This window comes from Apibacter raozihei (assembly GCF_004014855.1).
Taxonomy (GTDB): domain Bacteria; phylum Bacteroidota; class Bacteroidia; order Flavobacteriales; family Weeksellaceae; genus Apibacter; species Apibacter raozihei.
The window spans coordinates 1,384,115-1,499,457 of sequence record NZ_CP034930.1 but is presented as its reverse complement, the minus strand read 5'-3'; the positions used below and the strand labels follow the sequence as shown (position 1 = coordinate 1,499,457).

The window sequence follows — 115,343 nt, the reverse complement described above, 5'->3', positions numbered from 1 at the left end:
CACTCCCGGCATTCCGCTTTCTTTATGTTCAGTACATTCTAAGATTACCTGTACTCTGTTTCCTTTCTTTGCCATTTTCTTTTGTAATCTAAATTAAATTTTAGTAATTGACAAGACCTTGTTTACGAGCTCTTGCTACAGCTTCTTCAATTCCTATTTTATCTATAATTCTTAAACCATGTGCTGACACTTTAAGAAAAATCCAAGCGTCTTGTGATGGTAAGTAGAATTTTTTTTCCATCAAATTTATCTCAAAACGTCTTTTCGTCTTGTTATTAGCATGCGACACATTATTTCCTACCATTGCACGCTTTCCTGTTATTTGACAAATTCTAGCCATTATTCTTTATGTTATGTAAATAAATTTTCTTGTTTTGAATTGGGTTGCAAATTAACAAATAAAAATTCACTCTTACAACTTTTTTACTTTTTATTTTTAAAGTTTATTTGTGATGTCTTTGTTTTCCTAGGTTTCAACCATACTATAATTATTTTAGATAAAACATAGGCTATAATTATTCCGGCAGCAATTAATGAAATCCTTGCAATGACATCACCATATTTGGAATAAAAAGTTAATTCTGAATTTAAATTAATTTCTCCTTTCAATGCTCCCCTGTATCCGTAGGGCAATTGCTCAATTATATCTCCTTTTTGATTAATAAAAGCGGATATTCCACTATTGGCAGAACGCGCTATGTCTCTACGGGTTTCAATTGCTCTTAGCCTTGCATAAGCTAATAATTGTTTGTGCCCTTGAGAATCACTCCACCAGGAATCATTTGTCATTATAAACAGAACGTTAGCTCCGCTTTTAACATATTCGCCTACGTATTCTCCGTAAATACTTTCATAGCAAATGACCGGTGCTATTTTTGCTTTATTTTTTTTATTGGTAAAGACTGTAGGGTGATTTTGAGTTCCCAAACTTTCCATGGTACCTCCAAAATTTAACATGTAATCTCCAATCAATGGCTTTAAGATCGAGGAATAAGGAAAATGCTCTACTCCTACGACCAGTTTGGATTTATTATAATGTTGTATGGTACCCGGTAAGTCTAACTGTATAGCTGAATTATAAAGATCTACCCATACATTTCTGTCTCCTGTATATCGTGCGGTTGGGGTTTCCTGACCGGAATAAGCTTCGGCTAATGAAACTCCGGATACAAAACTGATCTGGGAATGCTTCATTTTCATCCACCTTCTGATACTATCTATGTAAGGATCATTTTGAAAATTATTAACATAAACAAATCCTCTCCCGGGGAAAGCGGTTTCCGGAGCTACAATAAATTTTGTTTTATTTGTTATAGTACTATCTACAGATGATAATATACCGCTAAGAACTGTTTCTCCGCTCTGGGTGTATTTTTCTGTATATGGATCTAAATCCGGCTGAGCTAAAACAACCTCCAATGATTGCTCCGATTTTTCCTGATACGTTCTATACATTACCAAAGACAGGGCCACAGGAACACCGATAACCAGGATTGAATAATAAACGGGTTTCCAGATATAAATTTTTTCACGAGTTACCTGAAAGGCTCTAATATGATAAAATATAATTAAATTTATAATTATAATCCAGAGGGTTCCTCCAAATGTTCCGGTTACTTCGTACCATTGAATAATTTGCGGATACTCTGCAAATGCATTACCCAAATTAAGCCAAGGCCAGGACATTTCCCAGCTAAGATGAAATTTTTCGAAACAAACCCAGATAATAGGGAAAAAGAAAATCCCATACCATGTTCCGGCTCGTTTTTTAACAAAATGAAACAGAATAAAAACCAACGACATGAGAAGACTATTAATAAAAACCGGAAACAGAAAAGCCATCCAGGAAAGACTACCATCAGGATTTTGAGAATAGTGTAGCCATTGAGTTGCTCCATAGTTCCAGATAAAAAAAGATATATAGGAATATCCAAATACTTTTCCGTAAGAACGTTTTTCTTTTTTTACCACTATTTCATGCTCTAAAAGCAATAACGGAACAAATGCCAAAAAGAGTAAAAAGGGGAATCCGTACGTTGGCCACGAAAAGGCAAAAAGCAATCCGCTAAGTATCGAGTAAATAAATCTTTTCATATCCTTACAAAAATAGTTATTTTTGACTTTTAAAAACATCCCCTTTAATGAAGAATTTATTTTTCATCTTGTTTAGTCTTCTTTTTTTATTGCTTTCATGTAAAAGTGGTAATTTAGGACATACAAATAATACTGTATACGACACACCTCCTGAAATTGGCAGGTTAACTACAGATATACCCAGATATACGGTTAATTCACCGGCAAATTCAGAGTCCAAAAAACCTACTTCCGATAAAGACGGTCAAAAGAAGCAAAGCTCTGATGTAAAAAAATTGCAGCCAAAAAAAGAAAAGGCAGTTTCTTCACAAAAAAATAAAAAATCCCCTCTGACTTATTCTGAAAAAACTAAAAAAAAATCAGAATTAACTGATAATCGTTTTATAGAAAAACCCAGTCGTACTGATTCTCATATTACAAAAAAAACAAACCGAATAAACAGTGATAGCGTTAGTAAGTTAAAAGAACCTAAACAAAAAGAGAATAAAAAAGTCTATTCATCCGAAGCTTCCCGCAAAGGAAATAAACCAGTAAAAAAGACTGACCTATCCAATAAAACATATGAAAATACTCAATTATCTTCTGCTTCCTCACTTTCTGAAGACTCTTTAAAAATTATTGCTTATAAAAAGATTTTATCAAAAAAGATGGCTAACCTGACTATTAACAATGAAAAATATATTAGAGCTAAAGCTATTTTAGACAAAAACCCTAAAAGCAAACTGGCATTAAGCAACTACAATTTAAATAAAAAGAATTTAGAAAATGATATTTTAGACAAAAAGGTTATAGAAGATCAATTATTTAAATTAACAAGAAAAAGAAATAAGGTTATTGCTACCCCAAAAACGGAATCCATAACTAATATACAGACAAATCCTTTACCGGAAAATGTTGATATCTCCGAAGAAAAATCCATATCAATTGAAACTGTCACAGAAGAAATGACAAAGGATGTTACTTCTACTAAAAATACTTCTTCTGATGAAAATGAGGAAATTGGCACTCCTGAATTTACGATTTCGGAAGAAAAAACTACTGAAGCACCTAAAACAGTTGAGGTATTTGAATCAAAACCTTTAGAAAATGAGGAAGAGTTTTTAGATACAGAAGCTATTTCAGCGATTCGGAATTTAAATACAGCAGATTTTTCATGGGAAGTAGGAATTAAACTTACTCAAATTGTTGATGTACGTTCGCTGGATGAGTTTAAACAGGGACATATTTATGATGCGGTAAATATGGATATAAGTTCATCAAATTTCAAACTGCAAATTCATTCTTTAGATAAAAATCATCCGGTAGCTGTTTACAGTGAGGATGGGGTAAGAAGCTTAGAGGCCGCAAAAATCCTTGAGGAGGCTGGTTTTACAATCATTTATAATTTACAGCCCGGATTAATTCAATGGATCAATGAAAAAAGAGACATTTTTAAGTAACCTTAAACAATCCTAATATCATGAAAATATTCATTCTTTCACTTCTATTTTCTTTTTTATCCTTGATAGTTATAAGTTGCTCCATTGCAGAAGAAATTACTTTTCATCCGGATGGTCGTATTAAATATTCATATACCATTGATGGCAGTAATTTCATGCAAATGGCTCCTACTTCCTCATCGTCTGCTTTTAAAGGTATGACAAAAGATTCTACTATTTCTTTTTCAGATCTTCTTGAAATGCAAAAAGACAGCATATCTAAACTTCCTTTAAAGGAACAAAAAAAAATAGTTGCTCTGAAACCTTTATCTATAACTATGCATCAAGATGAAGACAAGCAAGAATTTTTCATCAGATTACACGGTATGTTCACTAATAGCAAAGCTCTTAATGAGGCGTTAGAAGGTCTGCAAACATTAAACTCTGCTAAAAATACTCCGGGGGAAAATACAGAGTTTATGGCTAAAAGTACTTATGATTGGAATACCTCTCGTCTCGTAAAAACTTCGTATGTTTCAAATGCTATGAAGACTGATTCTTTAGCACAAAATTTAACACAAATGTTTACGGGAGGCAAGTATCAGGTGTTATATAAATTCCCGAAAAAAATAAAACATGTAAATCATCCAGAAGCTATAATTTCTGCAGATAGAAAAAGTGTTTCTATTGAGTATGACGCTCAGGAATATTTAATATCTCCTGAAAAAACAAATTTAATTATTGAACTCGAACAATAGTCTATACACAATGCGCATGTCGTGTTACTAATAAAAAACCTTTTACTTTATTCTATATTTGAAAATGCTTAGCGTATAAACTATGAAGGTTTAAAAAACAAACCATTTACATATTTTGTATATTTGATTTCTCTATGTTTAATCAACGATTATAACTTTATGAATCAGCAAACTCAAATAAAATGCCCCAATTGTGGTACTGAAATAGATGTAAATGATATCCTGAAACATCAATTGGAAGATACTATCCGCAAAGAATATAAGGAAAAATTCATGGTTTCTCAAAAAGAGCTACAGGATAAAAACCTTTTATTGGAAAAAGAAAAGGAAGATTTTGAGGCTAAAAAAAAGAAGGAGAATGAATTATTTCAGGAAAGGCTTAATAAAATAACAAAAGAAAAGACCTTAGAAATTGAATCTTTACTAAAGAAGAAAATAGAAGACGAAAATAAAGAGCGTATCTCCTTGTACGAAAAAGAACTTGCAGAAAAATCTGAAAAAATACAGGAACTTAATAAAATGCAGGCGGAGATATATAAGCTTAACAGGGAAAAAGAAGAATTGCGGGCTTCTATTGAGGCTGAATCTCAGAAAAAAATGAATGAACTTCTTTCTCTGGAAAGGGAAAAAATAAGAAGGCTGGAAGACGAAAAGAATGAGCTAAAAATTAAAGATCTTTTGAAACAGCTTGAGGATCAAAAAAAACTTACGGAAGAAATGAAACGTAAGCAGGAATTAGGTTCTATGCAATTACAGGGTGAAGTTCAGGAACTAGCAATAGAGGAATGGTTAATGCAAAATTTTCCTTTAGACAGCATTGGAGAGATTAAAAAAGGTGTTAGAGGAGCTGATTGTATTCAGATCGTAAATACCCGAGAAATTCAAAATTGTGGTTCGATCTATTATGAAAGCAAAAGGACTAAAGACTTTCAACCTACTTGGATTGAGAAGTTCAAAAACGATATACGTGATAAGAAAGCTAATATAGGTGTACTGGTTACTGAGGTTATGCCCCAGGGTATGGAGCGAATGGGGATGAAAGAGGGAATATGGATTTGCACCTATGAAGAGTTTAAAGGACTTAGTGCTGTATTAAGACATTCAATAATACAATTCAGCAGCATTTTAAAATCACAGGAAAATAAAGGTGACAAAATGGAAATGCTGTATGACTTCCTTACAGGAAATGAATTTAAACTTCGGGTAGAGGGTATTGTGGAAGGATTCAGCCAGATGCAAGACGACTTGGTCAAAGAAAAAAGAATGATGATGAAAAGCTGGTCTCAAAGAGAAAAACAAATAGATAAAGTTATTGAAAATACCATCTCCATGTATGGTTCTATTAAAGGTATAGCGGGTAATGCCATACAAAGCATTAAGGCGCTGGAACTTGATGATTCTGAAAATTTAGATTTTGAAGTTTAACATAATTACTGTTATAAAAATTATTCATTTAACTGACTAACATAAGTTCTTGTCTATCATTACTAATTTAAAAAAATTGAATTATGAAAAAAAAACTTTTTCTATTAATTTTATGTGTATTTACATACTTATCAATTTATTCACAAGAACAAAAGTTTCAGTTAAGTACACATATTCTTGATATTACCTCCGGAACTCCAGCCTCAAATGTTTTAGTAAATCTGGACAGACTTACACCTGATGGAGAATGGGTATTCATTAATAAGCTTTATACTGAAGCGAACGGGAGAATTAACTCATTTCTTCCTTTATTTAGTGAAAATGGAAATCCCGGCCTATACCGTTTAACTTTTTACACGGAATCATACTTTAAAAGTAAAAATACAGAGACGTTTTATCCATATATTCAAATTGTATTTGAAATAAAAGATAATAAACATTATCATGTCCCTATTACTTTAAGTCCTTACGGCTATTCTACCTACAGAGGCAGTTAATTTTTTATTTAATTCCCTCAGTTATGCTGTACAGTTGTTAAATAGGATTATATTTGCACAACTCTTCCGAAAATAAATCTAAAATAGTTAGTCTATGGAAAAAAACATCTTTGAAGGCACTCCTGTAGAAGATCTTCACCCAAATGACATTGCGGAACAATTAGAAGAATTAAATGAAAAAGATCGTATCTTAAATTTCTTTTTATTGCCCAGAACACAGAAAACTGAGGTTTTCACTTATCTGGACCCGAAAATTCAACAGGAATTACTTCATGGATTAGGTAAAAAAGATATTGCTGATCTTTTAAATGAAATGGCTCCTGATGACCGTACAGATTTTTTCGTAGATCTTCCGGATGATCTTATAAAAAATACAATTAATCTTTTAGATGAAAATGAAAGAAAAATTGCGCTACAACTTCTGGGATATCCTGAAGACAGTGTCGGAAGATTAATGACCCCTAACTATATTCAGGCTAAAAAATACTGGACAGTTAAACACACTCTTGAACATATTAAAAAATTTGGTAGAAAAGCTGAAACATTAAACTTTATTTATATTGTTGATCAAAATGATAAACTTTTAGATGATATCAAGATAGGTAAATTACTTTTAGCTGATGATGATACTAAACTGGAAGAACTGGGAGATGATAATTTTATAGCCTTGCAAAGCATGATGAATCAGGAAGAAGCTATTCATGTTTTTGAAGACTACGACCGCACAGCTTTGCCAGTGGTATCCGAAACCGGAATACTGGTAGGCATTGTTACGGTTGATGATATACTGGATATTGTTAAGGAAAGAGATACTGAGGATATTCAAAAATTCGGGGGACTTGAAGCCCTAGATATTCCTTATCGGGATACTCCTCTGGTAACTTTATTTAAAAAACGTGCCGGATGGCTAATTATTTTATTTTTAGGAGAAATGCTTACAGCCAGTGCTATGGTACATTTTGAAGAAGAAATAGAAAAAGCTGTCGTTTTAGCCTTATTTGTACCTTTAATTATTTCCAGTGGAGGAAACTCTGGTTCTCAGGCTGCCACTTTAATCATTCGAGCTATGGCATTGAAAGAAATCAACCTAAGAGACTGGTGGTATGTTATGAGGAAAGAAATTTTCTCAGGACTTCTTTTAGGCCTCACTCTTGGTATTATAGGCTTTGTACGAATTCTCATATGGCAAAATCTACATTTTTATGATTATGGTCCACACTGGACTTTAGTAGGTTTAACCGTGGCTATCTCTTTAATTGGTATTGTTTTATGGGGTACATTATCCGGTGCAATGATACCGTTTATACTGAGGTTATTTAAACTCGACCCTGCTACCTCATCTGCACCTTTTGTTGCTACTATGGTAGATGTTACCGGATTAATTATCTATTTCTCTATTGCATCCTTTATATTGCAAGGAGTTTTATTGTAAAGCCTATGGCTATAAATTAATCTATTTATAGCTTATAAATTAATATTTTTATTTTAAACTTAATATAAAAGTATATTTTAAACACCATAATTTTAATTAAATAAATCGTTTTTTTACATTATTATTTTTTCACCCTATTCACTTTCGGAATTGCTCAAGAAAATCCTAAAGATATATTTTTAATAAGAAAAAATTCCAACTATGGATTGATAGATAGTACCGGAAAAGCAATAACCCCTTGTATCTATGATGAGATAAGTTATTTATCAAATGGTTTGGCTTTGGTAGAAAAAGAGGAAAAATACAGATTAATATACACCTATGGAAATGTAATAACCCCTTTAATTTGTGATGGGATAACTTATTTTTCAAACGAGATAGTATCTGAGTAATTGTATAGGTACTAATCTATCTCTATTTTAAGGTGATATACAGATACAGCAGACTGTTTTATTTATAAAAAAATCCAACTAGCTATTTACACTGTTGGATTTTATATATATTTAACATTTTTATTTACAATTTTATGTTCTACTTATAAAAAAACCTTCAAAATTTTTAAATTTTGAAGGTTTTTTAGTACCCCAGACGGGACTTGAACCCGTACAGCCTAATGGCCACAGGATTTTAAGTCCTGCGTGTCTACCAATTCCACCACCGGGGCCTCAGTATTATTGTATTTTAAATATCTACTTTGAGCGAAAAACGGGACTCGAACCCGCGACCCCGACCTTGGCAAGGTCGTGCTCTACCAGCTGAGCTATTTTCGCGTTTCAAACTTTCGTTCTCCTCGTAATTGGATTGCAAATATAGAGCAGTTTTTCTGTTCTTGCAAATTTTTTTTACTGAAATATTCTTTTTTTTCAACTACTCATATTTATCATATTTATTATCAAATATTTGGTGCCTTATTTTTTTTTATGAAGAATTATGAAAGAATACTTTCTCAAACTAATAACTTTTACCTTTTTTTTAATGATTTAAATTATAAAATCCTGTAAATTAGTAATTCTGCAACATTTAATAATTTATAAAAAGCAAAATAAAGCCTCTAATATTTTTTATTTATTTTTATATTTGCCAAAAAAGTTGTTCAAAAGTGAAAATTAGAAAGGAATTTAAAGCAGGAATCATTGTAATCATATCTTTATTAAGTTTTTGGTGGTTATTTCAATTTTTAAAAGGGAGAGATGTATTTTCCAGTCAAGACTCTTATTACGTAAAATTTAATAAAGTTGAAGGATTGTCAAAATCTAAAAACGTATCCATTAATGGTCTTAAAGTGGGTATGGTAGAATCTATAACGCCTATTCCTACCAAAAATAATAATGTTTCCTTCCTTGTTGAATTACGTGTACAAAAAGAGTTCAAATTTTCAAAAAATTCGGTTGCCCAGATTGTTACCAGCTTAATGAATGGAGCTGAAATAAATTTACTACTGGCAGAAGATAATGCAGAAATAGCGAAATCCGGTGATACTTTAAAAGGTATGATTCTTCCTGGAATCATGGATTTAGCCGGTTCTGAATTAAAACCTTTGAGTAATAATGCCAATAATGTATTAATGAGATTAGACTCTACTTTAGCAGCTACCAATAAATTACTTAATGAAAAAAACAGAAATCATATAGAGACAGCATTGAGCAACTTAAATCTAGCTATTTCAGAATTTAACTCTTTAGGTAAAAATGCCAATGCCCTTATTTCCGGAAATTCCGTTAAACTAACTACTGCTTTAGATAATGCCAATAAAATGTTGGTTACTACAAATTCAACTGTTGAAAAATACGGTTCTGTAGCAGATAAATTAAATCAAACTGATTTTGAACAGACCTTAAAAAAACTTGAAAGCACATTAAATGACCTTAACCAAATCACCGGGAAAATAAATTCAGGGAATGGTAGTCTAGGTAAATTAATGAATGACAACGGATTATACAACAATTTGAATGATGCTTCCAAAAATCTAAGTGTACTATTAGATGATTTTAAAACCAATCCAAAAAGATATGTACATTTTTCTGTTTTTGGAGGAGGAAAAGATAAAGACAAAAAACAAACTATCGAAAAATCCGAATTGCCGAACGAATAGGAATTTAAAACCATAAAAACCATTATGTCATGGAATATCTACGAAGTATATTATTCTTAGCTTTTGCTATTGGTGGAATTGGACTTTTTGTACGCAATCTTTTAAGAATACGACGAAATATACTTCTGGGGAAAAAATCTAATCGTTCCGATCAACCTTCTGTAAGATTGAAATTAATGGCTCGTATTGCTATTGGGCAGGGTAAAATGATGGCTAAGCCTGTGGCAGGTTTTTTCCACATAATTGTCTATTTAGGATTTTTGATCGTTAATGTAGAGCTGATTGAAATTTTTATCGATGGTATTTTTGGAACTCATAGATATCTGGGGCATATTATACCTACTCAGCTGTATAATTTTGTAACTGCTACTCTTGACTTTTTAGCCGTTTCAGTAATGATTTCTGTTTCAGTTTTTTTTATCAGAAGAAATATAACTAAAGTACCCAGACTGAATTCCAGAGATCTTATAGGATGGCCGAAAATAGACGGAAATTTAATATTAATCATAGAATTTGTTATGATGTTTGCATTATTGTCTATGAACTCTGCTGACATTAACTTACAACTTCTGGATCATAGAGAGACCTTGGGTTATTTTCCAATAAGTCATCTAATTTTAGGCAATGCTTTTTCCGGTTTATCTGTGCATTCTCTTATAATTATTGAAAAGTCGTCCTGGTGGTTTCATTATCTTGGAATATTATTTTTCATGAATTATCTTTACTTTTCTAAGCACCTGCATATATTATTTGCTTTTCCTAATACTTACTTTTCAAACCTAAATAAAAAAGGCCAGCTAAATTCTTTAGAGGCAATAACTAAAGAAGTAAGATCTATGATGGATCCGAACATAGATCCATATGCAGCCACGCCTGAGGGTACTATTCCTGAAAAATTTGGAGCTAGTGATGCTACTGATTTGTCTTGGATTCAATTACTAAATGCTTATACTTGCACTGAATGCGGTAGATGTACCTCTAATTGTCCTGCCAATTTAACAGGAAAAAAACTTTCTCCAAGAAAGATTATGATGAGTGTTAGAGATCGCATTGAAGATATTGGCAAAAATATTAATAAAAACGGTATTTTTATCGAGGACGGGAAGCAATTATTGGGTGATTACATTACATCTGAAGAACTCTGGGCTTGTACTACCTGTAATGCCTGTGTTGAATCATGTCCTGTTCTGATTGATCCTTTATCAATAATTATAGATTTACGCCGCTATCTGGTAATGGAACAATCTGCAGCTCCTCAGGAATTGAATATGATGATGGCAAACATGGAAAACAACAGCGCTCCTTGGCAATTTAGTCAGAGTGATCGTGCAAACTGGATTCATGAATAGACTTTCAAAAGAGTAAACATAAAACCTAACATCTGATTTTAATTATGGAATCTAATATTCAACCGATAAAAACAATGGCAGAATATGCTGCTGAAGGAAAATCTCCGGAAGTTTTATTTTGGGTAGGCTGCTCAGGAAGTTTTGATGAAAGAGCTAAAAAAATTACTAAAGCTTTTGCCTCTCTTTTACAAAAAGCGAGAATAGATTTTGCTATTTTAGGCCAAGAAGAGGGGTGTACAGGAGATCCGGCGAAGAGAGCAGGAAATGAATTTCTATTTCAAATGCAAGCTATAATGAATATAGAGGTTTTGAATTCATATGAAATAAAAAAAATAGTTACCGCCTGTCCTCATTGTTTCAATACGCTAAAAAATGAATATCCTCAACTTGGAGGGGAGTATGAAGTTCTTCATCACGCTCAATTTCTTCAAAATTTATTATACGAAGGTCGCTTAAAAGTAGAAGGGGGAAATTTTAAAGGAAAAAAAATAGTTTTTCATGATCCTTGTTATCTTGGAAGAGCCAATGATCAATACGAAGCTCCACGACAAGTATTATCTGCACTTGAAGCCGATTTAATTGAAATGAAACGCTGTCGTCAAAATGGCCTTTGCTGTGGTGCAGGAGGTGCACAAATGTTTAAAGAACCTGAAAAGGGCATAAAGGATATTAACATAGAAAGAACGGAGGAAGCTCTTGATAAATCTCCGAACATTATAGCCACTGGTTGTCCATTTTGCAACACCATGCTCACTGATGGTATTAAGGTTAAAGAAAAAAGTCTACAGGTTTTTGTCAAAGATTTAGCTGAATTACTTAATGAAGCTATTAATTAATCAAATTTATTGATACTCACTTTTTCTTTATTTGATTGAAAAATACTTTTACAAGTATTTTTTTGTTTTTTGCTATAACCCTATACCTTAAAAAATCATTTTATTAAAAAATTAATATTAAAAAGCTTAGTTAATATTAAAATCATATTTTTTACTACAGATATAAGTCATAATTTATGATATTTATATAATACTTATGAGTCATAACAAGTAAAATCAATACAAAATCGAATTAATTTATTAATTTACATTAAAAAAAAGCGAATATTCAATAGTTTTAGCTTAAAGAACATTTACAAAGTCTAGAATAATTTCAATAAAGAATAATTTAAACATTTTAAACATCATTGTATTAAAAATAAATTTAATTTAATCTCATATTATTTATTTTTTTAAAAAAAGTAATTTTATAATTTATTCAAATAACGAATTTTTTATAACACTTTTTTTTTACATAGACATGAGGATTTACTTTTTTATTACACAAAATTATAGCGGATTTCACGAAATACACTTATTTTTATTTAGGATATACACATTACAAGATACTACATTTGCATCCAGTTAAGAAAATGCTAAATTTTATTATCGTAAAAATGGTATCCTTAATTACAATTTATTTCAAACTACTACTTTCTTATATATAATAAAAACTAAACTATTTATTATTCGCTGCAATATGAATGTTATAATTAGTTATATGTAAAATACAATTATTAACTAATATCAATTTAATTTTTATAAACCTTTCAATCATTAACTATAACTATACACATTTATGAAACTTTTTTTACTATTACTAACAACTACATTATCATCTTATTGTTGTTTTTCTCAGGTTGGTATTAATACAAGCAATCCAAAGGCTTTATTACATATTGACGGAGCCGGAGATAATCCTACATCGGGTACTATCTCAGAAAGCGCTCAAAAAAACGATGTCGTGATTACCAGTTCCGGAAGTATAGGAATCGGGACCATTGAGCCAGCGGCTTACTCTTCCTTAGAAATTGCATCTGATAAAGGGCTTAGACTACCACAGTTGACTAATTCTCAAATATCAGAGTTGGACTCTACTACGAGCGCCGATGATAATAAAAACGGATTGACTGTATTTAATACCGAAACTAATTGTATTAACTTCTGGGTAGATACAGAATGGAAAAAAATATGCGGTAATTAACGTTCCCCTTGTAATTAAAACAAAATATTCTTTACAAAATAAAGATTAACATTAGTGGAACATATTTTTATACAAATAGCGCAATATTTTATTTAACCTTAAATGAAACTTTAAAATGAAACGATTAATTATATTATTTTTAGCTTTATATACTTCTGTCAGTTATTCGCAGACAGGTGTTAATACAAACAATCCTAAAACGGTCTTTCATATTGACGGTTCAGGAAACAATTCCCAAACGGGAACTCCTTCACAAGATGAACAGAAAGATGATGTAGTTATTACAAACTCTGGCTCAGTAGGCATTGGAACCAGTCAACCTTCAAATTATTCATCTTTAGAAATAGCATTAAAAAAAGGGTTAAGACTTCCTCAATTAACAACACTGCAAATAAGAAAACTGGACTCTCTTAGCTCCAGTAGTAAAAAAAACGGTTTAATGATCTATAATGTAGATACTAAATGTATAAATTTCTGGGTAAAAACAGAATGGATTGAAAAATGCGGAGATGTAGATTGTATACCTATGACTGGCACATTGGGGATTACCCGTGATTATGTTACGGATATTTTTGTTGGTGTAGCCAAAGAATATAGCGCCTATAATGTTGAGAATGTGTCTAGATATGAATGGCTAGTAGACGATGTAGTACAAGAAGGCGAAATATATGCAACTTTTACCTATACACCTGTTAATACTGATCAGGTAATTATCAAAGTTAAAGCATATAGCTGTGACGGAACTTTTCAATCTGCTCAAATAGATGAAATCCCAAATGATGTAGAGGCCTGTCAAAACACAGCTTCCGGTACACTTTCTATAAGCCCGGCTAATCCCAACTTAATCGTTAGTGAAACCACAACATTTACAGCAAACGGGGGAACAAACATTTTAAGTTATCAATGGGCTGTTAATGATCATGTCCAAGATGAAACCAGTCAAACTTTTAAATTTACTCCTTCAGATACAAATCCTGTAACTATAACTGTAACCGGAATAGGTTGTGATGAAACAACTACCACCACGGGAACTGTTACAGCTACTCCTCAAACGGCATGTATACCAGTTTCTGGAACACCATCTATCAGCTATACACCCTTAGTTGTAAGTGAACAATCCGTATTTACTGTTTCTGGAGTTAGCAATGCTGAAACCTATCAATGGTATGTTAATAATTCACTTCAATCTGGTCAGAACGGTACTACATTTACATATACTCCACAGAATACGTCAAGTGTTACCATAATGGTAAAAGCTATCGGATGCAACAGTTCATCTGTAAGTAATTCCGTTACTTCCACCCCCACAGTAGCTTGTCAAAAACTGTCTGGAACTTTAAAAATTTCCCCAACTACGGCTCAGGTAAATCCTGGAACAACCCAGAAATTTACTGCAAGTGGTGTAACCAATGCTGTGAGATACGACTGGAAAGTAGGTAGTCAAATTGTTCAAAGTGGTGTAAGTTCTACTTACAACTACTCTCCTACTACTGAAGGAAGAACCACCATTACCGTTACCGCTTATGGCTCCTGTGATGACACTCAATCTGCTTCTACAAGCGCAAATGGAGTAAATACTAATTTTACATGTAAGAGCGCAGGAAACTGGCTAAAACCAGGAACTAACTGTACACAGTATATTAAATGTGTATATAGTGGCAGCGCTTTGTTTTCGTCTTATACATACACTTGCCCTACAACTTCTAAATTTAATGTAGGAAGTCGACTATGCTCTGCTACTATTGCAAGATGTCCTTATTAATAGAAATCATATATACAATTAATTAAATACCCGTAAGAGAGCTCAAATATTTTGAGCTCTCTTTTTTTTATTACTTACTTCATTTAATCAATTATACAGTAAAAAAACAATATATATACAAATTTTAATATTCTATAACTCCCGCCCCCCCCTTCTAGCATGATTAATCTTTTCATTTAAAATTAAATCCAATAGATTTCCTCATATGCTATTTGTATAAAAAATCAATTTAGCGCACTACATCATTGTGCCCCATATATTAAACTACGTTACAAATAAATCATTAACAAACATAATTAATATACATTAAAATTAATTTATAACATTTTAAAATAATTTATAAAATAATTATTTTATAAATAAAAAAACGTTAATTTTATCCAATTAATTTTTTAAAAAACAAAAAATATGAAACAATTAGTAACTTTGATTTTAGTAATGACATGTTCATTCTATTATTCACAATCAGCTGCCAACAATGATCTACATGCAAAAAATCCTTATGATAATGAAGGACTTGTGGCCTCATTTCATAAATCGAAAAGCTCAACAGCTTTAGCTGATGAAAACAAACTTTCAGACTCTGGCGACGCTATCTCCGAGGCTCCTCAAAGCAATATTTGCCCGAAATTATCAAATAAAAATATTCGCTTAGTAATCCCTGGCACTAGTTGCAAACAATATGCTTATTGTGTATATAAAAGAGATGGATCTAGACAATTATTTTCAAGTTACATTTATACTTGTCCGACAATTTCAAAATTTAATCCTGTCACACAAAAATGTACTGCTAACGTTTTCACCTGTCCTTCTTAAACAAAAATAGTATTAAAAAAGCTCATAAAATTTATGAGCTTTTTTATTTCCAAATCAATTAACTATTTTGCCTGATAACTTCTTGCAAAATTTTCAAAACTCCATCCTGATCATTTGATACTGTTTCAAAATTTGCTGATTTTTTTAAATCAGGATGGGCATTCTCCATAGCAAAACTATAAAATGCTTCATGCATCATTTCTTCATCATTAAGATAATCCCCAAAAACCATAGTTTCCTCTTTTGAGATATTTAATCTTTTCTGTACTTCTTTAAGAGCTTCTCCTTTATTGGAGTTTTTTAAAGAAATATCAACCCAATGTTTTCCGGAAATTTTAACATTGTATTCTTTATTTAAGTATGATACTATAGGATATACACTATTCTCAACTCCTTCTCTATTATAAATAGCTATTTTCACAATTTCATCTTCTAAAGGTTCAGATAAAGAAGAAAGTACCTTATTTTTGGGATAATATTGCTTAATATGTTCCGCAAACTCTGGAGCTGATTTACTTGCATAAGCAGATTTGATTCCACATAATAAAACCTCAGCACCTGAAATGGGAACACATAATTTAATAACTTCACTAATTAGATCTTGGTTTATTTCTCTAGTAATCAATGTCTTTCCACAATAAACTAAGTTTCCACCATTTTCAGCAATAAAATAGATATCATTTTTAATTGAATCAAATATTTTCAATAAACTATAATATTGCCTCCCACTAGCTACAGAAAAACTAATACCTAACGATTTTAATTTTTCATAAATATTAAAAAATTCCGGATTTATACTATAATCAGAGTGAAGCAAGGTACCATCCATATCACTCACAACTAACTTAACATTTTTAAAGTTCATATTTATCTGACTTTAATATTATTTTTTTGCGTTAATCCATTAATAAAATCAGAAACAGACAGTGCTTTTTTACCTTCAAGCTGAACCAATAGAGGAAAATAAAATCCATCGGATGCAGCAATTTTCAAAGCCTTTCCTTCAACAACCACACTCCCTATAGGTAACGCATGTTTTTCTACAGTATAAAGTCCTTTATATATTTTCAAAATCTTACTTGAATCATTGCTTACCCAATGGGTGAATGCAACCGGATAGGGACTCAAGCCTTTAATTAAATTATTAATTTGTATCAGGGACTTATTCCAGTCAATTTCGCAATCATCTTTAAATATTTTCGGAGCATATTTATATTCAACATTTTCCAGCAAAACTTGTTTTTTAGGCTCTAATGTTCCTGCAGCAAGACCGTTCAATGTTTCAAGTACTACCCCCCTCCCTAACTCCATGAGCTTATCATGCAAAGTACCGGCATCATCACTATCTAAAATTGGTAATGACGATTGAAGTAAAATTTCACCAGTATCAATCTTATGATCTATAAAAAAAGTGGTAACTCCGGACTCTTTATCTCCATTTATTATAGCAAAATTAATGGGTGCAGCTCCTCTATATTGAGGAAGCAAAGAAGCATGCAGATTAAAAGTACCTAATTGAGGCAGGGACCATATTTCTTCTGGAAGCAAACGGAATGCTACAACCACAATTACATCAGGATTTAAATCCTTAATTACCTTTAAAAAGTCCGGATCTTTCATTTTAGAAGGCTGCAAAACAAGCAGCTCATTCTCTACAGCGTACTTTTTCACTGCAGATTCCATCAATTTACGACCTCTGCCTGCTGGTTTATCCGGAACAGTCACTACTCCCACAATCTGATGATTGGATTTGAAAATTTCATCTAAGGGAGCTACAGCAAAATCTGGAGTCCCCATATACAAAACTTTTAAAGATTTTTTATTCATATAAAACTTGTATCTATTTACAAAATTAGTAATTGTTATCTAAGATATCGCTATATTGGACTAAACTAAAAATCTAATAGCTTCAAGTCATTTTATTATTGATATTTAAAAAAAAACCTTATATTTGCAACCTGTAAAAAATAAAAAAACGAATATTTTATGTACGCAATTGTAGAGATAGCAGGGCTTCAATACAAAGTTGAGCAAGACCAAAAGTTGTTCGTGAACCGTTTACAAGCAAATGCTAATGATGAAGTAACTTTTGATAAAGTTTTACTTACAGATAATGGTTCCATAACAGTAGGCGCCCCGGTTATAGAAGGAGTGACAGTAGTCGCTAAAGTTTTAGACCATGTTAAAGGAGACAAAGTTATTGTTTTCAAAAAGAAAAGAAGAAAAGGATATAAAGTGAAAAATGGTCACAGACAACAATTCACTCAAATTCAAATCATTTCTATTGGAGGCAGCGCTCCTAAAAAAGCATCAAAAAAAGCTGCAGCTAAAACTGAAGAAGAAAAAACTGAAGAATAACAAAATTTTAATTAAGAAATAGTAACAGAATGGCACACAAGAAGGGGGTTGGTAGCTCCAAAAACGGTAGAGAATCACATTCCAAAAGATTAGGAGTTAAGATTTTCGGAGGTCAAGAAGCCAAAGCAGGTAACATCTTAGTAAGACAAAGAGGTACTGTACACCACCCAGGAGATAATGTTGGGATAGGTAAAGACCATACCTTATTTGCTCTTGTTGATGGAGTAGTTGTTTTTAGAAAAAAACAAAATAATCGCTCTTATGTTTCAATTCAAACAAGTGAAGCTCAAGCATAAGTAGTAAGATATTATAAAAAATAAAAATCCGGTGATTTCACCGGATTTTTTTATAAATAATATTTACTGATTTACATCTTAAAAATTTTTAAAGCATTCATTGTGGTTATATCTGCTATTTTATCAGGCAAAACTTCATAAATATCAGAAAGTTTATCAACTACCAACTTTATATACGATGACTCATTCCTTTTACCCCTGAAAGGCACGGGGGCTAAATAAGGGGAATCTGTCTCTAGTACAATCTTATCTAACGGAATTTCTTTTAAAAATTGATCTATTTTACCATTCTTAAAGGTAACAACCCCACCAATTCCTAAACTAAATCCTAAGCTAATTGCTTCTAAAGCCTGTTCTAAAGTACCCGAAAAACAATGTAAAATACCATACAATTCAGGAGAATTTTCTTCTCTCAGAATTTCAAAAATTTCTTCAAATGCATCTCTTACATGTATAACTATGGGTAACTTATATTTTTTAGCCAGACAAATTTGTTTTCTGAAAGCATCTTGTTGTATGGCTAATGTCGATTTATCCCAATATAAGTCAATTCCAATTTCCCCTATAGCAGCAAATTTACCTTCTTTTAGCTTATTTTTAACAAATAAAAGTTCCTCCGTATAAGATTCGTATTTTACATCACAAGGATGTAGCCCTATCATTAAAAAAATATTTTCAGGATAATCATTTTTCAAAGAAAGCATAGAATCATAATATGAGGAATTAATTGAGGGGAGGTAAAATCTTTCTACCCCTTCTTTTATAGCCCTCTGAATTACTTCATCTCTATCGTATAAAAACTCATTTGAATATAAATGGGTATGTGTATCAATTAATCTCATTATAGATTTTTTTCAAAAATATTAATTAAAATTAATTCATATATACTTATTAGCATTAAATTTGATACTTTAAAAATTAACACAAAAAACATATTAAATTTAGTTTAAAAATATAATATAAAAAATATTTAATCAATAATTAAAAATTATTGATCTATATATTATATCTATAAATGAACAACTCATTATTAAAATAAACATCATGAAAAAAACTTTATTATTAATTATTACTATTACTCTACTCTGCTTCTCTAAATATTCCAAAGGGCAGGTGGGTATTAATGTAACAGCTCCAAGTGCAACTTTGGATATTCTAACCAAAGGTAACGATGCTGCAACCAAAGCACTATCTATAAATAATTCCAGTAATGCAAATCTAGTTACTATACTAAATAATGGCAGACTTGGAATCAACAACACCACTCCAACTACACGACTACATGTTACGGGTGACCAAATGATCCCTACTCTACAGGCATCAGCCAGTATTGCTACATTCACTGCATCTAACGGCGCTTTGGATTTATTTTCAGATATTAATACCCCTTATGGATTTGGTTTCCAATCACGTGATGTTGTTAAAAACACTTCACTGTCAATTCTATTAAATCCAGTTGGCGGTAACGTAGGAATAGGAGTTCGTTCTCCTAACTCAGGTGCGATACTAGATTTAACCTCTACAACGAAAGGTTTATTAATTCCCAGGGTGAGCCTTACATCAACAACTACCTGGGGGTTAGACGGAACAGCTACAGATGGAATGATGGTTTATAATACGAATACAAGTATTAGCGGAGACAATGCTAATGGGAAAAATTTTTATGTATGGCAGGGAAGTAAGTGGCAGGCAATGTATGTTAATAATGGAAGAGATAACTCTGGTAATATGGGAAGAGCAAGATATACCTCTGTACTATCAGCAACAGGAACTTTTTCTTTCCCTTTTTTTACTTATAGAGCTTATAGAGTTAATATAAGCGGTTCATTAACTTCTAACAGTTATAAAACTTTCACGGATGAATATCTAATAACATTGGCTAATAATGTAAGTCACGTATCTATACAGCAAACCGGAGGGGTTTATTCTGAAGGAAATGCTCAGACTATGCAGTCTGCTTACATGGTATCTACATTTACTATTACTCCTACTCACGGACTATATACTATTAATTTTGACGTGCAAGGTGCTGAACCTAAAAATATGGTTTTAACTAATAAAAGTAATGCAACTATGGATTGCAGAGTTTTATTATCTGATCTTTGGTAAGATAAATCCTCACCTAAACCCTATTGGGGTATAGGTGAGGATTTGTAAAACCTTTGATATACTTTTGTAAATTCATTTATTACCATTAATTTTACTCACAATGAGACTATTTCCTTTAATTTGTTTACTTGTGATAATTTTGGGATGTAAAAATTCCGAAACTAATAATTTTTTTTCAAACAGTAGATCAACTTTTAGTTGGGAGAAAAAAAGCTTAGAAAAGTTTGACAAAAAAAATTTATGCAAAAACCAGCTATCTATTATTAATGATAAAGAAAAAAATCTAAAATTCGATCTTGATAGCATAAAAAACGGAGGTACCTATTTTACTTTAATTCATAAGAACATCAGGACAAACAAATCTGATCATTTTGATCAAAAAGATGTAACTTTTAACATTATTCCTTATACAGAAATTAATAATATCACTATAAGTTTAGGAAAATCAATCATCAAACCCAGAAGTTCGGGGTATTGGATCCAACATAGCGAAAGGTTTTTACGTATTGATTTTAGAGAAAAATTCATCTATTGGAAATCAAATTATTATTCTAACTTTAATAAAGTTTTTACAAATACGCATGAAGAAGGTATTCCACCGCCAGCTATAACCCTTATCATGACAGATTCTGATTTTGCACCCATCAGACCTGCTCTAATAAACATTTATTGTGGCTATTTACAAGCTATGGAAAAGCATTCTATAATTTTTTTCCATAAAAATGTGTGCAACTTGAAAACTTATCAATTGGATAGTCTAAAAAAATGGTTCCCACTTAGAATCAGAATAACCAGAAATTATAAAAGTTAACTTTTTAATTTATAATTAATATGAATTATTCATTTTTTTTCTTAACTCTACAAACTCTTCCTTGAATGCTCCTTTAGGTAGCTTAGGTTCAATATCCTGAATATCTTTAACAATACTATACAAAAATTTTTTATATGCTATCGTAAACGTGTTGTGAGGTCGGTGTTGAAGAGCTAAATTAACTTTTTTAACTTTCTGCATTAAAGAATATATATCGGAAGTGATATGAGCTCTTTGAAAACTTTCCCAAATATATTGAATGGCAAATTCATTAGGATGAACCAAATCGTCTTTATAAAAACGATAATCTCTCAAATCATCCATTATAAATTCATAAGAAGGAAAATAATCGCAATTTTCATATGAGTCTACAACAGAATGCATAGCACAAAGTAATCTAGCCTTACTTTTATTATTCTCAATTAATCCATCTTTAGTATGCCTGACAGGACTTAACGTAAATAATATTTTCATTCCCGGTTTTCCTATATCAGTAAGCATTTCAACAATATTCTTGAGTGAAGTCTTTATCTGATGCTCTGCTAAAAGGGATTTAGTGAATTGAGTATTCGGTATCTTGTGACAGTTAGCAACTACCAGATCATATTGTTTTAGCCGATACACAAATGCAGTTCCTAAGGTAATAATAACTAGATCAGTATTCTGTAGAAAATTATTTGCATCCTGTATGTTTTTATTTATAAGATTGAGAGTTTTTTCAGCCGTATGACTACTAAAAGACGAATGATGATCCCAACTAAAATATAAATCTTCATATTTATAAATTTCAGAGGCTAGGTATTCTTCATTGGAATAAATTCTCATTAATGCATTTTCAATTGCTAAAGGATGAAATAAAACTCCAAAAGGGTTATGCTTTACATTAAATTTATAAAAGGCAAGCTTTTCTGAAATTTCAGTTGCAAAACAAGATCCCATAGTAAAAATATTACTGGTATAATCTAAACCATATGATTGAGGATTGTATTCTAATTCTGTTCTAAATATCATACAAAAATTTTAATTTTGTCTTACAAGTAAATAGTCTACCAATTGGTAGAAGGGTTTCTTTTTATCATCAGATACATTTATTTTAGATAAATACGCGAATGATTTATCAGTATAAAATCGCACTAATTCCAAGCACTGATCATCAATTTTTAATTCTTTATAAATTTTTATAACTTCTGAAATTTTTTCTATGGAATCATCAATACGGGAAAACCAATAAGTAAGTCTTTCCAATTGTTTTTCGTCTGCATTTTGAACAGCTAATAAATAAAGTACGGTTTTTTTATTTTCTGTAATATCCCCAGCATGTTTTTTCCCTACTTTGTTTACGACACCAAACACATCCAGATAATCATCCATTAATTGAAAAGCAATCCCTAAATATCGCCCAAACTCATACATATAATCTGCATTTTCATCATCTGCTTTAGCAATTATTGATCCCATTTTAAGTGAACAGGCACATAAAACAGCTGTTTTACCTGATATCATATGAATGTATTCATCAAAAGATACAGCTTGTTGCCTCTCAAAGTTCATATCATATTGTTGTCCCTCACAAACACCCAGCGCTGTTTTCGTAAACAACAAAAAACAAGATTTTAATAAATCCGGATTTAAATCTTCCAGCATTTGAAATGATTTTACCAATAAAGCATCTCCCGACAAGATTGCTGTATTTTCATCGTATTTCTTATGAACGGTTTCTTTTCCTCTTCGTAAAGGTGCCTTATCCATAATATCATCATGCATTAAAGAGAAATTATGAAAATATTCAATTCCCAATGCAGGTTTAAGAGCACTTTTCAAATCTCCATTAAATAAATCACAAGCCATTAACAATAATACAGGGCGAAGTTGCTTTCCACCCAGTCCCAAAATGTAATTTATTGGCTCATATAATTGAACTGGCTGATCTTTTAATTTATATTGATCAATTGCATCTTCAACCAGTACTTTATATTTATCTAAAAAACTCATATCTTTTAATTATTTAGACAAAGATAACGAATTAAGAGCTTTATTCTCATCTCATAAATCTTGGTTATTTAAAACGTTATACTTTTACATCGACGGTAAAAAATCGAAAAGATCTTTTTGCAAAAGCAATTTTCATCAAAATAATTATACATTTACTATAATTTTTGATATTATATTTATTTGATGATGTTATAAATCTATTCCCATAAAAATATATTTAACACTTTATATTACAATAATTTATTAATTAAATCAAGTCAAAATTATTTTAGATTTTTGAAGATTAAAATAAATTACTTCTAACGATTGGCATTTTAAAAATTTAAATTAATTAATTATAATAATTCTAAATAACATTATATTTACAATCAAAATATATCAATCATGAATATAAAGCTCTTTTTTGCATGTATCATTTTACTAATTAACCATCAACACTTCTACACTCAAGAGACTAAAGAGTTAGAATTAAATGAAACTATAATATCAGCCACCAGAATACCGGAAGTTGTAAAAAATTCAGCAAGTTCAGTCATTGTTATTTCTAAAGAAACTATTGAAGAACTCGCTTTATCAAATCCTGATATGTCAGTAATTCTGGGCTTGGCGGTACCATCCATAGGACTAAGTTCAAATACTACAAGCAATAGATCACAAACCATGCGTGGCAGACCTATGCTAGTAATGGTTGATGGCATTCCTCAGTCAACGCCATTAAGAAATACAGATAGAGACATTCGTTCCATAAGTCCATTCGCGATTGAACGAATCGAAGTTATTGAAGGCGCTAGTTCTCTATATGGTTCGGGTGCTGTAGGAGGAATTGTAAACTTTGTAACTAAAAAGTCACGTTCAAATAAAGCATTTAATGGCGAAACTTCTATAGGCATTACAGATGCGAGAATAAAACAATCAGATCATGCATCAGGATACAAACTTAATCAACAACTTTATGGAAATATAAAAAACTTTGATTATTTAATAAATGCAGGAATAATAACTTCCGGCAGAGGTATTGATGGAAATGGAGAATTTATTTCTCCACGATATGGGTTAAGCGATGTAATGTCTAAAAATATTTTAGCTAAAATCGGATATAAATTTACCCAAAATTTAAGAATAGAAGCTATGTACAATTTTTTTTCAAGTGAACAAGATACTGATTTAGTAGCATCTGGCGGGAAATATCTACAATCACCAAGAATAGGAATAGTCGGAGAAAAAAATCCAAATGCTATAAATGAAGGAACAAAATACAATCATAATGCTTACATAAAATTGATAAGCAATAATATATTTAAAAATACGAGTTTGGAGGCCTCTTTTTACACACAAAGTTTGTATACCATTTTCGATTATAGAGAAAACAATCCTAGTAAGCCAAGATGGGAAGAAACTGGAGGACAAGCTACTATAAAAGCAAATAAATATGGTGCCAGACTAAATTTTATAACGACAATTAATTATAATGAAAATATTAAAACTTCCGTTTTATACGGAGGAGATTTTTTGCTAGACGAAACAAGCCAACCTCTTGTGGATGGGAGACTTTGGGTTCCGGAATTGAAGGGATATAATACTGCCGGTTTTTTACAGACAGTAACTAATTTTTATAATAAAATTAATTTAAAAACAGGTGTCAGATATGATCATATCTTAGTAAAAATACCTGATTATCATACCATTCCTAATAAAAAAAATCAAGTTTGGCCATCTATACAAGGAGGTAATTTAAATTATAACAAACCTACATTTAATACTTCTATTCAATACTATGCAGCAAAAGAATTTAACCCGTATATTTCATTCTCTCAGGGATTTGCTATTTTTGATTTAGGCCGTGTGCTAAGAGATGCAAAAGACGATGTAGTTTCCAAAATTGAAACAGATCCCGTAGCAACTAACAATTACGAAGTAGGTTTCACAAGTAAAATTATTGATAAAATTAACTTTAAAGCGGCATATTATTGGTCACATTCCAAATTAGGTAGTGATTTAGTTGCAGGAAATGACGGTTTTTGGAAGGTAGTCAGAAACCCACAGTTAATTCAAGGTCTGGAAATTCAAATGGATACAAAAATAAATCGATATATCATTTTAGGTGGAACATATTCATATCTAGAAGGAAAACTTAAAACGGATGATTCTTCAAGTTACAACCAATACATGTCGGGACTTAGCATATCAGCACCTAAACTTACTTTTTTCACCACATTAAATCCTATCAAAAATCTTGCATTAAATGTTATTTATATACATACTTTTAAAAGAGATCGTTTTACACCTGTTATAGACAAAAATGGCAATGAAATATTTAACGAAGGTGAAGGAAAAGTGTTTCCAATTGATCTTTTTAATCTGACAGCAAACTATAAATTTAAAAATACAAAAATTAGTATGGGAATTGAAAATTTGTTTAATAAAACTTACTATACGAGCGCTTCAATGATTATGGCCAGAGATAGTGAATATGCAAGAGGAAATGGCCGCTATTTAACATTAAATTTTACAGTCAATTATTAATTAGTAAAAGGCTTATAAGTCGAATTACTTGTAAGCCTTTTTAAATAGTTTAAAACTATTATTTACTCTTAATTTAACTTATAAAAGTCCATCGTATAAACTTAAGCTGCAAATGCAAAATAGATTTCGGGTTTTCTAAATTAAACTAAACACTATATTGCAGGTTACATTTTTTTAGATAAAAGCAAAGTTATTGACAATACGATACTATTTATCATAAATTCAGGGGTCTATCATTTCTAATATTAAATTTAATTCATAATTTAGATTATGAATTAATATTCAAATTAAAAATGAACATGAACTGAATATATAAAGTTTATCTATTATTGCTAAAAACATAAAATTTATTATAATATAGTTAGTTCTTTTGTATGTTTTGACAACACAATAATAAAAATTAAATTTTTAATAATTAGATGTTATGAATCCTGTATTAGAATTAAAAAATATTGTTCCACTTCAAAAATTTGCAATTTTTTCAAATCCGATTAACTGGAAAATAAAACCAAATGAACATTGGGCGATCATCGGTTCCAACGGAAGTGGCAAAAACCTTCTTATTGACATTCTTTTAAGTAAATATGGGTTGAAAACAGGAGAAATTTATTGTAAAGATGAATACGGTAACAACATCCATATTAGAAAATGTATAAAATTTGTAGCATTTCACGATATTTATAGCCTTGCTGATTTAAAAAATAGCTACTATCAGCAAAGATGGAATACTGGTTTAGAAGAAGATATCCCCACAGTTAAGAATATTTTAAGTAAAGAACCAGATCAAAGTTGGATACAACATCTTGTAACTGCTTTTAAAATTGAAGACTTAAATGTGAAAAAGATCAACTTACTTTCCAGCGGCGAATTGCGTAAATTTTTAATTGTCAAATCACTATCTTCAAAGCCAAAATTCCTTATCATGGATAATCCATTTATAGGGTTGGATAGCTATTCCAGAAAAGTTCTGAGAAATGTGTTGGAGAATTTAACAACGATAGGAAATTTACAAATTATTCTCTTAGTTTCTGACATAAATGACATACCTGAAGTAATTACTCATATTCTGCCCGTAAAAAATAAAACTATATTACCTGAAATGAGCTATTCTGAATTTACCAATGATCAATCTTTTCAGATGAATTTATTTAAATCTAATATTTTTCAAAATAAAGAACAAATAACAATAAACAATAACAAAAACGACGAATATACTAATGCTATTATTTTTAAAAATGTTACCGTTAAATATGGCTCACGTACTATTTTAAAAAATTTAAATTGGATAGTAAAAAAGGGAGAAAAGTGGGCACTTTTAGGTCCAAACGGTTCGGGAAAATCAACATTACTTAGCCTTGTAGCTGGAGATAACCCTCAAGCTTATGCCAATGATATAACCTTATTTGATAAAAAAAGGGGAACAGGAGAAAGTATTTGGGATATAAAAAAGCATATAGGCTATGTATCGCCGGAAATGCACTTATATTATCAAAAAAATGTAAGTTGCAAAGAAATTATAGGTTCAGGTTTTTTTGATACTATAGGTCTTTATAAAAAATGTAATGAAAAACAAAACGAAAGTATTCTGGAATGGATGAAAATATTTGGAATTTCACATTTAAAAAATATATCATTCTTAAATGTCTCAACCGGAGAGCAACGATTGATACTTCTAGCCAGAGTATTCATAAAAAACCCGTCATTAATTATTTTAGATGAGCCTTTACATGGCTTGGACATGGAGAATAAAAAACAAATAAAAAAACTTATTGAAGCATATTGTGATAAAAATAAAGCACTAATATACGTTACTCATTATAAATATGAACTTCCAAATGTCGTTAACAATAAATTAGAGCTAGGCTAATTAAATATTGTAATTAATCTGTAACCAAAATCAAAAAAATGTTTAATTGGCATCGAATATATATATTGTGTAGGAGACCATTGTCCACCTAAGGGTAATCCAATAAATAACAATATAAATTTATTATAGTTATTAATTTTCGTTGGGATTTTAAAACTTATAATATTGAAAAAAGATTTTCCAGGGTCTACATAAATTAATGTGAAAATTGTTATTAAGTTAGCCATACAAAACCATCTTACATAATCAATAGCTATTAAAGACGTAAAAGCTATGGCTAGATATTGAAATAATAAAAATGTAAACAAAAACTTTGACTTTGTTTGAAAATTCTTATTAAGATAAACAAGCATTGATAAAAATATTATTATTAAGTTCACAAAAAATAGCATTAAATATACTGGATTGTCCCTAAAAAAAGGAATTTTCCATATTATTACTTCATCTGTAGTCTTAAATGTCCAGTATAAATTACTGATTTTATCTAAATATTCACCTCCGAATACTTTCCAACTATCTACAATATTATTAATATCTAAGTTATGTCCATTAAAATAAGTCCCCATTAATAAAAATACCACCAGTGAAGGCGATAATAAAAGCATTTTTTTTATATTTTCTTTACTAAAACTACTTATGTTAAGCAAATAGAGAATAGGAAAAAATGTAAAAATAAAATAAGCTTCATGACAAAGGATCATTAAAATGCTTGTTATATTAACAATAATAATTTTTATCTTAAAATTATTTATTTTATTTATTAAAAAAACTTGAAATATGTAAAATACAATTAAAAATATGTCAATAAAAAAAAACATATCATAAGCTACTTCATTCAAAATCAAAAAACTAGCAAACAATATATAATATTCTATCTTAGATTTATAAAAACTTCTTAGCAATACAAAAAATAAAAGAACAATTAATATTAAAATAAAACCTATTTGAAACTTAAACGGATTAATAAAATCATGCTTAGCAAAAAAATATAGCACACTTCCAAACAAACCTCTTCTTATTATACCACATTCATAATTTACATAAAAAGTATGGATAACTAAATTTTTTATGGTAAAATAATTTAAGAATTTACATATAACTTCAATTAAAATTATAAAATAAACAAATAAACAACTTTTATTTAAGAACAATGAATTAGGCATATAATTTTACAGTTTTTTATTAAAAACGTCAAATATACGATAAATTTAATAATTATTCATTTACTAACAAATATTTTAAAATAATATATTTATGCTTTCACAAATAACTGATAACTACTTTTTAACATAGAAAAAAGACATTGATTGAAATACACTTCAATTAAATGATAAGTATAGATCTTAACGATAAAACATATTTAACATAAATTTATGATATATCAAATTGATAAAAATACATCAATAAATTTTAAACAAATCAATCACAAATAAACAAAACCATCATTTATATCTTTTTTTGATAATATTTTAAACTTAATTTTAATTCCTAAAGTCATTATGTATAATATTATAGCTCATTTAAATTGGTCATATAAAAAAAATATTATAATTTAGCCACTGGAAAAATCATTACAACAGTAAAAAATGTCAACAATTACTAGCATACTTAGTATTATTCTGATTCTGGGGCGAACTCAGGGTGAGTAGTGCTTTTATGTTGTAAATACAAAATATCGATAAAGCCTTTCTCACCTAATTGAGAAAGGTTTTATTTTTATACTAAAAAAATAATAAAGTAATACATAAGATGGAGAAATTATTTATTTTCGACACAACATTAAGGGATGGTGAACAAGTCCCCGGATGTCAATTAAATACAATTGAGAAAATAGAAATAGCAAAAGCTTTAGAAGAGTTGGGTGTAGACGTTATTGAAGCAGGATTTCCTGTTTCCAGCCCCGGAGATTTCAACTCAGTAGTTGAAATATCTAAAGCCGTAACCTGGCCAACCATCTGTGCCCTCACAAGAGCTGTTGAAAAAGATATTGAAACAGCAGCCGAAGCCTTAAAATATGCTAAGAAAAAAAGAATTCATACCGGAATTGGAACCTCAGATTTCCATATTAAATATAAATTTAATTCCACTCAGGAAGAAATTATAAAAAGAGCTGCTGCTGCTACTGCTTACGCTAAAAAATTTGTTGAAGATGTTGAATTTTATGCTGAAGATGCCGGAAGAACGGACAATGCTTACTTGGCAAAAGTAGTTCAGGCTGTGGTAAATGCGGGAGCTACTGTCATTAATATACCAGATACAACCGGATATTGCTTACCTACAGAATACGGTGAAAAAATAAAATATCTGATAGAGCACGTAGATATGAAAAATGCTATTTTATCTACCCATTGCCATCAGGATTTAGGTATGGCCACAGCTAACTCAATTATGGGAGTTATGAATGGAGCCAGACAAGTAGAAGTTACAGTTAATGGTATTGGAGAAAGAGCTGGAAATACATCACTTGAAGAAGTAGTTATGGCAATTAAAAGCCACAAAGAACTAAACATTGAAACCAATATTAACACGCAGAAAATTTATCCGTTAAGTAAAATGGTTTCCAGTCTTATGAACATGCCGGTACAACCTAATAAAGCTATTGTTGGACGAAATGCATTTGCTCATTCCTCAGGAATACATCAAGATGGAGTTTTAAAAAACTTATCTACTTACGAAATCATAGATCCTAAAGAAGTAGGTATCAATGATAATTCAATAGTACTTACAGCAAGAAGTGGAAGACATGCCCTAAAAAGCCGTTTAAACTTGCTTAATATAAAAGTTGATGCTGATGAACTTACCGATTTATACGAAAAATTCCTAGAGCTTGCAGATAGAAAAAAAGATATTAATGATGAAGATTTATTAATCCTTGCCGGGAAAGAAGTAAATAAAACCAATCGTTTAAAATTAGAATATTTACAAGTGACTTCCGGTAAAGGAGTTCAGCCGGTTGCCGTAGTAGCCTTAAATATATCCGGTGAAAAGTTTACATCCACATCCTTTGGAAACGGACCGGTAGATGCCGCAATTAATGCCGTTAGAGATATTCTTAAAAGACAAGTAACTATTCATGAATTCCTGATTCAGGCAATTAACAAAGGAAGCGATGATCTAGGAAAAGTACATATGCAGGTTGAATACAATGAAACCAACTATTACGGATTTTCTGCCAATACAGACATTATAGCAGCTTCAGTTGAAGCCTTTATTGATGCAATTAATAAAATTCCTGTTTAAACGTAAAACCAACTTATAATTACAACAAACTAATAAAAATTTTCAGATAAAAAAACAAAACATGAAAACGTTATTTGATAAAATTTGGGATGCACACACTGTAACCGCAATAAAAGACGGTCCTACCCAATTGTATATAGATCGTCATTTTTGTCATGAAGTTACTAGCCCGCAAGCCTTCAATGGATTAAGAGAAAGAGGCCTTAAAGTTTTCAGACCTAATCAGACAACATTAACAGCAGATCACAACACCCCTACCTGTAACCAGGATCAGCCGGTTAAAGATCCGGTTTCCAGAAAGCAACTAGATACATTATCTAAAAATGCTGAAGAATTTGGATTAACTCTTTACGCTTTGGGAAATGAAAGAAATGGTGTGGTGCATATAATCGGTCCGGAAAACGGATACACTCAGCCAGGTATGACCATTGTATGTGGAGACAGCCACACTTCAACTCATGGTGCCTTTGGAGCTATAGCTTTCGGTATAGGTACCAGTGAAGTGGAAATGGTTCTTGCCACTCAGTGCATATTACAGTCAAGGCCTAAAACAATGAGAATAACATTTAACGGTAAATTAGAACAAGGTGTTACTGCCAAAGACCTGGCTTTATATATGATAGCTCAGCTTACCACAGGAGGCGCCACTGGTTATTTCGTAGAATATGCAGGAGAAGCTATCCGAAATTTAACCATGGAAGAGAGAATGACCTTATGCAACCTTAGTATTGAGATGGGTGCAAGAGGCGGCCTTATTGCTCCAGATGAAACTACTTTCGAATATATAAAAGGAAAAGATTTTGCTCCACAAGAAGAAAACTGGGAACAGGCTGTTGAATACTGGAGAACATTGAAAACAGACGAAGGTGCTGAATTTGATAAAGAATATGTATTTGATGCCAGCAAAATTGAACCAATGGTAACTTACGGAACAAATCCGGGAATGGGTGTCTTTATAAGTGGTTCTATTCCTACTCTTGAAGGATTAGACGAAACCGGACAAATTACATTTAAAAAATCTTTAAATTATATGGGATTCCAACCCGGAGAAAAAATGGAGGGTAAACCTATTGATTATGTATTTTTAGGAAGTTGTACCAATGGTAGAATTGAAGACTTTAGAACATTTGCCAATTTTGTAAAAGGAAAGAAAAAGTCTGACAATGTAGTTGCATGGTTAGTTCCAGGCAGCCATAGAGTTGAAAAACAGCTAAGAGACGAAGGTTTATACCAAATATTAGTTGAAGCAGGATTTGAAGTGCGTCAGCCTGGTTGCTCCGCTTGCCTGGCAATGAATGATGATAAAGTACCTGCCGGAAAATATGCTATTTCTACAACCAACCGTAATTTTGAAGGCAGACAAGGACCTGGCGCCAGAACTATTTTAGCTAGCCCGTTAGTAGCTGCTGCTGCTGCTGTAACAGGAAAAATTACTGACCCTAGAAAAATTGCCTAACCTAAAAATCAAAAATTAAAATGGAAAAATTTCAAACTGTAACTTCTACTTATGTACCTCTTCCCATAGAAAATGTAGATACTGACCAAATAATACCAGCAAGATTTCTTAAAGCAACAGATAAAGAAGGATTTGGAGATAATCTTTTTGCTGACTGGAGATATGATAAAGATGGAAATCCTAAACCGGACTTTGTTTTAAATAACCCTACCTATAGCGGAACAATTTTAGTAGCAGGCAAAAATTTTGGAAGTGGTTCCAGTAGAGAGCATGCAGCATGGGCGGTTTCAGGATATGGATTTAGAGCCGTAGTATCCAGCTACTTTGCAGATATTTTTAAAAACAATTCACTTAATAACGGACTTCTTCCGGTTGTTGTAAGTCCAGATTTTTTATCAGAAATACTTGAATGTGTTCATGATAACCCTCAAAATACACTTACTATTGATTTGAATCAACAGACTATTACAAATAATAAGACCGGTAGATCTGAAGCATTCGAAATAAACACTTATAAAAAAGAATGTCTTCAAAAAGGATTGGATGATATAGATTACCTATTATCCAAAAAAGACAAGATAGAAGAGTACGAAAAAACAAGAATGTACTTTGGTTTATAGCCAAAAAAGCTGCAAAAAATGATAGAGATTATGGATACCACTCTCCGCGACGGAGAGCAGACCTCTGGGGTTTCTTTCTCAATGCAGGAAAAACTGAGCATAACTCGCCTTCTGATAGACATGGGCATAAATCGTTTGGAAATTGCCTCCGCCAAAGTATCTGAAGGTGAATTTCATACCGTGCAAAAAATTGCTTCATGGGCTTTAAATGCCGGACATCTTGATAAATTGGAAATACTTGGTTTTGTCGATAAAGGCATTTCTCTGCAATGGATTTCAGACTCAGGATGTAAAAACATTAACCTATTGACTAAAGGTTCTCTTAAGCATGTAACCGAGCAACTTCGAAAAACTCCGGAACAGCATCTTCAAGAAATAAAAGAAGAAATCAAGAGAGCCCATTCTCTGGGAATTAATGTAAATCTGTATCTGGAAGACTGGTCCAATGGAATGATCAATTCCCTGGAATATGTTTATTTTTTACTCGACGGACTTAAAGAGATGCCTGTTAAAAGGTTTATGTTACCAGATACATTAGGTATTTTAAATCCGATAAATACGGAAAAATACTGCAAGCAAATGATCACAAGATATCCTGATTACCATTTTGATTTTCACGCACATAACGATTACGATTTAGCAGTAGCAAATGTAATGGCTGCCGTAGATGCAGGTATTCAGGGAATTCATGTAACCATGAACGGATTAGGCGAACGCGCTGGAAATGCTCCACTTCCAAGTGTAATAGCTGTCCTCCACGATCAAATGAATCAAAAAACCTCAATAAGAGAAGACATGCTAAATAAAGTAAGCAGGGTGGTAGAAACTTATTCAGGTCAAAATATATCATCAAATCAGCCTATTATCGGTGAAAATGTATTCACTCAAACTGCCGGCATTCACGCAGATGGTGACAACAAAAACAACCTGTATTATAACGATTTACATCCCGATAGATTTGGAAGGGTACGTGAATACGCTTTAGGAAAACTATCCGGTAAAGCCAATATTAAAAAAAATATAGAAGCTTTAGGAATAGAACTGGATGAAAAAGATATGATAAAAGTGACCAATCGCGTTATTGAACTTGGAGATCGAAAAGAAATTATAACACAGGAAGATTTACCGTTTATTATATCAGATGTACTTAATTTCAATGAAAATGAAAAGAAGGTTAAAATAAAATCTTATGCAATGGTTCTAAGTAAGGGCTTACACCCAACAGCTTCCATTCAGATGGAAATTGAAGGCAAAACCTACGAACAAACCGCTTCGGGCGATGGACAGTATGATGCATTTTCTCAGGCTATAAGTTTAATTTACGATAAGCTGAACAAAACTAAACCCGTATTATCTAACTACAAAGTAATTATTCCTCCCGGAGGAAAAACAGATGCTCTTGTACAAACCGTTATATCCTGGAATTTTAAAGGAAATGAATTTAAAACCCGAGGATTAGATGCAGATCAGACGGAGGCTGCTATTAAAGCAACTGAAAAAATGCTTAACATTATTGAAAATATGTAAATATCTATTGTAAAATATCTCATGATTAGAAAAAACATTAAATAAATTATACGATGAAATTAAATATAGCTGTACTTCCCGGAGATGGCATCGGGCCAGAAATTGTTAATCAGGCACTCGAAGTTACTAAAACCATATGTACCAAATTTAATCACGAACTTACTTATAAAGAAGCTTTAGTAGGAGCAATTGCTATTGATAAAACAGGAAATCCGTATCCGCAGGAAACCCATGACTTATGTATGGATTCTGATGCCGTTTTATTCGGAGCTATCGGAGATCCTAAATATGATAATGATCCTTCAGCAAAAATAAGACCTGAGCAAGGCCTACTGAAAATGCGAAAAGATTTGGGCTTATATGCTAATCTTAGACCAATCAACACTTTCCCATCTTTAATTCACAAGTCTCCTTTGCGGGCAGATTTAGTGGAAGGTGCAGACTTTATGTGTGTCAGAGAACTTACTGGTGGACTCTATTTCGGAAGACCACAAGGAAGAAGTGAAGACGGTAATACAGCCTATGATACCTGTGTATATACACGTGAAGAGATCGAAAGAATTGTGCGGTTATCTTATAAACTTGCTGAACAGAGAAACAAAAAACTAACAGTAGTCGATAAAGCTAATGTACTTTGTACATCAAGATTATGGAGACAGGTAGCTCAGGAAATTGAAAAAGAATTTCCACATATTGAAACAGAATATATGTTTGTTGATAATGCAGCAATGCAAATGATTCAATGGCCGAAAAGATTTGACGTATTAGTAACAGAAAATCTTTTTGGAGATATATTGACAGATGAAGCTTCTGTAATCACAGGATCTTTAGGTATGCTTCCTTCCGCATCTATAGGAATTCACACTTCTGTTTTCGAACCTATTCACGGCTCCTACCCTCAGGCTGCCGGTAAGAATATAGCTAACCCTTTAGCCACAATACTTTCATCAGCTTTAATGTTCGAATATGCTTTTAATTTAAAAGAAGAAGGAGCATTAATAAGAAAAGCTGTGGATGCTTCTATGGAACAAAAAATAGTTACAGAAGATATTGCTTCCGGTGAAAAATCCTATTCGACCTCCGAAGTCGGAAGTTGGATAATCGATTATATTAAGAAAGCTTAAAATAAAAAATGAAACAGGTTTAAGATTAAATGAGAAATAATTATTTATCAAATCAATAATAAATAAAAAAAATAAAGATCTATTTTTAGGATTATCCGATTGTTTTAACATTTTAATTGAAAATACTTAAATTATAAAAACATTAAAAGGTAAATAATTCAATATTTTATTAAACTTTTACTACCAAATAATATTTTTTAACTAATAATTTTAAAATATTTGTTGTTAAAATATTTGGATATAATAAAAAACTATTTTAATTTTGAACTGTATTTATTTAAATAAAAAATAAAATATAACCAATGTCTATTAATAACTACAATACATTAATCAGCCTCATTCTTCTGGTCATTTCCTTATAGAAGAGAAAGGTTTTTAATATTATTGTGTAGTTAATAAAATATCTTAAGCCCTTTCTCTACCCATGAGAAAGGGTCTTTTGTTTAAAAACAGTATGTGAAAAAGATGAAAAATCAGTTACGAAGCCATACCAGCACTCAAGGCCGAAGAATGGCCGGCGCCAGAGCTCTCTGGAGGGCTAATGGAATGAAAGAAGAACAAATGGGGAAACCCCTAATTGCAATTGTAAACTCATTCACTCAATTTGTACCAGGACATGTACACTTACATGACATAGGCCAATATGTAAAATCAGAAATTGAAAAACAAGGTTGCTTTGCGGCTGAATTTAATACTATAGCAATAGATGATGGAATTGCAATGGGGCATGATGGAATGCTTTACTCTTTACCATCCAGAGATCTGATTGCTGATAGTGTGGAATATATGGTAAATGCGCACAAAGCCGATGCGATGATTTGCATTAGCAACTGTGATAAAATCACTCCCGGAATGCTTATCGCATCCATGCGGTTAAATATACCCACCATATTTGTATCCGGAGGTCCTATGGAAGCCGGAGAATATAATAATCAGCATCTTGATTTGATTGATGCTATGATAAAATCAGCTGATTCCAGCGTTTCTGATAAAGAGGTTAATGCCATAGAACGTTTAGCCTGTCCTACCTGCGGATCCTGCTCAGGAATGTTTACTGCTAATTCTATGAATTGTTTAAACGAGGCAATCGGATTAGCACTTCCGGGTAATGGAACTATTGTTGCTACGCATGCAAATCGTAAAAAATTATTTACAGACGCCGCAAATCTGATTGTAGAAAATTCCTATAAATATTATCATCAGGGTGATGATTCTGTTTTGCCAAGATCTATTGCTAATAAGCAGGCTTTTCTTAACGCAATGACATTAGATATAGCCATGGGAGGATCTACCAATACTATTTTACACTTGTTAGCCATAGCTCATGAAGCCGGAGTCGATTTTACTATGGATGATATAGACTTCTTATCAAGAAAAACACCTTGCCTGTGTAAAGTTGCACCTAATACTGTTAAGTATCACATTCAGGATGTAAACAGAGCCGGTGGAATCTTAGGAATAATGGGAGAACTTGCCAAAGGAAATTTAATTGATACTTCTTCAAAACGTATTGATGGATTTACCCTTAAAGAAGCGATAGATAATTACGATATAACCAAAAGCACACCTACAGATGAAGCTTTGAATTTATACAAATCCGCTCCTGGAAATAAATTCAACCTTGTCATGGGATCACAGAATTCAACTTACAAAGAATTAGACAATGACCGTTCAGAAGGTTGTATCAGAGATATGGAACATGCTTATACTAAAGACGGAGGTCTCGCTATACTTAAAGGCAACATAGCTTTAAACGGCTGTGTAGTAAAAACTGCAGGAGTAGATGAAAGTATATTTAAATTTTCAGGAACAGCTAAAGTTTTCCAGTCTCAGGATGATGCCTGTGAAGGAATACTAAGCGGTAAAGTACAGTCCGGCGACGTAGTTATCATTACGTATGAAGGACCTAAAGGCGGACCTGGAATGCAGGAAATGCTATATCCTACTTCCTATATTAAATCCCGACACTTAGGGAAAGAATGTGCACTTATTACAGACGGAAGATTTTCGGGTGGAACCTCCGGATTATCAATCGGACATGTTTCACCAGAAGCTGCTGCCGGAGGAGCTATTGGACTAGTAGAAGATGGAGATATTATTGAAATTGACATACCCAACCGTATAATTCAGGTAAAGTTATCTGACGAAGAATTGGAATTTAGAAGATCTCAGGAATTAGCCAAAGGAGATAAAGCATTTAAACCTGAAAGAGTACGAGAAATATCTAAAGCTCTGAAAGCATATGCCAGCATGGTTAGCTCTGCTGACCTGGGCGCCGTTAGAATCATCAATTAAAAAGACCAAATAAGAATAAAAAAGCTATGAGTAATAACAAAATTTCTGGAAGTGAGGCCCTTATACGTTCATTGATAAACGAGGGGGTGGATACCATTTTTGGATATCCGGGAGGTGCTATTATGCCTGTATTTGATGCTTTATATGACTATAAAGATAGAATAAACCATTATCTGGTCAGACATGAACAAGCTGCAGCTCATGCTGCTCAGGGCTATGCACGGGTTACCGGTAAACCGGGTATTGTTCTGGTCACCTCTGGTCCCGGAGCTACCAATACAGTGACTGGTATTGCAGATGCTATGATTGATAGTACCCCTTTAGTGGTACTCACAGGACAGGTATTTTCCGGACTCTTGGGAAGTGATGCCTTTCAGGAAGCAGATGTGGTTGGAATAACCAAACCTATAAGTAAATGGACTTACCAGGTAAGGAGAGCAGAAGATATTCCCAAGGCTATTGCGCGTGCATTTTATATAGCAAATACCGGAAGGAAAGGTCCGGTTGTTATTGATATTACCAAAGATGCACAACAAGGCCTATTTGAATACTCATACGAAAAAATGAGCTTTATAAGAAGTTATCAGCCGGATCCGGATATAAATGCTGAAGAGGTTCAAGAAGCTGCAAAACTTATTAATGAAGCTAAAAAACCACTGGCTCTTATAGGGCAGGGAGTTATATTAAGCGGTGCTGAAAAAGAATTAATAACAATGCTTGAAAAAGCAGATATTCCTGGGGCGTCAACCATTTTAGGTCTTTCAGCATTACCTACTGAACATCCTTTAAACGTAGGAATGCTAGGAATGCACGGAAACGTAGCTCCTAATATGAAAACCAATGAATGTGATGTACTTATTGCTATAGGTATGAGATTTGATGACCGGGTGACCGGAGATCTGAAAACCTATGCTAAACAGGCAAAGATTATTCATTTCGATATAGATCCGGCAGAAATTGATAAAAATGTGAAAACTACAGCTAAAGTTTTAGGTGATGCTAAAAAAGCTATTAGTGAAGTTACAAAATTAATTAGCGAGAATAAACATACGGAATGGAGAAATAGCTTTAAGGAACACGATGAGGAAGAATATAACATTGTCGTTAAAAATGAAGTTTTTCCAGATACGGGCGGATTAAAAATGGGTGAAGTGGTAAACAAAGTATCCGAAGCCACTCACAACGATGGAATACTTGTTACCGATGTAGGGCAGCATCAAATGATGGGAGTACGATATTTTAAATACAATCAGACCCGAAGCGTAGTAACTTCCGGTGGATTGGGAACTATGGGATTCGGATTACCTGCAGCCATCGGAGCTAAAATTGGAACACCGAACCGAACCGTTTGTTTATTTGTAGGTGATGGCGGATTCCAGATGACTATTCAGGAATTAGGACTTATTATGCAGTACGATATCGATGTTAAGATAATTATCTTAAACAATCATTTCTTAGGAATGGTTCGCCAATGGCAGGAACTATTTTTTGATGAAAGATATTCAGAAACTATAATGGACAATCCTGATTTTGTAGCTATCGCAAAAGCATATAGAATAGAATCACGCTCAGTTAGTCAGCGAGAAGATTTAGATGGCGCAATAGCTGAAATGATTAATCATAAAGGTCCCTACTTACTGGATGTACAAGTTGAACTGGAAGGAATGGTATATCCAATGATTCCTGCCGGAACCTGTGTCACTAATATAATGTTGGGAGCTTCTAAAAAAGTGTAATGGAATCTGTAAGATCTAATTTTAATTCTGTTGCCCAGAAATATGATCAACAAAGAAGTCGCTTGATACCTTGCTTTGATGACTTTTATCAAATTGCCTGTGAAAATATAAATTACTCTGGAAATTCTCCAAAGATACTTGACATAGGAGCTGGTACAGGTCTCTTTTCAAACTTTGTCTTAAAAAAATATCCTGATGCCAGGATAACTTTAGTTGATCTTTCAGAAAAAATGTTGGAAATTGCTGAAAAAAGATTTTCTGATTCACCTAATGTGAAGATTGTTTGTGAAGATTTTACAAAGCACCATTTCACAGACACATACGATGTTGTCATATCTTCGTTAGCCATTCATCACTTAGTAGATCAAGATAAAATAGAACTTTATAATTCTATATATTTTAATCTTAATCAAGGGGGAATATTTATTAATGCTGAGCAAATCTCGGGATCCAGTGAATATTTTGTCAAACTTTATGAAGAACGATGGAAAGAGAAAATTGAAAACAGCGGTTTAACTGATGAAGAAATTAATACTGCTTATGAAAGAATAAAATTAGACAAAAGATCTCCCTTATTCCAACAATTAACCTGGCTAAGTGATGCCGGATTTAAAGAAGTTGATTGTTTATATAAATATTATGACTTTGCTGTTATATATGCTAAAAAATAAAAAACATGGAAAATAAAACCTTATATACTGTTACTATCTTTTCAGAAAATACGGTAGGATTACTGGGACAAGTAACCAGCGTTTTTACCAGAAGATTTCTTAATATTGAAACTCTATCCGTTTCTCCGTCGGCAATCAAAGGTATACATAAATTTACTGTCACCGTATGGTGCGACAATGTAACTATTGAAAAGGTAGTTAAACAAATTGATAAAAGTGTAGATGTCCTAAAATCCTACTTCAACACAGATAGTGAGCTGATTCATCAGGAAATCGCATTATATAAATTATGCACGCCCGAATTTTTAAAAATTGGCTCTGTGGAAAATCTTATACGTAAATACAATGCACAAATACTGGAAATAAACGAAGTTTGTGTAGTAATACAAAAAACCGGACATTACTCCGATACACAAGCTCTTTTCAACGAATTAAGTGATACTATACAGGTATTACAATTTATACGTTCAGGAAGGATTGCTGTAAATACATCAAAAATAGAAAGGTTAAGCGATATGCTTGCAGAATTAAAAACAAAAGAATCATTAATAGAAAAATAAATTAAAAAAAATAATAACATGGCAGAAATGAATTTTGGAGGGGTAGTTGAAAACGTAGTTACCCGTGAAGAATTTCCTTTAGAAAAAGCAAGAGAAGTACTTAAAAGTGAAACAATAGCCGTTATCGGATACGGAGTACAAGGTCCGGGACAAGCATTAAATTTACGTGATAATGGTTTCAATGTAATCATCGGTCAGCGTAAAGGTGGTAAAACCTGGGAAAAAGCAGTTGCAGACGGCTGGGTACCTGGAGAAACTTTATTCGATATTGAAGAAGCAGCCGCTAAAGGAACTATCATCCAGTATTTATTATCCGATGCAGCACAAATAGAAGTATGGCCAAAATTAAAACCACACTTAACTGCTGGTAAAGCATTATACTTTTCTCACGGTTTTGGAATAACATTTAACGACAGAACTGGAATTGTTCCTCCTGCTGATATTGATGTTATATTAGTAGCACCGAAAGGATCAGGCACCAGTCTAAGACGTATGTTTTTAGAAGGAAGAGGTTTAAATTCAAGTTTTGCTATATTCCAGGATGCTACAGGAAGAGCTAAAGAAAGAACTATTGCTTTAGGTATTGGTGTTGGATCAGGATATCTTTTTGAAACTGATTTTAAAAGAGAAGTTTATTCAGATTTAACGGGAGAAAGAGGTACTTTAATGGGAGCTATCCAGGGAATATTACAAGCTCAATACGAAGTACTTAGAGAAAACGGACATACTCCTTCTGAAGCTTTCAATGAAACTGTGGAAGAACTTACCCAATCATTAATGCCTTTATTTGCAGAAAAGGGTATGGATTGGATGTACGCAAACTGTTCTACTACAGCACAAAGAGGTGCATTAGACTGGATGGGACCTTTTCATGATGCTACCAAACCTGTATTTGCAAAACTATACGCTGAAGTAGCTTGTGGAAATGAAGCTCAACGTTCTATAGATACAAACTCAAAACCAGATTATCGTGAAAAATTAGAAGAAGAATTAAAAGCTCTTCGTGAAAGCGAAATGTGGAGAACCGGTGCAGTAGTTAGAGAACTTAGACCAGAAAATAATTAATATTATAAAAAAACCCTCAACGAAATGTTGAGGGTTTTTCATTTTTATCAGATTTTTAAAAAAAAACCTATACAACTATTTACACGAAACCTTACTTCTTTTTCACACTTCAGATAATACTAACAAATAATTATCATAAAAGTTCATTATGTTTAGTATTTTTGTAGAGAAAACAACAACATATGTCAGAAGTTAGAGTAAGATTTGCCCCCAGCCCTACGGGATATTTACATATAGGAGGAGTACGAACTGCCTTATATAATTATTTATTTGCAAAAAAAAACAACGGTAAATTTATACTTCGTATAGAAGATACCGATCAGGCACGTTTTGTAGAAGGTGCAGAACAATACATCAACGAATCATTACAATGGTGTGGGCTCACTATAGATGAAAGTCCTCAAATAGGTGGACCCTTTGGACCTTACAGACAGTCGGAACGAAAAGATATTTATAAAGAATATATTACGGCAATTTTAAATACGGAATATGCGTATATAGCTTTTGATACTCCTGACGAGCTTGAAAAATTACGTTCCGAATATGAAGCTAAAGGCAGTGTATTTTCCTACAATCATGAAATCAGGAACTCATTAAACAACAGTCTGAACCTAGATAAAGAAACTGTTACTGAAAAAATTAAGAATAACGAGCCCTATGTGATTCGTTTTAAAACTCCGGTAAACCGTACGCTTGTACTTAACGATATCATAAGAGGTCAATTCACCATCGACACTAACACTTTAGATGATAAAGTATTAGTAAAAGCAGATGGAATGCCTACCTACCATTTTGCTAACATAGTAGACGATCACTTGATGAAAATTTCACATGTAATACGAGGAGAAGAATGGCTTCCTTCCATGGCTCTTCATGTTTTACTGTATGAAGCCTTTGAATGGAAAGCTCCAGAATTCGCTCACCTTCCGCTGATACTTAAACCCGAGGGTAAAGGCAAACTAAGCAAAAGAGACGGCGATAAATTCGGATTCCCTGTATTCCCGCTTGCATGGGAAAACGAAAAGGAACAAACTTCTTCAATGGGATATCGGGAAGAAGGCTATCTTCCGCAGGCTTTTGTTAACATGCTGGCTCTTTTAGGCTGGTCTCCATCAGATAACAAAGAAATTTTGTCTATGGAAGAAATGATACAGGAGTTTGATTTACATAAAGTACATAAGTCAGGAGCAAGATTCAGCCATGATAAAGCCAAATGGTTTAATCATGAGTATATACTTAATGACAAATCAGAAAATTTACTTCCCTATTTTCAAAAAGTTTTAGAAGAAAAAGGAATTGAAATCAATCATGAAAAAGATTTAAAAATTGTTTCTTTGCTTAAAGAACGAGTTAATTTTATAAAAGAAATTTGGGATGCCGGATCTTTTTTTTGGGTTAGACCTGAAAAATACGACGAAAAGAATTTTAAAAAAGTAGTTAAAGAAGATACCCAATCAATTCTAAAACAATTGTGGGAAGAATTGGAAACTATATCTTTTAATGAAAAAGACCTTCACAATTGCATTCATGAATTTGTAGAAAAATCGGGACTGGGATTTGGAAAAGTTATGCAACCACTCCGATTATCACTTGTAGGAGAATTGAAAGGCCCTGACATCCCTGTAATTATGGAAATTTTGGGTAAAAGTGAAAGCCTGAAACGTATAAAAAATTTAGAAACGGAAATTAAACTTTAAAAAATCATTTATGAAAATAGCACTAGCATCCGATCATGCAGGATTTGAATACAAAAATTATATCATAGATTATCTAAAAAGCAAAGGATATCAGGTTCATGACTTTGGCACACATTCATCTGCCAGCTGTGATTATCCTGATTTTGTTCATCCATTAGCTATTGCCGTGGAAAACAAAGAATTCGAATACGGAATACTTTTTTGCGGAAGCGGTGAAGGAGTATCTATTACAGCAAATAAACACGCAGGTATTCGCTGTGCACTCTGCTGGCAAACCGATATAGCAAGACTTACTCGTCAACACAATAACTCAAACGTTGTTGCTATTCCTGCCCGATTTATAGCAAAAGAACTTGCTCAGGAAATTATAGATACCTTTCTTGAAACTGAGTTTGAAGGCGGAAGACATCAGACACGTGTAGACAAAATTTCCAAATGGTAAACCAGATTTAATAATAAATGTCAAAAGTTCCGGAATTTAAACTAAGGAACAAATTTTGATATTTCTTATTATAGAAATAATTTTGTATTTTTAACAATTAAAATTTAATTCATGGAACATAACGAATATCAAAACACAATGGATGTATCTATAAAAAATGAAGCAATTGCTAAACAGCAGGCTACATTCATTTCAAAAGTATATATGTGGATGAGCCTTGCTCTTGCTATTACAGGTTTAACTGCTTACCTATGCGCCAATACTCCCGCTCTGTTAAGTATGATGTTTAATCCTGTTACAGGAAAAGCAACCTTTTTATTCTATGCTTTAATTATAGGCGAATTAGCACTTGTATTCAGTTTAAGTGGTGCAATTAATCGCATGACTGCCGGCTTAGCAACTGCTGTGTTTCTTTTTTACTCTTTTATAAACGGAATGACCTTATCCATGATTTTTCTTGTTTATAATATGGGCTCAATTGCTACTACTTTTTTTATCACTGCAGGTACTTTTGCAATCATGAGTGCTTACGGATATTATACAAAAACAGATTTAACAAAATTCGGAAGAATTTTATCCATGGCTTTAATAGGTATTATTTTAGCAATAATCGTAAATATTTTTCTTAAAAATTCTATGCTGGATTTAATCATATCTGTAGTAGGTGTTTTAGTTTTTGTAGGTCTTATTGCTTACGACACTCAAAAGGTAAAAGAAATTGGTTCTCAAATAGGAGAATCCGGACAGGAAGAATACACGAAAGGAGCTATTATGGGAGCCTTAGCATTGTACTTAGACTTTATCAATCTATTTTTATTTTTACTTCGTTTTTTCGGAGGAAGAAAATAAGAATGCTTTGCATACATAAAATAATATTTAACTCGGTCACATTTACTGTGACCGAGTTTTTTTGTCATAATTTTTAAAATTCATCTTAAACTAAAATTTATACTTCATTCCGAAGCATTTAGATGTATATAGTATTAATCATTTACAATTAATTATATACTTTGTAAATATTTCAAAATAAAAGTATTTATTATAGTTACCTATATATCAACAAGTTTAAACAAACACTTCAAGGATTAACACTTTTTTAAAGTTAAATATAAAACAGAAATCGTATTTTTGTGTTTTCAACATATTTGTATATAACTAGAATGGAGAACACCTCTAAAGACAACCCTCAATTACAAAAAAAGCTGGTGTCGAAAACAATCTTAGGATTGCTCTTATTTATTTTATCTATTGTCTTGTTTATATCCTTTGTTTCTTTTTACTTTTACTGGAAAGAAGATCAAAGTCAGCTGACAGATTTTTTAAATAAAAGTATCACTACCAAAAATATGATCGGCAAAATAGGTGCTTATCTGGGAGAAGTATTTATATTTAACGGTATTGGGATTGTAGCCTTTTTTATACCTTTTTATCTATTCATTTTATCTTTTAAAGTTCTCTTCGGTAAAGAAATTATTAAACTTTGGAAACTACTCTCCCACGGTATATTTTTCATTATATGGCTGCCGGTATTTCTGGCTATGATTTTTGGTTCCAAATGGCTACTTTCAGGATTAATCGGTTATGAGGTTTACGATTATCTAAAATCTCTTATGGGTAGTGTAGGAACAGGTATCCTATTAGTTGCAGCCATCATTATTTATTTTGTTCTTGAATTTAATCTGAGTGTTGAAAATATTAAATCTAAAATAAATACTCAAAAAAGCAGGTTTGAGAATAAAAGTTCTGAAAAGGAAAAAGAACCTTTTGAAGAAGAACTTATTTATGAAAAAATCGAGGACCCTAAAACCATTATATCTGAAACTATTGTTACAAAAGTACAATCAGAAGATTTATCTTTAGAAAAAAACTCAAATCAGACAGTGGATCAACCTTTAGTTGAAAATACTAATATTGAAAATCCTATAGTTTCTACATTAGAGCCTATATCACCTAAAGAAAATCACACAGAAAACATATCTCAATCCACAGATTTTGAAATAGATATTCCGCAAGAGGAAGAAACCATTGAAGAACTTAATCTTACTATAGAAGAAACCGAAACCGAAACTATTTTATCAGAGGATGAAATAGGACAAAACATTGTAAATGAATTTGGCCCTTATGACCCTAAGCTAGAATTACCTAAATATAAATATCCTCCTTTAGAATTACTTAAAGCCTATAATACGACTGAGGCGATAACCATAAATAACGAAGAATTAGAAGAAAACAAAAATAAAATTGTTACAACTCTTGCTAATTATGGAATTGCTATTGCCAGTATAAAAGCAACTATAGGTCCTACTGTAACATTATATGAAATTATACCGGAAGCCGGAGTGCGTATTTCTAAAATTAAAAATCTTGAAGATGATATTGCTCTGAGTTTAGCTGCTTTAGGAATCCGTATTATAGCTCCCATTCCTGGAAAAGGAACTATAGGGATTGAAGTTCCTAACAGCAACCCAACCATGGTATCGATGAGATCGGTTATTGCTTCACAAAAATTTCAGAAAATTGATATGGAGCTTCCCATTGTCTTTGGAAAAACCATCTCCAACGAAACATTTGTTACAGATTTAACTAAAATGCCTCACTTGCTTATGGCAGGGGCTACAGGACAAGGAAAATCTGTCGGCTTGAATGCTATCGTAGCTTCTCTGCTATATAAAAAGCACCCGAGCGAACTGAAATTTGTATTTGTTGATCCTAAAAAAGTGGAATTAACCCTTTACAACAAAATTGAGAGACATTTTTTAGCTAAACTTCCTGATTCCGACGAAGCCATTATTACTGATACCACCAAAGTGATTAACACACTTAATTCACTTTGTGTTGAAATGGATAATAGGTATAAGCTTTTACAAGCAGCGTATGTAAGAACTATTAAAGAATACAACGAAAAATTTAAAGAAAGAAAGCTGAATCCTGAAAAAGGACATCGTTTTTTACCTTATATAGTATTGGTTATTGACGAGTTTGCAGACTTAATAATGACAGCGGGAAAAGAAGTTGAATTACCTATAGCACGTCTCGCTCAGCTATCTAGAGCTATTGGAATTCATTTAATTATAGCTACCCAACGCCCTTCTGTTAATGTAATTACAGGTATGATTAAAGCCAATTTTCCAGCCCGGGTCGCTTTCCGGGTAACATCGAAAATTGACTCACGTACCATTCTTGACGGTAACGGTGCCGATCAGCTGATCGGTAAAGGAGATATGCTTTTCACAACCGGAAATGAACTGATAAGAATGCAATGTGCCTTTGTAGATACTCCTGAAGTTGATAAAATCACTGAATATATAGGTTCACAACAAGGCTATGTGGATGCCTATTTACTTCCTGAATTTTATGAAGAAAAAGCTTCCACGCAAGATAGTGATATCAGCGAAGCGAAAAAAGATGAATTATTTAATGATGCTGCCAGAGTTATTGTAACCGCTCAGCAGGGATCAACTTCACTAATTCAAAGAAAATTATCCTTAGGTTATAATCGTGCAGGAAGGATTATGGATCAACTGGAAGCTACCGGAATTGTTGGTCCTTTTGAAGGAAGTAAAGCCCGTAAGGTTTTAATAACCGACTTAAATACTTTGGAACAATTATTGGAAAAACTCTAAAACTATTTTTAAAATCTTAAATCATGAAAAAAACATTTGCACTTATATTTCTTATTTCTACCATTTTTATCGGAGCTCAAAAAATTGATCCTGAAGCAAAAAAATTACTTGATACAGCAAGTGAAAAGCTTAGTAAAAGCACAACTTTCTATCTCAAATTCAATTTCCTATATACCGTTCCTAACCAGAAAAGCAGTGCAGAAACAGGTCAGATATATGCAGCTGGTGAAAAATACCATTTAATATTACCAAATGTCACTCAGATATTCGACGGAAATAAAATTTACACCATTTCGAAAGAGGATAAAGAAATTACTTCAACAGGAAAAGAAGACGGTGAAAGTTTATCCCCTACGAGCATTCTGAATCTTTATAAAAAAGGATTTGACATTTCATATGAAGGAACTAATCTGGTCAATCACGTTAAATGCAGTATAATACGATTAATTCCTACTGACAAGAAAAAATCAAAATCTATTGTGCTGGCTATATCCGATAATAAAATAGTACGTGTTTCCGAATATTATAATGACGGAAGTTCACTGATCTTAACTGTGGTAGATTTTAAAGAAAACCTTATCGTTAATAAATCTTTACTTACCTTTGATAAAAATAATTACAAAGATTATACACTCACAGAGTTATAAACATGATTAAAAAGTTAGACTGGTATATTATACGTACTTTTTTTGGTCCTTTTCTATTTATTTTCAGTGTTTTAATGTTCATTTTCGTAGTTCAGTTTGCCTTTACTCAAATGGATAAATTTTTAGGAAAGGGGCTGACTCTCTGGGATATTGCCAAACTATTATATTATTTAGGTTTGGACGTTATCCGTTTAGTTCTTCCTTTAACCATACTCTTATCTTCCATTATGGCCTTTGGCGGTTTTGGTGAAAGATACGAACTGGCAGCTATGAAATCCGCAGGAATTTCGCTTGCAAGAATAATGTATCCACTATTTGGGTTTGTAGTAGTAATGGCTATCTGGCTATTTTATTTTTCAAATACCACCCTTCCTGATAATCAGAGAAGAGCTAGAAATATGTTAATTAACATTGTTCAGACCCGCCCCGCCCTCAACTTTGAAGAAGGACGTTTTATTAAAGAAATGAATCCTTATAGCATTAAAATAGGTAAAAAAGGAGGCAAGGATGACAGGGAATGGAAAGATGTTTTTATTCATAAAAATGCTTCTCCATTTGAAGATCAACAAACCATAATTGCTGATAAAGGAGAGATTGTTTCTAAAGATAATTATTACTTAAAATTAGAATTATACGACGGATATATTTATCAGAATGAAATCAGGGGAAAAAGTCCCAAAGATCTTCAAAAACAACCTGCAACTCGTATAAAATTTGATACGCTTACACAATATTTTGATATTTCAGATTTAATAAAAGAATCTTTGGATCGTGAATCCGGAGGAGATAATTTCCGTTATAAATCCTTCAGGCAATTAACTCCTTATATAGATTCCATTAAAAACTCTAATAAAACTTATTACAAAGGTATATCTCAAAACGCACTTATGATTTTACTGGGCGATTTTCGTAAAACAGACTCTATACCGGTTAAACATTCGAACAGTAAATTACCTTTTGAATGGAATCGTCTTAAAGATGATACCAAACTACAATTGGTTAAAAACGCTATCAATCAGGTCAAAATTTCTAAAGATGAATTAGAAACACGTTCTGCCGAAATTAAATCTGCAGGAAAATATATATCAAAAATGATTCTGTGGCAACATAAAAATATGGTCTCTTATTCCTTTACCTGTATTGTATTCTTCTTGATTGGTGCACCCTTAGGTTCAATTATAAGAAAAGGAGGAGTTGGAATGCCCGTAGTGGTTGCCGTTATAATTTTCATCATATTTTATGTTATAGGATTATATATGGAAAATTTAGCAAAAAATCAGGTACTTAATGCCTATTGGGCATCATGGATGCCTAATCTGTTACTGTTTCCACTCGGAGTATTCCTGACTATAAAATCTATGAAAGATTCAGAATTATTTGATATAGACAAATATCGAGAACCGGTACAGAAATTTATTGCTAAATTTAAAAAGAAAAAAAACACAGAACATAGTAGATACCAATGATAAATACAGAATTAAAAATAAATACAATTGCTGAGGCTTTGGAAGATCTGAGACAAGGCAAAGTAATCATAGTTGTAGATGATGAAGACAGAGAGAATGAAGGAGATTTTATAGCGGCAGCTTCCACTATGACTCCTGAAACCATTAATTTTATGACTATGTACGGAAGAGGACTGGTTTGTGCTCCTCTGACACCGAAACGCGCAGAAGAACTCAATTTGGAGTTTATGGTCGGTAAAAATACTGACCCTAAAGGAACAGCATTTACTGTATCTGTTGATTTACTGGGACATGGTGTAAGCACTGGAATTTCAGCTTCTGATCGTTCCAAAACTATTCGTGCTCTGGCTGATGAAAATATAAAGCCTGAAGATTTTGGTCGCCCTGGCCATATATTCCCATTAATTGCTAAAAAAGGGGGAGTCTTAAAAAGAAACGGACACACTGAAGCTGCAGTTGACTTGCTTCAACTTGCCGGAATGCCTTCTACCGGAGTATTAATTGAAATAATGAATGAAGACGGAAGTATGGCTCGCTTACCTCAGCTGGTTGAAGTTGCGGAAAAGTTTAACTTAAAGATTGTCACTATTAAGGATTTGATAGCTTATAGGTTAAAATACGATTCTCTTATTGAAAAAATTGACGAAGATACTATAAGTACTCATTTTGGAGATTTCCTAATGGTTACTTATAGGGATAAAACAAACGATCAGGTTCATTTTGCTCTAACTAAGGGTAATTTATCCGAAAATGATATTGTTCCGGTAAGGGTTAATTCCATGAACTCTTATACCGACTTATTTAAATTACTCTCAAAAGGAGAAGAAAATATTTTGGAAAAAACAATTGAAATTATCAACAAGGAACAAAAAGGAGCTATTTTGTTTATAAATAATCCATATTATTCACATACTTCCGTTGCCTCCAATCTTAACGAAGTTAAAAAATATTTGGCTGGTGATAATATTACTCTTGCCAATACAGATGAAAGAGACTTTGGAATAGGTGCACAAATCATTAAAGATCTCGGAATCAAAAAAATTATGAGTATAACTCAAAATCCCGGAAAAAATTTATCTCTGGATGGATACGACATAGAAATTACAGAAGAAATTAAAATTTAAAAATATCAGGCAGTTACAAAATAACTGCCTTTTTACTTTTTACTTTATATATTTTATCATTAATTCATAGGCAGGATCTGTTTGCTTAAGAACTGTAACCGGGTCTTTCCCTTCACTTCGTGCTTTAACAATCACATCTTTATATTTTCGGAAATAAACATGTTTTTTTAATTTTTCTTCCGTACATAATTTAAGATCTATTTTTTCAACCTTTGATATATCTATTTTATAATAACTAACCAGTTTTTCAGAAACTTCTTTTGATATTCCATATACCTCATTAATCTGATCTACAGAAACAAATCCGCCCAATGCTTCTCTGAATTTAAGAATACGATTTATTATATAAGCATCTTTTACATGTGGCCAAAGCTCTTTATATGTAGTACTATTCAAATCTTTTTTAATAATTTCATGACGAGGACTTGTTACATCAGCCAGATGCTCAACCTTACGATTTACAGTTTCATTTATCACTATGTAAGGGTATAGTTCTTTATATTTATTTTCACTGATTACGTAACATTTTTTCAACTGTTCTTTTGAAACAAAATTACCTCCCAGAGTTTTTTTGTATTTCAAAATGACTTCAGCTTGCTTTTCAGTAAAACCCATGCTTATCCAATCGTCACTTTTTAAAATATTGGGATCAAATTTTTTTATTTTATAATTTATCGTTTTTTTATCTTCTGTCTGCTTAAATGCATAATGAGCATCTATCAATAAAAAAGGTTCCAATTCTTTATATTTTCTTTCCGTAATTATAAAGCATTCTTTTAATTGCAATTTGGATGTAAAAGAGCCTCCCAGCTTTTTTTTATATTTTAGAATAACTTCGGCTTGGCGTTCTGTAAATCCTAACTCAAGCCATTGCTCCTTACTTAACGAATTAGGATTAAAGGGTTTCAAATTTGATTGAACAGGCTCATAATTATTTTTATCTGATTGAACATTTTGCCATTCTAAAGTAAGTTCCTGAAATTCAATTTCACCTTCTTTGAAAATATCCTTGTGTAAAATTACCTCAGCAAATAAAATAAATCCCAATAATATACATACACCTAAACGTTGCTCACGTATCATTTTCAATCGTAAATTTACCATGTCAAAGATTAAAATATAAGATAAAATTATAAAAAAATGTGGTAACTCACAATAAAATAAGCCACTCTTTTAAAGAGTGGCTTACTGGGAAAATACGAAATATATGTATTTTTTTAAATATGCCTAATTAATTACTTAATACTGAATTAATTTTAATTCCAGAATAATTAATTCAATCAATTTCACATTATCGACTGATAATTACAAGTGCAAAGTAACAAGTAAGCATTTTAAAATTGGATATCTATACTGACATATTTAAATTTTATTTTGTTTTTTTTGCAACTCATTATTGATAAGCAACACTTTAGTGAACTCGTAGTAATAAATTTCTCAATAAATAAAACAAATCTGACATATATAATTTTTTATTGACAAAAAATGTCACAATTTAAACCAAACAATGGACTAAAATTATTATTTATAAAATAAAGGAAAATCTCACTACAAAAGTCTACCTCTTTCAACATAACTCATATCCCCCATTGTCTCAACATAGAATTCCCCGTTTTCATAAATTACTTTACTGATCGAAGCATTACCCAAATCAGATTTAATTAACTCTCTTGCTCCTAAATTCATAAGCATAAACTTAATACACATTCCGTGAGCAACTAATAAAACATTTCTATCCTCATTGTACTTACTTTCACTCTCAGCTATTTCAAACAATGCCTTTTGTGTACGGCTTTCAACTTCAATAAAGCTTTCTGCCATATTCATCTCATCAAGTACTTTTATAGTATTCACAACCTGTTCATAAGTTACAGGTTTTGAAACATCAAAAACATCATGTAATAAATCCCCACTGTTGGTATAGTGAAGATATAAGGCCGCATCCTTCCACATAATATGAGTATGATTAGATTCGTAACTCCCAAAACATACTTCTCTTAATTCTTTTTTTTCAATTACTTTTAGATCATTTTGCCCCTGATTAGCCAGAATGATATTTATAGTTTCTTTTGTTCTTCTCAAATCACTGCAAAAAGCAGAAGAAAAATGAATATCTCTTAACCCTGCCCCTAAAAACTCTGCTACTTCTACACCTGCCTCCGTTAAAGGAGAGTCGCTCCAACCCTGAACCCTACCTAAAGTATTTAAAATTGTTTTTCCATGACGTGCTATATAAAATGTTACTTTCGAACTCATAAAAGCTATAATTTAAAATGATTTAATTGTTTACCGTAAAGTTAAAATAATTATAGAACAACAACCATGCAAAACCACCATTTTCAGATTTTCGTATACAAATAAGTGTGTATATGAAAATCAAACACTTATTTTAAAATCAAAAATAATAAAGCTGCACTTACACTCTTATGTAATTTTTTCAATATTTTTATTTTAATACTAAAAATAAATCTTAAATTTGTACTTTCTTAATAAAACAAAAAGTAAAAATTCAGATTTTAAAAGTTGAAAAATCTTAATTTATTTTTTAACAGTACTAAGAATACTGTTCACGTTGATAGCACTTCTCCAACAGATTTTTTTTGTAGGCAGGTTAGGCTTTGATTTAAATTTCCAAAGCCGACACACCAGTATTATACACAGTTCAATTTAAAAGCAACTGTTTCTCACCTCACATTTTATAATTTATTATCAAAAGATGAATATCAATATTGTTGTTGCAACTGAAGAACATTACCATTATGCGGAAGAAATATGTGAAACCATATATCAGTCTGCAATTGTCAGAGGTACAGGTATCGCTAAACGAACTCCTGAATATATTCATACTAAAATGGATCAGCGGCAGGCTGTAATTGCTCTGGAAGGAGAAAAATTTGCAGGATTTTGTTACATTGAAAAATGGCAGAATGGTGAATTTGTCGTACATTCAGGACTCATAGTACACCCGGATTACAGAAGCTTAGGACTTGCAAAAAAAATTAAACGTTTTGTTTTTGATTATACAAGAAAAAAATTTCCAGAGGCTAAAATATTTGGTATAACAACGGGACTGGCTGTTATGAAAATCAATTCAGAACTTGGATATAAACCCGTAACGTTTTCAGAGTTAACTGAAGATCCGGAATTCTGGAATGGATGCAGAACCTGTACCAATTTCAACATATTACAAAGCAAACAAAACAAAATGTGTTTATGTACCGGAATGTTATTTGACCCCAAAGAACAAAATAGAAACACTCAGGATGGAGATAAAAAAACTTTGGATAAAAAAGTGATCGTACATTTAAAAAAAATAAAACAGGCACTTTTTTTAAAACCTAAAAAAGATGCCGGTAATTCTCAAGTAAAAACTTCATAAAGACTAATAGGAATGAAAAAAGCAGTTTTAGCCTATAGCGGCGGATTAGATACCTCATATTGTTTAGTAAATTTGACCAAAGAGCATGGAATGGAAGTGCATACGGTAATTGTAAACACGGGAGGATTTTCTGATGAAGAACTTAAACAAATTGAAAACAGAGCCTATGAATTGGGCTCTAAACATCACGAGACTATCGATGTAACAGATAAGTTTTATAAAGATTGCTTACGATACTTAATTTACGGAAATATCTTAAAAAACAACACATATCCGCTGTCTGTAAGTGCTGAACGTATGTTTCAATCTATAGCTATTGCTGAATATTCCAAGTCCGTAGACGCTGAATATATTGTACACGGAAGTACCGGGGCAGGTAACGATCAGATCCGTTTTGATGTGGCTTTTGCTGTCATCTCTCCTAAATCTAAAATTATTACCCCTATCCGCGACGAAAAATTATCCAGACAACAAGAAGTAGACTACTTACAAAAAAACGGAGTAGATATGAATTGGGAAAAGGCAAAATATTCAATCAATAAAGGAATATGGGGAACATCCGTAGGAGGAGTTCAAACTTTAACTTCCAATCAGGCACTCCCGGAAGATGCTTATCCAACGCAACTTTCTGAATCTAATCCTGCAATTATTGAAATAGAATTTGATCAAGGAGAACCTGTAGGTCTAAATGGAAATAAAATGAATTCCGTTCAGCTTATACAAGAACTGAACAAGATAGGGGGCAGATATGCTATCGGGAGAGACATACATGTAGGTGACACTATCTTAGGAATTAAAGGAAGAGTAGGTTTTGAAGCGCCAGCCCCTATGCTGATTATTAAAGCTCATCACTTATTAGAAAAACACACTCTTTCCAGATGGCAGTTGTTACATAAGGAATCATTAGCCAACTGGTATGGGACTTTGCTTCACGAAGCTCAATATTTAGATCCGGTTATGCGAGATATGGAAGCCTTTTTAGAATCCTCTCAAAAACATGTGACCGGAAAAGTGAAAATTCAGCTTAACCCTTATCACTTTCACATGATAGGAATTGAATCGCCTTATGACATGATGCAGTCTAAAGTAGCAACCTACGGAGAAGAAAACGAAGCATGGGACAGCAGAGATGCTCGCGGTTTTATTAAAATATTTGGGAATCAGCTAAAAATTTATCATAGCTTTGACAATAAAGATTAAAATACATGAAAAAAATTAAAGTAAGTATTGTAGGTGGAGCAGGTTACACAGCCGGAGAACTATTACGAATTCTAATCAATCATTCTAAGGTTGAGATTACTTCTATCTACAGTACTTCCAATGCAGGAAACCCCATTGATAAGGTACATGATGATCTTTTAGGAGAAACAAATTTAATTTTTTCAGATACCATTGATAAGACTTGCGATGTTGTATTTCTTTGTTTAGGACATGGAAAATCCAGACAGTTCCTTGAGAATAATCCTTATTCAGAAAACACTAAAATTATTGATTTAAGTAACGATTTCAGAGTAAAACCTAATCATAACTTTCAGGAGAGATCTTTTGTATATGGACTTCCTGAATTACATAAGGAAGAAATAAAAAAAGTAGCAAATATTGCCAATCCAGGATGTTTTGCTACTGCCATCCAGCTTGCTTTATTACCTGTAGCAAAAAAGGGTTTATTAAATCCCGAAATTCATATTAATGCAGTAACTGGATCCACGGGAGCTGGCCAATCTCTTTCCTCTTCAACACATTTCAGCTGGAGAAACAACAATGCTTCCTTTTATAAAGAATTTACTCACCAGCATGAAGCTGAAATAGTACAAAGCATGCAGCAAGTAGGAAATCTACTACCTCAACTTTATTTTCTTCCCATGCGTGGAGACTTTACCAGAGGAATCTTAGCAGGTATTTACCTAAAATCTGATCTATCTGAAAGTGAAGCTATACATGTATATAAAGAATATTATAAAAACCACCCTTTCACTTTAGTTTCTGAAAAGCCTGTAGCACTAAAACAAGTTATAAATACCAACAAGTGCCTATTACAAATCCAGAAACATAAAGATATAATCCTGATCACCTCTATTATAGATAATCTTACAAAAGGAGCAGCTGGTCAAGCTGTACAAAATATGAACCTATTATTTGGATTGGATGAATCGGAAGGACTTAAATTAAAACCTGTAGCTTTCTAATTTATGATTAAAAAATTCATTATTTATTTAATAAAAACTAGAGAAGCTTAAACTGCCAATTAATGTAATATCCAGATATTAAATTAACTGTAAGTACTAAAACACTCTATAATATTATTTAAAACTTATCAGAGAGCAGTGTTGAAATTTGATAAATAATATCCATCAATAGATATTTTTTAATGTCAATATTTAAAAATACCTTTATAAAATGGATAAATAATAAGAGAAAAAATTTTAATAACCAAAAACCCAATGACATGAAAATAGCAATTATAGGAGCCGGAAATTTAGGTTTAGCCATTGCCCGAGGAATTATAAATAATAATTCAGCCTCTTCACTTTTTATAACCAAAAGAAATATCAGTACCATCAGGGAAATGGAAACAACACCGAAGGTACATCTTTCTACTGATAATACTGAAGCGGTAAAAAATTCAGATATCATCATTTTTGCTATTCAACCACGTCATTTGGAGTCTGTTCTGGTACAATGCAAAGAGTTTATAACTGAAAATCATACTTTGATATCTGTGGTAACCGGTTATAGTACAAAAAAAATTGAAGAAGTTTTAGGAGAAGAGCATCATATTATCAGAGCCATGCCTAACACAGCTATATCTATCGGCCAGTCTATGACCTGCATATGTTCAAACATTCAAGGAAAGGATCGAATTCAGGTAGCTTTAAATATATTTAACCAATTGGGACATTCTATTGAAATTCCTGAAGAACAAATGCAGGCAGCCACTGTTGTATGCGCCAGCGGTATAGCCTTCTGGATGAGATTGATACGCGCTACCACACAAGGAGCTATCCAATTAGGATTTGAATCAAAAGAAGCTTTGGAAATGTCCGTTCATACATGTCTGGGAGCTGCCAATCTTTTAATACAAGGAAACAGTCATCCGGAACAAGAGATTGATAAAGTTACTACTCCCGGAGGTTGTACCATAGCCGGTCTTAATGAAATGGAGCATCAGGGATTGAGTTCTTCAATTATAAAAGGCCTTTTAGCTTCTTATAACAAAATAAGTCAAATAGCTAAAAAATAAATTATATATTCATGCAAAAACTACTATCTAAAAATTTAATTTTACTATTCTGTATTCCTTTTCTTACCCATGCCTGCCAGCAGAAGAAAGAAAATACAACACATCAGCCTGTTGAAAAGAAAAAAGTAGAAGTTTCATATCCTGACTTACTAAATAATACGGCAAAACAAAAAGAACTTTTTCATAAAAAATATCAAAAAGGCACTCTTAATGAAAAAAAAGAAGTTACCCACCAAGCACAAACCTTTTTAATTCAAGACATAGATAATTATTTCACTAGCTGGGAAGGTACTCGTTGGTCTTTCAACGGAATTAGCCGCACACCCAAACAAGGATCTATCGCCTGCGGATATTTTGTTACTACAGTTTTACAAGATATGGGATTTAATATCCCAAGAATTAAGTGGTCTCAGGCTGCCTCACAAACCATGATTAAAGCTCTATCCACAAACATAAAAACATTCAGTAATAAATCTATATCCGATATAGAAAATTATATAAAAAAGGAAGGAAAAGGGGTTTATATTGTTGGATTAGATACTCATGTAGGATTTATTTATTACGTCACTAATGATATATACTTTGTACATTCTAATTATTATGAACCTGAAATTGGAGTCATGAAACAAAAAATAAAATCAAAAAATCCATTGAACGACTCCAAATATAGAATGATTGGGAAAATTTTATCTCCCGAAATGACAAAAAAATGGATTTTAAATATAAAATATTAAAAGCATAATTATGAGTTTATTCGACGTATATCCACTATATACTATAGCTCCCGAAAAAGCCTTAGGCTCTACTGTTTGGGATGAAAAAGGAGATGCTTATCTAGATTTCTATGGTGGCCACGGTGTTATTTCCATTGGGCATTCTCATCCTGTATACGTAAAACATATAACCGAGCAGGTTAATAAAATCGGGTTTTATTCCAACTCTATAGTAAATCCTTTACAGGAAAAACTGGGAAATCTCCTTCCTAAAGTTTCAGGTTATGATGACTACACCTTATTTCTATGTAATTCCGGAGCTGAGGCTAATGAAAATGCTTTAAAACTCGCTTCTTTCCATACAGGTAAATCTAAAGTCTTAGCTTTTAAAAATAGTTTTCATGGGAGAACTTCTGCTGCCGTTGCAGTAACAGATAATCCAAAAATTGTAGCACCCTTAAATGCTCAGCAAAAAGTAGTTTTCTGTGAATTAAACGATATAAACACTGTTAAGAAAGAAATAGCTAAAGGTGATATTTCTTCAGTAATTATTGAAACTATACAAGGTGTTGGAGGTCTTGATGAAGGAACCCAGGAGTTTTTTCAGGAATTGGAAAAAACGTGCAAAACGAATGGCGTTATTTTAATCCTTGATGAAATTCAATGCGGTTACGGACGTTCCGGTAAATTTTTTGCTCATCAGCATCATCATATTAAAGCCGATATTATTTCTTTAGCTAAAGGTATGGGGAATGGATTTCCAATTGGCGGAATCTTAATTTCTCCTGAGTTTAAGCCTTCGTATGGGTTATTAGGAACAACTTTTGGAGGTAATCATCTGGCATGTGCTGCCGCTCTGGCAGTATTAGAAGTATTTGATACTGAAAATATACTGGAAAATGTTACTAAACAATCCGCTTATTTTATAGATAAATTCAGTACCTTACCACAGATAAAAAAAATTAAAGGGAGAGGATTAATGTTGGGGTTGGAATTTGAATTTGAGGTGGCAGAATTGAGAAAAAAACTTATTTACGATAAAAAGATTTTTACAGGAAATGCGAATAACAAAAACCTTCTACGGGTTTTGCCTCCATTAACTATTTCTCAGAAAGAGATTGATATTCTTTTTAAAAATTTACAATCTTGTTTTTAATAAAACCTTTAAAACATAAACAATGAAAAAATACACTTCTGTTGACGATATTCAGGATCTGAAAGAATTTTTGGAGCTTGCAAAAAAAATCAAAGCAGATCCTTTAGCCAATAAAAAGTTGGGAAAAGACAAAACTATCGGGCTTTTATTTTTCAATCCTAGTTTACGTACCCGTTTAAGTACTCAAAAAGCAGCTCAGAATTTGGGAATGGAATGTATGGTAATGAATTTAAATACGGAAGGTTGGACCCTGGAATTTGGAGATGGAGAGGTTATGAACGGGGCAGCCTCTGAACATATTAAAGAAGCTGCTCAAGTAGTTTCTCAATACTGTGATATTATTGCTATCCGAAGTTTTCCCACCTTAAAAGATAAAGAAAAAGATGAGGCAGAGACTGTTATTTCCTCCTTTGTCAAATATGCTTCAGTTCCCGTAATAAGTCTGGAAGGAGCTACTGAACACCCGCTTCAAGCATTAGCAGATGCATTGACCATAGAAGAATATAAAACCAAAGAACGCCCCAAAGTTGTACTTAGCTGGGCTCCACATCCAAAAGCACTTCCTCAGTCCGTACCTAATTCTTTTGTTAAAATGATGAAAAAAATGGATGTAGATTTTATAATTACACATCCCAAAGGATATGAACTGAACCCTTCCATTACTGAAGGAGTTACAATCGAACATAATCAGGAAACCGCATTTCAGGGTGCAGATTTTATTTATGCCAAAAACTGGAGCAGTTATAATGATTATGGACAAATTACTAATCAGGATCCACAATGGACCATTGGAAAAAAACAGATGGAGCTAACAAATAATGCAAAATTCATGCATTGTCTTCCTGTCCGAAGAAATGTAATAGTTACTGATGAAATATTAGACAGCGAAGCCTCTCTGGTAATTCCGGAAGCAAATAACCGTACGTTTTCTGCTCAGGCAGTCATCACAAAATTGCTTACTCAATAAAAGTAAAATTCTGTTCTGTTATTAACTATTTATTGTATTTATCATAGATTCCATTATGTCAGACAAAACTAAACTATCAATTATAAAAATCGGAGGAAACGTAATCGATGACCCTCTGGCCCTTTCCTCATTTCTCAAAGATTTTTCAAAAATTCCAGGCTTTAAAATCCTTGTACATGGAGGAGGTAAAGAAGCTACAAGACTCGCCGGAAAATTAGGCGTTGAAACCATTATGGTTGAAGGGCGAAGGGTAACCAATGAGGAAATGCTGGATGTTGCCGTAATGACTTATGCCGGACTCTGTAATAAAAAAATTGTTGCACAATTACAAGATTATGATACTCAAGCCATTGGTCTTACAGGTGCTGACGGAAACAGTATTCGCTCAGAAAAAAGAAAATTAGGCAGGTACAATTATGGCTTTGTAGGCGACGTGGTTGAAGTAAATTCCGAATGGATTAAACGTTTACTGGATACAGAAGCAGTACCCGTTTTTTGTGCCATAACTCATGATAAAAAAGGACAGCTACTTAATACAAACGCAGATACTATAGCTCAATCACTGGCAGTAGGGCTCACCGCTTTATTTGATGTATCATTAACCTATTGTTTTGAAAAAAAAGGTGTGCTTTCTGATAGTAACGATGATAATAGTGTTCTGGAAAATTTAAATTTTAACTTGTATGAAAAACTTAAAAGTGAAAATATTATTCACTCCGGAATGCTTCCAAAACTTGAAAATTGTTTTCAGGCACTAAGAGAAGGTGTTAAAGAAATAAGAATTGCTAATCCAGAAATATTAGCGAATCCGAAGGCTTTACACACTCATGTTTCCCTTTATTAATTAATTATATGCAAACAATAGCAAAACTTACCGATAAAGCAATTATCTTACTTCAAAACCTTATCGAAACCCCTTCATTTTCAGGAGAAGAAGAGCATACCGCTTTGCTTATAGAAGCCTGGTTTACTCATCATAATATTCCCTTTAATAGAGAAAACAATAATATTTGGGCCTTTAATAAACATTTTGACGAAACCAAACCTACACTTTTGTTAAATTCGCATCAGGATACAGTATTTCCTAATAAGGGATATACCCGTGATCCATTTGAAGCTCAAGAAGAAGATGGAAAAATATACGGGTTAGGTTCCAATGATGCCGGAGGTTCTTTAGTTTCATTATTAGCTACTTTCACCTATTTTTATTCCAATGATAATCTTGCCTACAATTTAGTTATGGCAGCAACCTGTGAAGAAGAAAACAGTGGAAAAAAAGGACTTAACAGCTTGCTTACAAAACTACCAAAAATTGATTGTGCCATAGTAGGAGAACCTACGCTCATGAACCTGGCTATAGCAGAGAGAGGATTATTGGTTCTGGATGTTATAATAAAAGGTACAGCCAGTCATGCAGCTCATAACAATCCGGACAATGCCATTTACAATTCCATAAAAACCATTCAATGGTTTCAGAACTTTGCTTTTGAAAAAATATCTGAGGTTTTAGGACCTGTTAAAATGACAATTACCCAAATTAATGCAGGCCAGCAACATAATTTGGTTCCGGAAGAATGTAAGCTGGTAGTAGACATTAGGGTTAATGACTGTTATACCAACGAAGAGGTCTTCGCTATTATTCAAGAAAATATCGCTTCTGATAAGATAACAATAACCCCTCGTTCGCTACATCTAAAATCATCTTCGATTCCCAAAAGCCACCCTTTAGTTATAGCCGGAATTGAGTTAGGCAGGTCTACTTATGGTTCTCCTACCCTTTCAGATCAAGCGGTATTATATTGTCAGTCTTTAAAAATGGGTCCGGGAGATTCGCTTCGCTCTCATACTGCAGATGAATTTATTTTCAAAAAAGAAATAGAAGAAGCTATACCTTTGTACATTGAATTATTAAATAAAACTATTATAAATTCTTAATACTATAAAAAAAGAACAATTATGAAACTTTGGGAAAAAGGCATACCAACCGATCAACAAGTTGATTACTTTACCGTAGGCAATGACAGAGAACTGGATATTGTATTAGCCAAATACGATGTCTTAGGATCTTTGGCACAGGCTAAAATGCTTGCCAAGGTAGGATTAATTTCAGAACAGGAAAAACTGGATTTAATTGATGCTTTAAATGAAATTCTTGCAGATATTAAAGCAGGTGATTTCCAAATTGAAAAAGAATTTGAAGATGTACATTCCAAAGTAGAATTCATGCTTACGCAAAAAGTTGGAGAAGCAGGAAAAAAAATACATACTGCTCGTTCCAGAAATGATCAGGTTCTGGTTGACATGAATCTTTACTTAAAAGACGAACTAATTCAAATCAAGATTCAGACCCGAGAAGTTTTTGATTTACTAATGTTGTTGGCTGATCAATATAAACATATTTTATTACCCGGATATACTCATTTTCAGATAGCTATGCCTTCGTCATTTGGCTTATGGCTGTCAGCTTATGCAGAAAGTATGATTGATGATATTATACTTTTAAATGCGGCACTCAAAATTGTTGATCAAAACCCATTAGGCTCTGCTGCAGGCTATGGAAGTTCATTCCCTATAGATCGCACATATACAACCCAAGAATTAGGATTTGAAACCTTAAAATATAATTCGGTGGCTGCTCAAATGAGCCGGGGTAAGTCAGAAAAAAGCACAGCTTTTGCCCTTGGCAGCCTAGCTGGTACCTTGGCTAAACTAGCCATGGATATTACTCTATACATGAGCCAGAACTTTAATTTTCTCTCCCTTCCCTCACATTTAACTACAGGTTCAAGTATTATGCCTCATAAAAAAAATCCGGACGTATTTGAATTGATACGGGGAAAATGCAATAAAATTCAGGCTTTACCTTATGAGTTAACTCTGATAACCAATAATCTTCCAAGTGGTTACCATCGAGACCTACAGCTATTAAAAGAAGGATTAATTCCGGCTATACAAACTATGAAGTCTTGCCTGGACATGGCTCATTACTCTTTAAAAGATATAAAGGTTAAAGAGAATATATTGGATGATCCTAAATATGATTACCTTTTTACAGTTGATGCTTTAAATGAGCTGGTTTCTCAGGGAATTCCTTTTCGGGATGCCTATAAAATCATAGGGGAACAGGTTGAAAAAGGCATCTTTCAATCTCCTAAAAAAACTACTCATACCCACGAAGGAAGTATCAACAACCTTTGTTTAGAAGAAATACAAAAGAAAATGGAATATAACTACTAAAAATTAGTTTACTGTCAATAAAATTACAATCAAAGAAAATACAGATATAAAAAGCCATAATCCTACTCCCTGCAGCAAAGGTTTAACTCCAACCTGCCGTATTGAAGTTAGACTTAAACCCGCTCCTATAAGAAATAAGGTTAAAGTCAAACCTCTTTTGGAAATTAATACCAGATAGTTATCAATCCTTTTAAATAGTGGAAAGTACTCAGGAACATACGTATTAAATACAATTGCTAACAAGAATAAAAAAATGAAATATGGAATTTTTATCTTTTTTTTATTGCTACCCTTTTCAGATTTAAAGGTAAATATAATAAAAATTGAAAGCGGAATAATCCAAAGGGCTCTTTCCAGCTTAACCATTGTTGCAATTTCCAAAGCTTTGGAACCGTAATGTTGTGCTGCCCCCACTACGGAACTGGTATCATGGATTGCTATAGCCGCCCAGAAACCAAATTGTTCCTGCGAAAGATTAAGTAAATGTCCGATAAACGGAAATAGAAATAATGCTATAGAGTTTAAAATAAATATGGTGGCCAGTGAAATTGAAGTTTCGTGTTCATTTGCCTGAATAATAGGTGAAGTTGCAGCAATAGCACTTCCTCCACATATAGCAGTACCTGAAGAAATTAACATAGATATTTTTTTATTTATTTTCAAACTTCTGCCTAATAAAGTGCCTATAAATAAAGTGAGCATTATAGAACCTACAGTAAAAATTAAACCTTCACTGCCCACTTTTATTGCAGTGAACATATCCATCCCAAAACCTAATCCGACAACTGAAAACTGTAAAAGATACTGAGTTATTTTTTTTGTCATGGCTGGAAAAGGATTACCTAGAACAAATGAAAATATAATTCCCAGCAACAAAGCCATTGGAGTATCAACCAAGGGAGACAAACACAACAAACCTATAAAAATAAATAAAACTTGTTTGGCTGTATGTAAGGGAACATATAATTTTTTTTCTTTCCATGCATTCATACAGCAAATATCCATGTATTATACAGGATATGCCAATGAAAAAAAGTTATCCTTTATAACTATAAGTTATACTGAGCTGTTGCAAACTTCATAAACAAATCTGAAACACCCTCCGGAACACCTTGATTGTAAACAAAATAAAACCATCTTTTAATATCTACTTTTTCAATATCAATCACTTGAAATTCTCCATTTTTAATTTCTTTACTTACTGCTGCTATTGATACAAAACCAATGCTATCTGCATGGGTAAGATAAGACTTTATACTTTCTGTACTTCCTAAATGCATAGCTACAGTTAAATCTTTCAGTTGCAATTTATGTTTACTCAATGCATCTCTGATAATATCTAAACTTCCGGAACCAGGCTCACGCAAAACCAGGGGTATCTTTTTCAATTCCTTCAGAGATAAAGTTTCCTCACGAGCTATTTTTTGAGATGTATGAGCTATTGCTACAATTTCATCTTCTATAAAAGGAACGTATTTTAATTGTTTATTTTTTGGTTTTCCTTCGACAATACCTAACTGAATTTTTTTATCTATTAAATAACTCTCAATACTCCGGGTATTGGCTGTTACTAATGATAATTTAATATCCGGGTATTTGATATGAAATTGAGACATTAGCGAGGGTAATAAATACTGACCCACAGTTGTACTTGCTCCCAGCTGAAATGTACCCGTAAAGTTTTTTTTTATTATATCTAAATCATATCTGATCTGTTTATACGATTCCAGTATATTTTCTGCATGAGCAAATAAGACTTTACCTGCTTCAGTAAGTTCAATCCTATTTCCTTTTCTTAAAAAAAAACTTAAGTCATATTCCAATTCCAGTTCTTTAATATTTTTAGTAACAGCAGGCTGAGATATAAACAGTTCATCTGCTGCTTTAGTAAAACTAAGATTTTTGGCTACGGAGTAAAATATTTTCAGTCGAAAATCTGACATAATTCAATAAATTTTATACAAAGTAAATCAATAATTCTCATCTATTATTTTTAATTGAACCATAACTCAGCTCTTTTTCTTATATTTTTTTTTATTATTATTGATGATATTAATAAGTAAGCGATATCTTTTTGCTTAAAAATCTATTTAAAATAAAAAATAATGGAATAGTTTTTGTTTTATCTTAAGCTGTTAGTTTAATATTTTTAAAAACCAAATAAATTAAATTATGAAACAATTAAGCAAGTTTTTAGTAGCATTCGCTATTATGGGATCATTAACTGTAGCAGTAACGTCATGTAAATCCGGCCCTAAGGATTCGGAATTAACTACTCAGGCTCAAGCTGTTTTACCAGAAGGAGTAACTATTGATGTTAAAAAAGGTGTAGCCACTCTTACCGGTGAGTTTAATGACGACATTGCTCAACAATCTGCAGAAAATGCTCTGAAAGCTATTCCGGGTATTAAAACTGTTGAAAATAAAGCTACAGTTAAAGCAGTAGTAGTTTCCGCAGACGAAGAGCTAAAAGCTAAAATTAATACAGTTCTAAAAAATTATGCAGGTGTAACTGCTGATGTAAAAGATGGTGTTGTTACTCTGAATGGAGAATTGCAACGTGTGGATTTACCTAAATTAATGCAGGCCGTTACTATGTTACAACCTAAAAAAGTAGAACAAAAATTAACATTAAAATAAACAGAGATGGCATTACAAGATAAATACTCAGAATTAATAACAAAAGCAAACAGTTTAGGTGTAAGCAACTTATCCGTAAGGGAACAAAATGATGTTCTATATATACAGGGAGAAGCTCCTAACGGAGAAGTAAAAGATCAGCTATGGTCAACGTACAATTCAATTGATCCTGATTTTAAATCCGGTGATTTGATTCTTGATGTTAACGTATCCCCTGATGCTCCCTCTTCTGAATATAAAGTCACTACCCAAAGCTCTAATCTGAATATAAGAAAAGGACCGGGTACCGATCAAGAAATCATTGGAAAAGCTGCTCACCAGTCTACTGTTACTTTTTTAAGTAAATATAACGATGATTGGTATTTAATACGTTCTGCAGAAGGTGTAGAAGGATATTGCAATACAGAATATTTAACCGCAATTTAAAGCAAATCATCATCTAAAATAAAAAAAAGTTTAGGACATCCTAAACTTTTTTTTATTTTAGACATATTATCATAAAGTCCTACTATAAAAATATTAATAAATACATATTAACTCTTAATTAAATTAATACTAAGACAATAAAAACTATATTTTATATATAATCAATCATAAAAAAAACCTTTATTGTAAAGATTGCGTTTTTTTCGATACTATAATATATTATCTTTGTTTCCTTAATTTAAAATTAGAGTTAAGAATGAAAAAAATCTTATTCTTCTTTTTATTATCCATAACAATCCTAACATCATGCAGATCCGACAGTAGTGAAGATACTGTGATTCCCCCAACTGTTAAAGAATTCACCTTAAAGGAAGCTCCCTTTCCTGTTGGATTTACTGTAAATTCCACACTACTCAATCAAGATTCCAAATTTCGTAAAATATTAATTGAAGAAGCCTCTACACTTACTCCTGAATATGGAATGAAAATGCGGACTTTACTTCCGTCTAAAGACAAATATTATTGGAAAGAAGCTGATGACTTTGTTGAATTTGCTACAAATCATAATAAACGCATTCATGGTCATACTCTTATTTGGCATACGAGCACACCGGACTGGGTTAATAATTTTACTGGAGACCGCAATGCATGGATTGAATTAATGAAAAATTATATACACACAGTAGTAGGAAGATATAAAGGCAAAATTACTTCTTGGGATGTAGTTAATGAAGCCTTTTTAGAGGATGGTTCCTACAGACCTACTATTTGGCATCAGAAGATCGGACCGGAATATATAGAATTTGCTTTTAGGTTTGCTCATGAGGCAGATCCCAATGCTTTGTTATTTTACAACGATTTTGGAACTGATTATTTATATAAAAAAAGTATTGCTATAGGAAAAATGATAGAACTTTTACAATCTAAAAAAATAGCTATACATGGTATCGGTTTACAAATGCACACCCGAATAAAGCTAAATGAAGATTACCTGACTAAGGCCTTTACATACTTTACTAAATATAATATACTTATTCATATATCCGAGCTGGATATTCGTTTAGGTACCAATGCAAATCCTGTACACGAGTTCTCAGAGGAACTAGCAATGGAACAAAAAAAACAATATAAAATGATAGCCAAGATTTTTAAAGATTTAGTTCCTGAAAAGTTACAATATGGAATAACCATATGGGGAGTTAGTGACGCTCATTCCTGGTTAACCCAACTTCCCGAATGGCCTCTCTTATATGATAAAGACTATCAGAAAAAACCGGCTTATTATGGTTTACAAGAAGTTTTTGAGAAAAAATAAATTTACCTCTCTATAATAAATTTTATACAATAAGTTAACTTATCTTACTCCTATTATTTTTAAATCTCCTAATTATTACTTATTTCAAAAAAATTATCGGTATAATATTTGCACTTATAATAATAGCGCTTATTAACATTTAATTTACTTTATTATCAAATAACTTTTTTCTACTATTTGATCTCATATTTAAATATGAGAGCATTTCAACTGCTCTTACCGGACATTCAAATTGAAAACTTAAAAATTAGTAAATAGATGAAAAAATTAGTAAATAAAACAGCTGTTATTACAGGAGGTGCCAGTGGTATTGGTAAAGCAACTGTTGAGTTATTTGTAAAAGAAGGAGCGAATGTGGTTATAGCAGATTTTTCTGAATCTGGAAAACAATTGGAAAAAGAACTTAACGATCAAGGTTATCAGACTTTGTTTATTAAAGTGGATGTGACTCATGAAGATCAGATTAAGGAGATGTTTGCTAAGACCGTCGATAGATTTGGTCAATTGGATATATTATATGCTAATGCAGGTATAGCTAATGATGGAGATATTGATACGCTGGATTATGATAAATGGAAGCGAACAATCGATATTAATCTTAACGGTGTTTTCTTATCTGATAAATATGCTATTATCCAAATGCTAAAACAAGGCACCGGAGGTACTATTGTAAATGCAGGTTCTATTCACAGCTTTGTAGGAAAAAAGGGAGTTACTGCATACGCTTCTGCTAAAGGTGGGGTAAAACTTCTTACCCAAACCTTAGGCGCTACTTATGCCCGCCAGGGTATAAGAGTGAATGCAGTAGCTCCAGGCTATATTGACACCCCTTTAATTTATGGAGCTAATAAAGATGAACTGATACAGCTACATCCTATGGGAAGATTAGGTCGGCCTGAAGAAGTTGCTAAGGCAGTCTTATTCCTTGCCAGTGAGGATTCTTCTTTTATTTCCGGAACAGAATTATTAATAGATGGTGGATATACAGCAATATAATCTCTAATGAAAAAATTAGCAAATAAAACAGCAATAATTACTGGTGCGGCTTCAGGTATGGGAGCACAACATGGTATAAGATTTATAGAAGAAGGAGCTAAAGTAGTTTTTACAGATACTAATAAAGAAAAAGGCGAACAGGTTGTCAAAAAATTGGGTAAAAATGCATTATTTATTCCTCACGACGTAAGTAATCCTAAAGATTGGAAAAAAGTGGTAGATATGACGGAAGAAAAATTCGGTCCTGTATCTATACTTATTAATAATGCAGGTGTAGCAATTCCTAACGGAGGTACATTAACCCTAGAAAATACAGAGTTTGAGGGTTACAAAAAAATTATTGAAATAAACCAGTTTGGAACCTTGTTTGGAATGCAGGCAGTCCTGCCTTCACTCCGCAAAGCCGGAGGAGGATCTATCATAAATGTATCTTCGGTTGGCGGACTTTTGGGGATGTTTGGACACTATGCCTATAATGCTTCAAAATTTGCTATCAGAGGCATGACAAAAACAGCGGCCATTGAATTAGGCGAGGAAAATATCCGTGTCAACTCCGTTCACCCTGGGATGATCGAAACATCTATGATTAAAGCTTCAATAGAAAAAAATCCTGAAATCTGGAAAGATCAGCTCAAAGGAATCCCGTTACACCGAATGGGGAAACCGGAAGAAGTAAGTTCTCTGATGGTCTTTCTTGCTTCGGATGAATCCAGCTACTGTACAGGTGCAGAATTCATTATTGATGGAGGTAAAACATGTGAGGACAAATAACTTTTTTTACATAAATCTCAAAAGCTTTAAAGCTTTTGAGATTTATATATTTTTATTTTGGTTCATCTGCCATACAAGCAGCAGCAGTAAATAAAACATCTGTTGAAGAATTTAAAGCCGTTTCTGCTGAATCCTGAACAACTCCAATTGTCATTCCTACTCCTACCACTGACCACGCTACATCTTGAGGTATATCAAACAAGCTGCAAGCCAAAGGTATTAACAATAATGAACCACCGGCAACTCCAGAAGCTCCACAGGCACATAGAGCAGACACTAAACTTAGCAATAAAGCAGTAAATATATCTACCTTAATACCTAATGTATGTACAGCGGCCAATGTAAGTACGGAAATAGTTACTGCCGCGCCAGCCATGTTAATAGTAGCTCCTAAAGGAATAGAAATTGAATAAGTATCTTCATGTAATTTCAATTTTTTACAAAGTTCTAAATTTACCGGAATATTAGCAGCGGAACTACGCGTAAAAAAAGCGGTTACACCACTTTCTTTCAAACAGGTAAATACTAACGGATACGGATTCCTTTTTATTTTCCAGAAGACAATAAGCGGATTTATAATCAAAGCAACAAAAAGCATAGTTCCTAGAAGTAAACCCAATAGGCGTAAGTAATCCCACAAAACATCTAAGCCTGTTTCTGCTAAAGTAGAGGCAACCAGGCCAAATATACCCAAAGGAGCGAAACGAATAATAATTTTCACAATATAGGTTACCCCGTTCGACAAGTCTGTAATCATTACCTTAGTTTGTTCAGAAGCATGTCTCAAAGCTATACCTAACCCGATAGCCCAAGCTAATATGCCTATAAAATTACCATTAATTAAAGCTTTAACCGGATTATCTACAAAATTTAATAACAAATTTTTCATTACTTCTAAAATACTTGTAGGAGGAGCTAATTCTATTGATTCTCTTTGTAATAAACTCAGGGTAACCGGAAATAAAAAACTCGCTATAACCGCACACAAACCAGCCAGAAAAGTCCCTAACAAATAAAGTACAATAACTGAACTCATATTAGTTCTCTGCCCTTTTTTATGATTTGCTATTGCAGACATTACTAAAACAAAAACCAGTACCGGAGCAGCTGATTTTAAAGAAGTAAGAAACAATTCACCCAAAATCATAGTTGATCTTGCCAAGGGAGGAACAAGTACTGCAAGTAAGATTCCAAATAATAAACCTATTATAATCTGTAAAACCAAATTACCCTGTAAAATATTTTTTTTTATACTCATATTAATAAAACATAGCTCAAAAATACGGCTATTATAAACAAAATAAAAAATCTTTCTCCAAAATAATAAAAGATATATTTGTCTTTTATTATTTTAATCTTATTTTTGCTGAATAATAAAGGATAGTATTGTCCTTTATAAAATTTTTATACTATGAAAAAAGAAAAAAAATTGTGGTTAGCACTGGCACTTGTCCTATTTGCTTCATTTTTAACTTTAGGATATTACGGAATTCAAATTTATCAGCAATCCCCTCCTATTCCTGAAAAAATTATAACAACTAACGGTGATCTGATATTTACAAAAAAAGATATATTGGACGGTAAAAATATCTGGCAAAGCATGGGTGGGCAGGAAATAGGCTCAATTTGGGGACATGGGGCTTATCAAGCTCCAGACTGGACAGCAGACTGGTTGCATAAAGAAGCTACATTATTATTAGCTGAATATTCGGAAAAAATATATTTTATTCCCTATGATAAACTAGATTCTGACAAAAAAAGTCTATTAAAAAACAGACTTCAAAAAGAATTACGGGCTAATACGTATAGCAAGGAAAACGGAAATATCATTGTTTCAGATAACAGGGCAAGAGCAATAAAAAATTTATGTGACTATTATCAGGGATTATTTATGGATAATCCTGAATATTCTCAGCTTAGGGACCATTATGCTATTCCGGAAAACACTATTAAAGATCCGGAAAAAATGAGACAAATGAATGCTTTCTTTTTTTGGGCCACCTGGGCCACTGTTACGGAGAGACCTGGCACCGATATATCATATACTCATAATTGGCCTTACGATGAATTAGTTGGTAATAATGCCACTGCAGATATTTTAATCTGGTCTGGAGTAAGTATCATATTATTAATTTTGTGCATTGGTATTTTAGCTTTTTACCATGCTCAATCCAAAGAGGATAGTTTTATTTCGTTACTTAATGATCCTTTAATTCAAGAAAAAACAACTCCATCTATGAAGCGCATAAAAAAATATGTAGTTGTTGTAGGACTTCTTATGATATTACAGGTAATGCTCGGAATTATAACAGCGCATTACGGTGTAGAAGGATCAGGATTATACGGCATTCCTTTAAACAAAATTCTCCCTTACTCTGTTACACGTACCTGGCATACACAATTGGCTATTTTTTGGATAGCTACTGCATGGCTGGCAACAGGTTTGTATATGGCACCGGCTCTATCAGGTAAAGATCCGAAATTTCAAAGTCTGGGAGTAGATTTTCTTTTCTACGCCTTACTTATCATAGTATTTGGCTCAATGACTGGACAATGGCTGGCCATTATGCAAAAATTAAATCCAAACACTAACTTTTGGCTGGGACATCAAGGATTTGAATATGTTGACTTAGGTAGATTCTGGCAATTATTTCTATTTATCGGATTACTTATTTGGCTGATACTTATGACTCGTCCTATCATACCTGTACTTAAAGAAAATCCAAAAAAAAGAAGCCTGCTACTTTTATTTCTAATATCATGCATTTCAATTGCACTGTTTTATGCTGCAGGACTGATGTGGGGACAGCACACACATTTGAGTATTTCTGAATACTGGAGGTGGTGGGTTGTTCACTTATGGGTTGAAGGATTTTTTGAAGTCTTTGCCACCGTTGTTATTGCCTTTTTATTTGTTCGGATGGGACTTTTAAAAGAAAAAACAGCCACCATTAATGTACTGTTTTCTACCATCATCTTTCTCTCCGGCGGAATTATAGGAACATTCCATCATTTATATTTCACCGGAACAACACCAGCGGTAATGGCTCTAGGTGCATGCTTTAGTGCTTTAGAAGTGGTGCCACTGACTTTAATAGGATTTGAGGCCTTTGAAAATTATAAAGCCTCACAGGTAAATGAATGGATGAAAGATTATAAATGGCCTATTTATTTTATGGTTTCCGTAGCTTTCTGGAATTTTTTAGGAGCCGGTGTTTTTGGTTTTTTGATTAATCCTCCAATAGCATTATATTACTTACAAGGCTTAAACACAACGGCTTTACATGCTCATACTGCATTATTCGGAGTTTATGGCATGTTGGGCATAGGATTTATATTATTTGTATTAAGAAGTATGTATAGAAATGTTAAATGGAACGATACACTTCTTAAGTTATGTTTTTGGAGTCTGAATATAGGATTATTACTAATGGGAATATTGAGTTTGCTTCCTATAGGGATTTGGCAAGCTATAGAAAGTATTGATAAAGGGATGTGGTATGCCCGCTCTTCAGAATTGATGCAAAAACCGGAAATGATTCTTTTAAAATGGTTACGCTCAGTGGGTGATACTATATTTGCTGTGGGTATATTCAGTGGGGTTATATTTATTTTCAGACTTTGTGTAAAGAAAATTTCATAAATCCGCACAATTACCAACAACAATAGCTAATCCATTACAAATGATATAAATAAAAATATATTTCATAGGACAACTTAAATATTTATTACATAAATAAAACATTATAGTTGATATTTTAACAATTTAAGCAAATAAAGTCTACCTTTGTAAACTCAATTACTAATGATCATGAAATATACTGCCACAGTCTCCGATGACTTTAAAAAAAATACCGTATGGGCTATTTTATCTGTCTTTTTATTTATCATCGTTTATGTTATACTACTTAGTTTTTCAATACTTCTAACTTTATTTTGCGGATATTTTGGTATCATGATTATGGTTAGTCATTTTCATTATACTACTCTGGCTATAGGAATATCACTTATTGGGTTAGGAATATTAATTTTAGTTTTTTTAATTAAATTTATATTTAAAGAAAATGCAACAGATAAGTCAAATTTTATTGAAATAACCCGCCAGGAAGAACCTCAATTATTTTCCTTAATTGATACCATCGTTGAAGAGGTTGGCACAGATTTCCCCAAACGAGTTTATCTTAGTGAAGACGTGAATGCTGCTGTATTTTACGACTCTACCTTTTGGAGCATGTTTCTGCCAGTAAAAAAAAACCTGCAAATAGGATTGGGCTTGATCAATATTGTATCCCAAATGGAATTAAAAGCCATTTTAGCACATGAATTCGGTCATTTTTCTCAGAAAAGCATGAAAGTAGGTAGCTATGTGCATAATGTAAACCAGATAATTTATAATATGCTCTATGAAAATACTTCTTACAGTAGCTTCATACAAGGATTTGCTAGCATCAACAATTTAACAGCTCTAGCTTCTTATATAGCCGTTGGATTTATAAAAGTCATCCAATGGATTTTGCAAAAAATGTATTCTATCATCAATATTCGCTATTTAAAGCTTTCCAGAGAAATGGAATTTCATGCAGATGAAGTTGCTGCACACGTTACCGGATATATGCCTTTAAAAACGTCATTATTAAGATTAGATCTGGCTGAGCATTCTTATAGTTCAGTCATAAAATTTTACTCTGGAAAAGTATCTGATTGTATAAGAAGTAAAAATGTTTTTAAAGAACAACACTCGGTCATGAAATTTTTAGCTAGCGAAATAAATCTTGAAATTAAAGAAAGTTATCCGTTAGTTACTTTTGAACATATTAATAAATATAACAAATCCAAGCTGAATTTTACTTCTCAGTGGACATCTCATCCTTCCCTAAAAGATAGAATTTCAGCTTTGGAAAAGACTAATATAGTTAAAGAAAACGATGATTTTAAACCAGCCAATCAATTGTTTTCAAATATTGAAATTTTACAGGAAACAGTTACAGACCAAATATTTTCAAAAGTACAATACAAAGATTCAGTTACACAATACTCGTTAGGTGACTTTACGAAAGCATATACTTCTGATTTTTATACAAACAGCTACAACAAATTTTACAACAATTATTACGATTCCAGAAATCCTATAAAATTTAAGGAAGAATATAAACAAATATCTTTCGACGGTAATATAAGTGATTTATTCTCGACGCAAAAGATTGAAAACATTTACATTTCACAGGCACTAAACAATGACATTGAAAGTTTAAAACATATAGGAGATAAAAGAAATAAAATAAAGTCATTTGATTATGACGGTATTAAGTATACACGGAAGAATGTAAAAGAATTAATTGAAAAGCTTAGTATAGAACTGGAAGAATGTAATCTTCTCAATGAAGAAAACGATAAACAAATATTTGCTGCATTTAATAATCTGGCATTAAAAACAGGAAAAGAAAAACAGTTTACAGAAAAGCATATTCTTTTCACTAATACCGAGGACTTTTTTAACATCAAGAACGATTTTTTAAATGATTTTATTGAAAAGACTAATTTTTTTCAATATGAAACTTCTACCGCTAAGATAAAAGAACATGTAAGCAAACTATATAAACTGGAAGAAGAATTTAAAAAGAATATTAATGGTATTCTTAACAATAGTCATTATGCTTCAAAACTTTCTGATGACACAAAAACAAGTTTTGAAAAATATATTTCAGACAAACAAATTTATTTCGTAGAAAAAGAAGATATATATAACAATGATGCCATCCTATTATTGTTTATCTGTATTCAAGAATTTTCAGATTTTTTAGCCCAACTTATGTTTGATACTAAAAAAGACTTTTTAGAATTTCAGGCGGAATTAGTTGAGTTATAAGCTGCAATACGTATTAATAAAATCACATAAAATAAATTTGGATATTTAATAATTTATTTTATAAATTTGCAGTTCAAATAAGTATAACCTTTTTAAATAACGAAGCAAAATGTTCAATGTATCACATCTACAAATAATGAACGGTTTTCCTACCAGTGGAAAATCATAGCTTCGGGTATTTTCTTCAAAATAAATAAACAATATGTTTAAAGTAAACCCGAAGCAAATGTTTCGGGTTTTATTTTTCTACTAATTTACTGGTTATCATAAAATAATCCAAGCCCGAATCGTTTTTGATTGTTACTTGATTTTATAAAAAAATCAACACTCTGTTATGTATTCGTAAAAAAGTACATCATAACGGCCTAATATAAAAACAAATATCATGGGCAAGTTAAAATTAAAAGGAAAAGATATCCTAAAAATCGGATATCCCAATACAAAAATAATAAATACAGCGATCGAAGTAATGCAGAAAAACTTCGATAAAAGAAATAAAGCATACGTCTTAAGTATTCTTAAAGATATTCAAAAAAAACCGGAAGAATACAAAGAAAACTTAATGCTGGGACAAATTGCAGAAGAATTTCTGCAATTAACCAAAGTAGAAAAAAGAAATCTGGAAAGTCAAAGGGCCCCATTCACCATTTTTGGTGAAGAGCAAATTGCAGAAGAAGCAATAAAGCAGTTATATACCGCTTTAAAACTTCCGGTATCTGTTCAGGGAGCATTAATGCCTGACGGACATGTAGGCTATGGTTTGCCTATTGGTGGAGTTCTGGCTACTGAAAATGCTATTATCCCTTACGGGGTAGGTGTGGATATAGGGTGCAGAATGTGTCTGAGCATATTAGATATACCAGTTTCTTATTTGGAAGGAAGCAAGGATAAATATCTTAATGCTTTACAAGAAAATACAAAGTTTGGAATGTATGAAACTCATAAAACCCATATAGAATATTTGGTTTTTGAAAATGAAGCTTTCTCTATGATTCCGATTTTAAGACGTTTAAAAGCCAAAGCCATCAAACAAATGGGTACTTCGGGAGGAGGAAATCACTTTGTGGAATTTGGAGAAGTAGAAATAACGGATGAGAAAAATGAGTTTAATTTACCTAAAGGCAAGTATACCGGAATATTATCTCACAGCGGTTCACGGGCATTAGGAGCAGAAATTGCACAATATTATACCCGGGTAGCTATTGAACAATGTCCGCTACCTAAAGAAGCACAACATCTGGCCTGGCTGGATCTTAACTCTCATTTAGGAACAGAATACTGGATAGCTATGAACCTTGCAGGAGAATATGCTTCTGCCTGTCATTCCGATATTCATAGAAGACTAATGAAGATAACTGGCGGTAGATTAGTAGCTCGCATTGAAAATCATCACAACTTTGCCTGGAAAGAAGAACACAAGGGAAAAGAAGTAATCGTTCACCGAAAAGGAGCAACTCCCGCAGCCGAAGGGCAACTAGGCTTTATTCCTGGTTCGATGAGTTCTAAAGGATTTATTGTGCGAGGACGAGGAAACGAAGAATCTCTAAATTCTGCTTCACACGGTGCCGGAAGGCTGCTTTCAAGACATAAGGCATCCAACTCTATTTCAGCTTCTGAAATTAAGAAAGAACTGAAACTTCATAAGGTGGAACTTATCGGTGGAAGCAAAGAAGAAGCCCCTATGGCTTATAAGAATATTAATGAAGTAATGAATGCGCAAACGGAATTGGTAGATATCTTGGGAACCTTTATGCCGAGGTTGGTACGGATGGATAAAAAATAAGAGAGTAAGTGAAATATACAAACGAAGAAAGGCAGTGGATAGAAACTTATAGGCTGCCTTCTTTTCGATGGAGAAAAAGACGAATAATAAAGGGAAAAGACAAACGCTTAATTCAACTTAGAAAAGAATCTGACAAAATTAGAATGATTATAGAAAATCTTGGATTTGAAGAGTTAGAAACTCCTATCCGGAAAGGATATGAACGCTTATTTGTGTTAAGGGAGGATGTAAGAGAAAATAAAAAATCTGATTTTTATCAAAACATACTAAACAAGATAAATACGTACCGGTATAGTAATGAAAAAAAATTTGCAAAAAGAAAAAGAAAAAAAAGACTTTCTAAGCACAAGTATAAACTAGCTGAAATACAGCAAATTTTGTTAGAACCGGAAAAGCATCATTTTGAGAAGCTAACGTTTAAAGAAGATGAAAAAAAATTATTTATCCTCATACAATATTATGATTATCAATCTAGAAAATGGAAAGAAAAATATGTTTTTAGTGAACCCTGGAGATTTGTATTAAAAGTACGTCCTTATTTTATTACCAAAATAAGAAAAAAAGATTGGGAATTAGAAAAAAGACGAGATGAGATAGACCGTATTATATATGAAGACAAAATTAACTCTCTTCGGTTACAAAAAATAAAATCCAGATCTAACCGCTGGAAATCCTGGTTGGGTGAAAAAGAAAAATATCAACTAAATCCAGATCCTACACAAAATATTCCCTTATCCAAAATATGGGAAAGCTATGAAGAAGAAAAACACCTTAATTAAGAATGGTACTAATGAAAAAAAAGATATAAAGAAAAAACTAAAAGTATTTAGTATGAAATTAAAAAATATTCCTGACTGTAATAAAATATTTCCATTAAAACATTATTCAAATTTATGTTTTTTAAAGAATGTTATTAAGAATCCAAACATTAGTATCGGAGATTACACATATTATGATGATTTTGAAGATATCATGAATTTTGAGAAAAATGTGAAATATCATTTTGATTTTATAGGTGATAAGTTAATTATCGGTAAGTTCTGTGCTATTGCTTCTGGAGTAACCTTTATTATGAATGGAGCAAACCATCTTATGGAATCTGTTACCACTTATCCTTTCGCTATTTTTGGAGGAGACTGGAGCAAAAGTATGGAGGGCAAGGATTACCCAAACAAAGGGAATACTGTAATTGGTAATGATGTCTGGATTGGTTATAAGGCTACCATTATGCCTGGAATAACCATTGGAGACGGAGCCATAATTGCTGCATATGCTGTAGTTACTAAAAACGTACCCCCCTACTCCATTGTAGGTGGTAATCCAGCTACTATGATTAAAAAGAGATTTACTGAAAATCAAATTAACCATTTATTAGAAATAGAATGGTGGAACTGGGACATTGAAAAAATTACAAAACATATTTCAGTTCTTACTTCTAATGAACCCTTTATTGAAATCTCATAATTTATGATGAGTAAAGGAAAATTTATAAATATTTATGACTAATGAAAAAAGAACAAAAAAGATATAAAGAAAAAGGATATTCCCATTTCGGTAAATTTACCGTAGAATGTCCTACCTGTAAAAAAAATGCTACAGTTAGCCATGAATATTCTTATAATAATTCTGTTATTACATGTGCTCATTGTTCTTACCAGAGAACAACGGAAGATTTCATCTTCTATAAAGCAATAGTAAATATAAACTGTCCGAATTGCGGAAAAACAATACATCAAGAACGGGGTAAATTAAAAGAAAAACCTAAAAAATATTTAGTTACATGTCCTGAATGTTCCATAAGTCTGACTATAAAACCAAGAACTGAAAAATATATACTCACAGGGAAAGTGCAGGGAATTAAACATGATCCGATTTTCGGATTCCCCCTCTGGTATCAGTCAGATATTCGAGGCAATTTATTTTGGGGTTATAACCGGGAACATCTATTGGAAATACAAGCCTATGTGGAATCCGAATTACGGGAACGGCATTGGAAATATGGCATGAGCATGGTTGAACGTTTACCTCAATTTATCAAGGATTCTAAAAACCGTGAAATTATAGTGAAAACCATAGATTATTTATTAAAAAAATGAATTCATCAAAAAAATATAAAAAAATTGTACAATTCTCTTCCGGCAGAGGCCCTGTAGAATGTGAATGGGTAGTGGCACGGTTGATTAAACTATTTTATAAAGAACTGGAAGAAAAACAAATAGAATATAAAGTATTAGAATCGACATTGGGACAACAAGCAGGTACATTACAATCTGTTACTCTGGAATTATATGGAGAAGATAAAATAATAGAACCATTTTTAAAAAACTGGAAAGGAGTTATTCAATTTACAGGTAAAAGCATGTATCGAAAATTTCATAAACGAAAAAACTGGTTTGTAGGTGTTCATGAAGTATCGAACCTGTCAGAAATTCAAATATCAGATTCCGATATTAAATATCAGGCTGTTCGTGCACGCGGTGCCGGAGGGCAAAATGTAAACAAAGTGAATACAGCGGTGCGTGCTACTCACTCCCCTACTCTGGTTTCCGTTTTTGCTATGGACTCCCGATCACAACTGGAAAACAAGAAACTGGCAAAAAAACGCCTGTTGGAAAAATTATCCGAACTAAATCTTACTTTAGTTAAAGAGCAAATTCAGGAAAAATGGAATCAACACCTGAATCTGGAAAGAGGTAATCCGACTCGCATTTTTTCAGAGAAAGATTTATTTATCAATTAATAAAAAACAAACAATGATACGTATTGCAATATTTGCAGATATACACGGAAAAATATTACTTCCTTTTAAACTTACCGATTATTATCAGAAAATGAGTCATAAAAAAGTAGATGCTATTTTTCAATGTGGAGATTTGGGTGCTTTCCCCAAGCTGGAAAACCTTGACAAAGCTACACTCAGGCATCAGAAATATGATAGAAATGAATTAGGTTTCCATGATGACTTTGTACAAGAGAATAAAGAAATTAAAAATTTCCTTCAACAACTTGATCTGGATATGATATGTGTGAGAGGAAATCATGAGGATCATGAGTATCTGGATGAGTTAGAAAATGCTTCAGATGCTCCTCTTTTTCCTATTGATATATACAACAGGGTCTGGATTTGTAAATCTGGGTATTTACAGACTTTTTGTAAAGGTGAGGAATGTCTGACTTTTACCGGAATCGGAAGAATTGGAGACCTTAAAAACCGTAAGGATAAAAGATTCGTACAGGAATATGAGAAAAGACAAATAAACAAGCTAATAAAAAAACACAGTTATCTGGATCTGCTTATTTCTCATGATAAAGATGATTCTTCCCAAAGAGGATACGGAATGCCTGAATTAAGAAAAATAACTGATAGTATTTGCATTCCTTATCATTTTTATGGACATACGGGTGAAGATTTCAATCAACAAGTCTCTCCAAATGGAATTACCAATCACATTAAAATAAAAGAACTGGAATTTGACAGCTCAGGTTCCCTTCCTTATGGTTGTATGATCATCCTGGAAAAAGAGATGGATCATTTGAATTTGGAAATAGTAGATCAAAAAATTATTCTTCCATTTACTAAAGAACACTGGAAATACTTATAAGTATAGCCGCCATCTTCTTTGAAATAAAATTGATTTATCTTAGTAGACAATAGCAAAATGAAGAATAAAATACGTCAAATTATTGTTAATAAACAGATTTTAAACTGGAGATTCCGGACACTTAATTCTCGAGTTTCTCATGTTTTAATATTCCCAGCTGAAAATAAAACATGCAGAATACGCATTCTTTTCAGATATAATTTAACCTACACCGGAGGAAATCCCTTTAACGAAGGATTGCCTTTTAAAAAAGGTAATGAAACTATAGTTATTAATTTAAATCAACCTAGATTTATTAATGAGTTTTTATTACATATTTTAAAATATGAAAATATAAGTTTAACAGCAAATAAAGAATATGCTATTGATGGTCTAAAAACATTAGAGCAGCTGGGGTATAAAGAAAATAAGTTAGAGAATATTTTAATCAAAGAGTATGAAAAAAAAATTTAGAGATATAACAGTAAAAAAAGAAACTTATGAATGGCAATTTTTAACTGTAATCCGAATTAAAGTTAAAAATAATTCCTCTTATACTTTAACTGTTGATATAGGCTGGTATGATGTTTGGCTTTATATAAATTCATTACCTCCGGATGACTGTGAATTATGGCAGGTTACACCTCAATTTGTACATGATGCAATTATTTTTGCTTTAGATAATGGATGGAAAAAAAGATTCAAGCAACTTTCTATCAAGTATAAAAACAAGATGTTTCTATTTTCTGAAAAAAATAATAAACTTCCTGACCTGGAAGCAGAGATCTATTATTTTAAAGAAGAAGAAGGGGGTAGAAAAACAGCAATAGCAAATGGTTACAGGGGACAATTTTTTTATAATGACAAAGATTGGGATGCACCACAAAACTTTATTAATAAAGAAACCTGTCAACCCGGTGAAAGTATAAAAGTGTTTTTAACTACCCTTAATCCTGTTTTTCATTTTGGAAATTTTTTTATGGGAAAAACCTTTTTAATAAGAGAAGGAAATCGTACGGTCGGTAAAGGGAAAATTACCCGAATACTGAATCCGGAATTTGAAATACCTGAATTTGAAGAGAAAATTATTACAGCTATTAATGAATTTCCTGAAGAGTATTTAGAACCTTTGACTTTTCTTAATTTTTTAATTAAAACAGAAAAATATTCTTTCCTCAGCAGACATTTTTTTAATAGTGTGGAAGATCTACAAAACACTTTTCAGGAAATGGAAAAACAAGCAGTGCTAATAAGAATAAGTGAATCTTTATATATAAAATTATGATACTTTCTTTTGATTTAGATGACACCCTGATTAACGGAAAAATTACTTTTCCTGTTGAGAAACAAAATATAGTACAAAAAATTATCGGTTTTGAAAAAATACGCTTAGGAACTGTATCATTATTTAGAAAATTATCCCAAGATGGACATCAAGTTTATATTTATACAACTTCTTATAGAAATCCATTGCTGATAAAACTTAATTTTCTTTCTTATGGTATATTAATAAATAAGGTCATTAATGCAAACACGCATAATAAAATAATGAAAAATAAATCATTTAGATGCTCAAAATACCCTCCTATGTTCAATATAGATTTACATATTGATGATTCCGAAGGAGTAAAAAAAGAAGGTCTTGTTTATAACTTCGAAACTTTAATTATAAAGAATGAAGCCGATTGGAGCTCTGTAATTTTAAATAAAATTAATTCAAAATGAACTATTATTGGAAAGACTTATATACATATGATCAAAAATGGGATGGACTGGAACTTACTATTGAGAAGATTTCTACACCTAATCTTTTATTGGAAAGTGGAAACAACAGGAAAATGAAATTAAAATGTAAAAATCAAATATTATTTTGGGCTGCTATTGACAAAGACTATTGGGATGTTTCTGTTATAAGAACTTTCAGTGATAGATATACTTTTATAGGTAATATCAACTCACAGGAAATTGAAAAAAGGAAAGATTTATCAACAGAAGAAAAATACAAATCATGGAGTAGATATTATGCAAATATTCTTCTAAAAAGCGAAAATCATTTTTTTAACACTTCCCTATGGATTTTGAAAGGATATGAGAGTAATACCCGATGTATTCAATCTAACTGTATTTTTATAGAGAAAGACTCTTTTGATTCAATTCATACGGGCGAATGGGATCAGAATCTTTTATTTTCAAAAAAAGTAGATGTTGATTCTTCAAGGATGAAATGGTGGCGAAAATTGGCTAAACAAGACCAACTTCCTCCTGTATTTGCCTGGTTTATTCCTTCGATTGGTGATTATTGGATTATAGATGGAAATTACCGGTTAAAAGCTGCTATTTTAGAAAATAAACCTGTTTCAGTTATTGCCGCATATTCTGGTTATTATAAAGAAAATATTGAGAATCCAAAAAAACGACAAGCTATAATGCATTCAGTTCAAACCGCTTTAAAAAATAAAGATCAATTAAGTTAAAAAACTATGAAAGGGATAAATAACACTTTAATACAGGCTTTTGATAATCGCCCTAAATTTAATTTACAAACTTTTTCTAAAGGAAGAATAAAATCTGAAGCTGTTTGGATTAAAGAAGTAAGTGAGTACTTAGAACAAATTGACTATCCCGATTGGGAAAACGAAATAAAATACATAATTGAATAAACCATGAACACTATACAAAATAAATATTACTTTCAGGCATTAGACAACTTCCCTTATAATATGGAAGAAACCATAGAGGCCTTGAATTATGCTTTGTCTTATGAAAAAAATGCAGATTGTTTATGTTTGCTAGCCAGAGTATATTCTGAAATTTTAAATGATTATGAAACTGCTAAAGAATATTTTGAAGAAGCTATGTCTATCAATATTCATTCTTTAAATTTATATCCTTACTTCATAGATTGTTTGTTATGGAATGACGATTATAAGGAAGCAAAAAAACTTATTAACTTTGCATTGACTGTTAAAGGTATTGATAAAGCAGTCATCCTGAACAAAAAATCTCTTCTTTTAGAATATCAGAAAAAATATAAAAAAGCTTTAAATATGATTAACAACGCTCGTTTGCATACATATAACAGCAATTTCATGACTTATCTGGAATCCCGTGAAAAACAAATTAAACTGAAAAAGAAAAGTAATGAAAAATCCAAATAATGAAAACGAGAAAGATATTTTTTTATATCATTTTATTTTACATATTTTATAATACAATATTATTAACCTTATGTAAATCAATTATAATAAAAAAGGAGAATGTTTTTATCCTCCTTTTTTATTATAACTATCTAATGAACTAAAACTTTTTCTTTATAAGTAGCTCCGTTTTCAGATTGTATTACGAGAAAGACAATAGTCGCACCTAAAAGTTTATCTTGGGATATTTCATAAAGAGAGTTTGGTGAAAATTCTTCTGAAACTAGTCTTTTTCCATATATATCAAAAACATCTACTTTTTTAATGAGTAATTGCTCTGATTTAATAATTATTGATTTATTATGTGTGAAAATTTTAATATTCTCTTTTTTCAATGGCTCATCAATATCCAAAGTTTTCGTGAAAGTAACAGCAAAATCTTCCGCCTGTCCATACAACAAATTTTTGCATGCAGTTATGTTTTCTGATACCCAGTCAGCGACAACTCTCATTCGCAAAGGTGAATTAACTACTACATCTGAAGGAGGAGTAACGTTGATTGTTTCAGTTGTATTTTTAATTATTCTTTTTGAAAAAACCAGTTCATTCACTTCGTCAAACACTCCATCGTTATTATAGTCTATATAAGCTTTTACATTTTGATCATTTATATTTACTGAGATAGAAAGAGGTGTTTCGACACCTACAGGAATACTTGTCGTTGCTTTATCTGCATAGCATTTAGCAGGATTATCTATATAAAAAAGAAATCCATCAACATTATATCCCCCTGATTTGTAATTCATATCACCAAAAGTTACATTGGCAGGCCCCATTTGATACTCATTTTCAGGATTTGCAATAGATGTAGGTACACAAGCTTTAACGGGCTGAATTAGTTTTTTATCATCAGGTTGTTCTCCTCCCTTTGAATTAATATGAGAAGCTCTAAACGCCAATATATGAGCAATCGCTCGCTGTCCTTGACCATCGGTAAATCGGGTGAGTTTATATCCGTAGTTCATGATATTGTATTGAGTACCTTGATAATACGTTCCTGTACATGGGTTTATATCTGAATTGGTAGGTACAGGATAGGTATTTAATAGACTTTGCGTAGGTTCTGTATCGCATACAAAATCATCATCTACCGTACAATCGCCTGTACTTGGTGGGCATACTCCCCCGTTACCGCTTACGTCTCCAAACGTATGCTTTAATCCCATTGCGTGCCCGAATTCGTGTGATAAGGTGGTATCTGTATTTTTAACTATAGTAGACACCATTAATGTTCTGTCATTAGAACCCCCAGGATAATATGCATACCCCGCTAAACCTCCTTTCGAAGCATCGTTTCCATCAAATTTGTTTATTACATAAATATTATAATAAAAAACCCGATCCCATTGGCTCAGATTATATAACTGACTTTCAGTAACTCCATTGTTTCCGTTTCTTTTCACACCGTATTCAACATAATCCGGAAGCTGAGAACCATCAATACGGATAATACCTGAAGTAGGGTTACAATTCATATCTCTTTTTGCTAAAACCAATCGTATGGGTATACGTGTACCTCCCGTGCCTGGACCGTCAAATCCGGGTGCTGTACCTTCATATATTTTATTAGTTGCATCAATCCAAGATTGAATTTGTTCATCTGTCTTATTATACTGGGTACCTATCGGTGATCCATCATGAAAAACATGGACTACCACCGGAATTTCGTATATTCCGTTATCCGATTTGTATACTTGTTGCAAACGCCCTGACTTAGCTAACACAGAAAGTTCTTTGTTAAATTTCTGTATCCTATCTTTAAATCCGGGATCTAGCTCCATTAATTCTTTATTTACCTCTTCTGCACCACAAAATGTGTGATAAATATTTTCTTGTGCAGAAAGACTTAAGGAAATCCAAAGAATTGAAAATAAACTGTAAAAAATTTTCATACGTTACTTTTTATCCGTAAAAGTAATGCATATAATATTATTTTATCTGAATATTTTATAAAATTTTACCCTCAATTTAAAATTAAAATTTATAAATTGAGGGTAATTTAAAAAAATCAGATGAGTTTAAACTCTGTTTTATTATAAAAAAGATAAATTAATTTCTGTTCCTTTATTTTCTATTGAATTAATTTTATAGTTGATGCTATTTTTTTCAAATATTCGCAAAGCAATGGATAAACCAATCCCCTTACCTGAAATATTTCCTGCATTTTCAGCACGATAAAAAGGCTTACTTATTTCACTCAATTGTTTTTCCGGAATACCTATTCCATGATCCTGTATGGTCAATCCTAATTTTTTATTTACTTCAAATAATTTAATATTAACTCCATTTCCTTTCGAAAATTTTACAGCATTTTCAATAAGGTTGAACAAGGCTATGAACAACTGGGTTTTATCTATATTTATTTGTAATAGATCTTCTCTTTCAGGAGAAATCTCCCATTCAAAATTTAGCTTCTCAGTATAATCCGGATATTTACCGGAAACTTTTTTTATAATTTCAAAAATCATTTCATCAATTCTGATTTGCTCAGAAATATCAGTATTTTTTCTTAAATCAGAAACTATAAGTAGAGTTTCAAGAATTTCTTCCAACTGCTGAATTTCACTTATTAAAGTATCAGTAAGCGTATGGTATTCTTCGGGCGTTCTGTCTTTAAGAGAAAACACTTCGAGGTTACCCTGAATTGCTGTTAAAGGTGTTTTAAACTCATGGGAAACATAACTCACAAAATTTTGCTGTATTTTAAATGTATCTGAAATTTTACTGAGTAATTCATTAAAAGTTTCGGTTAAATCATAGAGCTCATCCTGAACCGTATGAGTAGTTGTTAACTGCATACTGTCTCCCGGCGACATTTCTTTCACTTGTTTTATAGTATCTCTTATGGGGCGGTAAGCAATATTTGCAATCCATTTATTTAGTAAAACGGTGGCTAACAAACCTAATATAAAAGCTGACAAAAGAATCCATATTAACGGATTTATATAGTTATATACATCTTTTTTCTTTTCTTTGGTTATAATAACAAAGTCCCCCTGATTATCATTATAATAAACTCCATAACATAAAAAATTTTCCGTGGTAAACATCAATTTCTTTTTTAACCGGATATTTTCTATGATACTAACAGAAATATCAGGAGTATTACCATAAACCAGCTGATTATCTTCATCGTAGATTTCGTAATCAGGATCGGCCATTTTTTCATATTGTTTTTTGATCTTCAGGAATTCCTTGGGACTTACTTCATCTTCTTCAAAAAAATAATGTCCGATGATCTGAGACGTCTTTTTAAGATTTCTGTAGACAGAATTTTCGATGTTCCTTTTATAAAGTCCAAAAATTAAAAGGGAAACAACGATAAAAACAATCCCCCATAAAGCTGAGCTAATTATGCTCAAACGTGTCTGTATTTTCATCGGACATTTTTATTTTTCATTTATGATTTGATTCTGTATCCTCTTCCTTTGATGGTTTCAATAATTTTATTTTTGCCTTCCCAATCTATTTTATTCCTGAGATAAGAAATATATACATCAACAATATTAGTATTTATGTCATGGTTTACGCCCCATACATTGGTCAAAATCTGCGTTCTGGAAACTACTTTATTTTTATTTTCCATCAGAAATTTCAACAATTTAAATTCCTGAATCGTAAGATTTATTTCTACGTCTCCTCTCATTATTTTGTGCTCATCTACGTGCACTATCAAATCATCACATACCAGCATTTCTGATGAAGAGTCATAACTCATTTTCACCCTTCGGTCTAGTGCATGGATTCTGGCAATCAATTCTTTAAAATGAAAGGGCTTAGATAAATAATCATCAGCTCCATAATCCAATGCACGAACCTTATCATCAGGATCTCCTAAGGCGCTAATCACTAATACCGGAACGGTAATTTTTTTATACCTTATATACTGTAATATCTCTATACCGTCTATATCAGGCAACATAATATCTAATAATATGACATCCCATTTTCCTTCATTAATCTGACTTCTGGCTTCAACCCCGTTTTCCGCCAAGGTTATAGAAAAACCGCTTTCTTCCAGACCTTTAACCATGAATTCACTTATTTTCTTATTATCTTCGACCAATAACAACTGCATAATCTAGATTTTTTAATCTTATAAAGATACTATATTTATGGTTTTAGTTTTTTATTTCTTCTATATGCGAAGTAGAAAACCTGAGGTAAAATAGTAAATGACAACAACATACATACTACTATCCCTCCTACAATCATAATTGCTAATGGTTTTTGCACTTCTGACCCCATACCGTTAGACATGGCTGCCGGCAATAGCCCCATAGACCCCATCAAGGCAATCATTAAAACAGGTCTGATTCTACTTTTTACTGCACTATCTATAGCTTCTCTTAAATTTCTCATGGTACTCATTTTCTTTTTCATCAATGCTATAAGCAATATACTGTCAATAGCCGTAATTCCGAAAAGTATAATAAAACCAATACCTGCCGAGATTCCAAAAATAGTACCTGTTGCCCAAAGCGATATAAATCCACCAATGAATGCATATGGCATGGCGCTGGCTGCTATTAAAGTATCTTTAACTGTGCGGAAATTCATATATAGTAAAAATAGTATAAGTAAAATTACACAGGGAACTATCACCATAAGCCTATGTGTAGCTCTTTGCTGACTTTCAAATTCCCCGGCCCAAACCATTTTATTTCCATGTTCCAGCTTTACTCCCTTATCTACTTTTTCTCTTGCTTCGGCTATGGTAGAACCTAAATCCCTGTCCCGGATACTAAAACCTACTCCAACATATCTGCTGCTACCATCTCTATATATAAAGGTAGGACCAGAAACAAACGTTATATCTGCTATTTCTTTCAACGGAACATATTTACCATCCATGGTAGGAATAAGAATTTCGCCAATTTTGTCTTCATTATCTCTGTATTCTTTTTGAAAACGAACCCTTACATCAAAAATACGTTCTCCTTCATAAAACTCAGTAGCTGCTTTACCCCCAATAGCCATTTCAACTACCGCTTGTGCATCATTCATAGATACCGCATATCTTGCCATACGTGACTCAGACAATTTAATCTGTAATTCAGGTAAACCTATACTTCTGAAAACATTAACATCGTCAACACCATTTACATTTTTAATGATGGATGCTGTCTGGTCTGCTAGCTTTTCTAACTGATGAAGATCATCCCCGAATATTTTAATTACCAACGAACTTTTTACACCTGCTACATACTCTTCCACATTATCCTGAATCGGCTGGCTGAAACCGAATATAGTACCGGGATAAATATCGAGTGCTTCTTTCATCTCAGCAATCAGGTCATCTTTTGAAATTTTTCTTTTCCACTGGTTTTCCGGTTTTAATTCCGTATGAAATTCAATATTGAAAAATCCTGTTGCATCAGTTCCGTCATTGGGTCTTCCTGTTTGTGTTAAAACGAACTTAACTTCATCAAATTTCCTCAGCTTTTTCTTCATTTCTTTGGTAATCCGTACCGATTCGTCCAGATTAATACTATTGGGAAGGGTAGCCCTGATATATATAGCCCCTTCATTCATACTCGGTATGAATTCGGTTCCCCAAAAGCTAAACCTGGCAGCACAAGCAACTAATACTATTAAAAATGCTGCTATACTTGCTTTTCGATGCCTGGACGCAAATTCATATATTTTATATAGGTTGGATGTAAAAAATCGACTTATCTTATTGGTTTTTTCTTTCATAGGCTTGTTTAGCAATATTTTACACATAACCGGCACATATGTGATTGCTAAAATTAACGATCCTAACAAAGCATATCCTAAGGTAAATGCCAAGGGTGAAAACATTTTACCTTCGACCTTCTGAAAAGAAAAAATAGGGAATAGTGCAACAACCAGAATAATCTGCGCAAAAAAGATATGAGAAGCAACAGAACCGGAGCTTTTCTTTATAAGACCACCTTTAGCTAATTTTGTGTAACGTACATCTCCCAATTGATCTGTTTTTTTGACCATTGCCACAAATATGATCTCAACAATTACCAATGTTCCTTCGAGTAACAGTCCAAAATCAAGTGCTCCCATGGAAATTAAGTTAGCAGGTAATCCCTGAATTCTAAGCATAATAATTGCAAAAAGGAAAGACAATGGAATTACTGTTGCTACAATTAGAGTGGTTCTCCAGTTAAAAAGGAATATAAATACAACGATTGAAACCAGTATAATCCCTTCTATAAGGTTTTTCATTACTGTATGCACCGTAGAATCGACAAGATTAGTTCTATCGATAAATGGTTCCATTTTTACATCTTCCGGTAATATCCGCTCATTTAATTCTGATATTTTTTCTTTAAGATTTTTGATTACTTCTCCAGGGTTCTGCCCTCGTAACATGACTACAATTCCCTGTACAACATCATCTTTATCATCAAGCCCAACCTGACCTAATCTCGGTTTTGCTCCTACACTCACAGTCGCTACCTGCTTTACTCTGACTGGTGTACTTCCTTTTACTTCTATCAGTATGTTCTCTATATCTTTCACACTTTCTAAAAGACCGATCCCTCTTACAACGTAGGCCTGATTACCTTTTTGAATAACATCTCCTCCTACATTTATATTACTGTTTGAAATTGCTTCGTATACTTCTAAAGGAGACAGATCATAGTTTGCTAATTCGATAGGATTAACTTTTATTTCATAAATTTTTTCTTCGCCACCAAAACTATTGATACTGGCTACTCCGGGAACTGAAAGCAATTCTCTTTCTATTACCCATTCATTTAATGCTGCTACTTCCCGGATAGGTAAATCACTTTTAACAACGTACCGGTAAATTTCTCCGGTAGCTCCTGACGGGGGTTCTATTCCTGCATCTGCTCCATCCGGGAGATCAAGTCCCTGCATTCGGTTAGATGCATACTGTTGTGCAAAAAAGTCATCAACACCATCTTCAAAAATCACTGTAACCACCGACAACCCAAATAACGAAGTTGATCTTACATCTGTTTTCCTGGGTATGGTATTCATCTCCCTCATCACAGGAAGTGTTACAAATTTTTCTATTTCTTCTGCACTTCTTCCCGGCCATTGAGTGATAATTCTAACCCGTGTGTTGGTAACATCCGGATAAGCTTCTATAGGGGTATTGAAATAACAGACAACTCCTCCTATGGCTAAAAGCACAGTTAGGAATAGTACTAATATATGGTTACGGAGCGAAAATGCAATACATTTCTCTACAAACTTATGCATGGGATTTATTTATTTTTTAAGTGTGAATAGATAAGCAACTGATCTTTGATAACCACTTTTTCTCCTTCAGAAATTCCGGATGCTATATAAGCGGTATCTTCATTATGCCCTAATAACTTAATTTCTTTTATTTTAAAATTATGATTGGATTCTTCTACAATAACAAAGTCTTTGTTTTCATCGAAAATAAGTGCTTTTACAGGCACTGAAACTTTCATGTTTTCTGTATTGTTTTTTAATTTAATAATCATTGACATTTCCGGCTTGAATTTAAGCTCCGGATTAGCCATCACAATACGTGCTTTTAAAACTCTTTCTTCAGAATCAAAAACCTGGGAAATATGAGTGACACGACCTTCAAAAACTTCTCCCGGATAAGACAATGATGTCATTTCAACCGGCATTCCTTCTTTTACAAACTGTAAATTGCTTGCATATACATTCGCACTTATCCAAACCTGACTTAAGTCGGCTACAGTAAAAAGAGGATCGGAATCTGGAGAGATACTCATACCAGAAGCTATATTTTTACTCACAATATATCCGGACATGGGTGATGTAATTGAAAACCCACCTTTGCTATTTGTTCCGGTTACCTGCATGTCTGAATTTACCCTTCCAAGTTCAGCGGATGCCTGCCTTACTTTTGCACGAGCTTCTGCTAATTCTGTATCTGACAACATATTGTCTTTATGCATGGATTCTGCACTTTGCAATTCTCTTTTAGCAGTCATCAACTCAGCCTGCAAGGAGGCTTTTTCAGATTTCAGTGAATTTACCTCCATACTTTTAACATAGGCAAGTACCTGACCTCTTCCTACTTTATCTCCTAAAGAAAAAAATGTATTAGTTACTACTCCGTTAATTATGGGTGAATATTCGACTATTCTATCCGGATCGTATTCTACTTTACCGGTAAGAACCAAATCTTCTTCCTGAGATTTCAATACTGCAGAAACAGTTTTTACATTTTTTAAAAATGCTTCGCTAACGGGAGTTTCCTGATTTTTCTTATCTTTCTCTCCTTCTCCGGAACATGCGACAAATAAATAAGTGGCTGTAAGTATAAATGATATTCTCCTCATAATTTTATTTTATTTCAACACCTGTAGCGTATTGTAATTGTTCAAATTGTACAAACATATTTTTTCTTGTATTTAACATGGTTTGCTTATTGGTTTTATAGGCTTCCATAAAATCAATATATTCGAGCATGCTGATATTTCTTTTCATTAAATTTCTTGTGTATGCATCAATCATGAAATCCAAATCCTGTGACAGATTTTCATTTTCGATCTCTTTTTGTAAATCATAAGTAATTTTATAGTTATTAAATGCTTCTGCAACTTCTTGCCTGGCAACATTTACTTGATTTTGAGCTAAATATTTACTTTGTTCTTTTCCTAACTGAGCTGCTTTGATATTTCCTTTATTTCTGTTTAATATGGGTAAATCGAAACTCACACCAAAACCTACATAATCTTTCCATACTCCACCTGCTCTGTCATATCCTGCTGAAAAAGTTAAATCGGGTACACGCTGTGCTTTTTCATAAGCCAGATCTTTATCAAAATATTCGATTTGTAAATTTGCTTTTTTAACATCCGGCCGGTTTTCAGCTGCTTGATTCAGCAATGTATCTATATTTAAGATATCCGGTGATTTTATATCCTGATTATTTTCATCGATGACCAACATACTAGTTGATTCCATACTCAAAAGTGATTTTAACACTCTCTGCTTCTCATTAAAGTCTGTTTTTACTTCGTAAATTTCATTGGTTAACTCTAACAATGATGATTGTAAACGTATCAATTCATTTTTCGCAATATTACCTTGTGAAACCTGATTTTTGTATGCAGATATTAATCCTCTTATTAATTCTTCTTGTTTAGATAAGATTTTCTGATAATCCTGTAAATAAATTATTTCCTGAATGGAAGTTCTCAGCTCTAACTTTAAAGCTCTGATCACTTCTTCGAAATCCTGTATAGCCATTTCTTTAGAAACTTTTTCCCTGCTAATCAATTTACCTCTTTTTCGGGCAGTTTGTACTAACTGGCTCAACTCTAATGAAAACTGCTTTCTACCTGTTTTACCAAATAGTGGTAACACCGATTCTTTTTGTGCCTCGGTTGTCCACAAATTAAAGTCTCCTAAAGAAAAAGAAGGGTTTTCCCATAATTTCGCCTGTATAACTGCTGCTTCTGCAATACCGATATTCATTTGCTCAGCCAGCAATTCAAGGTTTTGATTTAGAAACAGGGACTCAATCTGTTCCTGGCTTATCTTTATGCTATCCTGCTTTTGAGCGGAAACGTAAATGGCAGTAAAAAAACTTAGTATTAAAAATCCGTATTTGTACATTATAGGTGGAATATTTTATCTCGAGCAAAGATATTCTACATATATTAAAAAGCGGTTTAATGTAAATTAATTTCTTATTAATCCAACATTAGAAATAGATTAGAAAATATTTATTTACGGTTTTTGTAAGCATTAATTATAACATAACGGATGTACAAAATCTGCTTATATTTGTGTTAAAATAACATAAAAATTAAACTATGATTTTAATTCAATTAAGTTTTGATTTTCCTCCGTCCATGATGGGAGAAGAACTGGTAAAAGTAGGTAAAGATCTTGCTGACAGTATTAATAATGAGGCTGGTTTTATTTCTAAAATATGGACGGAAAACCCGGAAACAGGAAAGGCTGGTGGCATTTATTTATTTGAAAATAAGGAAACGGCTGAAAATTATATGGATATGCACGCCAAAAGAATTCAAGGCTTAGGAATTGAAAAGTTTGATGTACAATACTTTTCAGTAAATGAAACTCTCTCTAAAATTAATCGTGGAATTTAAACCCTATGTTATTATAAAAAAACCTTCTTAGAAATTCTAAGAAGGTTTTTTGTATAGGTTTTAAAATTTTTTTAGTTAGCTGATGAATTTTTAAGCTTTCCTGCTTCCCATATTTTATACTTAATTTCATACCCTTTAGGTGCATAAACAACAATCGGCAACTTACTGTTATACCTTACCATCATTGATTCTGATGATATGAATTTGTTGCTATTTGTTTGGTTAGGACATCCTTTGCGTGTCGAAATAGCATTACCTTCTGAAGAAAATTCAAAATAGGTATATCCCCATCCTTCCAAATCTTTTTCTTCTGTTTTCCCTATTAACCTATGAATATTACAATCAACATTCATTACTTTTCCAGGAATTAATTCTACCTTATATAAATCTTCGTTTGACTTTTTATCTAAAAAAATAACATAACGTACCATTCCTTCTTTAGCTGCCGGGAAATGTGAAAGTTCTTTTTTAGGATCATTTTCATCAATAATTTGATCTTTAGAATGTTTACCGAAAGACATAATAAGACTTCCTAAAACTGCTACTACTAAAATTTTTGTTACTAGTTTCATTGTATTTTATTTAAGATTTATTAATTTTTCTTATTAGATTCAATTTTTAACATTTTTCCATAAATAATTTTTAAAAATTTTTATAAAAAAGATTCGGGCTGGCTTATATCATTTATATCTGTTTATACAACAACCAATTACATTTTTTTTGTATTTTATTTTTTTCAATATTATTACCATTTTATTTATATTACACAAATTATTCCATCTACATAACAGCCTCGTTATTATACGTCACTTAAGTTTATTGAAAAAGCGCAAAATATTAAAACATTTTATGTATAAAACATCTTATGAATTATAAAGTGAAAAATAATTGTCTTTATCAAAATTATATTGTAAACGCATATATCTTCGTCATATAAAGGTGTTATTTTACGAAAAATACTTTTTAATCTGGTCTAAAGAAGGCAGAAAAAATTACTAAACTCTACATCTACCAATTATTCAAATATATAATAATTGAAAACTCATATAATTATCTTTGAAGGATTTATATAAACGACGTATTTCTAGTTTTAAATTAAGCCATAGTGCTTTAATGCATTAACCACTCCGTCATCATCTACATGTGAGGTAATAAATCCTGCATGAGACTTTACTTGCTCTGAAGCATTTTCCATTGCAACACTATATTTAGCCACTTCCAGCATGGATATATCATTTTCCCCATCACCTATTGCCATAATCTCATCTGGGGAAATATGATAGTAATCTAACATTTTTAAAATTCCGTTTTTTTTATTCCCTCCTTTAGGATTTATATCCATAAACAAAGGATGCCAACGAGTTATTTCACATAAAGGAAGCTTGCTTTTCACTTCTTTTTCTTCTTTTTCAGTAACAAAACATACAATTTGGAATATTTCTTTATCAGAAAACTGACTTAATTCTTCTATCTGTATATTATTAACTTTTACTTCTTCAAGGACTTTTTCTACTTTATGATTTATTTTGTTAAGATAAACATTATTTTCTTCAAAAAACATATACGCTTCCCCGGTATCTTCAGCAAGTTTTATTACCGATTGAACCGTATTTTTATCTATCGGCTTTTTATATATTATCTCTTTATCATTATAACAATATTGACCATTCATGGTCACATGCCCCTCAAATTCAAATCCTTCAAAACGATCTACTTCCAACTTGTGCCTTCCTGTAGCAATAAAAAGTTTAATACCGTCTTGCTTAACTTGATGAAGGGCATCTAATGTATGGGATGATATTTTATGAGTGTTAAAACTTATCAATGTTCCGTCTATATCAAAAAAAATAGCCTTTATCATATTTATTATATAAAAATCAAATGTAATTCTTATTATTTTTAGAAACACGATTTTAAATGAAATAAAAATCCGTTTTTTTAGTTATGAATTAAAAAATTAATAATGAAAAGACTCTCTCTTCTGCTTATTTTCGAACTTCTTATTTCGCTTAGTGCCGGTTTTTTAATGTCAAAGATGTCTTGGCTGGGGCGAATGGGAATTAATTTAATACGAACTGAATATAAAATTTTTAAAACCTGGTGGAAAACTGCGCTTGTAATTTTTGCTATTCAGGTTTTTCTCATCTTCTTACAATGGATTGTTAAAAGAACTTGCAGATTAAATACAGCCAGACTGATTTTTTTTCTTTTACTTTTAACCGGAATTGTTGGAATAGGATATACCTATTATGATTTTTCAACTGTATATGAACACAGACTAATGAAAGAACGTTTCCATTTGGGCGGATATTTGTTCTGGATTGGATGGATTTCTTCTAATTTGTATTTTCTGGTTACTCCTTATTCTAAAGTTAAACCTACTAACAACTTATAAAAAAAAGAGAGTATACTGAAATATACTCTCTTTTTAATTTTATTAGTAACTATATATAAATATAATAAACTGCAAACGTGTTATTACGCTGAGTTTCTACTAGCGTTTATAATACCAAACAATGTACGTACTAACATCCTTTCATAGGTTAGGCGTTCCTCATCAGTTTCTGCTTCATGTATTTTCTGCAAAGAATATTGCTGTATAATAAGTAATGGCAGCATAATTTTTTCACGACAAAGAACAGACAAACGATTCATTTCTTCTTTTTCCATCAAAAGATTTTGTTTACTTACCTCCAATAATAGATCCTTGGTCAAAATAAATTCATTGTTTAATTCATTCCAAAAATCCGAAAATTTATCATTATTCTTCATATAGGAAGTTAACTGAAAATTACACTTAATCATGGACATCATACTATTTTGTACTAAAGTTCTGAAATATAACGATCTTTGATACAAATCTTGAAGTTCATGCATTTTGCCTTCTTCTTTAAGCTGTTTTACAGCAAAACCAAAACCGAAATAACCGGGAACGTTTTGTTTGGATAAACTCCATGAACCTACAAAAGGAATAGCTCTTAAGTCTTTAAACTGTAATCCGCTTGTTTTTTTTCTTTTAGAAGGTCGACTTCCAATATTCGCTTTACCGTAATATTCAACAGTGGTTCTTTCTTCAAGATAAGAAATAAACTGTGGATGTTCTTTTAATTCCTGGTATTTCTGATAACTAATTTTCGATAATTCATCCAGGATATTCCTATCTTCTTCAGTTAAGTTCAATTTTTTGTTTTCAAAGACCCGATTAGATATTCCTGCAGTAATTAATTGCTCAAAATTATGTTTTGCCTGGTTTACTGAACCATAAGATGATGATATGGTTTGCCCCTGGATAGTCAGCTGTATCTGATTAGAGGCTATAGTAGGACCCTGAGAAGCATAAAACTGTCTTGTTTTACCTCCGCCTCTTGCCGGAGGACCTCCTCTACCATCAAAAAACAATACTTCTACTTTATTTTCTTTTGAAACTGTCGTTAACTTTTCTTTAGCTTTAAATATTCCCCAATTTGCTTTTACATAACCTCCGTCTTTTGTTCCGTCAGAAAATCCCAACATGATTGTTTGTCGTTCATTTCTTCTCATCAAGTGATTTCTGTATAACGGTAAATTATATAGCTGAGACATTACATCTTCAGCATTATCAAGCCCCTCAACGGTTTCGAAAAGCGGAATAATATCCATATTTATCTCATAGCTTTTATATCCGCAAAATTCAAATAGTGCTAAAACTTCCAACACACTAAAAATAGTTGTTGAATTGCTGATTATATATCTATGAATAGCCTGCTCTCCGTTATCTTTTTGTATTTGTTGTAATTGCTTGATATTCCTGATAGTATCTTTAATAATTTCTTCTTCGAAATCTTCTTCCTGGATTAAAATATTGGATTGAAAAAGTATATAAAACTTTTCTTCCTTATCCATCTCATTATAAGATTTGTCAGATAGATTATACCTTTTAACAATAGCATTTATTATGTGATTATGAATTCCACTATCCTGACGAATATCTAATGATGCAAAATGTCTTCGGAAAGTTTTAACCTGCCTTGAGAATCTGTCAAGCTCATTAAGAAAGATACCATCATGCTCTTTAATTAAAATTTCGCGTACCTCCGCAATTTTCGATAAAATGATACCGGTTGTCAAATCACTACGAACACCAAAAGAGTTTTCATAAATTGAATCTGATAATTCTCCTAATTTTTCATAAACCCCTCTGAAAGTTAATCTTCTGGAAATTTTTTTCAGATCGTTATAATAGCATTTCATAATGCTTGTTCTTAATTCTTCTGTAACCTTTTTAGTTATTTCAGCTGTTACAAAAGGATTTCCATCCCTGTCGCCACCCGGCCAAAACCCTAATTCCATTACCGGGATAAATTCCTGTTCTTGTTTATAATGCTCTAAAAATAATTTTTCATGAAGCTGACCGATGGCATCATAATAAACATAACGCAAATAATAAATTATACTATCGGCCTCTTCCAAAGGTGTTGGTTGCGTCTTATTAATAAAAGGAGTTTTACCTAATTGCTGAAGTAAATCATTGATACGGTTAATATCATTTTTTTGAATAGCATCTGTTAAGTCAGCTATAATTCTTAAAACTGGATTAGGATAAAACTGAGTAGGGTGAGCAGTAAATACCACTCTGACTTTAAACGTCTTTAATTCTTCAAAAACTTCATCCAGCTTTTTTTGCTGCTGTGCTACCTGATATAAGTTTTCAAGTGTTCCTTTCTGATGGTTTAAAGCAATTATATTATCAAATGATGCATCTTCTACAGAATCAAATAAAACGACTTCTCTTTCTATAAACTGAATAATTCTGAACAATAAATTTCTTCTATCTTCATCATTCTTTATATGGGCAAACTTAGTTAGAAAAGTTTCGATAATATCTTTGGGGTTTTTAGATTTTTTTAGCTCCTTACTGCTTAAATCATACAACATTGGTGTTAATGCCCCAATCTTCCCCATGTCATCATAGGGTAAATTTGAAAACAAACTATTGTAAACAATATATTTATTTTCAACCTCTTGCCTGAATGTGTTTTCAGCTATGTCCTTATTCATAATGTTTTATGTTGATTTACCAAATTTAGAAATTTTAATTCAATACTAATTTATTTTGAAACAAATTAATAATCAAAAATTTTACGTTATAAAAAAAGCTGTAACTTTGTTCAATCTTAAAAAAATTTACATACAGTGATTCAGGAAACAGTTTCAGACACAGAAAATAACCTAAGCTTTCAGGAATTTAGAAAGGAAATACTTAATGATTATAAAATGTGTTTAATTAGTCGTGAATGTAGTTTATTAGGAAGAAAGGAAGTCTTGTCCGGAAAAGCTAAATTTGGAATTTTAGGTGATGGGAAAGAACTACCTCAAATAGCAATGGCTAAAATTTTTCGAAATGGAGATTTTCGTTCCGGATACTACAGGGATCAGACATTTGCTTTAAGTATAGGAGAAATCACAATTGAAAATTACTTTGCACAGCTATATGCTGATACGGATGAAAACCGTGAACCTGAATCGGGAGGAAGAATGATGAATTGCCATTATGCAACTCACTTAGTTAATGAAGATGGATCGTGGAAAAACTTAACTGAACAAAAAAATAATGCGGCTGATCTATCTCCGACTGCTGCACAAATACCCAGACTATTAGGGCTGGCTTATGCTTCAAAAGTTTACAAATCTGAAGAAAAACTTAAAAATAAAATTCAGTTTTCTAACAATGGAAATGAAGTTGCTTTTGGAACCATTGGTGATGCCAGTACAGCTGAAGGACATTTCTGGGAAACTTTAAATGCAGCTTGTGCTTTACATGTCCCAATGATTTTATCTATATGGGATGACGGATATGGTATATCGGTGGCATCATCTAAACAACGGGCTAAAAAGGATTTTTCTGAATTGCTACAAGGTTTCCAAAGAAGCTCCCAAAATTCCACCAGTGGTTGTGAAATAATTAAAGTACAGGGATGGAATTATGCCGGCTTAATTGATGCATATGCCAAAGCTGAAGCTATTGCCCGCAAAGAACATATTCCGGTAATTGTACATGTAAATGAGTTAACTCAACCTCAAGGACATTCAACCTCAGGATCACATGAAAGGTATAAATCCGCCGAAAGACTAGAATGGGAAAAAGAACATGATTGTATAAAAAAATTCCGGCAATGGATTCTTGATTATGTTGTGTATGACGACAAAGGCAATCTTGAAATTCATATAGCGTCTGAAACTGAACTCGAAACTATTGAAAATGAAATCAAGGAATTAGTTAAAGAGCACCAGAGGAATGCCTGGAAAAATTTCAGAACTGATATTGATATTCTTAAAAAAGAAGTATTAGTTCATATTGATAACCTTATGAACGAAAGTTCTAAGAAACCTTTTATCAATAAAGAGAAAGAATCTTTTTTAGGTATTTCAACCTTATACAAAAAAGATATCTTTCATTTTGTAAGGAAAGTTTTACGTATCGTAAGAGAGGAAAAGTTAACGAGTAAGGCGCTGTTATTGGAATGGTATGATAAAGCTTTTCAAAAAGAAAATGAAAATTACAATTCTAAATTATACTCAGATAGTCAATGGTCCGCTTTAAAAGTTAAATCAATATCCCCTGAATATGATGAAAATCCAAAATCGGTAGATGGAAGAATTATTGTCAGAGATAATTTTGAACGATTATTTGAAAAATATCCGGAAATTATAGCTTTTGGAGAAGATGTAGGAAAAATAGGCGATGTTAATCAAGGTTTTGAAGGTTTACAGGAAAAATTTGGTAAAATCAGAATAACAGATACCGGAATACGGGAGGCTAGCATCATCGGCCAAGGAATAGGGATGGCTATGAGAGGATTAAGACCTATAGCTGAAATTCAATATCTGGATTACATGTTATATGGATTACAAACGATGAGTGACGACTTAGCCAGCCTTAGTTACAGAACAAAAGGCAAGCAAAAAGCTCCGTTAATTATCCGTACGCGTGGACACAGACTTGAAGGTATTTGGCACTCAGGTTCACCTATGGGTGGATTAATTCATTTTTTGAGAGGTATTTTTATTTTGGTTCCCAGAAATTTTATTAAAGCCGCCGGTTTTTACAACACCATGCTACAAGCAGATGAGCCTTGTATCATTATTGAATGTCTTAACGGATACAGATTGAAGGAAGCTTTACCTAATAATCTTGGTGAGTTTACAACTACAGTTGGTGAAATTGAGATTACCAAAGAAGGAAATGATATTACAGTAGTTACTTACGGAGCTACGTGGAAAATCGTTACAGAAGCGGCTAAAGAACTCTCAACTTTAGGGATAGATATAGAAATAATTGATGCACAATCTTTAGTGCCTTTCGATATTAAACATCAGGTGGCTGAGAGTGTTAAGAAAACCAATCGTTTAATTGTGATTGACGAAGACGTTCCCGGAGGTGCCAGTGCCTATTTGATGCAAAAAATATTGGAAGAACAAGATGCTTTCAGATATTTAGACTCAGCACCTAAAACAATAACAGCTAAAGAACATAGACCTGCCTACGGTTCCGATGGTGATTATTTTTCTAAACCGTCTTTAGATGACATTGTTGAAGGAATTTATGACATTATGAATGAGGCTAATCCTGGTGAATACCCTAAAACCAGCTAATCCTTATGATGTATCTCAAGGATTTAAGAGTATTTAATTTCAGAAATATTATTGAAAGACAATTTTCCTTCTCTGAAAAGATAAATTGTTTTGTGGGTAATAACGGAATTGGAAAGACCAACTTATTAGATGCTGTTCATTATTTATCATTAACTAAAAGTTATTTAAACCATTCTGATCTGAATAATATTCGTTTCGGAGAGAACTTTTTCTCCATAGAAGGTAAATTTGCTGATGAAAGTAGTGAGGATATTATCAAATTACAAGTTCAGTCGGGTCAAAAAAAAATAATAAAGAAAAATAATAAAGCTTACGAAAAATTATCTGATCATATAGGAAAATACCCTTGTGTTATGATTTCTCCGTATGATCAAAATCTTATAACTGAGGGAAGTGAGTACAGAAGAAAATTTATGGACGGAATGATCTGCCAGATCAATCCGGAATATATGCATGTACTTATACGATACCAAAAAGCTTTGGCTCAAAGGAATGCATTACTTAAATTATTCATAACCAATAATTTTTATGATGAGTTCAGCCTTGAAATTTATGATTCTGAACTTATAAAAAACGGAACCATAATTCATAAACTGAGAAAAGAGTTTATTATCACCTATGTTCCTAAATTCATTGAATTTTACTCAATATTATCCGGACTAAAAGAGAATGTAGCTATTCGTTATATATCCGATTTAGATGACAAACCGTTTGAGCAGATTTTAAAAGATTCGTTGGGACGAGACCGTGCTGCCAGCTATACAACTCAAGGAATTCATAAGGATGATCTTCTATTCACATTATTTGATTATCCTATAAAAAAATATGGTTCTCAGGGCCAGCAAAAATCATTTTTAATATCTTTAAAGCTTGCACAGCTTCAACATATAAAAGAAAAATCCAGTAAAAACCCGGTTCTCTTAATGGACGATATCTTTGACAAGCTAGATGAGCATAGAGTTTCTCAGCTGGTAAAGCTCGTTCACAAGGAAGAGTTTGGTCAAATTTTCCTTTCAGATACGCATAAAGAAAGAATTGAGAAAATTGTAAAGCAAATCAGCTCGGATTATCGAATCTTTGACCTGTAGTCATTCATATTATACAGCTTACCTTTACTAATTATAATTAAAAAGTATACCTAATCACTTCACTTGTATACTTTATTCCCATGTATATATACTAATGAATATTTGCTTTTAAGTCCTTTATATTTTTGAAATACAAATCAAAAATAAATACAATATGAACAGAGCTGAAGTATTAATTAAAATTTCTAAAGACACGGGAATTAAAGTAGAAGATTGTGAAAAAGTACTAGATTCTTTTGAGAATATACTGGATGAAAAAATTTCAAATTCAAAAGGAGTCGGTAATGCATTTGATAAAGTTTATCAACTAATGAGCTTTATTAAAAGAAGAAAGGATAAAAATTAATTTTAAAAGCTGAGGTAAAAGTAATTTCTCTTATCTAATCATAAGGAACAAATAAAAATTCAATAAAATACTTTGGCTTAAAAACAGTATCTGCCTCAATTAAATTTGTATTCAAAACAAAATCACCCACTAGTATGAAATCACTTCTCACTCTTTTATTCCTATTTTTCTCAATTTACTTGTCAGCCCAAGAAAACCTCCCTAAACAAACGTTAAGAGGAATTATTATGGATGAAACTTTGGAGACAACTATACCTAATGCTAAAATTATTATTGATACCTATCCTGAAAGAAATGTATTAAGTAACGAATCGGGAGAATTTCATTTTTTCAATATACCAGTTGGGCGTTATACTTTGAGAGTATTTCATAATAAGTATGAACCAGCTACGATTGCAGAAATACAGGTTACCTCATCTAAAGAAACGTATTTGGAAATTTTGTTAAGGGAGAACTTTGTAGAAAAGGAAATAGAGGAAATAGTTATAAATGCAGAGATAAAAAAGGATAAAATACTAAATAAAATGGCTTTGGCTGGAGGAAGAATGTTCAGTACAGAGGAAGCTAATCGTTATGCCGGAGGCTTTGATGACCCTGCTCGACTTGCCAGTGCTTTCGCAGGGGTAGCAGGCGGAGTTTCAAGTAATGGTATATCCATACATGGAAATGCTCCTCATTTATTGCAATGGAGACTGGAAGGAATAGAAATTCCTAATCCTAACCATTTTGCAGACCTTTCTACTGTAGGTGGTGGTACTTTTTTTTCTATAAGTAGTTTTATTCTGGGAAATTCGGACTTTCTAACCGGGGCTTTTCCTGCGGAATATAATAATGCCATATCTGGAATATTTGATATGAATTTAAAAAAAGGAAACAATCGTAAATATGAACATACTGCGGAAATAGGTGTTACAGGTATTAATTTATCCTCAGAAGGACCTGTAAGCAAATCTACCGGATCTTCTTATATTGCCAACTACAGGCATTCCATTATCAAAGGCTTAAATTTTCAGGATTTGTCTTTTAAATTAAATTTTCCAACCAAAAAATCAGGAACATTTTCATTTTGGGGAATTGGTTCTATAGATAAATATAAGGAAAATGCAGAGGAAAATAAAGAAAAATGGGAAAACAACGGAGATCGTTTTACCAGTGATTTAAAACAATATATGGGTGCTTTAGGTATAACTTATAAATATAATATTTCTGAAAAATCTTTATTGGAAAGTTTTGCAGGATTCACCACTTCTGAGTATACAACACAACAAAATGTTTTAGGCTATGATATTCAATATAGTCCTTATCTTGATTTAAAAAGTAGTAACAACAACATCTCTTTATCTACATCACTTACTCAAAAATTTTCGCCAAAACATAGTAACAAAACTGGTATTTCTATCCTCAATTTATTCTATGATATGAATTACAGAGTAAGCCCTTTTGAAACGCAGCCTATGAAAACTATTTCCAACGGAAGTGGCTCTACTACTCTTTTTTCCGGATATAGCAACTCATATATAAACTTAAGTGATAACATAATTACCTCATTAGGTATTAATACACAACTCCTTACACTTAACAATTATTGGACTATTGAACCCAGAGCCAGCATTAAATGGCTTCCTGATAATTCACATGACTTAACTTTTGCGTATGGCCTACATAGCCGTATGGAAAAAATGGACGTATATTTTACGAAAACTTCTAAAACCCGAGACAATCTGGTCAATAAAAATTTAGACTTCACCAAAGCTCACCATTTCCTTATTTCTTATCATCAGAAATTATCTAAAAATCTATCTCTACGTATAGAGCCGTATTTTCAACATCTATATAATGTCCCTGTAATTGCTGATAGTTCTTATTCTGTGATAAACCGAAATCTGCTGTATGTAGAGGATGCACTGGTAAATAAAGGGAAAGGTAGAAATCTAGGCATAGACATTACTATAGAACGTTATCTGGATAAAGGATACTATTATATGTTTACAGGTTCTATATTTGATTCAAAATATAAAGGGGGGAATGGAAAGTGGTATAATACCCGATTTAATCGGAATTACATTTTCAATGTATTAGGAGGTAAGGAATGGATGGTTGGACGTAATAAACAAAATGTATTAGGAGTAAATGTAAAACTTACTTTGCAAGGAGGTTTACGCTATTCTCCTATTGATGAACAAGCGACCCTGCTACATCCGGATAAGGAAATACAATATGATGAGACCCGGGCATTTGAAAAACAACAACCTTCTATGTTTTTAACTAATTTTACAATTAAATACAGAATTAACCGACCAAAAGTAAGTCATGAATTTGCTATAAAATCTATTAATACCACACGTGACAACGATTTTATCGGATATCAATTCAACTATAAGGAAAATACTATAAAGCTGATAAAAAATAACATTTCAGCAATGAATATCAGTTATAAAATAGATTTTTAATTTAAAAATTACATTATTTTTGTTAGCTACAAATTTATAAATCAGCAACAAATGTCCCCCATTCTTTTAAGTAATTTTTTGAAAAATATACTTTTAGAACCTAGTTACAAGATTCTCAGATATTTGTTGCTTATTTTATTCTTTTTTATTATTGCATTTAACGCGGCCCTATTTGCTTTTCAGGATGATCTTGCTATGTACCATCCTTCTATTTCTCTATTAATTGCATGGGGAACAGGATTTACCCTTATGTATCTTCTTTTTGCTTATTCCATACTTTATAGTATGATACCTAAATACTTAATTAAAAAAAAATACACTACATCTATTATTTTTTTATTGGGTGGTTCTATCTTATTAACATTGATTATTTTACTTTTTGAATATATAATTTTAAATATATATCACATTCCTTTAAAAAGCTTTTCATTAAATACAGCCAGATTTCCGATTATTCGGTTATCATTTAATTTTTTAATCCTTTTTGTTTGTTTTTCCAGTTTACCAATTACTGCATTGTTAAAAAACTGGTTTATTAATACAAAAAAGGTTTATAATCTTGAACAAATACAATTAAAAAAAGAATTAGAACAACTTAAAGGAAGTATTAATCCGGATTTTTTATTTGAAATATTGGATCAAGCTAGTTTACTCGCAATCAAAAATCCTTCAGAAACTTCAGAAATTGTTTTAAAACTCAGCAAATTACTTAGATATCAGCTTTATGAAGGTTCTAAAGAAAAAGTACCTTTATCATCTGAAATACAATTTCTCAGTGATTTTTTAACACTTATAAAATTATTATATAAAGAATTTCATTTTAAAATAGAATCTACTGAAAATTTGTTTTTCATGGTTCCTCCTCTATTGTATATCTCTTTGTTGGAAGAATATATTAAAGAAATTCAAAAGAGGAAAATTACCAGTATATACATACTATTGAAAAAAGAGGAAACTATGCTTTCATTTATATGTAAATATAAACAAACGCCAAATTTAAATATAAAATGGAATTTAGATATAGTAAAACAAAGACTGGATTTGCTTTATACCCATGATGAATATGAGTTAAAATCAGAAAATAATAAAAACGAATATGGATTGCGATTAGATATACGCATATGAATTATAAACAAAATCAAACAAATCCTATTTTCATTTTTTTTACAGATAAAAAATTTATCTTAGAAAGAAATATTCTGTTTTTACTAATTATACTAATTATATCTGCAGAAATAGCTTTTAATGGTTTATATGATGGTTTTATAGGTCAATGGTGTATTTTCATTTCCTTTATTTTTATTACCTTATTTCTTATTCTTTTTAATTTATATTACTTAGCTCCCAAATATTTATTAAAGAATAAACTTACAAGATATTTCAGTTTATTACTAATATCCATATTTTTTGCATTTACTTTAATTATAATAAGTCAATATTTTGTTAATTTGTTAGATTCCATTGATCGTAAAACTTACTTATATAGTACATCTCTAATCAATATTTTTTCTGCTTTAATTATATTAGGATTTGGATGTGTCTCCTCATCCACATTTTTATTGTTTCAACAATGGATATTTAATGAACAAAGAATTCAAGAATTAAAAAATATAAATTCACAATCTGAAATAGAGCAATTAAAAAATCAGATTAATCCTCACTTTTTATTTAATATGTTAAACAATGTGAACGTACTAACAAAAAAAAATCCTAAGGAGGCATCTATTGTCCTACATAAACTGAGCGATTTATTAAAATATCAAATTCATAATAGCTCTAAGCATGTTATTTCTCTAAATGAGGATATTCAATTTCTTACTGATTTTTTAAATCTGGAAAAGATACGTCGTGATTATTTTGAATTTTCTTTATCTGTAAAGGGAAACAACTTCATTACAATTCCTCCCTTACTTTTCATTCCTTTTGTAGAAAATGCTGTAAAGCACAATATTGATAGTGAAAAAAGTACTTTTATCCATATAAATTTTGAGATTTCAGAAAATACACTTATATTTTCATGTATTAATTCTCAGCCTGAAAAAAGAAAAAACTATTTAAACGGAGGTTTAGGATTACTAAATATTAAAAGAAGACTGGAATTATTGTATCCTGACAAGCATATACTATATATGGAGAATAAATCGGACCTGTACATTGTAAACTTAACTATTTCTAATGAATTGTATAATCGTAGATGATGAACCACTTGCTCGTGAAGGAATTCAGCTCATGGTTGAAAAAACATCTCTTAAATTATTAGGGTCGTTTAATAATGCTGATTCTGCGCAAAATTTTTTAATATTAAATAATGTTGATTTAATTTTTCTTGATATTCGCATGCCTGGTACCAGCGGAATTGAATTTGCAAAATCCATATCAAAAAATACTCTTATTATTTTCACTACTGCCTACACTGAATATGCCTGTGAAAGTTATGAAGTTGATGCAATAGATTATCTATTAAAACCTATTGATGAGAATCGTTTTTTTAAAGCAGTAAATAAAGCAACTTCATATAATAAACTTCTTAAAAGCGCAGAAAAAGAACAACTTGCCACTATAAATGAAAAATATATTTTTGTAAAATCTGAACGTAGATATTTTAAGATAAATTTTGAAGAAATTCTTTTTATTGAAGGACTGAAAGATTACGTAATTATACAAACTGACAAACAACGTATAATAACCAAAATGAATTTGAAAAATATTCACGCATATCTTCCTAAAAATATATTTTTCAGGATTAACAAATCCTATATTATAAATACTCATCATATTGATTCATTTGACAGCAATGATGTACATATCCAATCTTATGAAATTTCAATTGGAAACATATATAGAAATAATTTTTTAGATCTTTTTTTCAAGAAATAAAAGTTTTAACAATCTAAATTTAATAATCAATCAAAAAATAATTAGTTAAAAAATAAAAAATTTTATTAAAAAAACGTTAATAAGATAGAATTTTGCTACCTTTTTTATCCAGAAAAAGTCTGTTTTTTATTAATTCTTCATTACTTTACCTGAATTTAAGGTAAAATATTTATGATATAAAGATCTTTTTTCTCTTTTCTACAGCGAGTTGCAGACAATAATTATTATTTAACAAAAAAAATATACACATTTTTTACCATTTGTATTATAATTATTATTAAATTTGCCTGTTTTTTAATGTCAACATAAAATTACAAGAAACATTTTGATATTAAAAGACAAATAATTTTAACACTATTTAAACTTATAAATTATATACATACTTCTGCTGATTATATAATTTACATTCTTTTTAACTACTACTGAATTTGTTCCTTACTTATTGAATAATTACACAACAAAAAACTTTATAATTAATTTAAAATAAAAATTTGACTAAAAAACTATATAGAAACTAAAAATTTTCATTTAAGATTTACCTCTTTAAAAATCTTAATTGCCTGGTTGTAAAAAACAAAGCAAATCATGATTATTTATTAGATGCCCTACTAACTAACCACTAAAAAATCTTACCTCTATATTTTATTGATAGATAAGCTATATCGTAAGCAAGCCTTAACATTTTTTTTCAAAAAAAACACTAAAAAATAAATATTCAAACAAAATCAAATCTCATTTTATGAAAAAAAATTATTATTTACTGTTTCTTTGCTTTTTGGTAAGTTCTACTTTTAGTTTAGGACAATCAATTGAAAAAAATAGTAATATTAACACTCAAAAACTTGACGAATCAGAACTTTTAGAACTTAATGCACCCAATAGTTATATCTATGATGTAGATATTGCTAGAAATAATTCATACGGAGGATTGGAAATCCCTGTGGCAAAGGCTTTTGCAATGTGGAAAAATAATGAATACTTACAAAAGCCTTTGCCACAAGGAAAACTTTCAGCTTCTATATATTGGGAAGATGTGGAAGGTTTAATACGTTCTACAACCATTGACCAAAATGGTAAAGATTCAAAAATAAAAGTTATTATTAATAATATTAAAGGAAAAGGTAATGCCGTTATTGCTTTACATATAGGTGATTCAGGAACCCCTGCTAAAGATCCTGTTTATTGGAGCTGGCATATCTGGGTGACCGATGATCCTACCAAAGGAATTACTTATGATAATAATCCAGGAAGCAAAGAGCATTTAGTTTCAAATTTTATGGACAGAAATTTAGGTGCTGTTTCCAATGCTTTTGTGGGTAATGACTGGAATCGTTCCGGAGGATTAATGTATCAGTGGGGCAGAAAAGATCCGTTTCCTTCTTTTGTATATAAAGACGGATCAGCTCCTACAATAAACTCTTTACCTTACGGAAGAATATCAAATATGGATTACATGAATAAAATTGAAAAGGATAGACCCTACAAGGAAATCAATGCTAATATTCAAGAGAGCATTAAAAATCCATTTACAATTTTAACTCCACTCAAAAGTGATTTAGTAACGATTAAAAATTCATCAGGCCAAACCGTAAATTACGTTCCAGACTCAGTTTCCTGGGTAACCAATAGTCTATCTGAATATTACAGAAAAAACAATAAAGTATTAAACTTATGGTCTGATAATACGGACGGAAAGAGATTAAATTATAAAGTTTATACACAAAAGCAAAAATCGCCTTATGATCCTTGCCCCTCAGGATGGAGAGTTCCTACTTACGCTCATCAATTTACAGATCAATACGACTCATCTCCATGGGGAAAATCTGGCTCTACTCCACAAGTTACCTTCAATAATTCAAAAGAAGGATTGGTAAATCAACAGAAGTATTCTGGTGTTAAAATTTATCCGGGACTAGGATTTGACTTTAGCAGTACTAAAGGATATAATTTAGGACAGATACCAACTACTGGACATTTCACAATTTACAGCAATAAATTAGTATTTCAGGATGAAGGATCTGAAGCATACTTATGGAGCGGTACTTTAAATGAATGGGGAACAGCATCGCTTTTACATTTGGTTGCTGACTTCTTACAAGATAATCAAAATGGTTCTTATTCTGTTTACACAAGAGACTTTGATTCTGGTCAAACTTCAACATTAAATGCAATACGATGTGTGAAAGAAGATACTCCTGTTTCAAGTTTTACAACACAATATATAATGGAAGAAGGCAGAACCTACACAACAGGATTGGAAAATCCTAACAGTTATTTATTGGTTAAAAGTAGCAATGCACAACAAATTAATATTCCTGTAAATAAAGCTTTTGCAGTATACAATCAATATTTAACCGAACAACAATGGCCGGAAGGAAAACTATCAACAAACATTTATTGGAGTACTGATGTTGAATTAATCGAGAAAGTGACCCTTAGTGGTAATAATGAAAATGGAAATATTGTAGTAAAAGTTAATCCCAACAAATCAGGAAATGCTGTAGTATCCTTACACTCTGGAAGTAAAGGAAACTCTGAAGATCCTATTCTTTGGAGCTGGCATATATGGGTATCCAATTCCGATCCTACAACTAATACAGCTACTTACAGCAATCAGGAAAGATATTCTAAAAAAAATGAAAACTATCTTGCTTTTAATACATCTAGCGGGTCAGTACCTTTAACAACGACTTTTATGGACAGAAATTTAGGTGCTATAGATTACGATTTATCTTCTGACAAATCAAATGCTTTTGAAAATACAAGAGGTTTACTTTTTCAATGGGGAAGAAAAGATCCGATGCCCGTATTTATATTATTCGATCAAGGTTATTGGGGATATCATGATAATATATATTTAGGTTCAAATAACAGTGGTAAGCAACAATTCAATAGTAAAATAGAACGAATAGATGATTATGAAAAACAATACATTCTTCTTTCTACAGAAAAAAAGTTAGAAAATGTACTTCTTCAAGCAACAAGAAATCCTTTATCTCATATTTATCGAGGAACAGATAGAGGTTGGTTACCAGACGTATACCAAAACATGTGGGGACATGCTGAAAAAAAATCTCCTTTCGATCCATGTCCAGAAGGATGGAGAGTACCGGATTTTGCAAATGCAGGAACTTCTGGTTCCCCTTGGTACAAAGAGGGAATGGGTTCATGGAAATGGAGCGGTTCATGGAATTTTGAGACCCCTTCACAAACGACTTCCTTAGAGGCTTTATCCGGAAAATCCATGTCTAATAAATTAGGAACTATAGGGGTTATGCTCACATCAGCTAAATATAATTTAGGACATTTTCCTTCTGATGGAGGTAGAGGAATTGAAGAAACCAGACCTTTTTACTTGGACGGATTGTTAATATATGGTCAAAATTGGTCTGCAACTATGTACGGTAGCAGCCAGAGCAATCTAAGACCACTAGCTATGGCTTTTGGTACCGGAAAAGACGGAATAAACCCTTCCAATCTTGTCAGACCAAGAACTGCACTACCAGTAAGATGCGCTAAAGATGAAATAAGATTTACTCAACAATCTATTACTAAACAAGAATCTTCACTAGGAACTGATGAGCCTGAAATTACAACTCCGATTGTTCAGCAATCTGAAGAAGAAATTTTAGTTACTCCTAATCCTACTACAGGTGTTTTTAAAATTAAAATGACTAAGGTTTCAGAAGGTTCTGTTCAATTATATAACATGAATGGTTCCGTAGTTCATACACAAGATTTTAGAGGAGATAACAATCTTGATGTAAATATCCAAAATTTACCTACTGGAGTATATATAGCTCAGGTAAAACTTCAGGGCAAAACCATGAGCAGAAAAATAATTAAAAATCAATAGATAAGCTATTAAATAAAAAAAGGAAAAGGCTCTGTGCAGAGCCTTTTCCTTTTTTTATTTAATCTTAAGCAATAAATGTTTTAAAAAAATCCTCAAATTTTATTTGACAAAAATTTATATAACTATAGTTTAATATGTATTTTTGCTAATAAATTAATCCATAAATGAGTATACGTAGAAAAGAACAAACATGTAATTCTGCTTTAAAAAGTTTAATTCATGATTTAGGTATGGAAGAACGTTTATTGCTAGTTAAAACTGAGATAATTTGGAAAGAATTAATGGGGCCATCTATTACATCTCATACAAAAAAAATACATACCGAAAACCAGAATTTATTTCTATTTATGGATTCCGCAGTTATAAGAAATGAACTTCATTTAAATAAAAATAAAATATTAGAGGCTATTCATAATAAACTTGAAAAAAAATACTTTAAATCCATCAAATTTGTTTAAAAATCAAATAATTACTTTAATTTACACCAAATAGCATATATAAATCAGTATTTTTAAAATAATTAATTTTACATTTTATCAAAAAAACAACTAAGCACTCATTAATATTTTTACATTTGTAACAAAACAGGTATTTATACTTACTAATCTGTAAAATTTATATACAATGAGAAAAGGCATTTTACTTCTGGTCTTTCTTAGTGCTTTGTTATTTATTAAAGCGCAAGACTATTCTAATTATAGGCCATCGGCTACACTAGTTAACGATCTAGTACATACCAAATTAAAAGTAAGTTTTGATTATCCTAACGAAAAACTTCTAGGTGAAGCCTGGATAACGCTTAAACCACATTTTTATACCACCGATTCCTTAGCTCTTGATGCCAAGGGAATGGTCATTGAAAAAGTGACGCTTAACGGAGGTAAAAGTTTAAAATACTCTTATAAAAATTCGAAAATAAAAGTTCAGCTAGATAAAAATTATAAAAAAGATGAGCAATATACTGTTTATATAAAATATACAGCCATTCCATCTGAAGTAACCCAAGAAGGAAGTGCTGCTATTAATAGCGCCAAAGGACTTTATTTTATCAATCCGAGAGGAGAGGAAAAAGGTAAGCCAACGCAAATATGGACGCAAGGTGAAACTGAATCAAGCAGCTGCTGGTTTCCTACTTTAGATACTCCTAACCAAAAAACATCTCAGGAAATTTATATGACCGTTCCTGATAAGTATGTTACACTTTCTAATGGTACACTAAAAAGCCAGACTAAAAATTCTGACGGAACACGTACGGATTATTGGAAATTTGACAAAAAACACGCTCCGTACCTTTTCTTTATGGGGGTAGGTGATTTCGCCGTTGTTAAAGACAAATGGAAAAATATTCCTGTTGACTATTATGTTGAAAGAGAATATGAACCTTATGCTAAACAAATTTTCGGTGATACTCCGGCAATGATAGAATTCTTTTCCAACTTGTTAAATTATCCTTACCCATGGGATAAATACAGCCAAATGGTAGGTAGAGATTATGTTAGTGGTGCTATGGAAAATACCACAGCTACCTTACATATGGAAAAAGCTCAACAAAAACCAGGACAACTTATTGATGAAAACAGCTGGGAATCAGTAATTGCTCATGAATTGTTTCACCACTGGTTTGGAGATCTTACTACTACCGAAAGCTGGTCTAACTTAACTGTTAATGAATCATTTGCTAATTACTCAGAGTATTTATGGTTTGAACATAAATACGGAAAAGATAAAGCAGAAGAGCATAGAAGAGAAGAAAGACAATCTTATTTACTAGGAGGAGATAATTTCCCTAAAGATTTAGTACGTTTTCATTATGCCAATAGAGAAGATATGTTTGATGCTGTTTCTTACCAAAAAGGAGGCCTGATTCTACATATGCTAAGAAATTATTTGGGAGATGAAGCTTTTTTTGCCGGACTTAATAATTTTCTGAAAACTAATGAGTACAAAGCGGTTGAAGCTCACCAACTTCGTCTTGCTTTAGAAGAAGTAACAGGTAAGGATCTGAACTGGTTTTTTAATCAATGGTATTTCAGCAATGGACACCCTAAACTAAAAGTTACCTATTCGTATGATGAAGCAAAAAAATCCGTAAAAATAATTTTAATTCAAACTCAAGACCCTAAATTCCAGTTCCCTCTTGATATAGATGTGTATGAAAATGGAAAAGCTACCAGACATCAGGTTTGGGTCAAAGCTACGGAATCAAATACTTTTGAACTTCCTTATAAAACCAAACCTCAATTGGTAAATGTAAATCCTGATCATATAATTTTATCAGAAATAACAGATGAGAAGAATACCGAAAATTATATTTTTCAATATAAACATAGCCCTGAGTATTATTCAAGGATAATTGCCCTGGAAAAACTTGCTGATGTGCAGACATCTAATACTCAAGCACTAGAAACTTTACTAAATGCAGCAGCCAATGATAAATTTTATGGTATACGCATATTTGCTATCTCTAAGCTAGACGAAACAAATCCGGGAGTTAAACAAAAATCTTCCAGTATTTTAGAAAAACTGGCCAGTTCAGATTCCAAAACATTAGTTCAGGCAGAAGCTCTTAAACAACTTGCAAAAATAAATGCTTCTCAATATGCCGGTCTATTTAAAAAATTGTCAGCAAGTCCTTCTTATGCTATTAAAGCGGCTTGCATCACAGGTTTACTTGAATCTGATAAAACAGCAGCTCAGGAAATTGTTACTAGTATTGACGATCAAAATCCGGGTGAAGTTCTGTTATCAGCTATAGTAAAAACAGCAATTGTTAATAAAGACTACTCACGACTAGAAACAATTTCTAAAAATATTCTTGAGCTGATTGCTAAATCAG

At 32.1% G+C, this 115,343-nt stretch carries 99 protein-coding genes and 2 tRNA genes (2 of these 101 running past the window's edge); 76 read left to right on the top strand and 25 right to left on the bottom strand.

The window, feature by feature from the left end; all coding sequences use genetic code 11:
• From rpmG to lnt, 3 genes are all read right to left on the bottom strand, one after another.
• A protein-coding gene (gene rpmG, locus EOV51_RS06775; protein WP_128151178.1) for a 50S ribosomal protein L33 crosses the window boundary here: on the bottom strand, positions 1-75 show its 5' end (the start). Its footprint begins 108 nt before the window's first position; only the first 75 of its 183 coding nucleotides appear in the window; it begins with the start codon at positions 73-75; its stop codon lies off the left edge, out of view.
• Between the two features lie 25 nt (positions 76-100).
• A complete protein-coding gene (gene rpmB / locus EOV51_RS06770; protein WP_128151176.1) occupies positions 101-340 on the bottom strand; it encodes a 50S ribosomal protein L28 in 240 nt (79 codons plus the stop codon).
• Between the two features lie 83 nt (positions 341-423).
• Entirely contained in the window at positions 424-2,094 is a 1,671-nt protein-coding gene (gene lnt, locus EOV51_RS06765) for an apolipoprotein N-acyltransferase (protein ID WP_128151174.1), read from the bottom strand.
• Positions 2,095-2,141: 47 nt separating this feature from the next.
• Between lnt and EOV51_RS06760 the strand changes: the two genes are divergently transcribed.
• From EOV51_RS06760 to EOV51_RS14640, 6 genes are all read left to right on the top strand, one after another.
• Positions 2,142-3,533 (top strand): rhodanese-like domain-containing protein, encoded by a 1,392-nt coding sequence (locus EOV51_RS06760; protein ID WP_128151173.1) that lies wholly within the window; start codon positions 2,142-2,144, stop codon positions 3,531-3,533.
• Positions 3,534-3,553: 20 nt separating this feature from the next.
• Positions 3,554-4,270, top strand: a complete 717-nt coding sequence (locus EOV51_RS06755) for a hypothetical protein (RefSeq protein ID WP_128151171.1) — start codon at positions 3,554-3,556, stop codon at positions 4,268-4,270.
• 159 nt (positions 4,271-4,429) lie between these two features.
• Complete coding sequence (locus EOV51_RS06750) at positions 4,430-5,695, top strand: DUF2130 domain-containing protein (protein ID WP_128151169.1); 1,266 nt, start codon at positions 4,430-4,432, stop codon at positions 5,693-5,695.
• A gap of 83 nt (positions 5,696-5,778) precedes the next feature.
• Entirely contained in the window at positions 5,779-6,192 is a 414-nt protein-coding gene (gene uraH, locus EOV51_RS06745) for a hydroxyisourate hydrolase (RefSeq protein ID WP_128151167.1), read from the top strand.
• A 94-nt stretch (positions 6,193-6,286) separates the two neighbouring features.
• Positions 6,287-7,624: a magnesium transporter gene (gene mgtE, locus EOV51_RS06740; RefSeq protein ID WP_128151165.1), complete on the top strand. Its 1,338-nt coding sequence runs from the start codon at positions 6,287-6,289 to the stop codon at positions 7,622-7,624.
• Positions 7,625-7,830: 206 nt separating this feature from the next.
• On the top strand, positions 7,831-8,016 hold the full coding sequence (locus tag EOV51_RS14640) for a WG repeat-containing protein (protein ID WP_164875256.1): 186 nt from the start codon (positions 7,831-7,833) through the stop codon (positions 8,014-8,016).
• A 188-nt stretch (positions 8,017-8,204) separates the two neighbouring features.
• On the opposite strand, the gene EOV51_RS06730 is transcribed toward EOV51_RS14640, so the two are convergent.
• Together EOV51_RS06730 and EOV51_RS06725 are read right to left on the bottom strand one after the other, a co-directional pair.
• Positions 8,205-8,288, bottom strand: a tRNA-Leu gene (locus EOV51_RS06730).
• Positions 8,289-8,321: 33 nt separating this feature from the next.
• Positions 8,322-8,394 (bottom strand) — tRNA-Gly (locus EOV51_RS06725).
• Between the two features lie 329 nt (positions 8,395-8,723).
• On the opposite strand from EOV51_RS06725, the gene EOV51_RS06720 reads away from it, so the two are divergent.
• From EOV51_RS06720 to EOV51_RS06695, 6 genes are all read left to right on the top strand, one after another.
• On the top strand, positions 8,724-9,716 hold the full coding sequence (locus tag EOV51_RS06720) for an MlaD family protein (protein ID WP_164875255.1): 993 nt from the start codon (positions 8,724-8,726) through the stop codon (positions 9,714-9,716).
• A 29-nt stretch (positions 9,717-9,745) separates the two neighbouring features.
• Positions 9,746-11,065 (top strand): (Fe-S)-binding protein, encoded by a 1,320-nt coding sequence (locus tag EOV51_RS06715; protein WP_128151159.1) that lies wholly within the window; start codon positions 9,746-9,748, stop codon positions 11,063-11,065.
• A 74-nt stretch (positions 11,066-11,139) separates the two neighbouring features.
• The gene (locus tag EOV51_RS06710) at positions 11,140-11,901 is read left to right on the top strand and encodes a (Fe-S)-binding protein (protein ID WP_181951022.1); all 762 of its coding nucleotides are present in this window, start codon (positions 11,140-11,142) and stop codon (positions 11,899-11,901) included.
• Positions 11,902-12,679: 778 nt separating this feature from the next.
• A complete protein-coding gene (locus tag EOV51_RS06705; RefSeq protein ID WP_128151155.1) occupies positions 12,680-13,084 on the top strand; it encodes a hypothetical protein in 405 nt (134 codons plus the stop codon).
• Between the two features lie 115 nt (positions 13,085-13,199).
• Positions 13,200-14,846 (top strand): hypothetical protein, encoded by a 1,647-nt coding sequence (locus EOV51_RS06700; RefSeq protein WP_128151153.1) that lies wholly within the window; start codon positions 13,200-13,202, stop codon positions 14,844-14,846.
• A 438-nt stretch (positions 14,847-15,284) separates the two neighbouring features.
• Positions 15,285-15,662, top strand: a complete 378-nt coding sequence (locus tag EOV51_RS06695) for a hypothetical protein (RefSeq protein WP_128151151.1) — start codon at positions 15,285-15,287, stop codon at positions 15,660-15,662.
• Between the two features lie 58 nt (positions 15,663-15,720).
• Here EOV51_RS06695 and EOV51_RS06690 read toward each other — a convergent pair whose 3' ends face one another.
• Together EOV51_RS06690 and fmt are read right to left on the bottom strand one after the other, a co-directional pair.
• Positions 15,721-16,500, bottom strand: coding sequence for an HAD family hydrolase (locus EOV51_RS06690; RefSeq protein WP_262901880.1), 780 nt, complete (start codon positions 16,498-16,500; stop codon positions 15,721-15,723).
• Between the two features lie 29 nt (positions 16,501-16,529).
• Positions 16,530-17,489, bottom strand: coding sequence for a methionyl-tRNA formyltransferase (gene fmt, locus EOV51_RS06685; RefSeq protein WP_128151147.1), 960 nt, complete (start codon positions 17,487-17,489; stop codon positions 16,530-16,532).
• Between the two features lie 159 nt (positions 17,490-17,648).
• Here fmt and rplU point away from each other — a divergent pair, with 159 nt between their 5' ends.
• Complete coding sequence (gene rplU / locus EOV51_RS06680; RefSeq protein WP_128151145.1) at positions 17,649-18,020, top strand: 50S ribosomal protein L21; 372 nt, start codon at positions 17,649-17,651, stop codon at positions 18,018-18,020.
• Positions 18,021-18,049: 29 nt separating this feature from the next.
• A complete protein-coding gene (gene rpmA / locus EOV51_RS06675; RefSeq protein ID WP_128151143.1) occupies positions 18,050-18,316 on the top strand; it encodes a 50S ribosomal protein L27 in 267 nt (88 codons plus the stop codon).
• Between the two features lie 71 nt (positions 18,317-18,387).
• Here the strand turns inward: rpmA and EOV51_RS06670 are convergent, their stop codons facing one another.
• Entirely contained in the window at positions 18,388-19,158 is a 771-nt protein-coding gene (locus EOV51_RS06670) for a TatD family hydrolase (RefSeq protein ID WP_128151141.1), read from the bottom strand.
• Between the two features lie 202 nt (positions 19,159-19,360).
• Between EOV51_RS06670 and EOV51_RS06665 the strand changes: the two genes are divergently transcribed.
• Together EOV51_RS06665 and EOV51_RS06660 are read left to right on the top strand one after the other, a co-directional pair.
• Complete coding sequence (locus EOV51_RS06665; RefSeq protein WP_128151139.1) at positions 19,361-20,425, top strand: hypothetical protein; 1,065 nt, start codon at positions 19,361-19,363, stop codon at positions 20,423-20,425.
• 100 nt (positions 20,426-20,525) lie between these two features.
• Positions 20,526-21,236 (top strand): hypothetical protein, encoded by a 711-nt coding sequence (locus tag EOV51_RS06660; RefSeq protein WP_128151137.1) that lies wholly within the window; start codon positions 20,526-20,528, stop codon positions 21,234-21,236.
• A gap of 15 nt (positions 21,237-21,251) precedes the next feature.
• Here EOV51_RS06660 and EOV51_RS06655 read toward each other — a convergent pair whose 3' ends face one another.
• On the bottom strand, positions 21,252-22,247 hold the full coding sequence (locus EOV51_RS06655) for a GSCFA domain-containing protein (protein WP_128151135.1): 996 nt from the start codon (positions 22,245-22,247) through the stop codon (positions 21,252-21,254).
• Between the two features lie 9 nt (positions 22,248-22,256).
• Positions 22,257-23,228, bottom strand: a complete 972-nt coding sequence (locus EOV51_RS06650; RefSeq protein ID WP_128151133.1) for a polyprenyl synthetase family protein — start codon at positions 23,226-23,228, stop codon at positions 22,257-22,259.
• 384 nt (positions 23,229-23,612) lie between these two features.
• Here EOV51_RS06650 and EOV51_RS06645 point away from each other — a divergent pair, with 384 nt between their 5' ends.
• Together EOV51_RS06645 and EOV51_RS06640 are read left to right on the top strand one after the other, a co-directional pair.
• Positions 23,613-25,751 (top strand): TonB-dependent receptor, encoded by a 2,139-nt coding sequence (locus tag EOV51_RS06645; protein WP_128151131.1) that lies wholly within the window; start codon positions 23,613-23,615, stop codon positions 25,749-25,751.
• A 424-nt stretch (positions 25,752-26,175) separates the two neighbouring features.
• Entirely contained in the window at positions 26,176-27,618 is a 1,443-nt protein-coding gene (locus tag EOV51_RS06640) for an ATP-binding cassette domain-containing protein (protein WP_128151129.1), read from the top strand.
• On the opposite strand, the gene EOV51_RS06635 is transcribed toward EOV51_RS06640, so the two are convergent.
• Positions 27,615-28,223, bottom strand: coding sequence for a hypothetical protein (locus EOV51_RS06635; protein WP_128151127.1), 609 nt, complete (start codon positions 28,221-28,223; stop codon positions 27,615-27,617). The two genes, EOV51_RS06640 and EOV51_RS06635, sit on opposite strands and share 4 nt — an antisense overlap.
• 1,144 nt (positions 28,224-29,367) lie before the next feature.
• Here EOV51_RS06635 and EOV51_RS06630 point away from each other — a divergent pair.
• The 17 genes from EOV51_RS06630 to ribB all read left to right on the top strand — a co-directional run bounded on the left by EOV51_RS06630 (position 29,368) and on the right by ribB (position 50,911).
• Positions 29,368-30,858 carry a 2-isopropylmalate synthase gene (locus tag EOV51_RS06630; protein WP_128151125.1) on the top strand — a complete coding sequence of 497 codons (1,491 nt, stop codon included), beginning with the start codon at positions 29,368-29,370 and terminating at the stop codon, positions 30,856-30,858.
• A 61-nt stretch (positions 30,859-30,919) separates the two neighbouring features.
• Positions 30,920-32,314, top strand: coding sequence for a 3-isopropylmalate dehydratase large subunit (gene leuC, locus EOV51_RS06625; protein WP_128151123.1), 1,395 nt, complete (start codon positions 30,920-30,922; stop codon positions 32,312-32,314).
• A gap of 20 nt (positions 32,315-32,334) precedes the next feature.
• Positions 32,335-32,934 (top strand): 3-isopropylmalate dehydratase small subunit, encoded by a 600-nt coding sequence (gene leuD / locus EOV51_RS06620; RefSeq protein WP_128151121.1) that lies wholly within the window; start codon positions 32,335-32,337, stop codon positions 32,932-32,934.
• 18 nt (positions 32,935-32,952) lie between these two features.
• Entirely contained in the window at positions 32,953-34,461 is a 1,509-nt protein-coding gene (locus EOV51_RS06615; protein ID WP_128151118.1) for an alpha-isopropylmalate synthase regulatory domain-containing protein, read from the top strand.
• Positions 34,462-34,514: 53 nt separating this feature from the next.
• Positions 34,515-35,585, top strand: coding sequence for a 3-isopropylmalate dehydrogenase (leuB, locus tag EOV51_RS06610; RefSeq protein ID WP_128151116.1), 1,071 nt, complete (start codon positions 34,515-34,517; stop codon positions 35,583-35,585).
• Between the two features lie 465 nt (positions 35,586-36,050).
• On the top strand, positions 36,051-37,880 hold the full coding sequence (gene ilvD, locus EOV51_RS06605) for a dihydroxy-acid dehydratase (RefSeq protein WP_128151114.1): 1,830 nt from the start codon (positions 36,051-36,053) through the stop codon (positions 37,878-37,880).
• Between the two features lie 26 nt (positions 37,881-37,906).
• Positions 37,907-39,616: a biosynthetic-type acetolactate synthase large subunit gene (gene ilvB / locus EOV51_RS06600; protein ID WP_128151112.1), complete on the top strand. Its 1,710-nt coding sequence runs from the start codon at positions 37,907-37,909 to the stop codon at positions 39,614-39,616.
• Entirely contained in the window at positions 39,616-40,287 is a 672-nt protein-coding gene (locus EOV51_RS06595) for a class I SAM-dependent methyltransferase (RefSeq protein ID WP_128151110.1), read from the top strand. Before ilvB ends, EOV51_RS06595 begins: the two co-directional genes overlap by 1 nt.
• 5 nt (positions 40,288-40,292) lie before the next feature.
• On the top strand, positions 40,293-40,847 hold the full coding sequence (gene ilvN / locus EOV51_RS06590) for an acetolactate synthase small subunit (RefSeq protein WP_128151108.1): 555 nt from the start codon (positions 40,293-40,295) through the stop codon (positions 40,845-40,847).
• Between the two features lie 18 nt (positions 40,848-40,865).
• The gene (ilvC, locus tag EOV51_RS06585) at positions 40,866-41,912 is read left to right on the top strand and encodes a ketol-acid reductoisomerase (RefSeq protein ID WP_128151106.1); all 1,047 of its coding nucleotides are present in this window, start codon (positions 40,866-40,868) and stop codon (positions 41,910-41,912) included.
• 182 nt (positions 41,913-42,094) lie between these two features.
• Complete coding sequence (gene gltX / locus EOV51_RS06580; RefSeq protein ID WP_128151104.1) at positions 42,095-43,609, top strand: glutamate--tRNA ligase; 1,515 nt, start codon at positions 42,095-42,097, stop codon at positions 43,607-43,609.
• A 10-nt stretch (positions 43,610-43,619) separates the two neighbouring features.
• The gene (gene rpiB / locus EOV51_RS06575; protein ID WP_128151102.1) at positions 43,620-44,051 is read left to right on the top strand and encodes a ribose 5-phosphate isomerase B; all 432 of its coding nucleotides are present in this window, start codon (positions 43,620-43,622) and stop codon (positions 44,049-44,051) included.
• Between the two features lie 111 nt (positions 44,052-44,162).
• Complete coding sequence (locus tag EOV51_RS06570; RefSeq protein ID WP_228427749.1) at positions 44,163-44,900, top strand: Bax inhibitor-1/YccA family protein; 738 nt, start codon at positions 44,163-44,165, stop codon at positions 44,898-44,900.
• A 311-nt stretch (positions 44,901-45,211) separates the two neighbouring features.
• On the top strand, positions 45,212-47,674 hold the full coding sequence (locus EOV51_RS06565; protein WP_128151100.1) for a DNA translocase FtsK: 2,463 nt from the start codon (positions 45,212-45,214) through the stop codon (positions 47,672-47,674).
• Between the two features lie 23 nt (positions 47,675-47,697).
• Positions 47,698-48,321 carry a LolA family protein gene (locus EOV51_RS06560; RefSeq protein ID WP_128151098.1) on the top strand — a complete coding sequence of 208 codons (624 nt, stop codon included), beginning with the start codon at positions 47,698-47,700 and terminating at the stop codon, positions 48,319-48,321.
• A 2-nt stretch (positions 48,322-48,323) separates the two neighbouring features.
• Positions 48,324-49,787, top strand: coding sequence for an LptF/LptG family permease (locus EOV51_RS06555; protein ID WP_128151096.1), 1,464 nt, complete (start codon positions 48,324-48,326; stop codon positions 49,785-49,787).
• Positions 49,784-50,911, top strand: coding sequence for a 3,4-dihydroxy-2-butanone-4-phosphate synthase (gene ribB / locus EOV51_RS06550; protein ID WP_128151094.1), 1,128 nt, complete (start codon positions 49,784-49,786; stop codon positions 50,909-50,911). Before EOV51_RS06555 ends, ribB begins: the two co-directional genes overlap by 4 nt.
• A gap of 39 nt (positions 50,912-50,950) precedes the next feature.
• Here the strand turns inward: ribB and EOV51_RS06545 are convergent, their stop codons facing one another.
• Positions 50,951-52,015 (bottom strand): helix-hairpin-helix domain-containing protein, encoded by a 1,065-nt coding sequence (locus EOV51_RS06545; protein ID WP_128151092.1) that lies wholly within the window; start codon positions 52,013-52,015, stop codon positions 50,951-50,953.
• A 444-nt stretch (positions 52,016-52,459) separates the two neighbouring features.
• The gene (locus EOV51_RS06540; protein WP_128151090.1) at positions 52,460-53,167 is read right to left on the bottom strand and encodes a histidine phosphatase family protein; all 708 of its coding nucleotides are present in this window, start codon (positions 53,165-53,167) and stop codon (positions 52,460-52,462) included.
• A 460-nt stretch (positions 53,168-53,627) separates the two neighbouring features.
• Between EOV51_RS06540 and EOV51_RS06535 the strand changes: the two genes are divergently transcribed.
• The 10 genes from EOV51_RS06535 to argH all read left to right on the top strand — a co-directional run bounded on the left by EOV51_RS06535 (position 53,628) and on the right by argH (position 63,604).
• A complete protein-coding gene (locus tag EOV51_RS06535; protein ID WP_128151088.1) occupies positions 53,628-54,290 on the top strand; it encodes a GNAT family N-acetyltransferase in 663 nt (220 codons plus the stop codon).
• A gap of 12 nt (positions 54,291-54,302) precedes the next feature.
• Positions 54,303-55,490: an argininosuccinate synthase gene (gene argG / locus EOV51_RS06530; protein WP_128151086.1), complete on the top strand. Its 1,188-nt coding sequence runs from the start codon at positions 54,303-54,305 to the stop codon at positions 55,488-55,490.
• 5 nt (positions 55,491-55,495) lie between these two features.
• The gene (argC, locus tag EOV51_RS06525) at positions 55,496-56,476 is read left to right on the top strand and encodes an N-acetyl-gamma-glutamyl-phosphate reductase (protein WP_128151084.1); all 981 of its coding nucleotides are present in this window, start codon (positions 55,496-55,498) and stop codon (positions 56,474-56,476) included.
• 260 nt (positions 56,477-56,736) lie between these two features.
• A complete protein-coding gene (gene proC, locus EOV51_RS06520; RefSeq protein WP_128151082.1) occupies positions 56,737-57,531 on the top strand; it encodes a pyrroline-5-carboxylate reductase in 795 nt (264 codons plus the stop codon).
• Positions 57,532-57,542: 11 nt separating this feature from the next.
• Complete coding sequence (locus tag EOV51_RS06515) at positions 57,543-58,265, top strand: hypothetical protein (RefSeq protein ID WP_128151080.1); 723 nt, start codon at positions 57,543-57,545, stop codon at positions 58,263-58,265.
• A gap of 10 nt (positions 58,266-58,275) precedes the next feature.
• The gene (locus EOV51_RS06510; protein ID WP_128151078.1) at positions 58,276-59,400 is read left to right on the top strand and encodes an aspartate aminotransferase family protein; all 1,125 of its coding nucleotides are present in this window, start codon (positions 58,276-58,278) and stop codon (positions 59,398-59,400) included.
• Positions 59,401-59,422: 22 nt separating this feature from the next.
• On the top strand, positions 59,423-60,367 hold the full coding sequence (locus tag EOV51_RS06505) for an N-acetylornithine carbamoyltransferase (protein WP_128151076.1): 945 nt from the start codon (positions 59,423-59,425) through the stop codon (positions 60,365-60,367).
• Positions 60,368-60,422: 55 nt separating this feature from the next.
• On the top strand, positions 60,423-61,211 hold the full coding sequence (gene argB, locus EOV51_RS06500) for an acetylglutamate kinase (protein WP_128151074.1): 789 nt from the start codon (positions 60,423-60,425) through the stop codon (positions 61,209-61,211).
• 8 nt (positions 61,212-61,219) lie between these two features.
• Positions 61,220-62,302 carry a M20 family metallo-hydrolase gene (locus EOV51_RS06495; protein WP_128151072.1) on the top strand — a complete coding sequence of 361 codons (1,083 nt, stop codon included), beginning with the start codon at positions 61,220-61,222 and terminating at the stop codon, positions 62,300-62,302.
• Positions 62,303-62,323: 21 nt separating this feature from the next.
• Positions 62,324-63,604 (top strand): argininosuccinate lyase, encoded by a 1,281-nt coding sequence (gene argH / locus EOV51_RS06490; RefSeq protein WP_128151070.1) that lies wholly within the window; start codon positions 62,324-62,326, stop codon positions 63,602-63,604.
• Between the two features lie 3 nt (positions 63,605-63,607).
• Here argH and EOV51_RS06485 read toward each other — a convergent pair whose 3' ends face one another.
• A complete protein-coding gene (locus EOV51_RS06485) occupies positions 63,608-64,594 on the bottom strand; it encodes a YeiH family protein (protein ID WP_128153308.1) in 987 nt (328 codons plus the stop codon).
• A gap of 59 nt (positions 64,595-64,653) precedes the next feature.
• Positions 64,654-65,547, bottom strand: a complete 894-nt coding sequence (locus EOV51_RS06480; RefSeq protein WP_128151068.1) for a LysR substrate-binding domain-containing protein — start codon at positions 65,545-65,547, stop codon at positions 64,654-64,656.
• Between the two features lie 229 nt (positions 65,548-65,776).
• On the opposite strand from EOV51_RS06480, the gene EOV51_RS06475 reads away from it, so the two are divergent.
• From EOV51_RS06475 to EOV51_RS06455, 5 genes are all read left to right on the top strand, one after another.
• On the top strand, positions 65,777-66,244 hold the full coding sequence (locus EOV51_RS06475; RefSeq protein WP_128151066.1) for a BON domain-containing protein: 468 nt from the start codon (positions 65,777-65,779) through the stop codon (positions 66,242-66,244).
• A 6-nt stretch (positions 66,245-66,250) separates the two neighbouring features.
• Positions 66,251-66,670, top strand: coding sequence for an SH3 domain-containing protein (locus tag EOV51_RS06470; protein WP_128151064.1), 420 nt, complete (start codon positions 66,251-66,253; stop codon positions 66,668-66,670).
• Positions 66,671-66,926: 256 nt separating this feature from the next.
• Entirely contained in the window at positions 66,927-67,985 is a 1,059-nt protein-coding gene (locus EOV51_RS06465) for an endo-1,4-beta-xylanase (RefSeq protein ID WP_128151062.1), read from the top strand.
• A gap of 258 nt (positions 67,986-68,243) precedes the next feature.
• Complete coding sequence (locus tag EOV51_RS06460) at positions 68,244-68,981, top strand: SDR family NAD(P)-dependent oxidoreductase (protein ID WP_128151060.1); 738 nt, start codon at positions 68,244-68,246, stop codon at positions 68,979-68,981.
• A 6-nt stretch (positions 68,982-68,987) separates the two neighbouring features.
• Positions 68,988-69,752 (top strand): SDR family NAD(P)-dependent oxidoreductase, encoded by a 765-nt coding sequence (locus EOV51_RS06455; RefSeq protein WP_128151058.1) that lies wholly within the window; start codon positions 68,988-68,990, stop codon positions 69,750-69,752.
• A 52-nt stretch (positions 69,753-69,804) separates the two neighbouring features.
• On the opposite strand, the gene sstT is transcribed toward EOV51_RS06455, so the two are convergent.
• Positions 69,805-71,010, bottom strand: a complete 1,206-nt coding sequence (sstT, locus tag EOV51_RS06450) for a serine/threonine transporter SstT (protein WP_128151056.1) — start codon at positions 71,008-71,010, stop codon at positions 69,805-69,807.
• Positions 71,011-71,163: 153 nt separating this feature from the next.
• On the opposite strand from sstT, the gene EOV51_RS06445 reads away from it, so the two are divergent.
• The 14 genes from EOV51_RS06445 (at position 71,164) to EOV51_RS06380 (ending at position 84,140) form a co-directional block, all read left to right on the top strand.
• Entirely contained in the window at positions 71,164-73,395 is a 2,232-nt protein-coding gene (locus EOV51_RS06445) for a nitric-oxide reductase large subunit (protein WP_128151054.1), read from the top strand.
• Positions 73,396-73,563: 168 nt separating this feature from the next.
• Complete coding sequence (locus EOV51_RS06440; protein ID WP_164875254.1) at positions 73,564-75,618, top strand: M48 family metallopeptidase; 2,055 nt, start codon at positions 73,564-73,566, stop codon at positions 75,616-75,618.
• Between the two features lie 385 nt (positions 75,619-76,003).
• Positions 76,004-77,401, top strand: coding sequence for an RtcB family protein (locus tag EOV51_RS06435; RefSeq protein WP_128151050.1), 1,398 nt, complete (start codon positions 76,004-76,006; stop codon positions 77,399-77,401).
• 8 nt (positions 77,402-77,409) lie between these two features.
• Positions 77,410-78,180, top strand: a complete 771-nt coding sequence (locus EOV51_RS06430; protein WP_128151048.1) for a hypothetical protein — start codon at positions 77,410-77,412, stop codon at positions 78,178-78,180.
• Positions 78,181-78,232: 52 nt separating this feature from the next.
• Entirely contained in the window at positions 78,233-78,865 is a 633-nt protein-coding gene (locus EOV51_RS06425; protein ID WP_128153307.1) for a CatB-related O-acetyltransferase, read from the top strand.
• Positions 78,866-78,906: 41 nt separating this feature from the next.
• A complete protein-coding gene (locus EOV51_RS06420; RefSeq protein WP_128151046.1) occupies positions 78,907-79,497 on the top strand; it encodes a hypothetical protein in 591 nt (196 codons plus the stop codon).
• The gene (gene prfH, locus EOV51_RS06415; protein WP_128151044.1) at positions 79,494-80,141 is read left to right on the top strand and encodes a peptide chain release factor H; all 648 of its coding nucleotides are present in this window, start codon (positions 79,494-79,496) and stop codon (positions 80,139-80,141) included. The genes EOV51_RS06420 and prfH overlap by 4 nt, the downstream gene beginning before the upstream one ends.
• A gap of 13 nt (positions 80,142-80,154) precedes the next feature.
• Positions 80,155-81,003 (top strand): metallophosphoesterase, encoded by an 849-nt coding sequence (locus EOV51_RS06410; protein ID WP_228427747.1) that lies wholly within the window; start codon positions 80,155-80,157, stop codon positions 81,001-81,003.
• Between the two features lie 57 nt (positions 81,004-81,060).
• Positions 81,061-81,456, top strand: coding sequence for a hypothetical protein (locus EOV51_RS06405; RefSeq protein ID WP_128151042.1), 396 nt, complete (start codon positions 81,061-81,063; stop codon positions 81,454-81,456).
• A complete protein-coding gene (locus tag EOV51_RS06400; RefSeq protein ID WP_128151040.1) occupies positions 81,440-82,267 on the top strand; it encodes an EF-Tu C-terminal domain-related protein in 828 nt (275 codons plus the stop codon). Before EOV51_RS06405 ends, EOV51_RS06400 begins: the two co-directional genes overlap by 17 nt.
• The gene (locus EOV51_RS06395) at positions 82,264-82,707 is read left to right on the top strand and encodes a hypothetical protein (protein ID WP_128151038.1); all 444 of its coding nucleotides are present in this window, start codon (positions 82,264-82,266) and stop codon (positions 82,705-82,707) included. Before EOV51_RS06400 ends, EOV51_RS06395 begins: the two co-directional genes overlap by 4 nt.
• Entirely contained in the window at positions 82,704-83,456 is a 753-nt protein-coding gene (locus EOV51_RS06390; protein WP_128151036.1) for a hypothetical protein, read from the top strand. Before EOV51_RS06395 ends, EOV51_RS06390 begins: the two co-directional genes overlap by 4 nt.
• 6 nt (positions 83,457-83,462) lie before the next feature.
• Positions 83,463-83,642, top strand: coding sequence for a hypothetical protein (locus EOV51_RS06385; protein WP_128151034.1), 180 nt, complete (start codon positions 83,463-83,465; stop codon positions 83,640-83,642).
• Positions 83,643-83,645: 3 nt separating this feature from the next.
• Entirely contained in the window at positions 83,646-84,140 is a 495-nt protein-coding gene (locus tag EOV51_RS06380; protein ID WP_128151032.1) for a hypothetical protein, read from the top strand.
• A gap of 131 nt (positions 84,141-84,271) precedes the next feature.
• On the opposite strand, the gene EOV51_RS06375 is transcribed toward EOV51_RS06380, so the two are convergent.
• From EOV51_RS06375 to EOV51_RS06350, 6 genes are all read right to left on the bottom strand, one after another.
• Positions 84,272-86,071 carry a GEVED domain-containing protein gene (locus EOV51_RS06375; protein WP_128151030.1) on the bottom strand — a complete coding sequence of 600 codons (1,800 nt, stop codon included), beginning with the start codon at positions 86,069-86,071 and terminating at the stop codon, positions 84,272-84,274.
• A gap of 141 nt (positions 86,072-86,212) precedes the next feature.
• Positions 86,213-87,559 (bottom strand): sensor histidine kinase, encoded by a 1,347-nt coding sequence (locus tag EOV51_RS06370; protein ID WP_128151028.1) that lies wholly within the window; start codon positions 87,557-87,559, stop codon positions 86,213-86,215.
• 20 nt (positions 87,560-87,579) lie between these two features.
• A complete protein-coding gene (locus EOV51_RS06365; protein ID WP_128151026.1) occupies positions 87,580-88,257 on the bottom strand; it encodes a response regulator transcription factor in 678 nt (225 codons plus the stop codon).
• 35 nt (positions 88,258-88,292) lie between these two features.
• Positions 88,293-91,391 (bottom strand): efflux RND transporter permease subunit, encoded by a 3,099-nt coding sequence (locus EOV51_RS06360; RefSeq protein WP_128151024.1) that lies wholly within the window; start codon positions 91,389-91,391, stop codon positions 88,293-88,295.
• 5 nt (positions 91,392-91,396) lie between these two features.
• Positions 91,397-92,476 (bottom strand): efflux RND transporter periplasmic adaptor subunit, encoded by a 1,080-nt coding sequence (locus EOV51_RS06355; RefSeq protein WP_128151022.1) that lies wholly within the window; start codon positions 92,474-92,476, stop codon positions 91,397-91,399.
• 4 nt (positions 92,477-92,480) lie between these two features.
• Positions 92,481-93,758 carry a TolC family protein gene (locus tag EOV51_RS06350; protein WP_128151020.1) on the bottom strand — a complete coding sequence of 426 codons (1,278 nt, stop codon included), beginning with the start codon at positions 93,756-93,758 and terminating at the stop codon, positions 92,481-92,483.
• A gap of 200 nt (positions 93,759-93,958) precedes the next feature.
• Here EOV51_RS06350 and EOV51_RS06345 point away from each other — a divergent pair, with 200 nt between their 5' ends.
• Positions 93,959-94,258, top strand: coding sequence for a monooxygenase (locus EOV51_RS06345; protein ID WP_128151018.1), 300 nt, complete (start codon positions 93,959-93,961; stop codon positions 94,256-94,258).
• Between the two features lie 71 nt (positions 94,259-94,329).
• Here the strand turns inward: EOV51_RS06345 and eco are convergent, their stop codons facing one another.
• Both eco and EOV51_RS06335 read right to left on the bottom strand, forming a co-directional pair.
• A complete protein-coding gene (gene eco, locus EOV51_RS06340) occupies positions 94,330-94,830 on the bottom strand; it encodes a serine protease inhibitor ecotin (RefSeq protein ID WP_128151017.1) in 501 nt (166 codons plus the stop codon).
• A gap of 518 nt (positions 94,831-95,348) precedes the next feature.
• Complete coding sequence (locus tag EOV51_RS06335; RefSeq protein ID WP_128151015.1) at positions 95,349-96,119, bottom strand: Cof-type HAD-IIB family hydrolase; 771 nt, start codon at positions 96,117-96,119, stop codon at positions 95,349-95,351.
• A 102-nt stretch (positions 96,120-96,221) separates the two neighbouring features.
• On the opposite strand from EOV51_RS06335, the gene EOV51_RS06330 reads away from it, so the two are divergent.
• Positions 96,222-96,653 carry a hypothetical protein gene (locus tag EOV51_RS06330; RefSeq protein ID WP_128151013.1) on the top strand — a complete coding sequence of 144 codons (432 nt, stop codon included), beginning with the start codon at positions 96,222-96,224 and terminating at the stop codon, positions 96,651-96,653.
• 83 nt (positions 96,654-96,736) lie between these two features.
• On the opposite strand, the gene EOV51_RS06325 is transcribed toward EOV51_RS06330, so the two are convergent.
• A complete protein-coding gene (locus tag EOV51_RS06325) occupies positions 96,737-99,295 on the bottom strand; it encodes a phosphoenolpyruvate carboxylase (RefSeq protein ID WP_128151011.1) in 2,559 nt (852 codons plus the stop codon).
• A 138-nt stretch (positions 99,296-99,433) separates the two neighbouring features.
• Here EOV51_RS06325 and EOV51_RS06320 point away from each other — a divergent pair, with 138 nt between their 5' ends.
• From EOV51_RS06320 to EOV51_RS06275, 10 genes are all read left to right on the top strand, one after another.
• On the top strand, positions 99,434-101,890 hold the full coding sequence (locus EOV51_RS06320; RefSeq protein ID WP_128153305.1) for an alpha-ketoacid dehydrogenase subunit alpha/beta: 2,457 nt from the start codon (positions 99,434-99,436) through the stop codon (positions 101,888-101,890).
• An 8-nt stretch (positions 101,891-101,898) separates the two neighbouring features.
• Complete coding sequence (gene recF, locus EOV51_RS06315; RefSeq protein WP_128153304.1) at positions 101,899-102,978, top strand: DNA replication/repair protein RecF; 1,080 nt, start codon at positions 101,899-101,901, stop codon at positions 102,976-102,978.
• A gap of 154 nt (positions 102,979-103,132) precedes the next feature.
• Positions 103,133-103,324 carry an HU family DNA-binding protein gene (locus tag EOV51_RS06310; protein ID WP_128151009.1) on the top strand — a complete coding sequence of 64 codons (192 nt, stop codon included), beginning with the start codon at positions 103,133-103,135 and terminating at the stop codon, positions 103,322-103,324.
• Between the two features lie 134 nt (positions 103,325-103,458).
• Positions 103,459-105,774: a TonB-dependent receptor gene (locus EOV51_RS06305; protein ID WP_128151007.1), complete on the top strand. Its 2,316-nt coding sequence runs from the start codon at positions 103,459-103,461 to the stop codon at positions 105,772-105,774.
• A gap of 51 nt (positions 105,775-105,825) precedes the next feature.
• Entirely contained in the window at positions 105,826-106,899 is a 1,074-nt protein-coding gene (locus tag EOV51_RS06300; RefSeq protein WP_128151005.1) for a sensor histidine kinase, read from the top strand.
• Positions 106,896-107,972, top strand: a complete 1,077-nt coding sequence (locus tag EOV51_RS06295; RefSeq protein WP_128151003.1) for a sensor histidine kinase — start codon at positions 106,896-106,898, stop codon at positions 107,970-107,972. Before EOV51_RS06300 ends, EOV51_RS06295 begins: the two co-directional genes overlap by 4 nt.
• On the top strand, positions 107,950-108,651 hold the full coding sequence (locus tag EOV51_RS06290; RefSeq protein ID WP_128151001.1) for a LytR/AlgR family response regulator transcription factor: 702 nt from the start codon (positions 107,950-107,952) through the stop codon (positions 108,649-108,651). The genes EOV51_RS06295 and EOV51_RS06290 overlap by 23 nt, the downstream gene beginning before the upstream one ends.
• A gap of 739 nt (positions 108,652-109,390) precedes the next feature.
• A complete protein-coding gene (locus EOV51_RS06285; RefSeq protein ID WP_128150999.1) occupies positions 109,391-112,507 on the top strand; it encodes a T9SS type A sorting domain-containing protein in 3,117 nt (1,038 codons plus the stop codon).
• A gap of 164 nt (positions 112,508-112,671) precedes the next feature.
• Entirely contained in the window at positions 112,672-112,965 is a 294-nt protein-coding gene (locus tag EOV51_RS06280; protein ID WP_128150997.1) for a DciA family protein, read from the top strand.
• Between the two features lie 166 nt (positions 112,966-113,131).
• On the top strand, positions 113,132-115,343 hold the 5' portion of the coding sequence (locus EOV51_RS06275) for a M1 family metallopeptidase (RefSeq protein ID WP_128150995.1). It continues 266 nt past the right edge of the window; only the first 2,212 of its 2,478 coding nucleotides appear in the window; its start codon is at positions 113,132-113,134; the stop codon falls past the right edge of the window.

Bases quoted from the DNA above. Each gene is read 5' to 3' on its own strand.
- EOV51_RS06475 (WP_128151066.1), top strand. From the start codon at position 65,777: ATGAAACAATTAAGCAAGTTTTTAGTAGCATTCGCTATTATGGGATCA.
- EOV51_RS06540 (WP_128151090.1), bottom strand. From the start codon at position 53,167: ATGAGTTCGAAAGTAACATTTTATATAGCACGTCATGGAAAAACAATT.
- EOV51_RS06460 (WP_128151060.1), top strand. From the start codon at position 68,244: ATGAAAAAATTAGTAAATAAAACAGCTGTTATTACAGGAGGTGCCAGT.
- EOV51_RS06440 (WP_164875254.1), top strand. From the start codon at position 73,564: ATGAAATATACTGCCACAGTCTCCGATGACTTTAAAAAAAATACCGTA.
- EOV51_RS06495 (WP_128151072.1), top strand. From the start codon at position 61,220: ATGCAAACAATAGCAAAACTTACCGATAAAGCAATTATCTTACTTCAA.
- EOV51_RS06290 (WP_128151001.1), top strand. From the start codon at position 107,950: ATGAATTGTATAATCGTAGATGATGAACCACTTGCTCGTGAAGGAATT.
- EOV51_RS06445 (WP_128151054.1), top strand. From the start codon at position 71,164: ATGAAAAAAGAAAAAAAATTGTGGTTAGCACTGGCACTTGTCCTATTT.
- EOV51_RS06650 (WP_128151133.1), bottom strand. From the start codon at position 23,228: ATGAGTTTTTTAGATAAATATAAAGTACTGGTTGAAGATGCAATTGAT.
- EOV51_RS06295 (WP_128151003.1), top strand. From the start codon at position 106,896: ATGAATTATAAACAAAATCAAACAAATCCTATTTTCATTTTTTTTACA.
- EOV51_RS06410 (WP_228427747.1), top strand. From the start codon at position 80,155: ATGATACGTATTGCAATATTTGCAGATATACACGGAAAAATATTACTT.
- EOV51_RS06485 (WP_128153308.1), bottom strand. From the start codon at position 64,594: ATGAATGCATGGAAAGAAAAAAAATTATATGTTCCCTTACATACAGCC.
- EOV51_RS06465 (WP_128151062.1), top strand. From the start codon at position 66,927: ATGAAAAAAATCTTATTCTTCTTTTTATTATCCATAACAATCCTAACA.
- proC (WP_128151082.1), top strand. From the start codon at position 56,737: ATGAAAATAGCAATTATAGGAGCCGGAAATTTAGGTTTAGCCATTGCC.
- EOV51_RS06695 (WP_128151151.1), top strand. From the start codon at position 15,285: ATGACATGTTCATTCTATTATTCACAATCAGCTGCCAACAATGATCTA.
- mgtE (WP_128151165.1), top strand. From the start codon at position 6,287: ATGGAAAAAAACATCTTTGAAGGCACTCCTGTAGAAGATCTTCACCCA.
- EOV51_RS06570 (WP_228427749.1), top strand. From the start codon at position 44,163: ATGGAACATAACGAATATCAAAACACAATGGATGTATCTATAAAAAAT.
- EOV51_RS06640 (WP_128151129.1), top strand. From the start codon at position 26,176: ATGAATCCTGTATTAGAATTAAAAAATATTGTTCCACTTCAAAAATTT.
- EOV51_RS06750 (WP_128151169.1), top strand. From the start codon at position 4,430: ATGAATCAGCAAACTCAAATAAAATGCCCCAATTGTGGTACTGAAATA.
- ilvC (WP_128151106.1), top strand. From the start codon at position 40,866: ATGGCAGAAATGAATTTTGGAGGGGTAGTTGAAAACGTAGTTACCCGT.
- EOV51_RS06665 (WP_128151139.1), top strand. From the start codon at position 19,361: ATGAAAAAAACTTTATTATTAATTATTACTATTACTCTACTCTGCTTC.
- sstT (WP_128151056.1), bottom strand. From the start codon at position 71,010: ATGAGTATAAAAAAAAATATTTTACAGGGTAATTTGGTTTTACAGATT.
- EOV51_RS06325 (WP_128151011.1), bottom strand. From the start codon at position 99,295: ATGAATAAGGACATAGCTGAAAACACATTCAGGCAAGAGGTTGAAAAT.
- ribB (WP_128151094.1), top strand. From the start codon at position 49,784: ATGATAAATACAGAATTAAAAATAAATACAATTGCTGAGGCTTTGGAA.
- EOV51_RS06700 (WP_128151153.1), top strand. From the start codon at position 13,200: ATGAAACGATTAATTATATTATTTTTAGCTTTATATACTTCTGTCAGT.
- EOV51_RS06390 (WP_128151036.1), top strand. From the start codon at position 82,704: ATGAACTATTATTGGAAAGACTTATATACATATGATCAAAAATGGGAT.
- EOV51_RS06350 (WP_128151020.1), bottom strand. From the start codon at position 93,758: ATGTACAAATACGGATTTTTAATACTAAGTTTTTTTACTGCCATTTAC.
- ilvD (WP_128151114.1), top strand. From the start codon at position 36,051: ATGAAAAATCAGTTACGAAGCCATACCAGCACTCAAGGCCGAAGAATG.
- EOV51_RS06395 (WP_128151038.1), top strand. From the start codon at position 82,264: ATGATACTTTCTTTTGATTTAGATGACACCCTGATTAACGGAAAAATT.
- EOV51_RS06660 (WP_128151137.1), top strand. From the start codon at position 20,526: ATGAGACTATTTCCTTTAATTTGTTTACTTGTGATAATTTTGGGATGT.
- fmt (WP_128151147.1), bottom strand. From the start codon at position 17,489: ATGAATAAAAAATCTTTAAAAGTTTTGTATATGGGGACTCCAGATTTT.
- EOV51_RS06435 (WP_128151050.1), top strand. From the start codon at position 76,004: ATGGGCAAGTTAAAATTAAAAGGAAAAGATATCCTAAAAATCGGATAT.
- leuD (WP_128151121.1), top strand. From the start codon at position 32,335: ATGGAAAAATTTCAAACTGTAACTTCTACTTATGTACCTCTTCCCATA.
- EOV51_RS06360 (WP_128151024.1), bottom strand. From the start codon at position 91,391: ATGCATAAGTTTGTAGAGAAATGTATTGCATTTTCGCTCCGTAACCAT.
- EOV51_RS06715 (WP_128151159.1), top strand. From the start codon at position 9,746: ATGGAATATCTACGAAGTATATTATTCTTAGCTTTTGCTATTGGTGGA.
- EOV51_RS06615 (WP_128151118.1), top strand. From the start codon at position 32,953: ATGATAGAGATTATGGATACCACTCTCCGCGACGGAGAGCAGACCTCT.
- gltX (WP_128151104.1), top strand. From the start codon at position 42,095: ATGTCAGAAGTTAGAGTAAGATTTGCCCCCAGCCCTACGGGATATTTA.
- EOV51_RS06425 (WP_128153307.1), top strand. From the start codon at position 78,233: ATGAAATTAAAAAATATTCCTGACTGTAATAAAATATTTCCATTAAAA.
- EOV51_RS06710 (WP_181951022.1), top strand. From the start codon at position 11,140: ATGGCAGAATATGCTGCTGAAGGAAAATCTCCGGAAGTTTTATTTTGG.
- EOV51_RS06560 (WP_128151098.1), top strand. From the start codon at position 47,698: ATGAAAAAAACATTTGCACTTATATTTCTTATTTCTACCATTTTTATC.
- EOV51_RS06380 (WP_128151032.1), top strand. From the start codon at position 83,646: ATGAACACTATACAAAATAAATATTACTTTCAGGCATTAGACAACTTC.
- argC (WP_128151084.1), top strand. From the start codon at position 55,496: ATGAAAAAAATTAAAGTAAGTATTGTAGGTGGAGCAGGTTACACAGCC.
- EOV51_RS06535 (WP_128151088.1), top strand. From the start codon at position 53,628: ATGAATATCAATATTGTTGTTGCAACTGAAGAACATTACCATTATGCG.
- ilvB (WP_128151112.1), top strand. From the start codon at position 37,907: ATGAGTAATAACAAAATTTCTGGAAGTGAGGCCCTTATACGTTCATTG.
- EOV51_RS06405 (WP_128151042.1), top strand. From the start codon at position 81,061: ATGAAGAATAAAATACGTCAAATTATTGTTAATAAACAGATTTTAAAC.
- EOV51_RS06285 (WP_128150999.1), top strand. From the start codon at position 109,391: ATGAAAAAAAATTATTATTTACTGTTTCTTTGCTTTTTGGTAAGTTCT.
- EOV51_RS06630 (WP_128151125.1), top strand. From the start codon at position 29,368: ATGGAGAAATTATTTATTTTCGACACAACATTAAGGGATGGTGAACAA.
- prfH (WP_128151044.1), top strand. From the start codon at position 79,494: ATGAATTCATCAAAAAAATATAAAAAAATTGTACAATTCTCTTCCGGC.
- argG (WP_128151086.1), top strand. From the start codon at position 54,303: ATGAAAAAAGCAGTTTTAGCCTATAGCGGCGGATTAGATACCTCATAT.
- EOV51_RS06595 (WP_128151110.1), top strand. From the start codon at position 39,616: ATGGAATCTGTAAGATCTAATTTTAATTCTGTTGCCCAGAAATATGAT.
- EOV51_RS06645 (WP_128151131.1), top strand. From the start codon at position 23,613: ATGAATATAAAGCTCTTTTTTGCATGTATCATTTTACTAATTAACCAT.
- ilvN (WP_128151108.1), top strand. From the start codon at position 40,293: ATGGAAAATAAAACCTTATATACTGTTACTATCTTTTCAGAAAATACG.
- EOV51_RS06635 (WP_128151127.1), bottom strand. From the start codon at position 28,223: ATGCTTTTATTATCGCCTTCACTGGTGGTATTTTTATTAATGGGGACT.
- EOV51_RS06365 (WP_128151026.1), bottom strand. From the start codon at position 88,257: ATGCAGTTGTTATTGGTCGAAGATAATAAGAAAATAAGTGAATTCATG.
- EOV51_RS06545 (WP_128151092.1), bottom strand. From the start codon at position 52,015: ATGGTAAATTTACGATTGAAAATGATACGTGAGCAACGTTTAGGTGTA.
- EOV51_RS06385 (WP_128151034.1), top strand. From the start codon at position 83,463: ATGAAAGGGATAAATAACACTTTAATACAGGCTTTTGATAATCGCCCT.
- rpmA (WP_128151143.1), top strand. From the start codon at position 18,050: ATGGCACACAAGAAGGGGGTTGGTAGCTCCAAAAACGGTAGAGAATCA.
- EOV51_RS06705 (WP_128151155.1), top strand. From the start codon at position 12,680: ATGAAACTTTTTTTACTATTACTAACAACTACATTATCATCTTATTGT.
- EOV51_RS06300 (WP_128151005.1), top strand. From the start codon at position 105,826: ATGTCCCCCATTCTTTTAAGTAATTTTTTGAAAAATATACTTTTAGAA.
- recF (WP_128153304.1), top strand. From the start codon at position 101,899: ATGTATCTCAAGGATTTAAGAGTATTTAATTTCAGAAATATTATTGAA.
- EOV51_RS06565 (WP_128151100.1), top strand. From the start codon at position 45,212: ATGGAGAACACCTCTAAAGACAACCCTCAATTACAAAAAAAGCTGGTG.
- EOV51_RS06345 (WP_128151018.1), top strand. From the start codon at position 93,959: ATGATTTTAATTCAATTAAGTTTTGATTTTCCTCCGTCCATGATGGGA.
- EOV51_RS06760 (WP_128151173.1), top strand. From the start codon at position 2,142: ATGAAGAATTTATTTTTCATCTTGTTTAGTCTTCTTTTTTTATTGCTT.
- EOV51_RS06515 (WP_128151080.1), top strand. From the start codon at position 57,543: ATGCAAAAACTACTATCTAAAAATTTAATTTTACTATTCTGTATTCCT.
- argH (WP_128151070.1), top strand. From the start codon at position 62,324: ATGAAACTTTGGGAAAAAGGCATACCAACCGATCAACAAGTTGATTAC.
- EOV51_RS06455 (WP_128151058.1), top strand. From the start codon at position 68,988: ATGAAAAAATTAGCAAATAAAACAGCAATAATTACTGGTGCGGCTTCA.
- lnt (WP_128151174.1), bottom strand. From the start codon at position 2,094: ATGAAAAGATTTATTTACTCGATACTTAGCGGATTGCTTTTTGCCTTT.
- EOV51_RS06555 (WP_128151096.1), top strand. From the start codon at position 48,324: ATGATTAAAAAGTTAGACTGGTATATTATACGTACTTTTTTTGGTCCT.
- rpmB (WP_128151176.1), bottom strand. From the start codon at position 340: ATGGCTAGAATTTGTCAAATAACAGGAAAGCGTGCAATGGTAGGAAAT.
- EOV51_RS06480 (WP_128151068.1), bottom strand. From the start codon at position 65,547: ATGTCAGATTTTCGACTGAAAATATTTTACTCCGTAGCCAAAAATCTT.
- EOV51_RS06420 (WP_128151046.1), top strand. From the start codon at position 78,907: ATGAAAAAAGAACAAAAAAGATATAAAGAAAAAGGATATTCCCATTTC.
- EOV51_RS06370 (WP_128151028.1), bottom strand. From the start codon at position 87,559: ATGAAAATACAGACACGTTTGAGCATAATTAGCTCAGCTTTATGGGGG.
- EOV51_RS06505 (WP_128151076.1), top strand. From the start codon at position 59,423: ATGAAAAAATACACTTCTGTTGACGATATTCAGGATCTGAAAGAATTT.
- EOV51_RS06280 (WP_128150997.1), top strand. From the start codon at position 112,672: ATGAGTATACGTAGAAAAGAACAAACATGTAATTCTGCTTTAAAAAGT.
- EOV51_RS06375 (WP_128151030.1), bottom strand. From the start codon at position 86,071: ATGAAAATTTTTTACAGTTTATTTTCAATTCTTTGGATTTCCTTAAGT.
- EOV51_RS06470 (WP_128151064.1), top strand. From the start codon at position 66,251: ATGGCATTACAAGATAAATACTCAGAATTAATAACAAAAGCAAACAGT.
- EOV51_RS06335 (WP_128151015.1), bottom strand. From the start codon at position 96,119: ATGATAAAGGCTATTTTTTTTGATATAGACGGAACATTGATAAGTTTT.
- eco (WP_128151017.1), bottom strand. From the start codon at position 94,830: ATGAAACTAGTAACAAAAATTTTAGTAGTAGCAGTTTTAGGAAGTCTT.
- leuB (WP_128151116.1), top strand. From the start codon at position 34,515: ATGAAATTAAATATAGCTGTACTTCCCGGAGATGGCATCGGGCCAGAA.
- EOV51_RS06310 (WP_128151009.1), top strand. From the start codon at position 103,133: ATGAACAGAGCTGAAGTATTAATTAAAATTTCTAAAGACACGGGAATT.
- EOV51_RS06510 (WP_128151078.1), top strand. From the start codon at position 58,276: ATGAGTTTATTCGACGTATATCCACTATATACTATAGCTCCCGAAAAA.
- EOV51_RS06670 (WP_128151141.1), bottom strand. From the start codon at position 19,158: ATGAGATTAATTGATACACATACCCATTTATATTCAAATGAGTTTTTA.
- rplU (WP_128151145.1), top strand. From the start codon at position 17,649: ATGTACGCAATTGTAGAGATAGCAGGGCTTCAATACAAAGTTGAGCAA.
- rpiB (WP_128151102.1), top strand. From the start codon at position 43,620: ATGAAAATAGCACTAGCATCCGATCATGCAGGATTTGAATACAAAAAT.
- EOV51_RS06755 (WP_128151171.1), top strand. From the start codon at position 3,554: ATGAAAATATTCATTCTTTCACTTCTATTTTCTTTTTTATCCTTGATA.
- uraH (WP_128151167.1), top strand. From the start codon at position 5,779: ATGAAAAAAAAACTTTTTCTATTAATTTTATGTGTATTTACATACTTA.
- EOV51_RS06330 (WP_128151013.1), top strand. From the start codon at position 96,222: ATGAAAAGACTCTCTCTTCTGCTTATTTTCGAACTTCTTATTTCGCTT.
- EOV51_RS06305 (WP_128151007.1), top strand. From the start codon at position 103,459: ATGAAATCACTTCTCACTCTTTTATTCCTATTTTTCTCAATTTACTTG.
- EOV51_RS06655 (WP_128151135.1), bottom strand. From the start codon at position 22,247: ATGATATTTAGAACAGAATTAGAATACAATCCTCAATCATATGGTTTA.
- argB (WP_128151074.1), top strand. From the start codon at position 60,423: ATGTCAGACAAAACTAAACTATCAATTATAAAAATCGGAGGAAACGTA.
- EOV51_RS06355 (WP_128151022.1), bottom strand. From the start codon at position 92,476: ATGAGGAGAATATCATTTATACTTACAGCCACTTATTTATTTGTCGCA.
- leuC (WP_128151123.1), top strand. From the start codon at position 30,920: ATGAAAACGTTATTTGATAAAATTTGGGATGCACACACTGTAACCGCA.
- EOV51_RS06400 (WP_128151040.1), top strand. From the start codon at position 81,440: ATGAAAAAAAAATTTAGAGATATAACAGTAAAAAAAGAAACTTATGAA.